Below are 115,343 nucleotides of genomic sequence, written 5' to 3' on the forward strand. Positions count from 1 at the left end.
TGTTTATATTGCCAATTGCTTGTATAACTCTTTCCCTACTTGGGCTTTTGCCACCAATTACTGCTAATTCTATTGAATTATACTGATTTTATTCATGCTATTCTAGCATAGCTACTCTGGGAGAGCCAATTTCATTTATAACTAACTAATTCATTTGTCAAGACAATTGCACTATAGCAATCATCTGATATTTTGCACAATCTACGTTTAGATCCCCGACTTCTTGAAGAAGTCGGGGATCTTGTAGTTCACGCATGATTTAAAACAGATGACACAATTGTATTTACAAGTAAGCAGAGAAATAAATTTTTATTCCCCTGCCTCATACACTTAATTTATTAAAAGGAAAAAAGAGACTTTTCCCACTTGTTCAAAATCTCATTAGTCTTGACTTTGAGAACCTTGTCCGCCGTAACAACCTTGTCCGGGTAAACACTTGGCAAATGGTGTTACTGTAATGATATTACCGACAACCAGACGCACTGATGGTTGCGATGAAATTATTGGCGATGACTGTTCAGGTGATGATTCTTCTGCTGGCGATACTCCTTGAGTTGGTTGTTCACCACGACCATAATATTTACATCCCCCAGCTAAAAATTCTTGGTTTTCTGGAGATAAATCCACAAATAAATCGGATACTTTTGTTTGAAACAACATAATCTTGACCTCACTTACGTTACATAGGTATTTGTTAATTACCTATGCTTAATTTATAGACATATTTGTGAAATCAGAAATTATTCTTTAGTTATAAAAAATTAGAATAAAATTCTATCTTTAGAGGTTGAATAAAAATATTTAGATTAATAGTTTAACATTAGATAAATATTTATTGCATCTTTTTGGATAATCAATATAATTAACCAGCGCCTTTAGTTATACATTAGTGAAAAATAAGATCCCCGACTTCTTGAAGAAGTCGGGGATCTGACATTGATACTCAATTACTTTAAGTTAACTCCAGTCGTCCACGATAACCGGTGACAATACGGCTACCATCCTTGAGAATGTGGATTTCGATTTGGTCACTAGCCCAAGTAATTTGCTCGGCTAAAGCGGGGTTAAAAACGTTCACCCGTTGATTACTGGAAGAAACTGGGGAGTTGGGAGAATTAATCGCTAGGGATTCGACAAATGGCCCATCAATTAAAATATCTAATTGTGCTAATAATTCTTGTGAACCTGGAGGTGCGGAGTCGGACTGGAGTTGCTTGAGAGTAAAACCTGTAAAAGACATGACATTTAAGCCCGCAGCTTTGAGTTTACGTGCTAAAGCAGCTAAAGCAGGTGCTTGCCAAAAAGGTTCACCACCTGAGAAGGTGACACCTGTGTTTTGGGGTTTACTGAGAATTTGTTCGGCGAGGGTATCAACAGCAATTAGTTGGTTCATCTCAAAAGGCCAAGACTCAGGATTAAAGCAACCAGGACAAGCGCGGGGACAACCTTGCACCCAAATCACAGCCCGACAACCAGGGCCATTAACTTCTGACTCGTCAACATAACCCATAATGTTGAGATAGCCAGGGGGAATTTCTAGAAGTGTGGGCGATGGGTGAGTAGGTTGAATTTCCATCTGTTTCCTCCTGTGCTGAAATTACCCAATACTCTTGATGCTTTGATTTGGAATTGTGGGGTGCGATCGCAATCAAAATCTATATCACAGCAATTATCGCTACCAGTCACTCGACATACTGCATTTGATTTGACTAAACTGCTATTCTCTATAATTCCATCAACATTGAACCCGAAAAAAATGAGGAACTTGTGAAGATATCTCGCCTAATTCGTGAATCACGTTTTTTGCGGAAATCAAAAATGATTGACAACACCATTCAATTCGGCAATCAAACCAAATTACTATCTCTGCGTTATATTTATTAATAATATTCTAATTTTATGGAAATATTTTCACTTTGATCACCGGAAATTTTTAATAAATTATAAAATTAAAAGACATTATGTATGATCAATCGATGAAAATTCTATTGGTTGATGATCAGCCTACTGATTTAACTTTTTTAACTCAAATTCTTGAAGGTGAAAATTATCAGGTACAAAAAATCACTTCAGGTAAACTGGTAATTGATGCAGTACTCAAAACATTGCCTGATTTAATTTTACTGGACATTCTCATATCAGACATGGATGGTTATGCAGTCTGTCAATATCTCAAAAATCATCCACAAACTCAAAATATTCCGGTTATTTTGCTCAGTTCCCTAGAATCTTTGCAAGACAAAGCGAAATTCTTTGAATTAGGTGCTGTTGACTATATTACCAAGCCACTGTGCGCTCCCGAAATTTTAATCCGCGTCCAGAGCTGCATTCATCGTCAACAACAGCATCAGCAACTAGAGTTGGCCTCAACAGAAAGTACATCTCAGGCACAAGCTTTACAACTACTTAATATTAAACTGCGTAACCACTATTTAGTATTAACAGAATTAGCCAAAAATCAAATATTATATCAAGGTGATATCAAGAAAGCATTTGGAGCCATTACAGAAGCAGCTACCAAAAACTTGGAAACGGAACGAGCTAGTGTCTGGTTATATAATCAAACTTCAACTGCAATCTCTTGTGTAGATTTATTTAAGCAAAGTCATCAGCAACATAGTGAAGGACGTACTTTAGCTGTAGTAGATTATCCAATTTATTTTCAAGCTTTGCAGCAAGAAGAAGTAATTGCGGTGGAGAATGTTCAAACTGATCCACGAACGCAAGAATTTGCTCAACCTTATGCTGCCCTCGACATTACTTCGATTTTAGATATACCAATTCGATCAGTCGGCAAAACAGTGGGAGTTTTGTGTTTAGAAGCGGTGGGAGGATTGCGGACTTGGACATTAGAAGACCAAAACTTTGCCCGTTCCCTGGCAAACATAGCATCTTTAATACTGGAAGCACGGGAACGTCAACTTGCCGAAACCGCACGTCAAGCTTCTGAAGCCAAGTTAGCATCCGCCTTTAAAGCCTCCCCTGACCCAATTATCTTGTGTAAACTGCCAGAAACTCGCTACATCGAAGTTAATGATAGCTTTTGTCGGCTATTTGGTTATTCTCGTAATCAAGTCATTGGTCACACTGATCAAGAATTGCAGATTTGGGCTAATTCGCAAGAAAGTGTGTTTCTGACGCAAATTTTGCAACAAACCAAATCTTTACGCAATTATGAAGTTGATTTCCGTACCGCCAATAGAGAAATCAAAACCATGTTGTTCAGTGCGGAAATGATTGAAATTGATGGGCAGAAATATGTGTTAGCCACAGCTAAAGATATTACAGATCGTAAGCAGGCAGAAAATGAAAGTCGGCTACTACTTTTAACATCTCAAGCTATTACCCGCGCGTTGGATGTGAATAGTGCTTTAAAAGTGGTGTTGCGTTTAATTTGTCATTCCATCAATTGGGATTTTGGTGAAGCATGGCTACCGAGTAAAGATGGGAGATTTTTAGAACACAGTTTGGTGTGGTATGGAGAAGAAAGCAGTTTAGGACAATTTTCGCTCAATAGCCAAACAGTCAAGTTTGTCTTGGGTGAGGGACTCCCTGGGCGGATTTGGGAAGCGAGACAACCAGAATGGATTGAAGATGTTTCTGCGGCTACGCAACCAGTATTTTTGCGATCGCCACAAGCTGCCAAGGTAGGATTAAAAGCAGCCTTTGGTATGCCAATTTTAGCTGAGGGTGAAGTATTAGCAGTTTTAGTATTCTTTAAACGCACTGCCGCATCCATTGATAAGCGTTTATTGATGTTAGTTGGCGCTGTTGCTACCCAGTTAGGCAGTTTAATTCAACGCAAAATGATCGAAGCTGCACACAGACAAAGTGAAGAACGTTTACAACTTGCCTTAGAAGCCAGTGACTTGGGTTTGTGGGATCAAAATCTGATCACAGATCAAGCTTATTGTAGCTGGCAGTGGGAACACATACTGGGGTACGAAAGCAACTATCTGACAAATACTTCTCAAGCACTTGAGCAATATATCCATCCAGAAGACTTACCAGCAGTCAGTTCTGCTTTAAAAGGCCATCTCCAAGGAATGAGTCCGGTTTATGAAGTTGAGTATCGGATGCGCTGTGCTAATGGTGAATGGAAATGGATTCAGTCTCGCGGGAAAATTGTTGAATGTGATGATTGGGGTCAGCCATTACGGATGATCGGTACTCATAAAGATATTACAGAACGCAAGACTTTAGAGAGAGAATTAGCACTGCGAGAAGCGCGTCTAAATGCTTTTTTCAGCAGTGCGCCTGTGGGGATGAAAATACTCGATCACCAATTGCGATATGTACAGGTAAATCAAGTTTTAGCTGACATTCACGGATTATCCCCAGAAGAACATATTGGCAAAACAATATACGAAGTTATACCCCAAACTGCACCATTAGTAGTGCCATTTTATGAACATATACTATCGACTGGCGAAAAGATTCTGAATATAGAAATTTGTACACCCACACCCAAGCAACCAGAAACATTGAGTTATTTTTTAACTTCATATTTTCCGATTCCCGATGAAGACAATCGCATTTCTGGAGTGGGTACAGTGGTAGTAGACATTAGCGATCGCAAACGTGCAGAACTGGCTTTGCAAGAAAGTCGGTTACGCTATCAAACCTTAGCCGATGCTTCACCAGTCGGTATCTACCATACAAACAACTTGGGTCATTGTATCTACCTGAATCAGCGTTGGTGTGACATTACTGGTTTAGAACAAGCAGAAGCAATGGGGACTGGGTGGGCAGCAGCTTTGCATCCAGATGATCGCGATCGCGTTTTCGCTACCTGGAATGAAGCCGCCGCCACCAAATCTTTATATACTTGTGAACATCGTTTTCTGCGTCCTGATGGAAAAAGCGTTTGGGTGATTTGCCAAGCCATCCCCGAACTGGATGAACATGGAGAAATTACCGGACACATAGGGACAATTACAGATATTACCGAGACTAAACTCGCAGAAGCCGCTTTGCGGGAGAGTGTCGAACGGGAAAAAGCAATTGCCCAAGTTATTCAAAGAATGCGCCAAACTTTAGACTTACAGACAATTTTTGCTGCGACAACTGAAGAATTACGCCAAGTATTAAATTGCGATCGCGTGGTTGTCTATCGTTTTAATCCTGATTGGAGTGGTGAATTTGTCTCAGAATCCATGAGCGAAGGTTGGATTTCTTTAATGTTAGAACAAATCAGTGATCCCATCATTGCCAACAATGTTTTAGAAGATGGTCGCTGTCTAGAAAAGATTTTACAAAGCGCCGCTTATCCCATTCAAGATACCTATCTGCAAGCCAATCAAGGCGGTGTATATAACCAAGATATCAATTTTCGCTCTGTACCAGATATTTACAAAGCCGATTTTGATTCTTGTTATTTAGATTTATTAGAACGTTTTCAAGCCAAAGCTTATATTATTGTCCCAATTTTCTGCGGTAGCAAACTGTGGGGCTTACTAGCCAGTTATCAAAACTCTAGTCCACGAGAATGGAAAACTGGCGAAATTAACATTGTTGTGCAAATTGGCAATCATCTGGGAATTGCTTTACAACAAGCCGAACTGCTGGCACAAACCCAAAGACAATCACAAGCACTACAAGCCGCAGTGATTACTGCTGATGCTGCCAACAAAGCCAAAAGCGAATTTCTCGCTAACATGAGTCACGAATTACGCACACCACTAAATGCGATTCTTGGCTTTACCCAAGTTATGAGCTATGACAATCAACTGTCAACAGAACACCAACAACACCTAGCAATTATTAATCGTGCTGGTGAGCATTTGCTGAACTTAATCAACGACATCTTAGAAATGTCTAAAATCGAAGCTGGCAGAACAACATTAAACATCAGTCATTTTAATTTAATTGCCTTATTAAACAATCTAGAAGAAATGTTGCGTTTACGCGCTGAATCAAAAGGGTTACAACTGCACTTTGAATATCCACCACAGCTACCTCAATATGTGGAAACAGACGACAACAAACTACGGCAAGTTTTACTCAACCTCTTAGGCAATGCCATTAAATTTACTGCTCAAGGTAGCGTGACATTGCGTGTCAAGTTAGCCCAAAAAACACAGGAAAAAATAGATAATATTTCCCGACATTTTTTGATATTTGAGGTACAAGATACAGGTGTTGGTATTTCTCCCCAAGAAATTGGTTTGTTATTTCAAGCCTTTGGACAAACTGAAATTGGACGCAAATCTCAACAAGGAACTGGACTTGGTTTAGCCATTAGTCGTAAATATGTACAGTTGATGGGAGGAGATATCACTGTTACCAGCCAACAAGGTGTTGGCACTACTTTTATCTTTCAAATTGAAATTGGTCTTGCTTCGACTAGTCAAGTTATAGTTAAACAAAATCAACATCAAATTTTGTGTTTAGCACCAGGACAAACTGAGTACAGAATTTTGATTGTAGATGATGTTTTAGAAAACCGTTTAGTACTGGTTAAATTGCTACAAATGAGAGGTTTTGTAGTGCGCGAAGCTACAAATGGTCAGGAAGCAATTACCTTATGGCAAGAATGGCAACCACATCTGATTTTTATGGATATGCGTATGCCTGTAATGGATGGCTATGTAGCGACCAATGTGATTAAAAATACAAATAAAACAGCAGTTTTGTCTTCTGTTAATTCGACTGTTATTGCTTTAACTGCCCATGCTTTTGAAGAACAAAGAGAAGCCATAAGAGCAGCAGGCTGTGATGATTTAATTAATAAGCCATTTCGTGAAGAAGAAATTTTGGAAAAAATTCAAAAATATTTAAGTGTTCAATATATTTATCAGGAAGAAAGTCAACTATTTGCTCATGAAATCCAATCAAATACGAATTACAATACCATGCACAATGAGGTGTTGGATTGGTTAACCCAAATGCCAGATGAATGGCTGACAAAACTACATAACGCTGCTGCTCAGTGTAGTGATGATTTAATTTTCAAGTTAATTTCAGAAATCCCGATTAAGAATTCTATATATCAAAAGTATTTGGCAAATTTAGCTCACAACTTTCAGTTTGAAAAAATTATGGATTTGGCTAGTAAAAAATTAAATTAAATCATATAGTAAAACTACCAAAGCTTCATTAATTGTTTACTCTGCAAAAACAAATCAAATCTATGAATATCTTTTTCACTTTCAAAGGCAGTAACTGGTAAATAATAGAATTGGATTTTAGTCAGGTAGAGAAAATAATAGTCTGCATTTTTTATGACTTGAATAAAGTTTGAGTAATTAATTTTAACAATACTGCCATCTTCATAAAAGACTGCAAAGAAGTTTTCATCAATTTCACAGTAGCGATTTTGAAACTCTAATGTAGAACTGCGCTTCTGTACTTTAAAGAGCAAAGGTAAGGAGGCCAAATATGCTACTGAACCTGCAAGATATATTAACCACCAATCAAAGCGATTCTGCAATATAGAAATAACAATATAGATTACTAATAAAGGTACTAAGAGAATAAAAAAAAATCTCATCCGCTTGTAATAGATAGCAGTTAAGATTCCGCCTAATTCTTTTGGTGTAATTTGAAAAGTTTTGGTTTTGATGTACATACTATTTAAACCACTGGTAAGAAAATTTGAGAATTGCGATCGCCACCACAATGTACTGTCAATGTGATAACCTGAGCATTGCCGAAATCATGGCTGTTCAGCACTGCGCCATTACCAGAGTTCATGGCGTAGGAGGGAAAACAAGCGGCGCTCAAACTCAAACGCAAAGCATTACCTTTGGCAATGCGTACACAAGTCGTTTGCAGTTGAATTTTAATCGGAACGGCAGTGTTTGGTGGGCAATGTATATAACCTTGGGTCAAATTATATACTTTGCCATCAGGCTGCACTTGGGATAATACAGCGCATAGATCATAACTAGGCTGGTCAGCAAAGCAATCAATTTCTACCACTACGTCCCCCAGGATATGCAGGTCTTCGGTGAGTTGTTGGCTAGTATAAGTTAACACATCAGAACGACAATCAAGATGCGATCGCTCAAATACACCTGCTGGTAATCCTGCATGACCACCTAAAGACGGTACAGGTCGCCAAGGGTCGTGGACTAAAACATCCTGAGTGCTGAGTTCTGAGTGCTGTACACTGAGCGTAGTCGAAGTGTGAGTGCTGAGTATTCCTGAGTCTTCGCGGATGCTGGCGAGTCCGGTAGTTGACAGAAAATAAGATTTTTGGTTATCTGTATTTAAACTGGGGAAAGTGCGCCAAATATTACTTCCCATTTCAAACAGACAAATAGAAGACTCCCGCAACAAGCCTGTATCTATATCTTTCAAAAATTGATCAAACCAGCGAATTTGCATTCTATCTACAGGGCTGGCGGCTTTCGCACCAAAGTCAACTTCGCCGACTTTTCTTCCCCAAGGCAAATGCGCCCAAGGGCCGACTAATAAGTGTTGGGGTTGGGTACTGCGGGCTGCTATATCTTGGTAAAAACCCAGAGTACCACGCAGATAAGTATCAAACCATCCACCGATATGAAATATTGGCAAGTCCACAGCTTGTAAGTGGCGCTTGGGTGAAAGTTCTTCCCAATAATTATCTGCTTGGGGATGGGCTACCCATTCATGATAAAAGGACTCTGGGGCAAGTTGTTGGAGAATTTCAGGATTATTTATGGGTAAATTGCGTGCCGCAGTCAATAAAGCTTGATAAGCTGTTTGATCATGGCGGAGACGCGCGGTTTCTGTGGCTAATTGAATTGCCCAAGCAAGATTAGTTTGTAAACAGAATGCGCCACCTTCATAAGCCCAATCTGTATATAAATCATAACCAATCATGGCGGGACAAATTGTTTTTAACGCACTGGGTTTAGCAGATGCGGCGTAGAGTTGAGTCATTCCTTGATAGGAAAAACCATACATCCCGACTTTGCCATTACTTCCAGGTAAATGTGCTGCCCAATAAATGCTATCTTCACCATCAGCAATTTCATGGGCAAATAACTTAAATTCCCCAGCAGAAGTCCCACGTCCGCGAACATCTTGAATCACGACAATATAACCTTGGGACGCATACCAACTAGGATGAGCATAGACTACAGTTGATGCGATCGCTCTACCATAAGGTTGTCGCATTAATAATACCGGAAAATTCTCTGCTGCATCAGGGCGATAAATATCTGCATCCAGCCTGACACCATCGCGGGTGTACATAGATGCAGTTTGTTTCGGAAGAACTTTATACATACGATAACTACAGATGAGCAAGATGAAATCAGGTAGATTATGAGATGTATCTATTGGGGGAATTATCTCTGCATCTATGATATGGCTTACTGCTCAAATTTCAGCAATTAGATGTATGTACGATATTTGGCTGAATGTTTTAATGGAATTAATGTGCTAGAACTACATTCGAGCAGAGAATTTGTATCAGTTAATTAATTTTTAGTTAAATAGAAATTATCTTATGGAAAATACAGACAGTACATTATTTGATAAAATTTTTCGAGACAGTAATTGCAATATTGTCATTGCCCAAGCGCCAAACCCACCACTAATTCTCTGGGTAGTAGCAGGTTTGTTAAGCTTAATTATTCCCAGTGGCACACTCAATACAGTGTTTCAAATACTTGCCAATGGTGCTTTATTTACTTGGGCATGGCTGGAATTATTTCAAGGCGTTAATTATTTTCGCAGAGCATTAGGTCTAGTGGTTCTAATTGGTTTAATTGCATTCCAAATTCAGAATTTGTAGGGTAGACCATGTCTTGCTGGGATCGTTTGTTCATATCTCAAATAGGACTGCTATAGATATTCAGATACCCAACTTCTCAAAGAATTCGGGTATCTTTTTGTTCATACAGCAATCCTAAATTATTTATCAACATCTCTCTCCCTTGTCTACCCTGTCTTCCTTGTCTCCTTTGTCTTTGTTATTCACATATCAACTAGGAATGCTATATATATCGCGATATTAAATAACTACATCAACAATTAAACAGTCTGTTCTGTTGTTTCGGTTTCTGTAACTACCTTCTGTCCAATTTTGGGTTCAGTCCCAGCTAAAAGGCGCTCTATATTACTGCGGTGACGGATAATTACATAAAAACCGCCAAGAATACTAAATAAAATATAAGGCAATGGTTGATGGAAAATTACCATAAAAATAGAGACAGCGATCGCACCAGAAATTGAACTTAACGACACAATTCTGGAAATAGCGACAACAACAGCAAATACGCCTAAAGTTGCTAAACCCACTTGCCAACTCATCGCCAATAATATTCCTAAGCTGGTAGCCACAGATTTACCACCAGTAAAACCGAGAAATATTGATTTACTGTGTCCCAAAATTGCCGCTAACCCCGCTAAAGTTACCATCCAGGGTTGCCATAATTTTACATCTACAGTTGTGGGAATTAACTCGGAACTACCAACAAAATTAAATAAAGCATAAACTAAAGCGATCGCTAATACTCCTTTTAAGCAATCAACTCCTAAAACAAATGCGCCTGGCCCTTTACCCAAAGCTCTTAATACATTAGTCGCCCCCGTTGAACCAGAACCCACTTCTCGAATATCAATACCTTTTAGCTGCTTCACGGCAATATAACCAGTGGGAAAGGAACCGAGCAAGTAAGCCACTACAAAAATTGCTCCACACAAACTTAACCAAATAGCCATAAACCATCCATACAAGAGTCCGTAGTCAATAGTTTAACGGGGAACAGGGAACAGAGAATAGAGACCTGTCTGTGTCGAGGTGTTATACCGTTAGACGAGCAGAGAGAGCAGACCCAGTGATTTGTATCAAGCATTCGGAACTATTCGCAGCATTAGCATCTTGTCAACTACAAAGTAAAAACATCTGACGAAATCCTGACTTTTCTTAACAAATCTTAATTAATCTTTACAATATATTTGATCATCTATTTAACTGTCTTAAATGTCTTAACTAACTTCCTTAACTGTCTTAAATATCTTAACTGTCTACTGAAATTGTTGACTTTCATCTTTTAAATATCTACTTAACTGGTTTAATCGCGGTTGCATTTTCTTGATAAAACTGAGACCATCTATCTGATGAAATAATTGTAAAAGACAATAAGCAAAAAATATAAACCTTATGATTTTAATTAGAATTACATTACATTCATTAATATTCAAATTTAAAGGATATTAAAATAATGCAATTAGGTAATCAACGATATATTTATTTCTTTAAAAATTAGATTTCAGCTTTGACAATTTCCGAATGTATGAAGCCTCATCAATTAATGAATCCGGAAAAATGAAGTTTTTTAGTAATCCTTCTTATCGCATTGTCTGTATTCCAGGAGAAGGAATCGGCCCAGAAGTTGTAGAAGCTGCTTTAAAAGTTCTGCAACAAGTCGCTAAACTGGAAGGATTTACCTTGCAAGTAGATTATGGTTGGCTTGGTAACACAGCTTTAGAACAATTTGGTAGTTATTTTCCGCAGGCCACAATTGAACTATGTGATGGCTCTGATGGCATTTTATTTGGTGCAGTGACTCAAGGTGGACTGCTAGAACTACGAAAACACTACGACTTTTTTTGTAATTTGCGTCCAATTCGGATTGTTGATAGTTTGCTGCATAAATCTAGTCTCAGACCAGAAAAAGTTAAAGGGCTAGATATACTCGTCATTCGAGAATTGGTTAGTGGTATTTATTTTGGCCCTAGCGGCAGGTTTGAAGATGAGCAGGGAGCTTATGGCTACCACACCATGCTTTACTACGACGAAGAAATCCGGCGCATCGCTCGCCAAGCTTTGCGAAAGGCTCAACAGCGTCGAGGACGGCTCACTGTAGCGCACAAAGAAAATGCCTTACCTCATTTGCCTTGGACTCGTATAGTGCAAGCAGAAGCTATTAATTTTCCTGGTGTGATAGTCGAACCAATGTTGGTGGATAACTTAGCCATGCAAATGGTGTTAAATCCCCAACGATTTGATGTGATTTTGGCTAGTAATTTGTTTGGGGATATTCTCAGCGATATTGGCGGTGCTTTAGTAGGTTCTCTGGGCTTATTGGGATCAGCCAGTCTGAACGCGGATGGATTTGGACTATATGAACCGATTCACGGTACAGCCCCAGATATTGCAGGGTTAGGAATTGCCAATCCATTGGGAACCCTTGGAGCTTGTGTTTTAATGCTTCAGCAGTGGGGAGAAGCTGGTGCTGCCCAACGCATTCTGGTAGCCCAAGATAAAGTTTTAGCCAAAGGATATCGGACAGCCGATTTATCTCCGCAAGGGTCAGAAATATTAGTCAATACAGAAGAAATAATTGACCTGTTGTTAGCAGAAATTTGTAGTGAAAAATATTCAGAATCTGGGGTGCTTTATGAGTCATACAAATAAGGTTTTATATCTAGGAGATGACATCAATACCGATGATATTATTCCTGCCAATCGAGCTACTACATACGATCCAGAAAAGCTGAAAAACTATGCTTTAGAACATTTGATTGGCATCGGGGAACTACAGAAATATAACGTGATTGTCGCTGGGAAAAATTTTGGTTGTGGTTCTAGTCGAGAAATTGCGCCTGTTGCCCTAAAAGCGGCAGGGATTGAAAAGATTCAAGCGCAATCTTTTGCAGAAATTTTTTATCGTAATAGCATCAATATTGGACTGACCCTAGAAATTTTGGGAGAAAAACCAGAGAATCCTGTTGTAGATGCGATCGCTCAAGCAGGTGGATTGATAGCTTTTAATCAAATGCGTCGTCAGGGGAAAATCACTATTCCGCAAAGTCTGACCCCAAAACGACCCATGACTTTAGTTGAAAAACTTTTAGCTAAAGCCTCTGGTAACAACTATGTTCGTCCTGGGGAAGTAGTTTTTGCTCAGGTCGATTTAGCTTTATCTCATGATGCTGTGGCTGGGCCTGTCGCCGCGACATTTTATAAACACTATGGAGAAGCTACCAAGCTGTGGGACGCGCAAAAGGTAGTTCTGGTAGCAGACCATTTTATCCAAGTCAATGACATTCGTAGCGATCGCAAAGCCAATGTCATGTATGAAGAGATGATTCAGTTTGCCCAAGAGCAAGGCTGTCATTTATTTGACATGGTTTCCCCTGGCGAAGCTGCGGGTATCTGTCATGTTTTACTCCCAGAAAAAGGACTTGTCCGACCAGGAATGATCATTGCGGGAACAGACTCCCACACCTGTACCTACGGCGCGTTAGGAGCTTTTTCCACCGGGGTTGGTACTACAGATATGGCCAATATCTATGCAATGGGGGATATGTGGATTCGAGTTCCCTCAACATTAGTATTCGACTTGTCTGGAACTTTACCTCCTTATATCAGCGCCAAAGATATTATTTTGTTTATTCTGGGGCAAATCGGTTGTGCTGGGGCGACTGGTAAAGTGATGGAGTTTCGCGGCTCAATCCTTGCACAACTGCCCTTTGATGAACGATTGACTCTAGCGAATATGGCCGTTGAGTGTGGTGCTATCTGTGGGTTGATTGTGCCAGATGAGACAACCAAAAATTATGTGAAAAGTCGCTCTAACCAGGAATTTACAGAAATTATTGCCGATACTGATGCGGAGTACGAAAAAATTTATCAATTTGACCTCAGCCATCTAGAACCGCAAGTTGCCCGTCCCCCAAAACCAGATCAAGTAGTTCCCATTAGTGAGTTAGAAGAAGTTCCTATCACCAAAGCTTTTATTGGCTCTTGCACAGGTGGCAAACTCTACGATTTAGCACAGGCGGCTGAAGTTTTGCAGGGTCGCCAACTCGCAGATGGCGTGAATTTATTTATTGTCCCGGCCAGCGTAGAAATCAGAGAACAAGCCCAAGAGTTAGGTTATCTCGATATTTTTGCCCAAGCAGGCGCACAAATTCTCAAATCTGGTTGTGGTGCTTGTATCAATTCTGGAATTGGGGTTTTAGATAAAGAAGAAACGGGGATTTATGCAACCAATCGTAATTTTAAAGGACGCAGTGGTGATCCTACTGGTAAAAACTATTTAGCCTCCCCCAGAACGGTGGCAATATCAGCAATCAAAGGCAAAATTAGCTACTCTCTTGATGAAAAATAAATTTACTAATTTATCAATTTATATCCAAAATTTATGAAAGAAATGGTGATCAACTCTACGCGTGATATTCAAAATTTGTCTGCTTTAACTGAGCAGGAAAGACACAAAATCTTGGTGGAATGGAATAATACATCTGTAGATTATCATCAACATTTGTGCATACAAGAATTATTTGCGGCACAAGTAGCGAAAACACCAGATAATATTGCGATCGCCTTTGAAGGTCAACAACTTACTTATCAAGAGTTGAATCACCGAGCTAACCAAGTAGCTCATTATTTACAATCTTTGGGTGTAAAACCAGACGTATTAGTCGGGATTTGTCTTGAGCGTTCCCTGGAAATGATCATCGGACTCTTAGGAATCCTCAAGGCTGGTGGTGCATATCTACCGTTAGATTCGACATATCCCCAAAACCGTCTGTCTTTCATGTTGTCAGACTCACAAGCGTCATTACTGTTAACTCAGCAAAAGTTTGTGGAAAAGTTTGCGGCAAGTGATATTAAGACTGTCTGTTTGGATGCGGACAGAGACTTAATTGATTCTCAAAGCCCAGATAATCCTCATAGTGATGTCACCTCAGAAAATCTGGCTTATGTAATTTATACATCTGGTTCCACAGGCACACCCAAAGGCGTTGCTGTCCCCCATCGGGCTGTAAATCGGCTAGTCTGCAACACCAATTATGTGCAGTTTACATCTGCTGAACGTACAGCCCAAGCCTCGAATACTTCCTTCGATGCCGCCACCTTTGAGATTTGGGGTTCATTGCTGCATGGGGCGACCTTAGTGGGTGTTCCGCAGAATGTTCTGCTCTCACCCCTGGATTTTGCCGCCTACATCCGTGAGCATAAAATTAATGTATTATTTTTAACTACTGCTTTATTTAATCAATTAGCTAATATTGCACCCCAAACATTCCAAGACTTGCGCTACTTGCTATTTGGTGGCGAGGCTGTAGACCCCAAGTCTGTGAAAGCAGTTCTAGACAATGGCGCACCACAGCATTTGCTGCACGTTTATGGCCCAACTGAAAGTACAACTTTCTCTTGTTGGTATCAAGTTGAGGATGTTCCAGAAGGGGCTACAACTTTACCCATTGGTCGCCCGATATCGAATACACAAATCTATATACTAGACTCCCAACTACAACCTGTTCCTGTTGGTACTCCTGGGGAAATTTACATTGGTGGCGATGGTTTAGCAAGAGGCTACCTCAACCGTCCAGAGTTGACTGAAGAAAGATTTATTCTGCATCAGTTGGCAGAGGTAGGAGAAACTAGATTATATAAAACCGGAGATTTAGGACGTTATTTACCAGACGGAAATATCGAGTTTGTCGGGCGAGTCGATAACCAAGTGAAGATTCGCGGCTTCCGCATTGAATTAGGAGAAGTCGAAGCAGCTTTACATCAACACCCAGACATACAGCAAGCGGTGGTAATTGTCCGCGAAGATGTTCCTGGTGATAAACGGTTGGTTGGCTATATCGTTCCTCAGCCAGAATCAGGAGTCAACGCCACAACTGTAAAACGCTTTCTAGAAGAAAAGTTGCCTACCTATATGGTGCCAGCAGCTTTGATGATGCTTGACTCCTTACCTTTGACCCCCAATGGTAAGCTAGACCGCCGCAGTCTCCCAGCCCCAGCACGGACACGCCCCGATTTAGAAGAAGCTTTTATTGCACCTCGTAACCCAGTTGAAGAGAAGTTAGCTACTATCTGGGCAGAATTATTGGGACTGGATGTAGTAGGAATCAATGATAATTTCTTCTGTTTGGGTGGTCATTCTCTGATTGTGACTCAGATGCTTTCTCGTGTGCGGGAAGTTTTCGCGGTTCACATATCCTTTACTCAGATATTTGCCAATCCCACCATAGCTGCTGTAGCTCAACTCATAGTCCAAGGTGGGGAAGAATCACAATGGCAACGTCCTGTCATCCAACGCATTTCTCATGAAGGACTTGTACCAGTTTCTTTTTCGCAAGAGCGTATCTACTTCGTCCATAAATTAGCACCAGAAAATAGTGCTTATCAATTCCAAGCCACGATGGAAATTAAAGGTGTCTTGAATATTGCAGCACTACAACGCTCTTTAGATGAGATTGTCAAGCGTCATGAAATCTTCCGCACAACTTATCAGGAAGTAAATGGTCGCCTATATCAAGTAATTCACCCCCATCCAGGAGCCGCTTTTAGAGTCGTTGACTTGCGAGGAATTCCCGAAGCTGAAAGGGAAATAGAAGCGCAAAAGTTAGTTGAGGAAGAAGTTCTCACACACCTAGACCTGACACAACTACCCATAGTTCAATGGGCTGTATTTCAGTTGAGCGACCAGGAATATATATTGACCCATGTTGAGCATCACATGGCGCATGATGGCTGGTCTTTTAATGTCTTTTTGGGTGAGTTGGTAGCACTGTATGAAGCTTTCTCGGCGGGTAAACCTTCCCCACTACCTGAATTAAGTTATCAGTTTGCAGATTTTGCTACTTGGCAGCGTGAATGGGCGAAAACTCCAGAAGCGCAAGCCCAGTTGGCTTATTGGCAACAAAAATTAGCAGGAATTCCGCCGTTGTTGGAATTACCTTACGATCGCCCACGCCCGAAAGAACAAACTTATAATGGCGATCACGTCAGGATGGAATTACCTGTCGATTTGTGTGAAGACTTGAGAGTTTTCAGTCATCAAGAAGGTGCAACCTTATTTATGACGATGCTGGAAGCTTTTATCATCCTGTTGCATCGATACATTGGGCAAGATGATATTTTTATCGGGTCTGCGGTGGCGAATCGCCGGATACACCAAATCGAGAAGATTATGGGGATGATTGTCAATAACTTGGTGTTACGCACCGATGTATCAGGTAATCCCACCGTGCGGGAATTACTCGACCGTGTGCGCCAAGTGACAATGGAAGCTTACGCCAACGAAGACGTACCTTTCGATAAAGTTGTAGAAGCGATTAGACCAGTCCGTAACCTGAGCCATAATCCTCTGTTTCAGGTGATGTTCAGTTTCCATAACTCCGCCAAGCCATATCTGAAGTTCCCTGGCTTTGACTTCTTCTTACATGAACCGGCGAGTAACAAATCTGCGAAGTTTGATATTGACTTCCTCGTTATTCCACGGTTTGAACAAAGCGTACAACACGGCGCGAAAACTGGAGCTAAAGGAATTACCTTAGTTTTGGAATATAACAGCGACCTGTTTGATGCTGACACCATGCAAGAGATGTTAGAGCAGTATCAACAGGTACTAATTGAGATGCTTGCCAACCCAGAGCAGCAAATTGGGCAAATACCTCTGGTCACGCCATCTCAGCAGCAATTACTAGAAGAATGGACGCAAAAATACCGAGAATATACACAGAAAGAGTGTATCTATAAGTTATTTGAGCAGCAAGTAGAATTAACACCCGATGCTGTAGCTGTAGAACAAGACGGGCATAAATTAACTTACCGCGAATTGAGCGATCGCGCCAACCAAATCGCCCACTATCTGCAAAGTTTGGGAGTGAAGCCAGAAACCTTAGTAGGTTTGTGCGTTGAGCGTTCCCTGGATATGATTGCAGGTTTACTGGGCATTCTCAAAGCTGGTGGTGCTTACGTTCCCCTTGACCCTGCTTATCCCCAAGAACGCATCACTGAGATTGTGACCGATACCCAGCTTGGTATTTTGCTCACACAAGCGCGATTCCAAGATAAATTAGCAGGTTATACAGGCAAAACAATTTGTTTAGACACAGATTGGCAATTAATAGCCACCCACAGCACAGCTAATCCAGTTAGTGATGTGCAACTAAATCACCTGGCTTACATTATTTATACCTCTGGCTCTACAGGTAAACCCAAGGGCGTAATGATTGAGCATCGCTCATTGCAAAACTTTGTCCTCACTGCCATTGATAAGTATGGAATCAATGCTCAAGATAAGGTGCTGCAATTTGCCTCAGTTTGTTTCGATACATCTATTGAAGAAATTTTCCCCTGTTTGTGTGTTGGTGCAACCTTAGTTTTACGCACCGAAGCCATGCTCAACTCTAGTGATGACTTTTGGCAATGTTGCCAAAAATCACAGTTGACTGTGTTGGATTTACCGACAGCATATTGGCATCAATTAGTCGCAGAATTGCAACCCCAAGACTCGCGCATTCCCGCCAGTTTGAGGACTGTAATTATCGGTGGTGAAGAAGCCCAACTAGAAAAAGTGCAACGTTGGCACAGTAGCATTGCTCATCTTGAGCCATCACCCCAATTATTTAACAGCTACGGCCCAACAGAAGCCACAGTCGTCACCACCCTAGAACGCCTCACCCCAGAATTAACCTCCATCAGCATTGGTAAACTAATTAGCAATGCTCAACTTTATGTTTTAGACCAATATCTGCAACCCTTACCCATAGGAGTCCCAGGAGAACTGCATATTGGAGGAGCAGGACTAGCCAGAGGCTACTGGCAACGTCCTGAACTCACAGCCGAGAAATTCATAGAGTTTTCCTCCCCCACACCGCTAAAACTCTACAAAACCGGCGATTTAGTCAGATTGCGGAAAGATGGCAATCTAGAATACCTGGGACGAGTTGACAACCAAGTGAAAATTCGCGGCTTCCGCATTGAGTTGGGCGAAATTGAAGCAGTATTACGACAACATCCCCAAGTGTCGCAAGCTGTGGTAATTGCCCATGAAGAAGTTCCCGGACAAAAGCGGCTCGTGGCTTATGTTGTACCTCACTACCCCTCTCCCAACCTCTCACGCCAGTTTGCTCAAGTCGGGAAACCCGCCCACGCAACTGGCTCCCCTACAAGGAGAGAGGCTTCAGATATTCCCCCTTCCCTTATAGGGAAGGGGGCTAGGGGGTTAGGTTCCGTGGACGAATTGCGCGATTTCCTCAAACAAAAACTGCCGCATTTCATGATTCCGGCGGCGTTTATGTTGCTGGAAAGCATTCCGATGACTCCTAACCAAAAGGTAGACTATCGCGCTTTACCAACACCTGACTTTTCTCGCAGTGCGGAAGATAAATTTGCTGCACCCCGCACACTAATAGAAGAGAAATTAGTAGCAATTTGGTCGGAAGTCCTCAGAATAGAAAATGTTGGCATTCACGATAACTATTTTGAATTGGGTGGCGACTCAATTCTGAGTATTCAGCTAGTTTCCAAAGCTAATCAGGCGGGTATCCAAATTGCAGCTAAACAGCTATTTAAATATCAAACCATTGCTGAGTTAGCCACTGTAGTGGGTATCACTCGCAAAATCAATGCTGAACAGGGATTAGTCGCCGGTGATGTAGGATTAACACCGATTCAACAATGGTTTTTCGAGCAGAAATTATCCCAACCCAATTACTTTAACCAGTCAGCATTACTGGAAGTACCAACAGATGTACAACCTGAGTTATTACAGCAGGTAATTCAACAACTGTTATTACATCACGATGCTTTACGTCTGCGGTTTGTGCAGCAAGGTGAAACCTGGGAGCAAATTCACACCACCCAGGAAACTGTACCACTGAGCATTTTTGATTTATCCCATCTTGCACCAGCAGAACAAGACGCTGCTATCAAAGCTCAAGACGCTGAACTCCAGGCGAGTCTGGATTTAACCACCGGAAAAATCGCACAATTCGCCTTATTCCAACTAGGAAGCGATCGCCCCAGTAGTTTACTTTGTATCATCCATCACTTAGCCGTTGACGGAGTTTCCTGGCGGATTTTACTGGAAGACTTAGCCACTGCTTACCAACAAATTAGCCGGGGTGAGGCGATTAAACTACCAGCCAAGACAACATCATGGCAATATTGGAGCGATCGCTTAACAGCATACGCCCAAACCGAAGCCGTCAAACAATTGGATTACTGGCTGAGTCAATCTGATATTCCAGTTACACCCTTACCAGTAGACTATCCATCTGATAACGAAAATAACACCGTCGCCGCAACTGCATCTGTGTCGCTGGCGTTGACTGAAGAACAAACCCGCGCCCTATTACAAGATGTACCTTCAGCCTACAACACTCAAATTAACGACGTACTTTTAACAGCCTTAGTACAAAGTTTTGCCCAGTGGACAGGCGAAAATTCTTTAGTCGTCGATTTAGAAGGACATGGAAGGGAAGACTTATTTGAAGATGTAGACTTGTCGCGGACTGTTGGCTGGTTTACCACCTTATTTCCCGTCGGGTTACAACTCAAAGACAGTGAAAATTTAGGAGACGCTTTAAAGTCAGTCAAAGAACAACTGCGACAAATTCCCCACCGAGGAATCGGTTATGGCGTACTGCGATATCTGCACGCAAACCCCACCATCCGCGAAAAATTAGCATTTCGACCACCAGCACAAGTTAGTTTTAACTACCTTGGTCAATTTGATCAAGTGCTGAGAGCATCTGCAAACCTGGGTGCAGCCCAAGAATTCAAATCAGAACAAAGCTCACTCAATACACGCTCTCACCTGTTAGGAATAAGCGGCTTTATTCGTGCAGGAAAACTAGAAATGACCTGGAGTTATAGCGAAAAAATCCACAAACGAGAAACCATTGAAAAATTAGCTGCAAAATTCATAGAAGCCCTAACAAATCTCATAGCCCACTGTCAATCAAAAGACTCCCAAAGCTATACCCCCTCCGACTTTTCCGCCGCCAAACTTAACCAAAAACAACTAGACAAATTCCTCACCAAAATCAGCAAAAAGTAGTCAACAGTCAATAGTCATTAGTCATTAGTTTTTTCTCCCTTGTCTCCCTTGTCCCCCTTGTCTACTTTTCCCCATTCCCAACCCAGAGGTAATAATGCAAAACATCGAAGACCTTTATGAACTTTCACCGATGCAACAAGGGATGTTGTTTCATACCCTTTATGCACCAGAGTCAGAAGTTTATTTTGAGCAGTTAGTTTGCATACTCTCTGGGGAATTGAATTTTCCGGCGTTCCAAACAGCTTGGGAACAAGTTGTGGCGAGACATTCAGTGTTACGTAGTTCCTTTTATTGGGAAGAGATAGAAAAACCCTTGCAAGTGGTGAGTAAGCAGGTGGATCTTCCTTGGGAGAAGCTGGATTGGCGGAATTTCGCACCTGATGAACAACAGCAGCAGTTAGAAGAGTGGTTAAAAAGCGATCGCCAAAAGGGATTTACTCTCAATCAAGCCCCCCTGATGCGCTTTACCATCATTCAATTAGGAGAGCAAACCCACCAGTTTATTTGGAGTCATCATCACATTCTTTTTGATGGCTGGTCAATGCAAATCGTTCTCAAAGAAGTCTTAGCTTTGTATGAAGCTAGTCAGCGAGGTGAAAATTTACGTCTCCCTGGAGTTCGCCCCTATCGAGAATATATTGAGTGGTTACAGCAACAAGATATTGAGCAAGCAAAAAACTTTTGGTGCAAAACTCTTCAAGGTTTAGAAGTTCCTACTTTATTGGGGAATTGGGGATTAGGGACACTTCGACAAGCTCAGTGCATCGCTGGGGACTGGGGACTGGGAAGATACAAGGAGCAACATTTTCAATTATCACCAACGGTAACTGAAAAATTGCAATCTTTGGCGCGACAGCACCATTTAACTTTGAATAATTTAGTGCAAGGCGCATGGGGATTACTAATTTCCCGCTATAGTTCGACTTCGCTCACTATAAACAGTGGTGAAAATGATGTGGTTTTTGGTGCAACTGTATCCGGTCGTCCCGCAACTCTAGAAAAAGTAGATTCAATGGTAGGGCTATTAATTAATACCCTACCAGTCCGATTACAAATTACAGCCAAGACAGAATTATTAACCTGGCTCCAACAATTACAAACCCAAGCCTTAGAACAAGAACAATATGCTTATTGTTCCCTAGCAGAAATTCAACAAATGAGTGAGATTCCCCCAGGAATGTCACTGTTTGATAGTCTTTTAGTATTTGAGAATTATCCAGTAGATTCAAGTAAACAAGCAGCTCAAAAAACTTTAGAAGTTCAGCTAATTAGTTGTTTTGAACGCACTAATTATCCTCTGACTTTAGTAATTAATCCTGCTGTCCAATTAGCTGGCAGGTTTGTTTACGATACTAGCTGTTTTGATGGGCAAACAATTAACCGAATGATTGGGCATTTCCAAACATTGCTCACAAACATAGCAGCTAATATACAACAAAAAGTTGCTCAATTATCATTACTCAGTGTAGAAGAAGAAGCGCAATTAATTCAGCTAGAGAATCATCAAACAGCAGATTCTCTTAATTATAAATGTCTTCATGTTTTATTTGAGGAACAGGTAAACAAAACACCTGATGCAATAGCACTTACATATAAACAGGAAAATTTAACTTACAGAGAATTAAATCACCGCGCTAATCAATTAGCTCATTATTTAAAATCATTGGGAATTAAACCAGAAGTCCGGGTGGGAATTTGTGTTGAGTGTTCCTTAGAAATGGTGATTGGAATACTCGCTATTCTCAAAGCTGGTGGGGCTTATGTACCAATAGATCCAGCTTATCCGACTGAAAGACTAGCTTTAATAATCGAAGATACACAAACACCCATCTTATTAACTCAAACTCATTTAAAAAATAGACTCCCAATTAATCATCAAACTGTAGTGGATTTTGATACAGACTGGGAAATTATTGCTCAATATTCACAAGATAATTTACTCAGTGAAGTTACTCCAGAAAATTTAGCATATATTATTTATACCTCCGGCTCAACAGGAACACCAAAAGGAACAGAAGTTCCTCATCGCAGCTTCATCGGTTTTATGTTTGGGGTGGATTATATTCACTTTGATGAAACCCAAGTTTGGCTACAACATTCATCTATTTCTTGGGATGGACTCACCTTAGAAATGTGGCCAGCACTGCTGTATGGTGGACGCTGTGTACTGTATCCCGAAAAGATTCCTACACCAGAAAGTTTAAGCCAAATTATTCAAGAACAAAAAGTTAACACCCTTTGGTTAACTTCCGCCTTGTTCAATCTAATCATTGACCAAATACCCCAAAGTTTATTAGGTGTTAAACAACTGCTGATAGGTGGAGAATCTTTGTCTGTAGATCATGTCCGTCGCGCCTTAAAACTACTACCAGAAACTCAAATAATTAATGGTTATGGGCCTTCGGAATGTACAGTATTTACCTGTTGTTATCCCATTCCTCAACAACTATCTGAAAATCTCAGTTCTATTCCTATTGGTAAACCCATTGGCGATCGCACAACTTACATCCTAGATGAAAATTTACATAGAGTTCCAGTTGGTGTAGTCGGTGAACTGTATGTGGGTGGAGCAAGTGTTGCTAGAGGTTACTTAAATCAACCAAAATTAACTAGTGAACGATTTATTCCCAATCCTTTCATTTTAGAAGATACACTTTACAAAACAGGTGATTTAGTCCGTCGTTTACCTGATGGAAATTTAGAATTTATTGGACGAATTGACACACAAGTCAAAATTCGTGGTTTTCGCATTGAATTAACAGAAATTGAGGCTGTTTTGATTCAGCATCCCGACATTCAGCAAGTTGTAATGATGGTGCGGGAAGATGAACCAGGGAAGAAATTATTAGTAGCTTATTCAGTAGCGCAAATTAATACGCCAACTCCTAAGAGTTTACGAAATTTCCTCAAGGAAAAGCTTCCAGATTATATGATTCCTACTGCTTTCGTATTTCTGGAAGCACTACCCCTAACTCCTAACGGTAAAGTTAACCGCCGTGCTTTACCTCTTCCTGATCAAACCCAAAGAAATCTAGAGATTGATTTTATTGCTCCTAGCACACCAATTGAAAAAGAATTAGCCACGATTTGGACTGAAGTTCTGCAATTACAACAGGTAGGAGTTCACGATAACTTTTTTGAGTTGGGGGGACATTCTTTACTAGCTACTCAAGTTATTTCTCGCTTAAGGGAAGTTTTTAATTTAGATTTCCCTTTGCGTTATTTGTTTGACAATCCTACTATTGCTGAACTGGCTCAAAAAGTCATGGAACAGCAAATTGAGCAAGCAGAAAATGACGATTTAGCAAGAATTTTGGCAGAGGTAGATCAGTTATCAGAAGAGGAGGTGACACAGCAGTTAATGTTTTGATAACTAGTTTTAGCGATTTAATGTCACAAATGCAAAATTCCCAGGATGAAGAATATGTCACAGACTATTACCTTATCGAATCTTGCCGACAAAAAGGAATTGATAGTTACTTTATTTTCTGCCGTTGATTCCTCGGATTGGAATTTACTTAAAAATTGCTTTGACGACAATATTATTTATGAACGTCCTGGTTATCAGCCTTTTATTGGGCTTGATAAATTACTCAAATTTTATCAGTATGAGAGAATTATTGCCTCTGGAAAACATCACATCGAATATATTGCAATTGATAATAATTATGGTGCTTGCTGGGGCAATTTTATTGGTGTACATAAAAATGGTTCAAAAATTAATGAGCGTTTCGCAGATGTTTATTCGTTTGAAGATGGTAAATTTAAAACTCGACGCAGCTATTTTTTTAGACCCGCAGTATAAGTTATATACAATATCTTGGACGTTCTAAATTACTTATAATAATCTCTTTGCTCTCCATTCTCGACTGTTCTTTTGAAAGTTAAATTTTTACAATAAATATTATGAGCGATTTGCTAAAGCGTCTTGAAAGCCTATCACCAGAAAAACGAGAATTAGTTTTACAAAAATTAAAACAGCAGCAGAAATCACCCGTCCTCACATCGGTATCAAGGGAACAAAATCTTCCTCTGTCTTTTGCTCAACAAAGACTATGGTTTATTGACCAATTAGAGGACAAAAATTGTGTCTATAATGTCCCGTTTTTCTGGCAAATTGAAGGTTTACTAGATATCAATGCTTTAGAAAAAGCCATTTTAGAAATTGTGCAGCGTCATGAGGTCTTACGCACTAGTTTCTCTATGGTCGATGAGTCACCCATACAGGTAATTCATGCTCATCCACAAGTGCAAATGCAGGTGCTAGACTGGCGACAAGTCCAAGAAACAGAACAGTTAAGCAAGACGCAACATTTAGCAACAACAGAATTACAACAGCCTTTTGATTTATCAAACCCGCCTTTACTACGAGTCAAGCTGTTAAAACTAGCTGAAAAATCTCATCTACTGTTGTTGGTCATTCATCACATAGTTTGTGATGGTTGGTCAATGGATATTTTCCGTCAGGAATTGTTCAATTTATACAAAGCCTTTTGTGCGGGGGAATCGTCACCTTTACCAGCGTTATCTCTACAATACGCCGATTTCGCCCACTGGCAAAGACAATACTTACAGGGAGAGGTACTGCAAAATCAACTCAATTACTGGCGAAAACAATTAGCAGATGTCCCGCCACTGTTAGAATTACCGACAGATCACCAGCGTCCCTCAGTCCAGAGTTTTCGGGGAAGCAGTGAGTTTTTAGCAATCAGTCAAGAACTAACACAGAAATTAAAGCGGTTAAGTCAGGAGTCTGGAACTACTTTGTTTATGACTTTACTGGCGGTGTTTGCACTATTACTGTCGCGCTACAGTGGACAAAAGGATATTGTCGTTGGTTCTGCGATCGCCAATCGTAACCGTAGAGAAATAGAACCATTAATTGGCTTTTTTGTCAATACCCTGGCTTTGCGTACCAACCTGGAAGGAAATCCCAGTTTCTTAGAATTACTGCAAAGGGTGAAGCAAGTAACCCTAGATGCTTATGATCATCAAGATTTACCTTTTGAGAAATTAGTAGATGAATTAGGATTAGAGCGATCGCTTGCTCATCATCCCCTATTTCAAGTCGCTTTTGGTTTACAAAGTGGAACTCCAAAACAACTGGAAATTCCTGGGTTAACTCTCACCAGATTTGAGTGGGAAAACACTACAACCCTGTTTGATTTATCGCTGATTTTCCGGGAAACTCCCCAAGGTTTAATCGGTGAATGGGAATATGCAACCGATTTGTTTGCGGCTGAAACTATTCAAAGGATGACAGAACATTTTGCAGTTCTAATTAAGCAAATTATTGATAATCCCAATCAATCAATTAATAATCTATCCTTGCTGACTGAAGATGAAATTCAGCAACTACAAAACTGGAATCAAACACAAACAGAATATACCCAAAATAAAACTTTAGTTAACTTATTTGAACAACAAGTAGCAAAAAATTCTGACAATTTAGCTGTAGTTTTTGCATCCCAAAGCCTAACTTATCAACAATTAAATGAAAAAGCCGAGCAATTAGCTGATTATTTAATTGCAAGATACCAAATTCAACCAGATACCTTAATTGGTATTTCTGTGGAACGCTCTTTAGAAATGATAATTGGTGTCCTGGGTATTCTTAAAGCTGGTGGTGCTTATGTACCGATTGACCCCAATTATCCCCCGGAACGTATTCTCTTCATGTTAGAAGATTCGGGGATATCGGTTTTATTAACCCAAAGTTATTTAGTAAATAAATTACCTTTAGATAGTTTAGAAAATCCAGTTGAAGTTGTTTATTTAGATGATAGTTCACGCATAGATGTAGAGAAGCAAAGCAAAATAAGTAAAAATCAAGTTAAGCCTGATAATTTAGCTTATGTTATCTACACTTCTGGTTCTACTGGAAAACCCAAAGGGGTAATGATTGAACATCAAGCAATTGTGAATTTAGCTTTAGGCTGGGTGGAAACTTTTCAATTTCAACCCCACAATCGCTTGCTGCAATTTGGTTCTTTTAGTTTCGATTTATCTATTGGTGAAATTGCAACTGCTTTATCAGCGGGTGCTTGTTTATATTTAGCTAATCAAGAAACTTTATTACCCAGTCAAACCTTAGTTGATTTTTTAACTGAACATAAAATTACCCATCTCTTTTTACCGCCATCGGCGTTAGCGACATTACCAAAAGCAACTCTGAGCAATTTACAATCAATCGGCGTTGGTGGCGAAGCTTGTCCGGCGGAATTAGTGAGTGAGTGGGGAACGGGACGACGTTTCTATAACTGTTACGGGCCGACAGAATGTACAGTTATTGCGGCAATATCCCTTTGTCAACCCAATGGGAAAAAACCACTAATTGGTAAACCTTCGCCTAATCTCCGCATTTATATTTTGGATGCAAATAATCAACCATTACCCCCAGGAATACCAGGGGAATTATGTGTTGCGGGAGTAGGTTTAGCTAGAGGTTATCTCAACCGTCCCGAAATTACAGCCGAAAAATTTATTGAAATTGATTTATTCGGTAAAACTGAGCGCATTTATAAAACAGGTGATTTAGCCAGGTGGGATAATGATGGTCATTTAGAATATTTAGGTCGGATTGATGAGCAGGTAAAATTACGCGGTTTTAGAATTGAACTGGGTGAAATTGAATCACTTTTATTACAACATCCATTAGTTCAAGAAGCTGTTGTTATTTTGTCTGAAACTGATAACAATTCTAGATTAGTAGCTTATATTACGACAACGGAAAAATCCGCTAATGTAGCTGAAGAAGTGAGGGAATACCTCAAAAATCGCTTGCCAAATTATATGATTCCTAGCCAGATTATGGTTTTGGATCAATTTCCTCTAACTGCTAACGGTAAACTAAACCGCCGAACATTACCAGCACCAAATACAACTGTTTCCACTGCTTTGGAGATGCCAATAACTTCCACAGAAGAGTTGCTGGCTAGTTTATGGCAAGGTTTGTTAAAAATTCAGTCTGTAGGTCGCTCTGATAACTTCTTTGAACTGGGTGGACATTCCCTGTTAGCAACTCAATTAGTTGCCCGCATTCGTGATAGTTTCGGGGTAGAGTTACCTGTTCGTAAGATATTTGAGCAAAGCATTTTATCTGAGTTGGCGAGGGAAATTGATAAAGCATCTGCGAGTGTTGCTTTACCTCCTATTTCACCCCAGTCAGAAAATGAACCAAAAACTCTTTCTTTTGCCCAATCAAGACTTTGGTTTATCGCTCAACTGGAAGGAAAAGGAACTTCTTCTACCTATAATATGCCGATCGCACTCCAACTAAACGGCAAATTAAATGTAGAGGCTCTCCGACAAAGTTTAACTTATTTGCTAGAACGGCATACAAGTTTACGCTCTTATTTCCCAGCCTTAGAGGGAGAACCCCAAGTAGTAGTTCAAAATATTGAAGATATAGAAGTATTAGAAATTGCGGACTTACAAACACTCGATCCTCAGACACAAGCGGAAACTGTACAACGGTTAGCAGATAGCCATGCACAAGCACCCTTGAACTTAAATACTGGCCCCCTGTTCAAAGCCAAACTACTGCAACTAAGCCAGCAAAAAAATGTCCTGCTGATTAATATGCACCACATTATCAGTGATGGCTGGTCAATGGGTGTATTTAAGCGGGAATGGGAACAAGCTTATGCTGCTTATGCTGTGGGTTCTACTCCCAACCTATCACCATTACCAATTCAATATAGTGATTATGCAGTTTGGCAGCGCAATTGGTTAAAAGGGGAAATTTTAGCCAGCCAAGAAAATTATTGGCAACAACAACTAGGTGATGCGCCTCGTGTGCTGGATTTACCGACTGATTACCCCCGTCCAGCACAACAAAGTTATCAGGGTGAACATGAGGAATATTGTTTAAGTAAGGAACTAACACAGCAACTCAAAGTCCTGAGTCAAAAACACGGGGTAAGTTTGTTTATGACCCTGTTAACGGCTTTTAGTATCTTACTATCGCGTTACAGCCGCCAAGAAGATTTATGTATTGGTAGTGCGATCGCTAACCGCACCCATAGCTATACAGAAGGGTTAATCGGCTTTTTTGTCAATACCTTAGTATTGCGGAGCAAAATCAAGCCAGAGCGAAGCTTTAGTGAATTACTGCAACAAACGCGCCAAACTTGCTTAGATGCTTATGCTCATCAAGACATTCCCTTTGAGTATCTGGTAGAAAAACTACAACCAGAACGCAGCTTGAGCCGTAATCCCCTCTGCCAAGTGATGATAGCTTTACAAAACACCGAAGGCGTAGGGGAAAATGTTAGTTTACCTGGGTTAGATATTCAAACATTCGAGCAAAGTTTCCCGTTTGCTAAATTTGACCTGGGACTTGATCTGCGGGAACATAACAACCAACTTAACTGTGTCTGGGAATACACAACTGATTTATTTGCGGCGGACACAATTAAGCATATGGCGAGACACTTTGAAGTCTTGCTGACAGCAATTACCGCAAATCCCCAACAGCCTATTAGTAAGCTACCGCTCATCAGCACAGCAGAAATTCAACAGTTGCAAACGTGGAATCAAACAGATACCGATTACCCGCAAGACCAAACACTGGTAACTCTGTTTGAACAACAAGCCGCAAAAAACCCTGATCAAACTGCAATAGTTTTTGCAGATAGCAGCCTTACCTATCATCAGTTAAATCAAAAAGCCAATCAACTGGCTCATTACCTAATTCAAAATCACCAAATTCATCCAGATACCTTAATTGGTATCTGCGTCGAACGCTCTTTGGAAATGATTATTGGTGTACTCGGTATCCTCAAAGCAGGTGGCGCATACCTACCGATTGATCCCAATTATCCCCAAGAACGAATTAAGTTCATGTTAGAAGATTCTGGGACATCGGTATTATTAACCCAAAGTTTCCTCAAACACCAATTACCAACCAATCAACTAGAAAACCCACCTCAAGTAATTTGTTTAGATCAGGAAACGTTTGCTCAGGAGTCAACAAAAAATCCCCTGTCTCAAAGTACACCCAATGATTTAGCTTATGTCATTTACACCTCTGGTTCTACAGGACAGCCCAAAGGGGTAATGATTGAGCATCGCGCAATTGTCAATTTAAGTTTGGCTTGGGCGCAGACTTTTCAAATTCAACCCCAAAATCGCTTGTTGCAATTTGGTTCTTTTAGTTTTGATTTGTCTATTGGTGAAATCGCCACTAATTTAGTCAGTGGTGCTTGCTTGTATTTGAGTGATAAAGAAACTCTGTTACCCGGTCAAAGCCTAGTAGACTTTTTAATTGAAAACAAAATTACTCACAGTTTTCTTTCTCCTTCAGCCTTATCTGTCTTACCAAACGTGAGTTTCCCTGATTTGCAATGTGTGACTGTTGGCGGAGAGGCTTGTACTGCTGAATTAGTTAACCAATGGGGAACAGAACAACGTTTATATAATTGCTACGGGCCGACAGAAACCACGGTGACTGCTGCCTTAGCTCCTTGTCAACCTAATGGCAAAAAACCACCTATCGGTCAACCAATATCTAATCTCCGCATCTATATATTAGATCCACACAACCAACAATTACCCCCAGGAATACCAGGGGAATTGTGCATTGCTGGTGTGGGTTTAGCCAGAGGTTATCTCAACCGCCCGGAATTAACAGATGAAAAGTTCGTTGAAGTTGAGTTATTTGGTAAAACTGAGCGAATTTATAAAACTGGTGATTTAGCCCGTTGGCTACCTGACGGCAATTTAGAATACTTAGGCCGCATTGACCATCAAGTTAAAGTCCGTGGTTTCCGCATTGAATTAACTGAAATTGAAGCGACATTAGTTCAACATCCCAAAATTCAGGAAGCAGTTGTCACTGTTCGGGAAGAAACTGATCTGGATAAACGGTTGGTAGCTTATGTTGTGCCGACACTAACAGAAGACAACACAAACCCAGATGAATTGGTGGAATTATGGGAAGACATTTTTAATACTAACTATGCTCACCAAACAACGCCCACTGACGACCCCACCCTAAATATAGTCGGTTGGAATGATAGCTACACAGGCCAACCCATTCCGCCAGAAGCAATGCAAGAATGGCGAGATACAACCGTTGAGAAAATTCTCGAACTTCAACCCGAAAGAGTTTGGGAAATCGGCTGCGGTTCAGGGATGTTATTGTTTAAAGTCGCGCCCCATTGTCAGCATTATTTTGGTACAGATTTTGCGCCAGAGGCATTGCAGTACATATCACAATATCTAGAACAGCAGTCACTTCAAGAAAAAGTTACCTTAAAAACTGGTGCTGCTCATCAGTTTGATGGTATTGAAACCAATGCTTTTGACTTAGTAATCATCAATTCTGTAATTCAATATTTCCCCTCTTTGGATTACTTGTTGTCAGTTATTGAAGGAGCAATCAAAACTGTTAGAAATCAGGGCAAAATCTTGATTGGAGATGTGCAAAATCTCCACTTATTAGAGGCTTTCCACACCGCAGCCGATTTTTATCGCGCCCCTGATGATTTATCAATTCAGGACTTGCGCCAACAAATTCAAAACAGTATTCGCACCGAAGAAGAATTATTAATTGATCCTGATTTCTTTATTGCCCTCAAGCAAAGATTTCCTCGGATTAGTCATGTGCAAATTGAACTAAAACGGGGTTACAGTCATACGGAAATGAGCCGTTTTCGTTATGACGTTGTTTTGTACTTAGATCGGGCAGATATTACCCTGAAGCAACCGGAATGGTTAAATTGGCAAGGGCAACAGTTGAATCTGGAAACAATCGAGAGAATTTTAACCACCCAGCAACCAGACTTACTAGGGATTAAAAATATTCCTAATGCTCGTCTCACTCCTGAAATGGCGTTGTTAGAACAAATACCTCAATTAGATGGTACTGTCAAAAACTTAAAAGCAGTAATTTCCCAAGCCCAATCAGGTATAGAACCAGAAACACTCCGAAATCTAACGCGAGATTTGCCCTATAAGGCGTTTATTCAATATAGCTCCACAGGATTTGCTGATTATGATGTTGTGTTTCAACGCCATATTCCTGGAGAGGAGACAGTACCAAAATTTGCGACAAAAGGCAATTGGCGGCTGAAACCTTGGCAAAATTACGCCAACCAACCTTTACAATATCGCAGTCATCAAGTTGATCCAGCTTTATTAACAGAATGGCGGGATTTTCTGGGCAAAACTCTGCCTGATTATATGATTCCCAGCCATTTCATCGTCTTGGAAAAACTGCCACTGACACCAAATGGCAAAATAAACCGTAAAGCCTTACCTGCACCGGATCAAATTGTCACTACAAAAGATATTGAATTACCTGTTACAGAAACAGAAAAATCACTGGCGCAGATATGGGCAAAGTTACTCAAATATGAAGCGATCGCCCGACAAGATAATTTTTTCAACTTGGGGGGACATTCATTACTTGCTACCCAACTTTGTTATCGCATCCGTGACACATTCAACATAGAACTGCCACTGCGTCAAGTATTTGAGACTCCCAACTTAATGGACTTGGCAAGTTATATAGATAGCTTCCTGTGGGTTAATGCCGCTACCGCAGATATAGAACCTTTAAACTCAGACGAAGAGGAAATCGAACTATGACTATGACACAAAATCAGCAAGTAGTTTCTTTAATGCTTCGTTTGCAGAATATGGGCTGCCGAATTTGGGCTGAAGATGATAAGTTACGGATTCGTACTAGCAAAAACGCTCTGACTGCGGAACTTAAGCAGGAAATTCAAGATCACAAAGCTGAGATTCTCGCTTTCTTACAAGCTGCTAAAACACAAGTTGTTTCCACAGCAGAAATTCCGGCTTTAAGTCCTGACTCTCCCAAACTGCTTTCCTTTGCTCAACAACGTCTCTGGCTGTTAGCACAACTCCAGGGATCATCAGCCGCTTACAATATGCCGATCGCTCTCCAATTAAACGGCAAACTAAATATTGAGGCTCTGCGCTCTAGTTTGGCTTATCTGCTTAATCGCCACGAGAGTCTGAGGATGTATTTTCCCACGGTGGCTGGAGAACCCCAAGTCGCAATCCGCAATTTAGACGAAATCGAAGTTTTAACAGTACAAGATTGCCGGGAACGAGGGACTGGGGACTCAGATTCCCAATGCCCAAATATCCAAAATTTAATTGATGCTCATGCTCAAGAACCCTTTGACTTAAATACTGGCACTTTATTTAAAGCTAAACTGCTGCAATTGCAAGAGCAAAAATCTGTGTTGGCAATTAATATGCACCACATTATCAGTGATGGCTGGTCAATGGGTGTATTTGTGCGGGAGTTACGGCAAGCTTATAGTGCTTATTCTCAAGGTCAGACCCCAAATCTTGCTCCCTTACCCATTCAATACAGCGATTATGCAACTTGGCAACGCAACTGGTTACAAGGGGAAGTATTAGAAAAGCAGATTAATTACTGGAAACAGAAACTTCAGGATGCTTCGCAATTACTGGAATTACCTACAGATTATCCCCGTCCAGCACAGCAAAGTTACAGAGGCGATCGCTATATTTATTCTCTTACACCAGAATTAACTGCTGCCGTTAACGCTTTTAGCCAACAGCAAGGCGTGAGTCTATATATGACTCTGTTGGCTACGTTGAGTATTTTACTAGCTCGTTACAGTCGGCAAGAAGACTTATGTATTGGTTCTCCCATTGCTAACCGCACCCATAGCCAAACTGAAGGGTTAATTGGCTTTTTTGTCAATACTTTGGTTATGCGTCAGCAAATCAAAGCAGAGCAAAATTTTATTGAGTTATTGCAACAAACTCGCCAAACTTGTTTAGATGCGTATGCTCATCAAGACGTTCCCTTTGAGGTGTTGGTAGAAAAGTTAAGACCAGAACGCAGTATGAGCTATAACCCCTTATTCCAAGTCATGTTTGCTCTGGAGAATAATGCAAGTCCAGACTTGGATTTATCAGGGTTAGACATTGAATGGCTCGGAGTCAAGGGTGCGATCGCCAAGTTTGACTTAACTCTATTGGTAACGGAGTCTGACAACCAGTTACATTGCTCTTGGGAATACGCCACCGATCTGTTTGCAAAGGTTACTATCCAACGGATGGCGGAACAGTTTGCAGTTCTGCTCCAGGGAATTATTGATCATCCTCACCAATCAATTCATACTTTGCCTTTGATGACAGCAGCCGAACTGCAACAATTACAAACCTGGAATCAAACTCAAACTAATTATCCTCACGATAAAACTTTAGCTGAACTGTTTGAACAACAAGCCGCAAAAACCCCCGATACTGTTGCAGTAATTTTTGACAACCACAGCCTAACTTACCAAGAACTGAATCAAAAAGCTAATCAATTAGCTCATTATTTAAGGCAAAATTACCAAATTCAGCCAGACACTTTAATTGGTATCTGCGTTGAACGGTCTACAGAGATGGTGATTGGGTTACTTGCCATCATCAAAGCAGGTGGTGCTTATGTGCCAATTGATCCTAATTATCCCCAAGAGCGTATCGGGTTGATGTTAGCAGATTCTAGGACATCGGTGTTACTAACTCAGAGTTTCCTCGTAGACAGATTACCCCTATCTAAACTGCAAAACCCACCGCAAGTAATTTGTTTAGATGAGGAAATTTTTGCTCAGGAGTCAACAGCAAATCCCCTTCCTCAAAGTACAGCTGATAATTTGGCTTATGTAATTTATACCTCTGGGTCTACAGGAACACCAAAAGGGGTAACAGTTCCTCAAAAAGCTGTTAATCGGCTGGTGTTGAACACTAACTATGTGCAGATCCAATCTACAGACCGAGTTGCTCAAGCTGCGAACATTGCTTTCGATGCGGCTACCTTTGAAATTTGGGGAGCAATCTTGAATGGAGCAACGCTTGTGGGAGTTAATCAAGATGTACTGCTTTCACCCCAAAAATTTGCTACGTACATCCGAGACACAGAAATTAGCATTCTGTTCTTAACCACAGCTTTATTTAATCAGTTAGTTAGTGCTGTCCCCCAGATATTTAGTTCCCTGCGATGTTTGTTGTTTGGTGGGGAGGCTGTTGATCCTAAAACTGTGGAACAGGTAATTAATCAAGGTTCTCCCCAAAGATTGCTTCATGTATATGGGCCGACGGAAAACACCACATTTTCCTCTTGGTACTTGGTAGAGGATGTACCAGCAAAAGCTATTACCATTCCCATCGGTAGAGCGATCGCTAACACCCAACTCTACATCTTAGACAAATATCTGCAACCTGTACCCATTGGTTTACCAGGAGAATTACACATCAGTGGTGCTGGTTTGGCGCGGGGTTATCTCAACCGTCCCGATTTGACTGCCGAAAAATTTATCGAAATTGAATTATTCGGCAAAACTGAGCGCATTTACAAAACTGGAGACTTAGTAAGATGGAATCCTGATGGCAACATCGAGTTTATTGGTCGTATTGATAACCAAGTTAAACTCCGTGGTTTTCGCATAGAATTGGGTGAAATTGAATCAGTCTTGTTGCAATACCCTGCTGTTCAAGAAGCGATCGTTACTGTACATAAAACTGAAAATAACCAAACTTTAATTGCATATCTAACAGGAATTACCCCTGATTCATCGCCCCAATTGAAAAATTACCTGAAAACCCGTCTACCCGATTATATGATTCCGTCTCAGATCATGGTCTTAGACGATTTACCCTTAACCCCCAATGGCAAAATTGACCGTCAATCTTTACCTGTTCCTAATATTAGGTTTCAAGGTTCATACACACCACCACACAACAAAATCGAATCACAATTAGCGCGAATTTGGTCTGTTATTCTTGAATGTCAAGAAATTGGCATTTATGATAATTTTTTCGACTTGGGTGGACATTCTTTATTAGCAGTTAAATTGCTTAATCTTGTGCAACAAGAATTTGGGCAACAACTGGCTTTAAGCAGTTTATTTCAGAACCCCACCATCACTCAATTAGCACAACTATTAGGCAATAAAGAGATTCAACAGTCAAATCCTGATTTAGTAACGATTCAGCCTCTAGGAGATGCAACCCCCCTATTTTGTGTATCTGGTTCCAACGGACACGGTTTCTATTTTCGAGATTTGGCAATCAATTTAGGCACTGAACGTCCCATCTATGGACTCGATGCTCCAGGAAGAGACGGACTGAGCTTACTCCCTCAGTCAGTATCTGACCATGCAAGTCAACTAATCGCCCAATTCCGTCAACAGCAACCACAAGGCCCATACATATTGCTAGGGTACTCTTCAGGTTGTAGTGTAGCTTTTGAAATTGCTTCCCAACTGGAGCAGCAAGGCGAAAAGGTAAGTTTACTAGCTATTTTGGATTCGGGATTGGTGAATAATCCCGAATATTTCAAGAGTAGAGCAGATATCGATTGGATTTGGCAAATAATCGAACGAATCGAAGCGTTAAAAGGAGTCTCTCTAGGTTTAGAATACGCTGATTTAGCTGCCCACAGCGATGATCAAGCTCGTTGGGATTTAGCAGCAGATTATTTATACCGTCACAATGTCCTACCGGAACACTCAAGCTTGGCTTTACTCAAAACCAATATGCAAGTAATGAGAGTGCAGACGCTCAATTACGTGAACTATCAGCCTGTTCATCGAATTGCTGCGCCAATTGCTTTATTCCGCGCACAAGAAGTGCCTGAAATAGTTGTGCGAGAACTCCAAGCTCTCACCGATTACGATTTACCGGATTGGGGATGGCAAGCATACACCCAAAATCCGGTCAAGGTAATATCTGTACCTGGAAACCACGGTCAAATGCTTTATGAGCCAAATGTCAAAATTTTAGCCTCACAATTACGGTTAATGATGACTTAACCTATCAACCACAAGCAATTAATAATCCGAATCACTTTATTTTGAATTTTAATTGGTATAAAAAAATGCAAACTCTTCCAATCAAAATTTCCGATGAAACCCTAAGAGATGGTGAACAACAAGTAGGTATTTTCTTCCCTTATGCAACTAAACACAAACTTGCCCATCTGATTGCTCAAACAGGAGTTGATGGACTTGCCATTATGCCAAGTGTTTGTGAACAAGAAGCAGAGCTAGTCAAATCCTTAGTATCAGAGGGATGGGACGATTTGATTACAGCTGATACGATGATGGGAAAAGAGTATATTGAGCAGGCGAAAAGCTGCGGCGTAAAGCGCATTATTCTTTTCCATGCTGTTTCCGATCGCTTGCTGTTTTTACGCAATCCCCAAGTTCGCCTGATGAGCGAATATCAAGGAAAAACCATTGATGACGATATTCCATCTCATATCATCAATAAAATTCGTCAAGATGCTCTTGATGTGATTGTGGAAAATCTGCACTATGCTACACAAGTCGCCGGACTCAGAGTGGATTTTGCGGCGGAGGATGCTTCTAGAGCCGATTTTGACTTTTTAGTGGAATGTATTCGCTCGTGCAGTCCTTATATTGAACACTTCTTACTGTGTGATACTGTGGGGGTTTTGAGTCCAGAAAAGAGTTATATCTGGGTTAACGACTTGCTGCAATCTACAACAGGGGTAGCATTGGGAGTACATTATCACAACGATATGGGCTTGGCTCTAGAAAATACTCTCCAGTCTCTGATGGCAGGGGCAATTTTAGTATCGGGGACATTTTGTGGTTTGGGGGAGCGAGCCGGAAATGTTGCACTGGAGCAAGTATTAAATGGTTTACGAGTCCGTTTTGGCATTGAAGTTGAGGGTATCGATTACGATGCTGTAGCCGCAGTGACTAATTACATCGAGCAGATGGGGATTCGTCCTGCACCCCCCTATTCTCAAACTGCACAACGTCACGAATCTGGTATTCATGTTAATTCTTTGTTTCGTGACTCCAAAAGCTATGCCATCTTTCCCCACAATAGGATAGATGTTGTATTTGGCAAATGGAGCGGAGTCAGTAATTTCCAATATCTATTTGAAAAGCATCTGCAAAATCCACAACCCAGACAAAAGTATGAGAAAATGCGTTCTGTCATCAAATCATTGGCCGCGGAACAAGAACGCTATTTTACAGCCAACGAAGTATTAAAACTATGGAAAGATGGTATCTTTGAATAGTCTATTGTGTGAATTGACAACTTAGAATTCCGAATAGTTAGAGACTGAGAAAAACAGTAGCTCAAACTTGAGTTGATTGCCAATTATAGTTGGTTATTTCTGTGTATTAATACAGGAATATCTTTTAATTTTGTTGGCGTAGCCTGGGCTTTTGCTGACAAACTATTTATACATTGATTAGCCTTTTTTAGTGTTCTCTGTTATCTACCTCAAAAGACTAAAATAATTTTTTTCAGATGCAAGCGACAACTGTTATTAATAAATCCGCAAATCATAATCCTGCTCCGGATACTAATCAATTTTGGAAAAATTTCCAAAATACTATCAGTCCTTACTGGTATCCCACAGAGGCAAATGGTAGAGCCTTTTCCGATGTAATTCGCACATGGGGGATGCTGATTCTCCTGGTCTTATTAATCCTTGCACTCGTGGGCGTAACTGTTTTTAATAGTTTTGTCAATCGCTTTTTGCTTGATGTTATTACTAAAGAAAAAGATTTAAAGAAGTTTACGGATATATTGTTGCTTTATGGCGGTGCTTTAGTTTCGGTAACAATTTTAGTCGGATTTTCTAAATATGTGAGAAAGCAGATTGCTCTTGATTGGTATCAATGGCTCAATAATCATATTTTATCAAAATATTTAAGCAATCGTGCCTATTATAAAATAAACTTTAAATCTGATGTTAATAATCCAGATCAACAAATAGCGCAAGAAATTGAGCCTTTAACCAGCAATGTTATGAGCTTTTCAGCTACATTGCTAGAAAAAATTATAGAAATGACAGCTTTTTTAATCATTCTCTGGATACTGTCTCCATTTGTAGCAATTGCTTTAGTCTGTTATACTATTGTCGGTAATTTAATTGCTCTTTATTTAGCTCAACAACTAAATAAAATTAAACAAGAAGAACTAGAATTTACAGCAGACTATACATATAGCTTAACTCATGTTCGTAATCACGCTGAATCAATCGCTTTTTTCCAGGGGGAAGACCAAGAATCAAATATTATTCAGCGTAGATTTAATAAAATTATTCAAGGTGTGAAACATAGAATTAATTGGGAGAGAAGTCAGGATATTTTTAATCGAGGATATCAGTCCGTTATTCAAATATTTCCATTTATAGTATTCGGGCCTTTACAGATTAAGGGAGAAATTGATTTTGGGGAAATTGCCCAAGCTAGTTTAGCTTGTAATCTATTTGCCAATGCAATGGCAGAATTAATCAGAGAATTTGCAACTTCAGGACGTTTTTCCAGTTACATTGAACGTTTAGCTGGACTATTGGAAGGGTTAACAGTTGCAACTGAACAACCAGAAAATGTTAGTACGATTAAGACAGTAGAAGAAAAAAGACTAGCTTTTGAGAATGTGACTTTACAGACTCCCAATTATGAACAGGTAATTGTCGAAGATTTGTCTGTATCTGTTCAACCTGGAGAGGGTGTATTGATTGTTGGCCCTAGTGGTCGAGGGAAAAGTTCTTTATTGAGAGCGATCGCCGGTTTATGGAATGCAGGAACTGGTCGTGTAGTGAGACCTCCTCTAGAAGACGTATTGTTTTTACCTCAACGTCCTTACATCATTTTAGGAACTTTGCGTGAACAGTTACTCTATCCCCATACAAAACAGGGAATGAGCGATCGCGAACTAGAAGCAGTTTTACAACAAGTTAATCTGCAAAACTTAATCAGTCGAGTAGATAATTTTGATACAGAACTTCCTTGGGAAAATATTCTGTCATTAGGAGAACAACAACGTCTAACATTCGCACGTTTGTTAGTAAGTCATCCTCGCTTCACGATATTAGATGAAGCAACGAGTGCTTTAGATTTAAAAAATGAAGCAAGTTTATATCAACAGTTACAAGCAACAAAAACCACATTTATTAGCGTTGGACACCGAGAAAGTTTATTTGATTATCATCAATGGGTTCTAGAACTGACACAGGATTCTAGTTGGCGGCTTTTGACTGTACAAGATTATCGCAATCAAAAAACAGTTCCTAGCAATTCTCCAGAAAATGTTGTGATTACTACAGACAGCTTACCTAATGATGAATATCGCAGCCCATCAAAAATATTGCCGCAAAATTTTACCAATGAAGGACTTTCTCATAAACAAATGAGCGAATTCACCTCATACACTATTAGTACTATTAGAAGTAAGGCAAGCAAAGGAGATACTATTACGGCTCAAGATGGCTTTACCTACCGCTATGACAAAGATCCTCGTGTTCTGAAATGGATTAGAGTTTAATAATCTAGGACTTACGTAAAAATTGCTAAAAACCCGCAGGGTACCGCCAATTCACATGAGAATCAAAGTCTTCCTGTAGGGTAAAATGCCAAGGAATCGTAGAATCTGCGTAAGTCCTAAATTTGCTGATGTGAATATGCTTCTGCACAATCGCCAATAGCTTGTCACTGTAAATCACTCATAACGTATGATTTCAAGCATCAAGTTGCCGTTGCGGCAAAGATATACTTTAAATCACAAGACCAATAATTAGTCACTGTACATTAGGACATGGACGTAACTGGATTCGAACCAGTGACCTCTACGATGTCAACGTAGCGCTCTAACCAACTGAGCTATACGTCCTTAACCACACAATCGTCGATGATAGCGCATATTTTTTATATAGTCAAGCACTAGAATATTTTTTATAAATCAACTTGTTTTCTGGTACTGGCTAACTCAGTGGCTAATTGGATTGCGGCTTTCATACTGGTGGAGTCAGCAATTCCTTTACCTGCAATATCAAATGCTGTACCGTGGTCAGGTGAAGTCCGCACAAATGGTAAACCAATGGAAGTATTAACGGCGCGGTCAAAGGCCATAAGTTTGACAGGAATTAAGCCTTGGTCGTGGTAAAGTGCCAGGTAAGCATCGGCTGGATGATTTATGGAAGAGTTGCCATACCAAGCTTGACCAGGTTTCACCCACATTGTATCGGGAGGAATTGGCCCTTCTAAGAGCAATTGAGGGTGTTTTTGCTGTTCTTGTTTGATCCAAGGAATCAACCAATCGAGTTCTTCAGTTCCTAGTTGTCCTTGTTCGCCACTGTGGGGATTTAACCCGGCGATCGCAATTCTGGGTTTACTAATACCAAAATCTGTTTGTAAGCACTCTACCAATAAATCTAGTTTTTGGCTGAGTAATTGAGGTGTGAGTGTATCTGCTACTTGGCGCAGGGGAATATGTGTCGTAGCTAACAGGGTGCGGATTGTCCAAGCAGTGTAAGGCGATCGCGCTACAAATAACATCCCGTATCGCTCTACATTTGATTTTTCTGCCAACAGTTCTGTTTGACCTGGATAATTATAACCTGCGGCTTTCCAAGCCGATTTTGCAATGGGCGCTGTGACTATACCATCAAATTCACCTGCTAATGTTTGGGCGATCGCATATTCCATATAAGCAAAACTCGCCGCACCACTCACCCCATTACCCACACCTGGAACAATTTCATTTAGATTTTGATGCAACGGCACATCAATAACTTTTAAGCTGTTGGGATTTGCCAACGCAACTAAATTACCCGATAAATTTAATTGGTCATAAGTCTGCACTAACCAATCTTGATTTCCTACTACCGTGACATCACAATTTTGAGTTACTTCTGGATCAGCTAAAGCTTTTAAGATGACTTCTGTCCCAATTCCGGCGGGATCTCCCAATGTCAGTGCTAATCGAGGCCGAATTGCTTTGTGTGATTTTGCTATGAGTGTTGACTCGCTTTGATACATAAGGCTAATTTATCTCGATTTGTGATGGAATTGGCTTGATCCCGCAATCGTCGGGATTAACCATCAAACTAGTTTAGAATTGTTTACACAGGTCTAATTCAACGGTAGCTGTTGAGTAACTTCAGTCTATCTGGGGTCATTGGTAAAAGTAAAACTTCTACTCCTGATTTACCAGATGACAACAAACAGCCCAAATTATATGCAATCTAAAGGTTAGCCTTTAGAATTATGACAAACGATTCACAAAGGAGACACACAACAATGGGTGGCGAAATTTTCAGTACAGCTTTTCTGGCTTTTAGTTTAATCTTCGTGGGTTGGGCTTTAGGTGCTTTATTGCTGAAAATTCAGGGTGCAGAAGAATAATCTCTCTGAAGTCTGAAAAAATAGCGTGTCCGGACAACGGACAACGCTGTTTTCTTAGTTTTCAGGTATTAATTAATTTCTAAGAAAAGTGTAAACTTTTGTTTACGGATATAATTCTGTTAAGATTCTTTTCATAAAACATTAAGATTTAATACAGCCCTCATGACATTACTAATAGTCGGTGCCACTGGCACCTTAGGAAGACAAGTGGCTCGTCGTGCGATCGATGAGGGGTATAAAGTGCGTTGTCTTGTCCGCAGTAGTAAAAAAGCGGCGTTTCTCAAAGAGTGGGGTGCGGAACTCGTTCTCGGAGATTTGTGTTACCCCGAAACCCTACCAGCCGCACTAGAAGGAGTCACCGCAATTATTGATGCGGCTACCTCCCGTGCCACCGATTCTTTAACAATCAAGCAGGTAGACTGGGAAGGGCAAGTAGCCTTAATTCAAGCGGCCAAAGCGGCAGGTGTGGAACGTTTTATTTTCTTCTCTATAATTGATGCCGAAAAATATCCAGAAGTACCCCTAATGGAAATTAAGCGGTGTACAGAATTATTTTTAGCTGAATCTGGACTCAATTACACAGTTTTACGTTTAGCTGGCTTTATGCAAGGGTTAATCGGTCAATATGGCATCCCGATTTTAGAAGCACAACCAGTGTGGGTAACTGGCGAGTCATCACCCATTGCTTATATGGATACTCAAGACATTGCGAAATTTGCTGTGCGGGCTTTGAGTGTACCAGCCACAGAAAAAAAAGCTTTCCCGGTTGTTGGCACTCGTGCTTGGAGTGCAGAAGAAATTATTAGCTTGTGTGAACGCTTGTCTGGCAAAGATGCTAAAGTCACAAGAATGCCGTTAAATTTATTGCGGACTGTGCGCCGATGTGTCCGCTTCTTTCAGTGGGGATGGAATGTGGCAGACAGACTGGCGTTTACTGAAGTTTTAGCCAGTGGCAGACCATTAAACGCCCCAATGGATGAAGTATATCAAGTTTTTGGTTTAAATCAACAAGAAACAACGACTCTCGAAGTTTATCTACAAGAGTATTTCAGTAGAATTATGAAAAAGCTCAAAGAGCTAAACTACGAAAAAACCAAGACCAAAAAGCAAAAAGACAAACGATCGCCATTTAAAAAAGTTAATAGTCAATAGTCAATCGTGCTGAGTAAAAAATGCTAGTCCCTAGCCTCTAGTCTCTAGCCTCTTTTTGACTTTTGCTCATGGACTCAAAATATGTCAGGATTACATAGTACAAAGCATCGCTAAAAGTTTGGATATTTGAATGTGCCGAAAGCAGGCATTATCTACAATGATTTAAAACCGGTAGCTAGTCGCATCGCTATCGAACTAGAAGAGAAAATCACCGCTGCGGGTTGGGATGTATGTGTCACCAGTAGCATCGGTGGAATACTGGGCTATGCTAATCCCGAAAGTCCTGTATGCCACACTCCGGTTGATGTTTTAACACCCCCTGGGTTTGACTCAGACATGAAGTTTGCAGTTGTCCTGGGAGGAGACGGTACTGTTTTAGCTGCATCTCGTCAAGTTGCACCACTGGGTATTCCTTTGTTAACGGTGAATACCGGTCACATGGGGTTTTTGACAGAAGCTTATCTTAATCAACTCCCCCAAGCCTTGGAACAAGCAATGGCGGGTGAGTATGAAATTGAAGAACGGGCAATGCTGACTGTTAAGGTATTGCGAGGAGAGTCGGTTCTCTGGGAAGCCCTGTGCTTGAATGAAATGGTGCTGCATCGAGAACCGTTAACTAGTATGTGTCATTTTGAAATTGCTATTGGTCGGCACGCGCCAGTAGATATTGCCGCCGATGGCATAATTGTTTCGACACCTACAGGTTCTACGGCTTATTCCCTCAGTGCAGGCGGCCCCGTAGTCACTCCTGGGATACCAGCTTTACAGTTAGTACCGATTTGTCCGCATTCCTTAGCTTCTAGGGCTTTGGTGTTCCCAGATACGGAGACTGTCAATATTTATCCGGTCAATATTCCGCGTTTGGTGATGGTAGTCGATGGCAATGGTGGGTGTTATGTGTTTTCGGAAGATCGAGTATATTTAGAGCGATCGCAATATAGTGTCCGATTTATTCGTCTACAACCGCCAGAGTTTTTCCGCATCTTACGCGAAAAACTCGGCTGGGGTCTACCCCATATCGCCAAACCCACCTCTGTGGAATTACCGTAATGGTCAATGGTTAATAGTTGAGGACTGAGGCACCAAGATTGTCTGTGAAGACTGAGTATAGGGGTGAAAGGGTATGGGGTGTAAGCGTTTGAGATACATACACCCTTACACCCCTATACCCATGATCAATAGACAACCTTCACCTGAGTCAAAATTGTTTCTTTGGGTTTTTTCCCGAATTACTGGTTTATAAATAGAATTAAAAAGCAAAGTTATCGCCAAGTGCTGATACCAATTCACGAAATTACTGATACAAATCACTTCCTCTGCACACGCCAGTTTGCTCAAGTCGGGAGACCCGCCCATGCAACTGGCTCCTCTGCTCCCTCTGCTTGCCTGTGTGTATCATTTTGAAAGTGAAATGGTATGAGTGCTACTCCTGTTGACCATTGACCATTGACTTTTGACTAAAATTTATGACAGTTGCTCACAGTCCCTGTGTGTTGGTGATTGAAACTGATGAAAGCCTTGCAAATCAGCTATCTTCTGATTTACAAGAAGCTGGTTATGATGCGATTTTAGCCCACGATGCCGCCAGTGGTTTGCAATATAGCCGTGATTGTCAACCTGCTTTAATTGTTTTAGACCGGATGTTGGCAGGTGAATCTGGACTATCCTTGTGTAAAAATATCAGAAGTACTGGGATGCGTTCTCCAGTGCTGGTTTTAATGGCGCGAGATACCGTTGATGACCGTGTAGCTTGTCTAGAAGCTGGCGCTGATGATTATATTCTCAAACCTTACCGCCCAGAAGAATTTTTAAAGCTAATTCGCCTGTATTTAAAACCTGATATTGATACAACAGAACAGTTGCGTTTTGGGGATTTAGTTTTAGATATTTCAACCCGCCGCGCTATTCAAAATGGCAGGGTAATTGATTTAACGATGAAAGAATTTGAGTTATTGAAGTTTTTAATGGAACATCCCCGTGAAGTATTAACCCGCGAACAAATATTAGAAAATGTGTGGGGTTACGACTTTATGGGTGAGTCAAATGTGATTGAAGTTTATATTCGTTATCTGCGCCTGAAAATTGAAGATGAAGGTCAAAAACGCCTGATTCAAACAGTGCGGGGTGTGGGATATGTCTTGCGAGAATCTTAGATAGAGCAGTAGCCAATTTGCTTAGGACATAGATAAATAATAAAACTGAGACAGCACAAAGCTTTTAACCCTGTCACCTGTCACCTGTCACCTATTGCCTGTCCCCTGCTATAATTCGGAATTTGGTGACGCAGCCTAAATTTCTCTGGGTTCGGCTGATTTCATCCGTTCTTCGCCAACTTCTGCCCTAGCTTCAGCAATGATATCGTCCCAGACTTCGCTGACTTCTGCGATCGCAGCTTTGCTCTGTTCATAGAACAATATTCCTTTTTTCACAACTGCTTTGGCCACTGGTCTACCAACACCAGCTACCACTGGCAACAATACAGGCACCAGCACAACCCCAACAATACCTGTAACTCCTAATCCTTCCGCTAAATCTCCAAGGTCTGGTAAAAGTTTTATCGACATAATATGTTCACCTCCCTGGTTTTCCTCAATTTATTTTAATTCTTTTTTGTTAATACTCAGGCAAATCAGCTTTCAGTTGCAAAGTAATGTAACAGAGGCCAAGAGGCTAGTAGAGGTCGGTGTAAATAAACAGATCATTAAGAAATTGCTAAAAGGCTTGTAGTATCGTTATTCTTTTTTTCCTTTTGCCTTTTTACTTTTGCCTTGTTGTACTAGTTTTATTACTCTGAATATTACTTGGTGTGTTTGGGCAGGCAAAATGCCTACCCTACAAGAATCATCGCCTATCTGTCTACAGATCCCATGATTACGTCAATACTACCGAGGATGACCACAATATCTGCAACTTTCACACCCCGCAATAAGTGAGGTAGAATTTGCAGGTTGTTGAAATCTGCGGGGCGAATTTTCCAGCGCCAAGGGAAGACATTATCATCACCAACCAGATAAATGCCTAGTTCACCTTTACCGCTTTCCACACGGGCATAGATTTCGCCTTTGGGCATTTTGAAGGTGGGGGCTACTTTTTTACCAATAAACTGGTAATCAAAATCATCCCACTCGGATTTTTTGCCAGCAGCTAGGCGTTTAGCTTCCAGGTTTTCGTAGGGGCCGCCAGGTAATCCTTTCAGGGCTTGCTTGAGAATCTTCACAGACTCGCGCATTTCCCGCATCCGTACCATATAACGGGCTAAACAATCACCGGCAGTTTCCCACTGAACTTCCCAGTCAAAATCGTCGTAGCACTCGTAATGGTCAACTTTACGCAAGTCCCACTTCACGCCAGAAGCACGTAACATCGGGCCAGATAACCCCCAGTTAATTGCTTCTTCGCGGGTAATTGTACCAATACCTTCAACACGACGGCGGAAGATGGGGTTATTGGTAACTAACTTTTCGTATTCATCAACTACAGGTAAGAAGTAGTCGCAAAATTCTTCACATTTATCTACCCAACCATAAGGTAAATCGGCAGCCACACCGCCAACGCGGAAGTAGTTGTTATTTACCATGCGGTAGCCTGTAGCTGCTTCCCACAAATCGTAAATCATCTCCCGTTCTCGGAATTGGTAGAAGAAGGGAGTTTGTGCGCCTACGTCAGCTAGGAACGGGCCAAACCATAGCAAGTGGTTGGCGATGCGATTCAGTTCCAGCATAATGACGCGGATGTAGCTGGCGCGTTTGGGAATAGCAATCCCAGCTAACTTTTCGGGGGCGTTAACTGTGACAGCTTCGTTAAACATTCCGGCTGCGTAGTCCCAGCGACTAACGTAGGGAACATACATAACAGTGGTACGGTTTTCGGCAATTTTTTCCATCCCTCGGTGTAAATAGCCGATTACCGGTTCACAATCAATGACATCCTCGCCATCCAAGGTGACAATTAGCCGCAGAACCCCGTGCATTGAGGGGTGGTGTGGCCCCATGTTCAGCACCATTGGTTCAGTACGGGTTTCTATTCTGGCCATAAATTCCGTGTTCTCCCATGATCAAAAATTGAAAGGAACCGCGTAGATGCCAACCAGACCGATAAAATCGTGTCTGCCAAAATGTAAGTTTGTAAGGACAATATTTTGCGGGTAAACCCTGCATCTATTGTCAATACCGGAGTTTGTTGGAGAAGATGTGGCAGCAGAGAGATTTTACGATGTTTCGTTTTGTTTCACTTCTTCAACTATTATATGGAGCTTGAGTTGCCGGAAATTCAGGCATCGGAATTTTTTCCATTCTGCTTGTGTTGGAGTGCGATCGCTTTCTTTACAATACGTTAAGTACAAGCACAGTAGCTTTTACAGCAATATGGTACTTAGAATTAAGTGTCAGGGTGATCTTCTTAAAAAGCTTGGTAATTTACGGAATTTAATTAACCTTGCCATAAGCCGAAATTGTTTGTTTGAAATCTGCCTTTTTATATTTCTATCAGTTTTACCTGCAATTTTTACCTTAAAAAACTGATAGGAGGCATTAATAACTTACATAATTGTGATCATTGCCAGAACACTGGGAATAATTAAACTAGTAACTCTTCCATAATTAGCGAAGATTTTATTTTAATTTGTGTTCCTTTAAAACTAAAAACCAATGCCACATCTTACAGAATATCCCATCCTCTCTACTCTCCATGAAGGACTGCAAACGATTATTTATCGCACACACATACCAGCAACTAAACAATCAGTTATTCTCAAGCTGTTGAAAAAAGAATATCCCACCCTAGAAGCTTTTACCCGCCTCAAAAATGAATATCTGATTCAACAAACTTTAGACTCTCCCTATATTGTCAAAGCCATTAGGTTAGAAAATTTTGAGCATCGTGTCGGTCTCTTACTCGAAGATTTTGGTGGTCAATCTTTAGCCCAATTTATCCAGACAAATACCCTTGACTTAATTCAAACTTTAAAAATTACAATTGAATTAACTAAAGCTTTAGAACATCTTCATCAACAGCAAATTATTCATAAAGATATCAAACCCAGCAACATTATCATTAACTTACAAACTAATATTGTTAAACTTGCTGACTTTGGTATCGCTTCTCGTTTAAATAAAGAAACTCCCCAATTTACCAATCCTAACTGTGTAGAAGGGACACTTGCTTATATGTCTCCCGAACAAACAGGGAGAATGAATCGCATTCTAGACTATCGTAGCGATTTTTACTCCCTGGGTGTGACTTTATATGAAATGCTGACTCAGCAAATCCCATTTTTCAGCCCAGATCCTCTAGAAGTTGTTTATCGACATATTGCAGTTCCAGCAGTCAATCCTCAGTCATTGAACCCTGACATTCCCGATGCAGTTTCAGAAATTGTCATGAAACTGATGGCGAAAAATGCCGAAGATAGATATCAAAGTGCAACAGGATTATTAGTTGATTTAGAAAATTGTCTGGAACAATTAGAAACTAAAGGGGAGATTAATAACTTTATTCCTGGTCAGTTAGATATTTTAAGTCAGTTATTAATACCACAAAAGTTATACGGTAGAGAAACCCAAGTTAATGAACTTTTAGCAGCCTTTGAGCGGGTGAATTCTGGTACTAGCGAAATTATGCTAGTCTCTGGATATTCTGGGATTGGTAAATCTGCATTAGTTAATGAAGTCAATAAACCCATTACCCAAAGACAAGGCTACTTTATTTCTGGTAAATTTGACCAACTCAAGCGGAATATTCCCTACGCTTCATTAATTCAGGCTTTTACCTATTTAGTACGCTGTTTATTAACAGAAAGTCCAGAAAAAATCGCCGTCTGGAAAAGCAAGATATTAGCAGCCTTAGGAACCAATGGAAAAGTAATTACTGAGGTGATTCCCGAAGTCGAATTAATTATTGGGAAACAACCAGAAATACCAGAACTAGGTGCAGCCGAGTCGCAAAATCGCTTTCACCGTGTTTTTGAAGAGTTTATCCAAGTTTTTACTCAGAGGGAACATCCATTAGTCATATTCTTAGATGATTTACAATGGGCAGATTCGGCTACTTTAAACTTAATCAAACTCCTAACCACAAACCCCAACAGCAAATATTTATTATTCATTGGTGCATACAGAGATAATGAAGTCAGCCCCACCCATCCTTTAATTCAGACAATCACTGAAATTGAGAGTGTCAGCACAATTGTCAATAATCTGGTTTTACAACCTTTAAATTTAAATCACGTTAACCAACTAATTGCAGAGACTCTACAAGCCAGTCGCCATACTAGCAAACAGGATATCATATCTCAAGCATTTGCACAGCAAATTTTTCAACTAGCTGAATTAATTTTTAATAAAACAGGTGGTAATCCATTTTTCTTAACTCAACTACTGCAAGCACTTTATCAAGAAAACTTATTGTTATTTGATTTTAATAGTCAACAATGGCAATGGGACTTAGAAAAAATTCAAGCAATTGGCATTACTGATAAAAATGTTGTCGAATTAGTTGCTAGTCGTCTAGAAAAACTTCCTCCTGCTACTCAGGAGATTTTAAAATTAGCCGCTTGTGTCGGAGATAGATTTAGCCTAGATGTGTTGACAATTATCAATGAAAAAGCACCGTCAATCACAGCTAACGAATTATATCCAGCGTTACAAGCTGGTTTGATTCTTCCTTTAAATGAAAGTTACCGAATTCCTTTAGTTTTCAATCAAGAAGAGGCTGTCAAATTAAAATTTGAAACTTCTACAATTAGTTATAAATTTTTACATGACCGAGTACAACAAGCAGCTTACTCGTTAATTCCAGCATCTCAAAAGCAAGACACTCATTTAAAAATTGGGCAGTTGCTGGTTAAAAATATCCCTCAAGCAGAAATTGAAACTCATATTTTTGATATAGTCAATCAGCTAAATGTCGGGGTTAATTCTATATTTGAGCAATCGCAAAAGACAGAATTAGCCAAGTTTAATTTAATTGCGGGACGTAAGGCGAAAGCTTCTACAGCTTATGAAGCAGCTTTGAAGTATTACAAAATTGGCATAGAACTGTTAAGCACAGATGTTTGGCAAACAGAATATCAGTTAGCACTAAGTTTATATGAAGGTGGTGCTGAAGTTGCTCATTTGGGGGGTAACTTTGATCAGATGTTGGAATGGGCTGATGTTGTGTTGTTGGAGGCGCAAACTTTACTCGATAAAGTCCATGTTTATGAAGTGCAGATTATCGCCTCGATTATTCATAAACAACAACGAAAAGCAATTCAAATCGCATTATCAACCCTAGATTTATTGGGAATTAAAATTCCAGAGCAACCAACAGCCTTGGAATATGAACTCAGGGTAGAAGAGATTACTGCTAATTTACAAACCAGAGCGATCGCAGATTTAATTAATCTACCATTAATGACCGATCCCCAAAAGATAGCAGCAATGAGAATTTTGATGGGAGTCCTCCCCGCAGCATTTCAAACTGCACCTGAGTTAATGCCCCTCATTGCCTATGAAATGGTGATTTTATCCTTAAAATATGGCAATACATCTGTTTCTGCTTATGGCTACAGCTTATATGGATTACTGCTTTGCGGAGTTCAAGGCAAAATTGATGTCGGCTATGAATTTGGGAAATTAGCATTAAATGTAGTCTCACAATTTAATGCTGAAGAATTAAAACCAAAAATTCTCACAGTAGTTAGCGCCCATGTGATGCACTGGCAAGAGCATATTCAAGAAACCTTAATTACGTCTAAACAAGGATTTGCCAGTGGTTTAGAAACGGGAGATTTAGAATATGCTGGTTATTGTGGATATATCTATCCTTATCACTCTTTTTGGCTGGGTAAAGAACTCTGGATTTTAGAAAAAGAACTGGTTGCTTATTGTGAATCACTGAAAAAAATTCAGCAACAAGTCGCCTTTACTTGGAATTCTATATATCTGCAAACAGTATTGAATTTGAAAGGCAGTCCAGAGAATGTTTACTATTTAATGGGCGAAGCTTACGATGAGCAAGTGATGTTACCTACTCATCAACAGGTGAATGATTTGTACACTATGAATCACCTGTTTGTTAATAAGTTGATGCTGGCTTATTTATTTGGTGAATATCAGCTTGCTGTTGAGTATGCAGCAATGGCAGAAAAATCATTAGGTGGTGTCACCGGATTATTTGTAGTTCCCTTGTTCTATTTTTATGATTCATTAGCACAACTGGCAAATTATCAAACAGCTTCCGAAGCAACACAGACAGAAATTTTAGCCAAAGTCAGAAATAATCAGCAAAAAATGGAACTCTGGGCGACTCATGCACCGATGAATCACCTGCATAAATTTTATTTGGTGGAAGCAGAAATACAGAGAGTTTTACAGCGCCATTTGGAGGCGATGGATTACTATGAACTGGCTATTCAAAAAGCCCAAGTTAATGGTTATCTGTTAGATGAGGCTTTAGCATACCAGTTAGCGGGTGAGTTTTATCAGTCTGTAGGGAAAGAATTAATTCAGCAAACTTACATTACTAAGGCTTATTATGCCTGTATTCGCTGGGGTGCGATCGCTAAAGTTAAACACTTAGAAATCCAATATCCTTTTTTAGTCAAACAAACGACAGCCCCCGAAACTGGTACTCTCAAAGTAGATGTTATCCGCACCACAACTCACACTACTACCAGTAGTGGTTTAAGTGATTTCTTGGACTTAAATACCTTCATTAAAGTTTCGCAAGCAATCACCCATGAAATTGTTTTAGAAAACTTGTTAAGTAAGTTAATCAAGATTTTACTAGAAAATGCTGCCGCCCAAAAAGCCGTATTACTACTGGTAAAAGAAAATCAGCTATATATCGAAGCTGCTGGTAATGCTGTGGATGATATGGTCACAGTTTTACAATCACTTCCTATCAATAGCTATCCCGATTTACCTTCATCTGTGATTAATTATGTTTTCCGCACCCAAGAAAATCTCATTTTAAATGATGCAGCCGCAACTGAACCTTTTAGCCTTGATAGCTATATCCAAGCAGCAAAATCCAAATCAATTCTTTGTCTGCCAATTATTTATCAATCACAAATTACAGGGATTATTTATTTAGAGAATAAATTGTCCACAGGGGCATTTATGCCTGAAAGAGTCAAAGTATTGAAAGTTTTGATTTCTCAAATGGCGATCGCAATTGAAAATGCTCGCTTATATGCCAACGAACAAGATAAATCAAGACAATTATCCCAATCTCTACAAGACTTACAAGCAGCACAATTACAAATTATCCAAAGTGAAAAAATGTCATCTTTAGGTAATTTAGTTGCTGGTGTTGCCCATGAAATTAACAACCCACTCAGCTTTATTTCTGGTAATCTAGATTTGGCTAAAGATGCTGTGACTGATTTAATTAATTATCTCCAACTTTATCAGTCTACTTTTCCCAATCCAGGCAGTGAAATTAATGATAAAGCTGAAGAAATAGATATAGATATCCTGTTAGAAGAATTGCCCAAAATGATTAATGGGATGAAAACAGGGACAAAACGAATTCGAGAAATTAGTACTTCTTTGCGGACATTTTCTCGCGCGGATACTAAATCTAAAGTATCAGCCAATATTCATGATGGGATTGATAGTACTTTGATGATTTTACAACATCGCTTAAAAGCTAATTATGATCATCCAGGTATCAAAGTTATTAAAGAGTATGGCAACATTCCTTCAGTAGAATGTTATTTAGGACAGCTAAATCAAGTTTTTATGAATGTCTTGGCTAATGCCATTGACGCTTTAGAAGAAGCCTACTCTTCCCGGCTATTAGCAGATAACACAGCAGATATCACGAATACAATTACTATCAAAACAGAGGTTGATCAAGTGAATCAACAGGTGGTAATTAAAATTAAAGATAATGCTAAAGGGATGACAGAAGAAGTTAAAGCATCTATTTTTGATCACTTATTTACTACTAAGAATGTGGGTAAGGGTACAGGTTTGGGTTTATCTATAAGTCGGCAAATTATTGTCGATAATCATAATGGCAGTTTAACTTGTGAGTCAGTTTTAGGAGTAGGCACAGAATTTATCATTTCCATTCCTATTTCTGGTTAATATAGCAGGGGACAGTTAATAGGTGACAGGTGACAGCTTTAACAGCTTTATGTTGTCTAATTTTTATTATTTATCTATGTCCTAAACAACTTGACAACTGCTATAAATAATTAACAGCAAGTTGCAGCCGAAGCAGAGACGTTGTATACAACGTCTCTATTTATTTGGGATTGTTTTTCGCCTATTTGCCTTTAAGAGATGGGTATTATTTTTTCATATTCTATTTATGAATTTTTTATAGATTGAAAGTGTTTTTACAGAAAATATCTGATTTTTTTGTACAAAAATAGATTTAATTTAGTAATTAAAAATTGGTTGTAATTATCAGTTCCATCCAACATAGAAATTGTTATTAATATTGATATGACCAAAAACAATTAAATAACTTCTTTGGCATAGTTTTTTACTGATACAGGTAACAGAATCTAGCTAATTAAAATTAGCTAGATAAGCGCCAGCTTGCAGTAAGAATTACCAGCGAAAATCCAGACACTTATATAGGCATTGAGACGTTAATTATATGAAAAAAGGCAGAGAAATTCAGCAGGTTGCATCAAATTTAATGTCATTTTTTGTCAAGCGGTTAAGCTTGATTTTGCTGGCTGGTGTGATGGTTATTTTCGTGGGAAGTAAATTCGATGTCGCCAGTGCATCACAACCAAATGCAGAATCAGAAATTGAAAGTTTGTCAGTTTGTTACGCATTAGGAACTGATGCTATCGGTCGCGGGAATCTACAAGAAGGTATAAATACTTACCAAAAATGTTTTACTCCTGATGCTAAAATAACTGCGATTTTTCCTAATGGCGCTCAGGCAACATTTATTGGTGCAGTTAATTGGGCTAATTTTGTCTCTTCAGTATTTACAACTAATGGATATACTGCTACTCAACATTTGCTAGGTAGTTTCAAGATAGATATCAACAATAATACAGCAATTATGTCCTCTTACCTCCATGCAACTCATAAGCTTTCCGATACCAGCATTGACGTTGCTAATGGTACCTATGTAGATAAAGTTGTCAGTAAAAATGGTAAATGGCTAATTAAAGAACGTGTTCTGACATTGATTGATTTCTTAAATCTTTCTTCTCCTGCTTCTCCTGAAGCGGAAGTTTCTTCAGCAGCTAGAAGTAGTAATTCTGTTTCTAATACTTCCTCTAATGATTCTAATAATTCCAAAAAACCACATAAACCACATGTTCCTGGTTATATGTAAGAAAGTTACACAGAGTTTAATTTGGGATTAGTCAACAATTAGGACAGGTATTTTACCTGTCCTAAAAAGTATCAATTCCAAGCATTATATATTTACGTAGAATGGCACAAAGAATAAATGACTGAATAGTTCTGCATTTTTACGTAAGTCAAGCATATATGGTGTCAGCTATATTGCAAATTGAACAAGCTAGTAAACATCTATGGCTTTCGATCAACAGCGTTTTGATAAGCTAATTCAGAGATTAGAAATTTTTGCTAGTCAACAGCCAACTCTTTATAGATTTCACGTTGCATGTCTGGCTGTGTTAGGTTACGCCTACATAGTCATGATTTTAGCTGTAAGTGTGGCATTACTGCTAACTATTGGCTGGTTGATGTTCAATGCTAGATCATTTAGCCGTGGAACTATTAAAGGTGTGATTTTTTTACTAGCGATCGCTATTATATTATTGCGATCGCTTTGGGTATCAGTTCCCCCACCTACAGGGTTAGCATTACGCCGCAAAGATGCACCTAGCTTGTTTTGTTTGGTTGATGATCTCACTACAAAATTAAAGGCTCCGAGATTTCATCATATCTTACTTACCACAGATTTTAATGCCACCGTTGTGCAGAGACCACGCTTAGGTTTATTTGGCTGGTATCAAAATTACCTGATTGTTGGTTTGCCATTAATGTTAGCATTGCCACCTGAACAATTTCGGGCGGTTTTAGTTCATGAGTTGGGACATTTATCAGGAAATTATCATCGCTTCAGTGCTTGGATTTATCGTCAACGTCTCATTTGGTATCGGATTCAAGAATTACTAGAACAAAGTCGCAATGAATCATTGTGGGTAGTTTTTCATAAGTTTTTACAGTGGTATATTCCATTTTTTTCAGCTTATTCTTTTGAATTAGCCAGACTACACGAATATGAAGTTGATAGATTGGCTGTGGAAATCACAGGCGTAGAAAACACCGCCAAATTTTTGATGAATCGCAAGGTAAAAATTAGATTTTTAGAAAACTATTTTTGGTCTAATATTTATCATCAAGTTCAAACAGAAGTTGAGCCACCAAAAACGAGTTATACCGCTATGCAAACAGCTTTAACTCAAGGAGTACCTCTGAGAGAAGCCAGTATTTATTTAGCACAATCACTAACAGAAAAAACGAATTATACAGATACTCACCCTTCCCTCACAGATAGATTACAAGCTTTAGGCTTTGTTCCTGGTATTCAAGAAGAATTATCAGTTGCTGCACCAATGCTGATTAGTGCAGCACAAGAATATTTAGGTCACGCTTTTGAACAAGTTAGAGATAATTTTAGTCAGACTTGGTGTGAGAAAATCGCCACACCTTGGAGACAAAAATATGCTGAAGTGCAACAATCATTAGCTATCTTAGATAAACTCAACTCTAAGGCTGAAAAACAAACGCTATCATTAGGAGAAGCAACGACAAGAGCGTTGTTAACATTTGAGTTAGAAGGTGAAGAAGCAGTCATACCATTGTTGCGCGAAGTAATTAAATTAGATCATACCCACGCTTCCGCAAATTACCTATTAGGGCAAATACTATTAAAACAACAAGATGCTAGTGGCATAGAACATATTGAAAGAGCGATCGCCAAAGATATAGACATTGCCATTGATGGTTATCAAATAATTGGTGCTTTCCTCAAACGACAAGGACAAGATGATCGAGCAGAACTATATCATGAGCTTGCCGAAGAACATTATGATTTGCTCTTACGTGGTCAAGAAGAACGCGCTAGTTTAAATGTAACTGATGAATTTAAAACCCATAGTCTTGCTGATGCAGAAATAACTCATCTACGTCAGCAATTATCTCGCTATCCCAATATTACAACGGCTTATCTAGTCCAAAAAGTTGTGCAGTATTTTCCCGAAAAACCACTGTATATCCTGGCTGTAATGCGAAAATTCAGCTTTTGGGAAAGCAATCACGAAACCGATAACGCACAACTTGTTGACGCACTGTTAAAAGAAATTGAATTACCAGGAGCAGTATTTTGCTTTATTTTGAATACTAATCTCAATTTTGAGAAGAAGTTTAAACAAATACCAGAGGCAACTATTTACCAACAGAAAATTAAAAAATGAACCTAAGAATTCAGGAATCAGGAATCAGAATTCAGAATAGTTAGTAACTCTTTGTCTCGCATGTCTATACAATAGGACTACTACAGATTTTTGCTTTAAGTCTAATGAATTCTGATTCTTCCTCATCGCTGATTATTGACGAACAGATATTTTCTCATTTACCTGTGTTACCGCAAGAAGTAATTGCAGGTTTAGCGGTGTCTGCGGGAGGTCATTATCTGGATACAACTGTCGGTGGTGGTGGCCACAGTCGGTTGATTTTACAAGCTTCACCGGATGTACAGTTAACGGCTATTGACCAAGATGAGGATGCTTTAGCCGCAGCAAAGAAAGAATTAGCGGAGTTTGGCGATCGCGTAGAATTTATTCAAAGTAACTTTGCAGCTTATTCTTTTCCCTCAGCTACTTTTAATGGTATTCTCGCCGATTTGGGAGTAAGTTCTTATCAGTTAGATACTCCCGCACGGGGTTTTAGCTTTCGCAACACTGCAAGTTTAGATATGCGGATGAATCAACAAGCTTCCCTAACTGCGGCGGATGTAATTAATGAGTGGGAGGAAGCGGAACTTGCAGATATTTTCTTTAAATACGGTGAAGAAAGATTATCTCGACGTATAGCTAGACGCATTGTCGAACGCCGTCCCTTTGATACAACAACAGCATTAGCGGAAGCGATCGCCTCTGCTGTTCCTCCCAAATACCGTTATGGTAGAATTCACCCAGCAACCCGCGCCTTTCAAGCTTTGCGAATTGTGGTCAATGATGAGTTAAAGTCTTTAGAAACTTTTTTAGCAAACGCGCCGAATGCCCTGGTTCCTGGTGGGAGAATTGCGGTAATTAGTTTTCATAGTTTAGAAGACCGCTTAGTTAAGCATGGTTTACGCAATTCTCCACTGTTGCGAGTAATCACCAAAAAGCCAATCACTGCACAAGAGTTAGAGATTAGTAATAACCCGCGATCGCGTTCTGCCAAACTGAGAATAGCAGAAAGAGTTAACTGAATATTCAAGCATAATTAAAATAAAAACAGAGTTAGGAACAATGCACATCCTCTCCCTGCAATATCCTGATGACTTACTTATTACTTCTGGTAAATCACCCCAAGCTTTAGAAGCAGAACTCACGTTTTTGCTTGCTGTTAAATTATTTGAGTTACGAAGACTCTCACTCGGTAAAGCAGCGGCTTTTTGCAATATGAACAAACCCCAGTTTATGTACGAACTAGGACGTTTACAAGTTCCTGTGATTAACCTTGATGATGACCAAATCGCTGACGAATTGAGCGATGACTAACTCTGCCATTGTTGCTGAGTTTCTACTCAGCACTCAGCACTCAGCACTTTTAATATCATTAAAATTTATCTCTCCTTTCATAACGGCGGCGATAGAGTAACTCTAACTGTCCACCATACTCTTGAATGCGTGCTAGTTGACGCTGGTAGAGTCCTCGGAAGGTGTTTGCAAACAACAGGGTAAAAATAGCCACGACTAATCCTGATGCGGTGGATACCAAAGCTTCACTAATCCCCGCAGTGACACCTACTGTTTTTGTACTACCTACATCACCAATATTTAGCGAAGCAAAGGAAGTAATTAAGCCTAAAACTGTACCCAACAAACCTAATAATGGTGCAAGACCAATGATTGTATCAAAAATGTTTTGAAAGCGTTTGAGTAAGGGTATTTCGGCTTGTGCTTCACTTTCTAGCGCCAAACGAAACTCTTCTGGTGTTGGTTCTTCTAATTCTAAAGCGGCGAGAAAAATTCGGGCGATGGGTAAATCTGTATTTTGCTGTAATTTGTTTAAAGCACCAACTACATTATCTGAACGATAAAGCTTGAGTACTTCTTTGACAACAGGATTTTGGCGATTGGTAATTTTAATCCAAAAGAAAATACGTTCAAGAATCAAAGCCACTGCTAACAGAGAGAACCCCAGCAGCGGCCACATCACTACGCCACCAGCCGCGAATAAATTGCTAATTTGCATTTTCGTCAAGAGTCAATTGTCAATTTTTCATTGTCAATTGTCACTGGTCATTTGTCATTAGTTTGCTTTTTTATAATTAAGCCGAACGACTAGAAGTCGCGGCTACAAGAACAACGCCTGCCTAGCCTATCGGCAACAGCAAAGCCGAACCCAGGCTATTTGCATATATTAGTCCGCGTAGGCGGACTTCGTTTGTGTAGCCCCAGACTTCCAGTCTGAGGGGCATTTTGCTGGGGGGTTAGGTTTTTGATTACTGAATCGATGCTCTACTTTAGTGCATTGTTGTTGCTACATCTACACCATCACTTTTGAGTATTCCATCTTCCATATAAATGATGCGATCGGCAATATCTAAAATCCGGTTGTCATGGGTAACTAGCAAAATTGTACAGCCTTGTTCTTTAGCGAGTTTCTGCATTAATTCCACAACATCGCGTCCAGATTTTTTATCGAGTGCGGCTGTTGGTTCGTCTGCTAAGACAATTTTAGGATGACTGACTAAGGCACGAGCGATCGCTACCCGTTGTTTTTGTCCACCGGAAAGTTTCTCTGGGTAATAGTTTACACGTTCGCCTAAGCCAACTGTTTCTAGCATAGCGATCGCTTTGGCATCCATATTTTCATTCAGGTATTCATCATGCAATTCTAAAGACATACGGACATTCTCTCTGGCTGTGAGAAAGGTCATCAAGTTATGCGCCTGAAAAATATAGCCAATTTGACGACGTAGCACTGTTAATTTGCGTTTACTCGCACCACAAATTTCTTGTCCTAAAATTTTTAAACTGCCTTCTTGGGCAGATCGTAGCCCCCCTAATAATGTTAACAAAGTGGTTTTACCGGAACCAGAGGGGCCAGTCATAATTACAATTTCACCAGCATTAATCTCTAAATTAATATCAAATAAAACCTGTTTTTTTAAACTACCTTCCCCAAAGTAATGGTTTAATTGATGAACGGTAATTACAGGTTCTAAATTACCCAGTGAGTCGGAGGAATTTACAGGCAGAGATTCTTGTAACATAAAATTTGGATGGTTAGAAAATATCAGCAGGGTCAGCAGCACTGAGTTTACGCATCGCGATCGCACCTGAGCCTGTACACATAATTAACGTCAAAACAAATACATTAATAGCCCGTTGCGAACTCATCACGATAGGCAGCATAGTGGCAGCATAGGTAAGTTTGTATAGGCCAATAGATAGAAAAAATGCTGGCAGAAAGCCTAAAATAGCCAGAAATAATGCTTCTTGGAACAACACTACTAACAAATAGCGATCTGTATAACCCATTGCTTTTAAAGTTGCATATTCTGGCAAATGGTCGGAAACATCGGAATAAAGAATTTGGTAAACAATGACGATACCAACAATAAAACCAACTCCTACACCTAACCCAAAAATAAAGCCAATTCCTGTACCACTAGACCAGTAGGCTTTTTCAATTTGGGCAAATTCTTCTGGAGTCAGGACAACAACATCTTTGGGTAATCCTGCAATCAGTTGCGCTTGTAATTTTTTTGGATCTGCGTCTGGTTTGAGAGCAATTAACCCAACTTCAATACTCTCTGCTTTGCGTTGGGGAAAAATTTGTAAAAAGGTAGAGTCACTGGCAATCACATTACCATCAGCAGCGAAAGACGCACCATTACTAAACACACCCTTGACGCTGACATTTTTACTGTTCAATTCCGTTTCAAACTTGCCAGTTTTCTGAAAAATCTCCCCTACAGCGCCATATTCTGGACGACCTGCTTGGTCGAACAGCACTTGATTCAATTGTTTAATTTGGTCTAGGTTGTTTTGAATTTCGGGAAAATTAAAAACAGATTTCGCTGGATCAATCCCCCAAACTAAAATGGCACGTTCTAATCGGGTGTCGGGATTGCGCCATTGTCCAGTGCCAATATAAACTGGGCTTACCGACTGCACACCCTCATAACCTAATGTTTGGTACAGTCGCTCTCTGGAAAAGCTTTTAACAGAGAACAGGGTTTGAAATTGGGGATTAATTAATACCAAATCTGCTTGTAAACTGCGATGTGGTTTGATAGCCGCATCAAATAATGCTCCTTCAAACCCCATCTGAATAAATATCAGCATATCGGCAAAGGTAATACCTGCGACTGCTACTAAGAGGCGAGTTCTTTCTTTTAATAATTGTCGCCATGCTAATGGCGTTTTGAGAAATAGTTTCATATTGGTTATTTGTCATTTGTTATTTGTCATTGGTGTAACTTTCCCCCACTCCCTACTCCCTAAATTTCAATGGCTGTTTGCACTTGCAAGTTTGTCAAACCTGCAACTTTTTTACTATCTTCAGGATTGAGGCGAATTTTGACTTCTATAACTCGGCTATCTAAGTTTTCTCCGGGTTCGTTGCTAAATACGTTTTGGCGGTTGACTTGTAAGCCAACATAGTAAACTTCACCGCGCAGTTCGCCGTTAAATGCTGGACTGGTGACTGTGGCTGTTTGTCCGAGTTTGACTTTGCCGATGTCTGTTTGATAAACTTCGGCAACTGCAATCATTTGTTCGGTTTGCGCTAAGTCTGCAATGCCCTTGTCACTCATTTTTTCACCCACTCTGGTGTGAATCTTGAGGATTTGTCCAGTCATTGGCGCTCTAATATAAGCTGCTTGTAGGTCAGTCTGGGCGCGTTTGAGTGCGGCGATCGCATTTTCTACTTCCATTCTGGCGGCTTGCACATCCACAGGACGGACTTCGGCAATACTGGTGAGTGTGGCTTTGGCTTCGGTAACTTGTTTGTTCCCAGTGGCGTTAATCCGCGCTAAAGAAACTTTCGCTTCTGCTAGTTGTCTGCTGGCGGTGGAGTTAATTCGCCCTAAAACTGCTTTGGCTTCGTCTAGTTGTTGTTTGCTTGTTTCAACAATCAAGCGTTTACTGTCAAAGGCAGAGTTAGAAATTGCGCCTTCGGTATACAGTTTTTGATAACGTTCATATTCAGCTTGGGCGTTGCGGAGTTCTGCTTCCAGTTTCCGAATGCTGGCGGCTTGGGCGATTCGATCGCCTTCCCATTGCGCTTCAATCCGGGCGATCGCTTCCCGTTGTCCGATAAAATCTCCTACAGATTGAGCCTGTAAACGCTCGACGTTGGCTCTTTGTGCTTGAATTTCCCCAGCTTTTGCACCTGCTTTAACTTGATCCAGTCTGGCTTGGGCGACACGCACTTGTTTCTCTGCTTGGAGTACGGCAGTTTCTAAGCGATCGCGCGAATCTAAAATGGCGATGATCTGTCCAGGTTTGACAATATCACCTTCTTGCACCCGAATTTCCTGGAGGCGATCGCCATCCAAAACTAAGGGCGCAGATAAGCTAATCACTTCTGCTTCTGGTTCGAGTCTGGCTAAAGCTGAAACCTTTGGTACTGAGGCGGTTACAGTCGTCGGTTCTTGAGAAGCTGTGCGTCCAATTAACCCAAATTGCGAAACACCATAAACCACAATTCCCCCAGTAATAGCCGTAGCCCCAATCACTAAACCCAATAATTTTTTATTGGCAGATTTCAATAGTAGATTTTGTCCCATATTCCCCTCTAGAAATTCAAATTGCTAATTCTGAATTGTGCTGTTTTGTTGCAAATAAGCTGTCAACATTTTCCCCAGCAACGTACATTGCTCTACAAAATCAATAGTTTCATCTCCACATAATTTCTCCAAAATTAATCCATTTACAAAGCTCAAGACAAAAGAAGCTAAAACCTGATCTTGAACTCCCAAAAAACTACAAGCAGCTTGTTGATAGCGTTGATTAGCACGTTTAAAAACACTGCTTTGATGTCGCAGTTTCTCTGAGTCTTGATGTTGACAAAAATCAACCCAAACAAATGTCCACTTAATAAAGTAATCCTCGTTTTTTACTAGATATTTCCCTAAAGCTGTCATTGCTTCTGACAGAGTTTCTTTACCTTCTAGTTCTGCCAAAGCCGCACTCACATCTTGCTGTGAAATTTCCTCTACTAATTGTTCAAATAAGGCTTCTTTACTAGAAAAGTAGTGATACAAAGTCCCTGTCGAAACCCCCATTTCTTGAGCAATCTGCCGCATAGTCACCGAGCCATAACCTTTTTGAGCAAATAAATCAAAGCATTTGCTGAGAAGTTCTTTCCGGTATTGGTCATGGTCAACAATTTTGGGCATAAGTCAAATGATTGTGGATTTGGGATGTAAATCTGGGGGCGATCAGTTTTTATATCGAACGTTCGTTATTTATAAATCACTACGTAAGAACATGCTTACACAAGGCATTAATGAAAACATAGGCTACACAGAAAAAAGTGAAATCCGTTGGTCTGATGTAGTGTGGTTTAACTATGAATAGGTTTTGAATACAGGCAACTTGCTAATTCACAGCAGTCTATTAGCAGTAAATGTTCAATTTACACTTATATACACTTCTTAATGTAGGCTTTACTGTTGGCGATGTCAAGCAGAATCACATTCGCATTTAGGGTGCTTATTTTATGTCTTATTTTCTCTGACAAAGTTCTGAGCAGAAAGCCTTCGAGCAACGCCAGCTCGCTCAAGCAACTGACTCGACTTTAAGCTTTGTCAGTACAAAGGACTAATGACTGTTTGATTCCATTATTTGGTTTAACTGTTGTACAAAAGCTTTATGCTCAGGAGAACTCAGGCCTGTCTGTAATACAGTTAATACCTGCTGCATATCACCTGCTAACAATGCCGACCTATCTAACCACAAGCCTGGAAAGACTTGGCTTTGAAATATCCCAGCTTGATTCGGTTGCAGATTCACATATTCTCCTGCTTCCAAACAGAACCAATCAATCTGCTGGTCAAAGACTTGCCAGACAATATACTCTTTAATGCCATTGCGCCGATAAGCACGCTTTTTGTCACCTAAATCAACTGTGGCACTACTGGCGGCAATTTCGGCAATTAATTCTGGTGCGCCTTCTATATAACCATCCTGGCTAAAACGAGATTGTCCCCCAGCTTGAGCATCAATCAATAACAGCGCATCGGGTTGGGGTTCATTGTCTAAATCAAGGCGCACAGTCGGGTTATCACCGAGGCGTACTCCTGGGGTTGCAATTTTGTAATTCCATAACCAGCCCATTAAGTCGGCGTGGGGTTCAGCATGGGGTTCAAAACGCAGAGGTGAAGCCATGTAGACAGTTCCTTCAATTAATTCAGCTTTTTTTAACTTAGGCATGGCATTGTAACGCCGTTCAAATTCAAAGCGAGTCAAGCGATCGCCATTTTCTAAGGGAGGAACTGTCAAACGTAGAACCATAATTATGGCCGCAACCTTTATTTTTATCCTAATTAATACCCTTTCACCCCCACACCCAATCCCTGACAGGTGTAGGTTTTTTACGTTATGCTCCAAAAACCTTGATTTAGGGTGTAAGGGTGTAAGGGTGTATGTATCTAAAACTCCTACACCCCATACCCTTTCACCCCTAAACCCGACCTCCACAGACAATCTTGGTGCGTAAGTCCTATATATCTAGGCAGTCACTTCTTCTGGCTGTTGCTTTGTTTGCAAGGATGCGTAAAGACGATTCAACGCATTAACATAAGCTTGCGCGGATGCTACTATGATGTCTGTGTTGGCTGCATGACCAGAAAATACTCTTGATTCGTAGCGCAAGCGAATAGTGACTTCGCCTATGGCATCAATACCAGCGGTTACTGACTGCACAGAAAATTCAATTAACTGATTAGGTACGTTGACAACGCGGTTAATTGCTTTGTAAACTGCATCAACTGGCCCAGTACCAATAGCGGCATCAGTTAATTCTTCGCCATCTGGGGTGCGGAGGGTGACTGTAGCTGTGGGACGAGCATTACTACCGCAGGAAACTTGCACCAATTCTACTTTAAACAAATCGGGTGCTTGTTGAATTTCATCATTGACGATTGCTTCCAAGTCCCAATCAGAAATTTCTTTCTTTTTATCAGCAACCTCTTTAAACCGCACAAAGGCTTTGTTTAATTCGGTTTCGGATAACTCAAAGCCCAATTCTTTTAAGCGGGTGCGGAAAGCATTTCTACCGGAATGTTTGCCCAAGACAATTTGATTGTCTGTTAAACCAATCAATTGGGCATCCATAATTTCGTAGGTGAGTTTATTTTTTAATACCCCATCTTGATGGATACCAGATTCATGGGCAAAGGCATTTGCGCCGACAATTGCTTTATTGGGTTGTACTAGCATTCCTGTCAGACTTGAAACTTGACGGGATGTTTTGTAAATTTGTCGGGTGTCAATATTTGTTAATGGTTCTTCGGAATCAACGTGTCTACCTAAGAAGGGATTGAAATATTGACGGCGGACGTGCAGCGCCATGACTAATTCTTCTAAGGCGGCATTTCCGGCACGTTCTCCAATGCCATTAATAGTGCATTCTAATTGCCTTGCGCCATTTTTGACTGCTTCTAAAAAGTTAGCAACGGCTAAACCTAAGTCGTTATGACCATGAACGGAGATAATTGCTTGATCAATGTTGGGGACATTTTCTTTAATGCCCTTAATTAATGCCCCAAATTCGCTGGGAGTTGTGTAACCCACAGTATCAGGAATATTAACTGTAGTGGCCCCAGCCGCGATCGCCCGTTCTAATACTTGATACAAAAACTCTGGATCAGAACGCCCTGCATCTTCCGGCGAAAATTCCACATCATCTGTAAAAGTCTTAGCATAAGCGACCATTTCTTCCGCGATCGCCACTACTTCTGGTCGCGTTTTTTTCAATTTGTATTGCAAGTGAATATCAGAAGTTGCAATAAATGTATGAATTCTCCCCTTCGCCGCCCCTTTGATGGCTTCGGCGGCTGTTTTAATATCGTCGTGTCTGGCTCTAGCTAAACTACAAATAATCGGGCCATCTTCTGTCCCTACAGTTTGAGCAATTTTACTGACTGCTTCAAAATCTCCTGGACTTGCAAAGGCAAAACCAGCTTCAATCACATCTACGCCTAAACGGGCTAGTTGTTTAGCGATCGCCAGCTTTTCATCTATATTCAGCGTCGCACCTGGGCATTGTTCACCATCTCGGAGTGTCGTATCAAAAATGATAATTCGCTCTGGTTTATTCATCTTTTTGGTTTTTTGTTTAGGTGTAGTTCTTTTATTTTAAATATTTGTAACCTTAGTTGTTTCGCTCTTATTTTTGTAAATAATTATTGCTAAGGTACTTGACCATCCACTTTTTCTATTTGGTCTCTAATATCATTCAAATCTATATATCTGTCCGTAGCATTACGCAGCTCTCTGGCAATCATTCCTTCTGTAGACACTACTGTAATATGTGTATTTTTAGATCGTAATAGTTCAATAGCTCGTTCAAAATCACCATCACCACTAAATAAAACTACCCGATCGTACTGGTCTACAGTATTAAACATATCTACGACAATTTCTATATCTAAATTTGCTTTTTGGGAATAGCGACCGGAAGTATCATCATAGTATTCTTTGAGAATTTTCGTTCGGACTGTGTAACCTAGACTGATGAGAGCATCTCGGAAACCTCGTTGATCTTGCGGGTCTTTTAAGCCCGTGTACCAAAAAGCATTAATTAAAGTCGTCTCTGATTGCTCATGTTTGAAATATTCTAATACTCGCCGAGGGTCAAAAAACCAGCCATTTTTTTGTTGAGCATAGAACATATTATTTCCGTCTACAAAAATAGACAGACGATTCATAGGGGAACCCATAAAAATTTACACCTAAAATATAGCAATGAATTTAGATTGAACAATAGATTATAGCAACTCTTAAATCATAAATTTGCTAATAGCTGGGAACGAGTTCCCCATGTATAGCCTTTATCTTACCTCTTGCAAAGCATAAATTTGACGCAAACATCAACCCAAGCTGCTGGGTGTGGGATAGTTTAACCTCTAACACTATATAAATATGTCCTATGATCAAAATCTACCAATAAAGTTGACTGAGTAACAGCATTCTTAGTGATATAAGTGTCAATTTTACTCCTAAAGAGGTAAGGCATCGGTCTGAAAGGAGGATATTGGCTAATGCTCATATATACATACAGTTGAGTTAAGTAAAGTTATCTGTTCAGGCAAATGTAGAAACGAGAGGAAACTGGGAATCAAAGGAGAGATTTCAAGTATATTAATCCACATATCGGTTTTCCTGTTAACAAAATCAGAGGCGTTTTGGCAAATGTAACCCGGACACAATCAGCTGGAGTCATTTCACAAATCAAGCTTACTGGATAATAATTTATAGGAGGCTCACATCGCATCTTGAGAGGTAAAAATCTTGCTGCTATGCAATGCAGAATCAGAATATCCTGACAACAGGAGATGTTTAACTCAGGAGTGGAACCTCAGAAATAAACAATTAATTGTCTATCTCTGACACCTTTATATCCTTACACCATGAAATCAAGTTTCAGCGACAAATTTGCCACAACCTCAGCTTGTGCGGAGGGTATTGCCTGGCTTGGACTCCAGTAAATAAACAATCAATGCTCAAACTTACTCAGTAAATAACTCAGGCTGTCTTAGAGTTGAAAGCCTTTCCCATTTAGATTTGTCAAAATTTCCAGAGCCAGAGAAGATAGATTACAAATGTATAAGATTTTCATTGAAGTTTTATTTCAATATGTTTTTAGTAGAAATGAGACTAAATAAATCAAGTTGTCTGTAAACCAATTATTAACACGATATGGCAGAAGAACCTATATCTACCTTCAGTAAAAAAAATGTATCTACTGCCAATACAACTTCAGGCAAACCCACAAAAGTAACTCTGACAGCATCACAGTCTAAACTTGTGAGTCGCTTGAGTCATTTTTTCGTGGCTGTATCCACAATGGGGTCAGCATTGCTGACTACTTCTGGCGTGGGTTGGGTGAATTTGATGGAGAGTCAGATAGTTTCAGCGTTTTTTCAGCTGCGGGGTGTGATAACACCACCAGCCGATATCGTGATTTTGGCAATTGACGACCAGTCAATTTCAGTTCCCGAACAGTACTATAATTCAGACCCACACCAGTATGCCTACCTAGAACCACTGAAATCTTTTCCATTTAAACGGGCTGCTTATGCTCAAATTATCGAAAAATTAGTCAAAGCTGGGGCGCGGGCTGTGGCCGTTGATGTAGTATTTGACACACCCAGCAGTTATGGCAGTGAGGACGATCGCCAACTGCAAGCTGTCTTAAAAAAATATGGCAGCAAAGTGACTTTAGCCGCACTGTATGAGAGTTTTGAGAGCCATCAGGGTACTTTTACACAATTGACTCTACCGCAAGAAATGTTTCAAGTTGGTGGAGTAACAGTTGGTTCTGTGAATTTTCCCTTAGAAGCAGATGGCAAAGTTCATAAATTAGCCAGTGAATTTCCCAAGTTGTTAGCTGCTAATGGGATGTTAATGGAGAAAGCGCCATCTTTTGATGAAGCAGTTTTAAGCGCAGCCAAAATTAAATATCCGCAGCCAAAAGGCGATCGCTTATATTTTTGGGGGTCAGCCGGAACATTTGAGCAAATTCCCCTGTGGTATGTTCTCGACCCACCAAATTGGAATAATTATTTGCAGCAAGGTAGAGTTTTTCAAGACAAAATTGTTTTGATTGGCTCTACAGATAAACTCAACAATGATTATCATCCGGTAGCGGCGGTGAATCCACCAGAGAGGATGGCGGGAGTCGAAATTCATGCCAATGCGATCGCTACTTTAATGCAGAATAAAGCGATCGCCCCAGCAATTTCTAGTTCAGTACTGCAAGGATTGTTTGTGCTGGTTTTAGTTGGCGCTACCGTCTACGTTGCCAATAGAACTAAGAGCAATATGAAACGCTTTGTGATAAGTTTAGCCGCAGCTGGCATTTGGGGAGGAATTAGCTATGTGTGCTTTATACACGGTCAGTTAATTTTTCCCACTGCCATTCCAATGATAGCGATCACGTTCAACGGATTGTCTTATCTGGGAATAGAAGTTGCTAGAGAAAAATTGCGAACCCGTCAATTAGTCACAATCTTTCAGAAATATAAAACATCTCCCGTTGTTCAAGAAATTATCAGCCAACAAAACGACTTACAAGACTTACTCCAGAAAAGGGATTTAGCCGTATCTGGCAGAATCCTCGCCGGACGCTACAAAATTGTCAAAGTTCTCGGTTCTGGTGGATTTAGCGAAACCTACATCGCTGAAGATATGCACCGTCCTGGTTATCCACGCTGTGTAGTCAAGCAACTTAAACCAGCCAACACCCAAGCAAAAAGTTTAGAACTTGCCAGACGTTTATTTCATTCCGAAGCCGAAACCCTCGAAAAATTGGGGACTCATCCGCAAATTCCCCAACTCTTGGCTTATTTTGAACAAGATGATGAATTTTATTTAGTTCAGGAATATGTCATAGGTCATTCCTTGATTAAAGAACTACCATCCGGTCAAGGTTTAAGAGAAACTCAAGTCAGAGAAATTATCAAGGAACTATTACAAATCTTAGTCTTTGTTCACGACAATGGTGTGATTCATCGAGATATTAAACCCAGTAATGTCATGCGCCGCCAAACAGATAACAAACTCGTCTTAATTGACTTTGGTGCAGTCAAAGAAGTCTCAGTTCCAAAACTAGAAAATTCCGAACAAGCGCCTTTTACAATTGGTATTGGGACAAGAGGCTATGCACCTAACGAACAATGTTTTGGTCGTCCGCAGTACAGTAGTGATATATATGCGATCGGGATGATTGGGATTCGCGCCTTAACCGGAATTGCTCCCCATGATATGAATAGAAATGAGGATGGCGAATGGCAATGGAAAAATCAGGCAGTTGTCAGCGATGGCTTCGCTGAGATTTTAAAAAAAATGGTACTTGATGATTTTAAACAACGCTATCAATCAGCATCCGAAGTGTTAGCTGTACTTGATAAATTACAAATTTATCCAGATACGAATCTTTCACCACAAAATGATAATTCAAACTTACCTACTATACCTTGGTTGGGAGATTAAGCAGGAAATTTGTAAATTTCAAAAACCAATATTTTAACCAACAGCATAATCAGTAAACTGACGCATATAAGGCGAATGAAAACCTAAAACAATATCTTGCTTCGGCACACCCAATTCTACTAAATCAGCAGCGATATCGTCTTCTGTACTATTCCATTGCAGCCAAATCTTTTCATTTTTAATATCTAAATGTATGACAGGGCCATAAACACGTCTTCGATTTCGCCAACCAACATAAAAAAGCTGATAATGGTCGTGTTCAGTATCAAAAATCAGTTGTACTTCTACATTATCTTCCTCTAAATCTCGCGCTGCATATTCTTTGAGTAATCTTTGGATATACTCTCGATAGATATCTAGCTTTGCCATAGCACAACCTCTTCTTTTTCGTCATCAAAAATCAATAAATTGACTTGACTACGTTGAATGACTGCCTGCACAAATGGCTGTGTCAAAAACTCATCATAAATGAGCCACGGTACCGCTAAGTATAAAACTTGTTCATAGCCAAAGTCAGTTAAAGCATAACGGTAGTTAATATACTGCCCTATAGCTAAATGGAATTCAGCCATCGCAGAAGCACCCAAAAAACTTTTGACTTCAACTGCAATTTTCTGCCCATTGCGTTCAGCTTCAACCAGTTTTTCTGCTCCCAAGTCTATATTTAGTTGTAGAATTAATCCGAATGCGGAGAGGATCATGTGTAATTAGCCACCCGTCTTTTTGCAGGGCTATTTTAACTGCATCATGAAATTTATCTTTCGCTGACATTCTATGCTAATTGTTGCTTTTAAGGGTATTTTAGCAAAGACCCATAGCATTAATATTTAATTGAAAAAAAGTATAAAGGCGGGTGCGGGAATTGAACCCGCTAGTCCCCGGAGATGGTGGAGACGTTAACCGATAACCCTAAATTCTTCGTCCGAAAGGGCAAGTTGCGAACAAGGGATAACCCGCCGAGAAGTGTGAAGTATGAAGTATGAAATTTTATACTTCATACTTCACAATTCTTACAGTTCACCTGTCGCTAACATTTGGATGATGCGAGGTGTACCAGGGTCGAATCCTGCTAAGTCCCAAGACAGTGGATCTTGAGGATCTACCAAGGTGATGCGGTATGGTGTCAAGGTGACGTATACAGCCTTCACATTAGGATTGATTTTTTTGCGATACTCCTGCAAAGCTTGGCTAGGATGCTTGTAACCAGCCCAGCTTTCCGAGTCAGTCCAGAAGCAGACTACATCAGCTTTGAATTTATTTTGAATCATCCAGTCATAAGCAACGGAGGCATCTGTCCCGCCAAAGTTTTGATTGCTGGCTTTACGCACAGCCGAACTAAAACTATCTTTGGCGGTGATATCTAAGTCCCGAAACTCGTTAGCAAAACCGCGAATCATGTAGTTTTTCTCGGCTTTGGCTGTAACAAGTGCCATTGTGGTGGCAATTTCACAGCAACTTAGTCCCATGTCTGCAACTAAGCTACCCATCGAACCGGAAACGTCTACGGCGTGCATGAAAACTTTGCCTGTGGGTTCTACGACATCAAAAGACAACTCAACGGCTTTTTCTAAGATGTCTACGATGCGAGGAACGGGAGTCCAAGTTTTCTTACTGCGTCCCAGTCTTCCCCCAGACTCGTAAGTTTTGAGGGCTTTCAAAACATCGATTGGGTGAATGCGACCTTTACGCAGATGTTCTTTATTGTTGAGAACTCCTTCCACTCTTAGCAAGTTGGCGCTTTCATCAGCCCGTAATACGCCCAGTTCAGTTAGTGAACCCAGGTTACGCAGCATTGCACCGATGGGCATTTCTTGAAATAGCAACTGCCAAGCAGCTTTGTCCATATTGCCCACGGGTGCAGCCATTTCGTGGGTTAAGCGTCCTTGCAAAATTGCTTCGTGAGTTTGCTCAGGGTTGCGCTTTAGCCATTCATACCACCAAATCTGCGCCAATGCTTGCGAGGGTATCTCTGTGGGCAATTCCTCCCAACCTCTGACAACCCATTCAAATAATTGACGGTGATTTTCTGTAGGTGGTTTGACGTGGAACAGGCGCAAAGCATCGCGGTGAGTGAAGCCTTGGCGTTGTTGATATTTCAAGAGTTGATAAGCCAAACCTTTGACATCTTCTCTTGATAGCCAAGTTTTACCTGCTTCCCGCACAACTTTACCAAAGCCCCGCAGAGATTTGGTGTAGTTCAACCATTCGTAGAAGTGGCTACCTGTACGGACAACTTGGGGAAAGATTTCCGCAAAAGCTTGTTTGGCTTCTTTTGTTTCACCCATCGACAGTAAGACCAAAGCTAGGATAGGTGCGCTGTTATAGATAGCTCGTCCATCGCTGGCATAAAGAATTTCTTCCGCTACACGGCTGGGATTTTCGGCAACAGCTTGGTTGACAACTGCTACAAAATCTTCAGTTAATTCTTGTTTACCAGCATAGTAGGTGCTTTGGGCTGTCCCAACTAACAGACAGCGCCGCAGCATCTTCCATAAGCCAGCATCAAACATCCAGCCACCGGAACGTCCTTTGATCATCTCGGTTTCCCGTCCGGGGATGGGCTGAGTTTGTGGCGTGCTGGTTTTGTTTCTGGTGAAGAAGTTGTAGTTCATGGTTTCATCTCCCGGCCCTTGCGGGCAAAAATGAAAGGTGGCAGGGCAGGATTTGAACCTGCGACATCCCGCTTGGAAGGCGATAACCCTCATTCTTCGGCCTTTGCAGGCAAGGGGTGAACAAGGATGTTTAGGCGCTCTACCTACTGAGCTACCTGCCACATGAAGAATTTTGGATTTTAGATTTTAGATTTTGGATTAAATCTAAAATTAAGTTTTGGGTGGCGGAGCAGGATTTGAACCTGCGACCTCTCGAACCCTAATCGATAACCCTCAATTCGTCGGCCTTTGCAGGCAAGGAGTGAATAAGGGTAAAGCACTCTACCACTGAGCTACCCGCCACACAAAAATTTTGGATTTTGGATTAAATTTAAAATGAAATTTGGTGTGGCAGGATAGGAATCGAACCTACAACCCTCCCGATTATGAGTCGATAACCCTCATTCGTCGGCCTTTGCAGGCAAGGAGTGAACAAAGATGTTTTTGGCGCTCTACCATTGAGCTACCTGCCACATAAGAATTATTTTTTACTCAGCACTTTGTTTGGAGTGTAGCGGAGCAGGATTTTCACCTGCATCTCCAGAATTTTGTCTCAAGGATGTTTAAGTTATTTGCGATAACCCTTGATGTGTCGGCCTTTGCAGGCAAGGGGGCGCTCTGGTATTTGAGCTATCCGCTACAGTTTTTGGCTAACTCCTTTGGGAAAATCAGCTTGTAGTATTAATGTAATATATGTAGTTTTAAACGTCAATAGGTTGAGTCAGTGAGAGATAAATATTTTTAACGCCAAGGTGCGCTGAGATTTGTTGAATATAAGATGAAATACTTCTTAATGTTTATGTAAAGTTTTTGTTTTTGCTGATTTTTGTTATCAGGCAAAAATTTTTTGCCTATTTTTGCCGGAAATGTGGGGTGTTTGGGTTTTAGGTGATTAAAATGAGCGATCGCACACCTGCTTTTTTCAGTGATTTTGCCAAAAGATACAAAAACCAGTCCCAATTTTTGCCAATATAATATATTATTTCCCAAAAAAATTCGCTTGGCAAAAATCGGCATGAGTGAAAAAACAATGGAAAGTGGCGGGAAAGGTTTTCTCGTTCTACTTTTGCCAATATCGTTTTTAATAATTTTCCTGGTTTCTACCTGGAGATTTTTGCTGGCGCTGGTTGTTTTGATTATTGGTTTCAATATCTGGCAACAATATCAATGGCAACAATGGTGTCAGCGAGTTAACCCGGTTTTCCATCAGTTAGTTCGGGAAAACCAGGGCAAAATTACACCAATGGACTTGGCAATGCGGGGTAGTTTTCCTGGCCCAACAGCAAAACGCTACCTGGATGGCAAAGCTTCCGAGTTTGGTGCAAGTATAGTCAATGCTGGTTCAGGCAATGAGGTGTATTACTTTATTACTGCCAGTATTTTGGGTAATATTCTTGACAGTAGCGAGCCTGTCAAAACTTTGTCTGCTCAACCTGTAACAACGGCTGCGCGATCGCTTTTAGCACCGCCAGCAACTCAAACACTATTAGCAGAACCAGAAGTTGAATTAGCAGCGCCAGCAACTCATACAGAAGTCAAACCCAATTTAGCAAAACAGTTAGTTTTCGGCTCACTGATTCAATCGGAATTGGCGAAACGGTTGAATGTTTATTCCAGCACTGTCTACAAACGGCGTAATGATCCAGATTTTCCCGAATGGACTCGCAGCCGTGATCCTGATGGTATTGCTTGGAGTTTCTCGGAAAAAACAAAAGAGTTCTTTCCTTTAGAAGAGTCATGAATGATTAGGGGTGAAATCCGATCAGGAGTCAGAATCCAGAATCAAAAATTTATTCTGACTCCTGAGTTCTGACTTCTGAATACTTCAAACTTTTAATCCGATCGCTTCGGTGATCGAGTTTAATTTATTCTGCTCTAACTTAGTCAGCAAACCAGTTAAAATTCGGCGCACCATCAAGGGGCCTTCATAAATCCAGCCTGTATAAACTTGAATGAGGCTGGCTCCCGCAGTGATTTTTTCCCAAGCGTCTTCTGCGGAAAATATGCCACCAACCCCGATAATGGGAATTTGCCCTTGGGTTTGCTGCCAAATAAACTTGATAATTTCTGTGGAGCGATCGCGCAATGGCGCACCACTAATTCCGCCAGCTTCATCTTGCGGGGGTTTCCCAGTTGGGTGAATTAGCTGGGTTTTCAAGCCATCACGGCTGATTGTGGTGTTTGTGGCAATAATTCCTGCTAATTGGTAGGTTTTAGCCAAGCCAATAATATCGGCGATCGCTTCCCATTCTAAATCAGGTGCTATCTTGACAAATATTGGTCTATGTGTATTGTTTTCTTTTTGTAGTACATCCAAGATAGAACTGAGCATAGCGGCATCTTGGAGCGATCGCAATCCTGGTGTATTGGGTGAAGAGACATTCACCACAAAATAATCGCCTAATTCTTTGAGTAAGCGGAAACTGTTGAGGTAATCTTCAGCTGCGGCTTCTAAGGGGGTAATTTTCGATTTACCTAAATTTATGCCGATGGGTATTGTGTGAGTCAAATCTTTTTGTGCTGCTAACCTAGCAGCCATGACTGCTGCACCTTGATTATTAAAACCCATCCGGTTCAGGACAGCTTGATCTACAGGTAAGCGAAATAACCTTGGTTGGGGATTTCCTGGCTGGGGGTGAAAAGTGACAGTTCCCAACTCAGCGAAGCCAAAACCAAAGTTAGACCAAATTTTTGCCCCTACCCCATCCTTATCAAAACCGGCTGCTAAACCCAAGGGGTTGGGGAAATTTAGCCCAAACAAATTTTGTTCCAGACGGCGATCGCATAGACACAAAGACTGTTGTAAGCTTTGATTGACTAAGCTCGCCGGAGCATTATTACTTTGTGATAACCAATCTAGACTGCGAATAGCCTGCTTATGTAACCACTCTGCATCTGTTTTCAGTAGGTTGAACAGTACGGGACGAAGGGCAATTTGGTAAATATCCATGTGGGGAAGTTAGGGAGTGGGAAGAGGAGACAAGGGAGACAAGGGGGACAAGGGGGAGAATTTTGGACTCAGAACTCAGCACTTTCAACACAGCACTTTTTCAATCCAACATCTAAAATTTAAAATCCAAAATGGTATTAGGCTGCTTTTCTGGGCATCTTATATATTAAAGAGCGATGTCAACCAAAAATCCAATGGGGCAGCCACAAAGACCGATAGCAGCCGAACATACAATCATTGCTTTGGGACGTGTCCTCCAAACACTGAGGGAAGAGGATAATGTTGATGTTCTGATTGATACTACTATTGCTTATATTAAAGAGCAGTTCGACTATAATTTGGTTTGGATTGCTTTATATGACCTACCAAAACATACATTAATTGGTAAAGGTGGGGTTGCACCTGATGGTGACACTAAATTTTTACGCAAACAGGTGACACTCACTCCTGGCGGGCTTTTAGAACAAGTAGTCATTGAACAGCGTCCCTTGGGTGTTGCTGATTTGCGGCTGGAACCTCGTGCAGCCGAATGGCAAGAAATTGGTAAAAAATTCAATATTCAGGGAACGATTGTTTTACCTATTCGCTATCGAGACCGTTTTTTAGGTTTATTATTATTTGGTTCAGAACGTTGGGGCTATTTGTTACCTGGTGATGCCAAAGCTCGTTTATTAATGGTTTTGGGCGAACTGGGGGCAGTGCTTTATCAACAAGAATTGAATTTGCAGCAACAGCAAACAAAGCATCTTGATCAGCCGATATTACACTTATTAGAAAACTTACGTACTTTCAATAATATAGACCAAAAACTGAAAGCAGTTGTGCAAACAACACATCAGTTTGTTGCGCCTAGCCGGACAAATATTTACTGGTTTGAGCGCCAAGGGCGTTATTTTTGGTGTCGAATGAGTAATCAACTAGCTAACATCGGTCGGAATAACAGCCAACAGCAACTAGCGGCGGGGATGACAGTCCAGGATTTAAGTGAATTTTATTATGCTTTGTCGGTGAATCAAATTGTTTTGATTGGTGATGAGCGCAGTTCTTTAAAAAGTCATTTTACTGCCAAAGTGTTGGAACGTTTACAGGTGCGATCGCTTTTAGCCGCACCAATTATGTGGCAAAAAGAACTATTGGGTTTTCTGGCGGTAGAAGCCAATGAACCACGCATCTGGACAGAAGCAGACAAAAACTTTGTTCAAAGTGCAGCCGGACTAGTTTCTTTAGTTGCGCCTAGCGAAACTATGGATACTACTATCAAGCAAATTCAAGAAGATGCTCAATTAACTAGCCAAGTTGCCCAAGCGATTTATAACGCAGATGACTTGCAAGCAACTTTACGCGACTGTGCCACTAAAGTTTTAACGCGCTTCGCTGCCACCCGCTTTTTAATCTTACAGTACAACCCCGACCTGCATAGCTATCAAATTATTTTTCAAAGCCAACCCCAAAATCGTCGTCTGCTGACAGTTAGCTTCAATACGCTCAAAGATATGGATGAGCAGATGTTGAAGTCCGCCACCACAGCCGTAGAAGTGCAGAAAGTAGAAGAAGATTTGCGGTTTTTTAACTGGCGACCTTTGTTATTAGAACATGGAATGCGATCGCTGTTGGTTTGTAACTGCGCTCAAGATCATACACCCAACGCCCTGTTAGTGATTGCCCATGAAACAAATCGCGGTTGGGCAACCTTAGACAAAGAATTATTGTGGGCTGTCAGTCAACAAATTGGCGTAATTGTCCGCCAGTGGCAATTAAATGCGGAAGTTGAACAACAGCAAAAAATCCTCCATAGTGTTCAGCGATGCTTACGTATTCTGGAAAAAACCCAAAATGACCCCAGCGATTCAGGTACAGAACGTCTAGAACGCACCGCTATAGAACAAATTGCTAATGTTCTCCATTCTCCGTTAGCAGTGTTGTTATCGTGGTCGCCGGGGGATAACTTTGCCGAAATTATTCCGAGTGTGATTCATGATAGTCGATTTGCGGTTGTGACTGATCAACCAATTCCCATTCACACAGAAGCAATAATTCAGTGGGCATTAGCCAAAGATGATTATGTGTGTGTGTATGCTGATGATTTACCACCAGAAACCAGAAAATGGTTACATGGGCAGAACATTGGTCAAGTTTTAGCGATCGCACTCCGCACTAGTCCTGATTATGCACCCACAGGTGTAGTTTTAGTTGCCGATTACCGAGAACGCTATTGGACAGAACAAAGTCTGAATGCTACAGAAACTTTGGTAACACAATTAGCTTGGTCGCGTCGTCAACAGCAAATCACCAAACTGCTAGAGTCATCAAACCAAGAATTGCGCCAACTCAACTGGTACAAACATCGTCGCCTCGAAGAAATTCAACGCACTGCCACACAGTTATTCAGCCAAATTGAAGACTTGGGTATTCCCAGTAATGAACTGACACAAACACGTTATAAGCTATTACTGCGGCAATTAGACCATAACACCGCCGCTATGACTGGCCTAGTGAAACTTGAGCAATGGCAATTACATCAGAGTTCTGAAACGATGCCCATAGCCACCTTGTTGAAGCGATCGCTCGAACGAGTGGATAATTTACTCAAACAGCGTAAACTCTGGGCAGGAGTGCATGGTTTAGGACAATCAGCGACAGATACAGATTCCGGTAATAGTGGAATCTTCCTCAAAGGACTGCAACCTTCCAGTTATCCATCATCCTTAGCAATTACAGGCGATATCGTTAAATTTGAATTAGTACTATATGAATTATTGATTGTCGCTTGTAACCGTTCTCAAAGTGGCGGCAGAATTGATATTTGGTGTCGTCGCTTAGAAGAAAAATTGCTAGAAATATCAATTACAGATCATGGAATGATTGAACCGCCTTTGTTAGCAGCACTACAAAATAAGACACCTAAAGATGTACTAGCCAGTTCATATCTGAACCAACCACCAGCTTTACACCTGCTAATTTGTCAAAAACTCATGCAACAGTTGGGTGGAAATCTAGATTTTTATCAATTACCAGATCATCGAGTAGTTAGTCGCTTAGTGTTACCTTTAGCTGATTAAAGAAGGCAGGAGTTGAAAGGCAGCAGGCAGGAGGCCGATTAAAGAAGGATAGGAATTACGCAGTGAGAAGAAAAGTGTATGGGCAGAATCAAGTCAAAAGTTAAAAGTTCAAAGTCAAAAATTTTCTGACTTTTGAATTTTGACTTCCCTGTAGGGGTGTATGTATTCAAAACCCTTATACCTTCTTAAACAAATAACCTTTGTACATCAGTCTTGTTCCAGCTCTACATTAAAGTTAAATGGATACAAGCTGGATGGGATAACGATGAGTGTGAAAACAAAGCATCAATTTTCATTTGAGTGGCAGCAAAACCGTTATGCGATCGCTTACGATACAGTCGGTCAGGGTAAACCTGTATTACTCTTACCTGCTTTTAGTACGGTTTCTAGCCGTTCGGAAATGCAAGGAATTGCCGAGCGAATTGCCCATCGTTACCAAGCAGTAACACTTGATTGGTTAGGATTTGGTGAATCTGAACGCCCTGCTTTAGACTATCAACCCGCGCTGTTGCAGCAGTTACTTCAAGCGTTTGTCACACAAACTTTCTCAGAACCAGTGGCGATAATTGCAGCTGGTCATACGGCTGGTTATGCCTTGCAACTGGCTCAACAACCCCAGACTTGCTCTAGCATCATTTTAGTTGCACCTACTTGGCGAGGCCCTCTACCAACAATGGGCGTACCCAAACCACTAGCAACCGCAGTTCGACAATTGGTCAGATTTCCGGTGATTGGTCAAGGACTTTATCAAGCAAATACAACCAAGGGCTTTCTGCGGCTGATGTATGGTAGGCATGTTTATGCAGATAAGTCAAACCTTACGCCAGAGTTTATTGAGGAGAAACAGCAAATTACTCGACAACCAGGAGCGCGATTTGCTCCTGCGGCATTTGTTACAGGTGGACTTGATCCAGTGCGCGATCGCCAGCAATTTCTCACACTACTGCAATCTTCAACTGTGCCTGTGCTGCTCATTTTAGCAGAGCAAGCCCCACCTTATTCCAAACAAGAAATGACAGCAATGGCCGCAATTCCAGACATTCAATCATTAACTCTTCCTGGCACATTGGGAATGTATGAAGAGTATGCAAATGAAGTTGCAGAAGCTATATTGCCCTTTTTAGATAGCAAAATCCAACAGAATGTAATCTAAAAATACTTTGTATTGCTGAATCAAGGTATGAGTTTCTAGGTAGAGACGTTTTATGACACGTCTCTACGTAAGTCGCTGGAAATCAACCAAACTATATTAAAAAATTTAAATTTGCTGGAAACTCTTACCTTGTTATCTCTAAAATTGCACCTACCTACTGAGAAAAATTTTGCTGTTCACAATACTTAAACTACGGGAATAATAAAATTGCTAATTCCAGACTGAGGTATATATAAATGAATACACCTGTGGATATAACAGCAAAAATTCCTGGCTATCAGCTGACAGAACAACTTTATGCTGGGTCTAGAACTGTAGTCTACCGAGGTATTCGAGCCGCAGATGACCAACCTGTAGTGATTAAATTGCTCAATCGAGAGTATCCCACTTTTAGCGAACTTTTGCAATTTCAAAATCAGTACACAATTACAAAAGAACTGGATTTTTCGGGAATTGTTCGTCCTTTAAGTTTAGACATATACCGTAACGGTTATGCCTTTGTGATGGAAGATTTTGGTGGCTTGTCATTGCGAGAATATCTTAAAAATCAAAAATTAACATTACAGGAGTTTTTAATTATTGCCCTGCAAATGTGTGATATTCTTCACTACTTATATCAAAATCGAGTAATTCACAAAGATATCAAACCCGCCAATATTTTAATTAATCCTAAAAATCACGAAATTAAACTCATAGATTTTAGTATTGCTTCGCTTCTGCCTAAAGAAACTCCAACTCTAATTAGTCCCAATATTTTAGAAGGAACCCTGGCTTATTTATCACCAGAACAAACTGGTAGGATGAATCGCGGGATTGATTATCGCAGTGATTTTTATGCTTTAGGAGTGACATTTTTTGAACTGTTAACCGGAGAATTACCTTTTAACAGCGAAGACCCAATGGAGTTGGTGCATTGTCACATTGCGAAAATGCCGACTAGTTTAGAAGGCAGAAGGGAAGAGATACCAAAAGCTTTAAGCGATATTGTGATGAAATTGATGGCGAAAAATGCCGAAGACCGCTATCAGAGTGCTTTAGGATTAAAGCATGATTTAGAAATTTGCTTGTCGCATTTGCAAGCAACTGGAAAAATTGTCAACTTTGAAATTGCTGAGTGGGATATTTGCGATCGCTTCATCATTCCTGAGAAATTATACGGACGAGAAACCGAAGTCGAAGAAATCCTAGCAGCATTTGAACGAGTAGCTACAATTCAAGACTCATCTAATTTCCGCAGTGAATTAGTCTTGGTTGCTGGTTTTTCAGGGATTGGTAAAACTGCCGTTGTCAACGAAGTTCATAAACCAATTGTCAGACAACGCAGTTATTTTATTAAAGGTAAATTTGACCAATTCAACCGCAATATTCCTTTTTCGGCTTTTGTGCAATCCCTCAGCGATTTAATCAGGCAGTTATTAACCGAAACTGACCAACAACTACAAAAATGGCAAGCTAAAATTCTTCAAGCTTTAGGGGAAAATGGTCAGCTAATTGTTGATGTGATTCCTGAATTAGTCAAAATTATTGGTCAACAACCACCTGTGCAAGAATTATCTGGCACAGCGGCTCAATATCGGTTTAATTTATTATTACAAAAATTTATCCAAATATTTGCTACTAAAGAACATCCTTTAGTGATATTTTTAGATGATTTGCAATGGGCTGATTTGGCTTCTCTACAACTCATTAAACTATTAATGAGTGAAGTTGCTAGTAATTATTTGCTATTAATTGGGGCGTATCGAGATAACGAAGTATTTCCTGGACATCCTTTGATGTTGACATTGGAGGAAATTAACAAAAGTAATTCTATCATTAATACAATTAGTTTACAACCTCTCAGCGAAGCAAATTTAAATCGGTTAGTCGCTGATACTTTAGGATGTAAAGCCGAATCATCTTTACCACTGGCGCATCTCATATATCAAAAAACTCAAGGTAATCCGTTTTTCAGCACGCAGTTTCTCAAGGCCTTACATCAAGATGGACTAATTCACTTTGATTTTAATAAAGGTTTATGGCAATGTGATATTACGCAAATTAGCCAGCGATCGCTCACTGATGATGTGGTCGAATTCATGGCAATGCAGTTACAAAAATTGCCAACTTCTACTCAAGAAGTATTACAACTAGCAGCGTGTATCGGCAATAAATTTGATTTAAAAACTTTGGGAATTGTTTGTCAAAAAACAGACCCAGAAGCAGCAGCAGATTTATGGCCAGCCTTACAAGCAGGGTTAATCTTACCTCAAAGTGAAGTTTACAAATTTTATGTAGGGCAAGAAAATCAAAATTTAACTGAGCAAGATGCTGAATTTGTTACCTATAAATTTCTGCATGACCGCGTTCAGCAAGCGGCATATTCGTTAATACCCGATGAACAAAAGCAAGCCACTCATTTACAAATTGGCAGATTCTTACTCCAAGATATTTCTAATGAGCAGCAAGAAGAAAGCATTTTTGCAATTGTTGGTCAGCTTAATTTAGGGCAGAGTTTAATTACTGACATCAATGAAAAACTTTTACTAGCAGAATGTAACCTCAAAGCTAGTCAAAAAGCCCTCCTTGCCACTGCTTATACTAGTGCTTTGGATTATGCCCAGCATGGCTTAAATTTATTAAGTGAATCGGCATGGAATGAGCAGTATTTATTAACCCTCAATCTGCACAATTTAGCAGCGGAAGCGGCGTATCTATCAGGAAATATTGATGCAATGGATAGTTATGCCCAGGAAATTCAACAAAATGCACAAACCCTAATTGATACGGCGAAGATTACCGAAGTCAAACTAGAAGCATACACCAACCAAGGTCAATTTGTGTTTGCCATTAATATGGCATTAGATTTACTGAATCAGTTAGGTATTAATTTGCCTAAACAGCCTGTACCAGAAGAAATTAGCGCCGCATTTCAAGCGATCGCCACACAACTAAATGGGCGATCGGTATCTGAGTTACTGACTCTCCCGCCCATGACTGATGCAATAGCCTTAGTTGCTATGCGGATTTTAGTCAAGGTTGGGGCTGCTACCTATGCTTGTCAGCCAGAGTTATTTCCTCTCGTGACTTTGAAACAACTAGAATTATCACTCCAGTATGGTAATGCGAATACTTCTGTAAGTGGTTATGTTGGTTATGGGCTGTTGTTGTGTGGGGTACTCGAAGATTTTTCCACAGGTTATGAGTTTGGACAACTAGCACTCAATCTCTGCGAACAATTCAATGAACAAGAGTTTTATGGACGTACACTCGTTCTTGCCAATTTTTACATTACATTCTGCACCCATCATCTCCAACAAACTCTTGCACCATTACAAGAAGGTTACAACCGCAGTCTAGAAGTAGGAGACTTGGTATTTGCCGGTTTTGCTGGGTTCACTTATTGTGCCAACTCTTATTTTACTGGGCAATCTTTAAACGACCTAATTCAAAATATCAATACGTACAGTCAAGGTATCCAGCAAATTCATCAGCAAACAGCTTTAAATTTTATCAAAACCTATCAACAAACAATTTTAAATCTTCTAGGAAATGCGGCTAATCCTATTGTTTTGACAGGGGAAGCAATGGATGAAACCAGTATGTCGGAAATACTGCTTCAACTTGGTGATCAAGCAGGATTATGGTTGTTGTTAACAAACAAAGTTTATTTGTGTTTCTTATTTGGTGAATATTCACAAGCTTTAGATGTAGCCCAACAGGCTAAACAATTCTTAGGAGGCGGGGCTGGGACATTCAGTGTAACTTTGTTGTATTTTTATGAATCACTGGCACTGTTGGCGACATCAGGTGATGCTGAAATGATCGCAGCTAATCAGCAAATGCTGTGGAAAAGGGCGCTGGCTGCACCGATGAATTTTCAACACAAGTATGACTTAATTCAAGCTGAACAGCATCGAGTTTTAGGTCAAAAATTGGAGGCGATGGAATTATACGATCGCGCTATTGCTGGCGCGAAAGCAAATGACTATATTCAAGAAGAAGCTTTAGCTAATGAATTGGCGGCAAAATTCTATCTTGATTGGGGTAAGGAAACAGTCGCCCAAGCATACATGCAGCAAGCGTACTACTGCTATGCTCATTGGGGTGCCAAAGCTAAAACAGACGATTTAGAAATCAAATATCCCTACCTGCTGCAACATATTCTGCAACAGCGAACACTTAACCTAAACCCCCAAGAAACCATCAGCAACGCTACTATTGCTACCTATACTAGTCAAGCCTCAACTTCTAATAGTGGCAGCTTTTCCCACAGTCTGGACTTGGCAGCTATTCTCAAAGCCTCAAGAGTTTTATTAAGTGCGATCAAACTTGAGGAATTGATTACAAATTTAATGCAAGTATTATTGCAAAATTCTGGGGCGCAGAAAATAGCACTCATTTTGCCAGAAAATGCAGATTGGGTTGTGACATCTGTGGCTACAATTGACGATGTCGAACAGTCTGTTTTCTCACCCCATGATCTCGACAGTAGTCACGATGTCCCAATCAAGATGATTTATGCAGTTAAACATACTCTGCAACCAGTGATTATTCACAATATCACCAAAGAAAAAACCTGGACAACAGATAGTTATATTCAGCAGTCTTTACCCAAGAGTATTGTTTGTCATCCCATTGTTAATCAAGCCAAACTTGTCGGTATTTTATATTTAGAAAATAGTTTAACCAGCGAAGTCTTTACTAGCGATCGCATCGAAATTATCAACTTACTCTGCACTCAAGCGGCGATTGCTTTAGAAAACGCCCGGTTGTATCGAGATGCTCAAAACTATGCTCAACAATTAGAACAATCTTTAGCGCAACAGCAAGCCAGTCAAGCTCAATTTCGCAATCTGGCAGATAATATTCCGGGTGTGGTTTACAAGTTCCGGCTTGCACCTGATGGTTCGATTTCTGTTCCTTACATTAGCTCTGGTTGTTATGAACTGTATGGCGTAAATCCAGAAGATGTTATGGCAGGTAGACAAACCCTTTATACTTTACACCATCCTGAAGATGACCCATTGATTGCCCAAGCAATTGCTGAATCTGCCCAAAATTTAACGCCGTTTGAGCGAGAATGGCGGATTATTTTACCTTCGGGAACAGTGAAATGGATTCAATCGAATGCGCGTCCTGAACTGCAAGCCGACGGCGGAATGATGTGGGATGGGGTAGTAATTGATGTGAGCGATCGCAAACTTGCAGAAGCCGAACTCAAACAAAAATCTCAGGAATTAAAACAAGCACTCTCTAATTTGCAACAAGCTCAAATACAAATGGTGCAAAGCGAAAAAATGTCTGCATTGGGTAACTTAGTGGCTGGAGTTGCTCACGAAATGAATAATCCTTTGGGTTTTATTGTTGCCAGCCTCAAACAAGTTAAACCAACTCTTGTTGATATATTTACACATTTGAAATTATATCAAAATAGCTTTCCTGATGCGAATACAGAAATTCTCGATCATGCTAAAGTAATTGACTTGGAATATAGTTTAGAAGACTTGCCTCAAATTATTGATGCAATGGTCATAGCGTGCGATAGATTAAAGAATATTAGTACTAGCCTCCGGACTTTCTCTCGCGCCGATAAAGACTACAAAGTAAGATTTAATTTACATGAAGGCATTGATAGCACAATTTTAATTCTCAAACATCGTCTCAAAGCTAATAACCAGCGTCCAGCTATTGAAGTCATAAATAATTATGGTGACTTACCTCAAGTTAACTGTTTTCCTGGACAATTAAATCAGGTATTTATGAATATTCTGGCTAATGCTATTGATGCTTTAGAAGAAGCAAGTATTGGCAAAAATTTCAAGGAGATTCAATCTCAGCCAAACTGTATCACAATTACAACTTCAATAATAGATAAATATGTCAAAATTTCAATTGCTGATAATGGCAAGGGAATGAGTGAAGAAATCAGACAAAAAATCTTTGACCATTTATTTACTACCAAAGCAGTAGGAAAAGGTACAGGTTTAGGATTGGCGATCGCCCGACAAATTATCGAAGAAAAACATGGCGGTGAAATCACCGTTAATTCTGTTGTTGGTACAGGAACTGAATTTATAATTACTCTACCTATAGCATAATTTCTCACGTTATTCTTAGCTTTATATCAACAGGAATGATAATACCAATTCTGCATGAAGATGCACTGAATTAAAGAACGAACCGCAAAGAGCGCATAGACGCGATAGCGGGTTCCCGCAGGGTAGAGCGCGAAGAGAAGAAAAAATTACTAACTGAACCGTATTGTACTAAAAGAGGTTTGAGCGCAGCGATGTACTGAGCCTGTTGAAGTGTCGAAACCCGCCAAGCTCAAGTTAGGTTTAATTCAGTCCTTCTACTTATCATGTTCTGTGAAAAAATTATCATTAAGACCGCACTGCTTCCTCTGCTCCCTCTGCCGCCTTAATTATAAGTCTTCTACAGGAAAATTTATCACGCTGGAATTTCAATTACAAATTCTGTTCCTTCTCCTAAAACCGAGTAACAACTTAACTTGCCACCGTGGGTTTCTTCAACTATTTGCCGAGCGATTGCCAATCCTAATCCTGTACCTTTACCAACACCTTTAGTAGTGAATAAATGGTCAAAGATTTTTTGTCTGATTTCTTCACTTATGCCTTTACCATTATCAGCAATGGAAATTTTAACAGATTTATCTAAGAGCAATGTTGTAATTTTAATTTGGTTAGGATGAGCTTTGATGTCTGCAAAGCTTCTACCCGTATTCCCTTCTTCTAAAGCATCAATCGCATTAGCGATAATATTCATAAATACCTGATTTAACTGACCAGGAAAACATTCTATTTGTGGTAAATCTCCATATTCAGTAATGACTTCTATCGCTGGTCGTTGTTCATTTGCTTTTAGGCGATGTTTGAGAATTAAGATTGTGCTATCAATACCATTATGAAGATTGAACTGGACTTTGTAATCTTTATCAGCACGGGAAAATGTACGTAGGCTGGTACTGATATTTTTCAGGCGATCGCAAGCTATCATCATTGCATCTAGAGTTTTCGGTAAATCTTCCAAGAGATAAATTAAATCAATTTCTGCGGCATGGTCTTGAATTTCATCACTGGGATTTTCTAGGGTTGCTTCATAGAGTTTTAAGTGTTCAATAATATCATCCAAATTGGGCTTAGTCTGCTTGAGAGTTGCGGAAATAAAACCCAAAGGATTATTCATTTCATGAGCTACGCCAGCAACTAAATTACCCAAAGCAGACATTTTTTCACTTTGGATAATTTGCAATTGTGCTGTCTGTAATTCTTGGAGAGCTTGTTGCAAGTCTAAGGATTTTTGTTGTAAAGCCAGTTCAGCTTGTTTGCGCTCATTAATATCTCGCATCACAACTACTGCACCAACTTTGTTACCCCAAGCATCAAAGATTGCTTGTCCACTGGCTAACAAAATTCTCGGTGTACCATTTTTGGGAGCAATTACCATCTCGACGTTTTCGATTTTTTCCCCTTGCAAGGCACGAAATAAAGGAATTTCGTGGGTTGATAATGGTGTTTGCCCATCAGGCTGATAAAGGTCAAAATATTCTGCCCATTGTTCAGGGGGTAATGATGCTATTGGTAAGCCATGAAATTCATAAGTTGCTTTGTTAAATAAGGTCAATTTGCCGTTAGCATCACAAACAACAATTCCATCGGTAATATTATCAATGATGACATTTAAAAATTCTCGTTCTTGAGCCAGAGATGCTTCAGTTTGTTGTAATTGTGCCAGGGATATTTGTAAGGAATGGGATTTTTCTTGTTCTCGCTCATAAAGTCTGGCATTTTCTAGCGAAATCGCTGCTTGTGTGCAGAGTAAATTCAACAGTTCGACGCGATCGCTAGTGAAGGCTCCTGTTGCTAAATTATTCTCTAGATATAAAATACCCAGCAATTTACCTTGATGCAAAATTGGACTAACCAAGATACTCTTAGGCTGGTGACTTACAATATATGGGTCGTTGGCGAAGGTAGAATCTGCTGCTGCATCCAATAGGACAATAGTTTGCTGGCTGTGCTTGACTTTGTAAATTAACTTGTGGGGAATTTCTTGACTCTCTTCAACCGGAATTCTCTGCAATACAACTGGCGGTTTTCCTTCTATCATCAAGCCTTTGACAAACAGGCGCTCATCTCGAAATAACATTAACACACATTTATCAGCCCCAGCATTTTTCACAACAATAGTCAGCAATGTTGACAGCAGTTTTCCTAGTTCAATTTCACCAGTTAGAGCTTGATAAGCGGTGAGAATTGCTTTTAAATCCAGGCTATCGGAGATACTGCTGCTAGAAGTGGAGGAACTGGTAGATGTGAAAGTTGCTGAGGCCAGGATAGTTTCTTTAGTGGTAATGGTTGAACGAGTTGATTGTAATATCGGTGTAAGTAATTCGGGATAGCGTGTTTCTAAGTCGGCAATTTTGGCTTTGGCACCCCAACGGGCATAGGCATAGTAGGCTTTAATCATGTATTCCTCGGCGATGCGCTGTTTATCCCATTGCAGATAAAACTTGGCTGCTAATTCTTGGGCGAGGGCTTCTTCATTGATAAATTGATGTTCTTTCGCCAGATTTATCGCTTGGTCATAACAGTCACTGGCGGCAAATTTTTCACCCAAAACTCGATGACGTTCAGCCTCGACTAAATACCATTTATGCAAGTGGTTCATCGGCGCATCACACGCCCATTGGTGTAGAACTGTTTGGTGGCTGGCTGCAACCGCCAGCAGTTCGGCTTGTTCTGGTTCTGGCTGGTTGGGGAAAAGCCCTAGATAAGTCAGTGCCGCATAAAAATGGAAAATCGGCACAAAAATCGATCCTGATACTGCCATTAAACAAGGTTTGGCTTGGTCAATATAGTTGCGTGCATTTGTATAATTAGCAAAATAGCAAGCAAGTAGCAGTTTATAGATATAAGCTTGGGCGATCGCAATCAAGTCATTATCCTGCTGGTGTTTAGTCAGCATCAATGTTTCATTGTAGGTATCACCAATCAAGTAATCTGGTTGGCTGACTGGTTCAATCAGATTTTCTGCCGCTTGTTTGCCCAAATTCAAATATATTTGAGCCGAGTATTGTTTTACCTGAGCCAATGCCTGACTATAATCAGCCATAGCTGGAACAAAACTATGCAGTTCTTCACCAGTGAAAAATCTGCCATCACTATGACCACCCAAAGCAAAACCAGCGTGTAAAAAATCTCCAGTTTCGATGCCAGTTTGGTAGGCGGTTAACAGCAAGGGGATGGTGGCATCTAATCGTTCTTGATAATGTTGAATAAAACAGCCAAACAAAGAAAGGACGACGGATTTATGCTTTTGGATATGAAATTTTTCGAGTAAGTTGATAGCCAACTGACCGAAAGCATAGCCTGTGACTGGATCTTCTAAGAATGCACACAATACCATTCCGTGAATACCATATCCAGTTGTGGATGCCACACTATTACCTGATTGCAGAGATAAACTCACCATCATTGAACTTAACCAGGGTAGTAAACCGGGCATTCCTTGGATGATAGGTGAAAACAACATTCCCAACACTTCGATTGCTGCTTCTGTGGTGGGATCTGTCATTGATGGCAAATTGATCAAATCGGCAATTTTTCTGCCTGCAAGTTGAGTATTGAGGTTTTGTAAGATTTTGCCAGTTAAGGCTTGATCAGGTGCTTGTGGCAGTTCAACCCCCAATTGTGCTAATACTTGTCTGCCAACTGCGATCGCCTCCAACACATTACTTTGTAAAACTTGGGCGGCAATTTGAATTTCATAAATTTTAACTTTATCTAGAATGGTGCGAGCTGATAGCAATACTATGGTTGCTATCTGTTCCATATTTTCAAAATCACTAGTTAAATAACTCGCTTCAGCCACCGCAATATGAAGATGCAACGCCAATTCATACTGCTGAATCCAACAATTTTCTTGTAATAATTCTAGTCCAGTTTGGAAATATATCCTGGCGGCGAAATATGCTGTCGAATTTCTCGCTTTAGTTCCTGCTTTTAAGTTCAGTTGTGCTAATTGTTCCTGTGCTTTTGGTTCAGCGATTAACTGAATGCCTTGATTCAAATGTCCAACAATATCAAAGATTTTTTCTTCTTGTTCCGTTGCAGATAAATTTTGTTGGAGTAATTGTCCAATTTGTAGATGAGTTGCTTGTTGTCGCTCTTGAGGAATCAGCGAATAAGCGGCTTGCTGTACTTTGTCATGTAAAAACTTATATTTTGCTAATTGTTGAGTAGTATTACCTGGTTCTAGGGTTAAGCGATCGCCCTCAGTTGCCTGATAAAATTTATAAACTTCACTAATCGGTAAAATTAATCCTTCTTGCAATGCTTTCCACAAATCAGCAGCAGTTTCTATCTCTGACTGCTGAGAAACAATTGCCAAGGTTGCTAAGTCAAAAGAGTTCCCAATACAAGCAGCTAATTGTAAGATATTTTGCGTTGATTGTGGCATCTTTTGTAATTGCCATGCCATGAAAGCCACAACATCATCTGTAAGTGCCAGTTGATTTACTTGCGTAATATCACATTGCCAACAACCCAATCCAAAATCAAATTTAATAATATTTTCTTGATGTAATGATTTCAAAAATTGGGTAGCAAAAAACGGATTACCATAAGTTTTTTGATAAATTGATACAGAAAGATTCCAAGCTATATTTTCTGCACACTTGAGTGTGTCTGCCACTAATTGATTTAATTCTATTTGATTGAGTGGTGCTAAAGTAATAGTATTAATCGTGGCTTGTGTTTTTTGAATTTCATTCAACGTCAAAATTAATGGATCTGCTGGTTTGACTTCATTATTACGGTAGGCTCCTATTAAGAATAGATACGCTGTATCAGACATTAAAATCTGAATTAAGTTTAATGATGCTGAATCTGCCCATTGCAAATCATCTAAAAATATCACTAAGGGATGTTCAGCACAGGTAAATACTTGCGTAAACTTTTGAAATAATAAATTAAATCTATTTTGTGCTGCTGTGTTGGCTAATTCTATAGCAGGTGGCTGTTTACCAATAATGGTTTCTAATTCGGGAATAACTTCCACAATTACCCCGCCATTTTCACCCACAGCCTCTAAAATTTTATTTTTCCATTGTTGAATTTGGGCATCACTTTCAGTTAAGATTTGACATATCAAATCGCGGAATGCTTGGACAAAAGCACCCAAAGGAATATTCCTTTGAAATTGGTCGTATTTACCTTTGATAAAATAACCTCGTTGTCTGACAATTGGTTTATGAACTTCATTCACAACTGCTGTTTTACCAATTCCAGATAGCCCAGCAACCAGCATCATTTCGGTTGCGCTTTGGCTCACTCGCTCAAATGCTTGTAATAGAGTTGAAACTTCTGCTTCTCTGCCATAAAGTTTATCAGAAATAATGAAGCGATCGCATATATCTCGTTGTCCAATTTCAAAATTTTCAATCGCACCTGTTTCACGGAGTTGAGATAAACATTTTTCTAAATCATATTTTAGTCCTAAAGCACTTTGATATCTGTCTTCAGCATTTTTCGCCATCAATTTCATCACAATATCAGAAATTACCTGCGGTATTTCTTCCCCTCTACTTCCTGCATTTTGCTCACTGAGCGCAGTCGAAGTCTGGTCACTGAGCGAAGTCGAAGTGAGCCTCCTGTTTTCTAAACTAGGCGGAGTTTTCGCAATATGACAATGTACCAAATCCATCGCATCATTCGATTGAAAAGGTAATTCACCTGTGAGTAATTCATAGAAAGTCACACCCAAAGAATAAAAATCAGTCCGATAATCAATTGTGCGATTCATTCTTCCGGTTTGTTCTGGAGAAATGTAAGCAAGTGTCCCTTCTAAAACTTTAGGATTAACAATTGCTGGCGTTTCTCGCGGTAATAAAGAGGCAATACTAAAATCAATTAATTTAACTTGTTTGGTCGCAGGATTAATTAAGATATTACTGGGTTTAATATCTTTATGAATGATCCGCTCTTGATATAAGATATCTAAAGTTTTGCTAAGAGCGATCGCAATTTCTAAAAACTCTGGGAGAAATTTTTCTCTACCCTTAGCTTTCCATTCTGGAAGAGAAATTCCACCAAAATCTTCCATGATTAGCGCATAACCATTTTTGTATGTTTCCAGGCTATAAGTTTGAATAATCAGAGGTGAGTTGAGATTTTTCGCAATGCTGTATTGATTGCAAAAAGATAAAAGTTCACTAAAACTAGGGTAAGAATTTTTTAGCAGTTTAATGACTACAGGTAAATTGTCAGTTTCTCGTACCGCCCGGTAAACTACAGTTCTAGAACCATCATAAATTTGTTCGCCGACTATATATCCGGAAATACTAACTGGAGTACTAATCATAACTGCATTCAGGCTGGAGAATTTCTGACTTTAGTATTCCCAAATTTGTCTAAGGGACTTTAAAAAGCAAAAAAGTTGATCTGAACTGTTTTGAATGATGTGTGTACGGGAATAATAATTGAGTATATTTCGTAACTCATTAGTATGCTCAGTCTTTTCAACTACAAACTCACCGAAGAACTATACAATGGCTCTAGAACCATAGTTTATCGAGGATATCGAGAGACCGACTCATTGAGAGTAGTCATCAAACTGCTGAAAAATCCTTACCCAAGCTATCAAGAACTATTATCATTTTGTAATCAGTACACCATTACGAAAAATCTCAATTCTCCTTTGATAACCCAAACATATAGCCTAGAATCTTATCAAAACGGTTATGTGCTAATCATGGAAGATTTTGGTGGAATCTCTCTCAAGCAATGGCAGATACAACAAAACCAAGCATCTCTACAAGAATTTTTAGAAATTGCAATTTCACTGTGCGATGCACTTGATTTACTATATAAAGAACACATAATTCATAAAGATATAAAGCCAAGTAACATATTAATTAATCGCGAAAGCCAACAAGTTAAATTAATCGACTTTAGTATCGCCTCATTACTGGCAAGAGAAACCCAAACCATCGTTAGCCCTAATGTTTTAGAAGGAACCCTAGCTTACATTTCCCCAGAACAAACAGGAAGAATGAACCGAGGCATTGACTACCGCACCGACTTCTATTCTTTAGGTATAACATTTTATGAATTACTCACAGGAGAACTACCATTTCCATCAAATGATGCAATGGAATTAGTACATTGTCATCTGGCCAAACAACCCCGACAAGTTCATCAAATTAACCCCAAAATTCCCCCCGTACTCTCAGAAATCGTCAGCAAATTAATGGCGAAAAATGCCGAAGACAGATATCAAAGTGTCTTGGGAATCAAATATGATTTAGAAAAATGCTTGCGTCAATTAATAGAAACTGCAATTATCGAAAGTTTTCCTATTGCTCAGAGAGATGTGTGCGATCGCTTCATCATTCCTGATAAACTCTATGGCAGAGAAGCCGAAGTCAATACACTCTTAGAAGCATTTGAACGAGTTAGCCAAGGCACAACCGAAATCATCTTGGTTTCCGGCTTTTCAGGAATTGGGAAAACCGCCGTCGTCAACGAAGTTCATAAACCCATCGTCAAACAGCATGGTTACTTCATTAAAGGCAAATTCGACCAATTTAACCGCAACATTCCCTTCAGCGCCTTCGTCCAAGCCTTCCGCGATTTAATCGCGCAGTTATTAACAGAAAATGATATTCAAATTCAGCAATGGCAAAGCAAAATCCTATCAGCCATTGGTGACAATGGACAAGTAATTATTGATGTCATTCCCGAATTAGAACAAATTCTGGGCAAGCAACCACCAGTCACAGAACTCTCAGGTGTCACAGCCGAAAATCGATTTTATTTAATCTGGCAAAAATTCGTCAAAGTCTTTACCAATCAAGAACATCCCTTAGTATTATTTTTAGATGATTTGCAATGGGCTGATGCCGCATCATTAAAATTGATGCAGCTATTAATCACCGAAAGCAAATATTTATTATTAATTGGTGCTTATCGAGATCATGAAGTTAGTCCCATACATCCATTGATGTTGACTTTGGGTGAACTAGAAAAAACCCAAACCACAATTCATCAACTTCATTTATTACCACTTAGTCAAGAACAAGTCAATCAATTAGTAGCTGACACCCTGAAATGTCCTGAAAATTTAGCTTGGACTCTATCACAACTAGTATCACAGAAAACTCACGGCAATCCCTTTTTTACGACACAGTTTCTCAAAGCCCTGCATCAAGATAAACTGATTCAATTTAACTATGACTTGGGTGGTTGGGAATGCGACATCACAAAAGTCAGTCAACAAGCAGTAACAAATGATGTGGTCACATTCATGACTTTGCAGTTGCAAAGATTACCTTTATCAACGCAATATGTATTACAGTTAGCCGCATTTATTGGGAATCAATTTGATTTGACAACGTTAGCCATTGTTGCCGAAACATCAGAAATTGAAGTAGCGGCGGATTTATGGAAAGCTTTACAGGAAGGGCTAATTTTACCAACGAATAATATATACAAGTTTTATCAAAGAGATGTGAATGATGAAGTGATTATCAACAATAACAATCACAATCATCAAATATCAGTTCAATATAGATTTTTACACGACCGCATCCAACAAGCAGCTTATTCATTAATTCCCATAGAAAAAAAACAAAAAACTCACTACCGCATCGGCAAACTACTGTTACAAAAAATTTCTGTCACTGCGAGGGAAGAGCGGATTTTTGAAATTGTCAATCAATTAAATCAAGGTGTAGATTTAATTACTCAAGCCAGCGAACGGGAGGAACTCGCCCAACTCAATTTGATGGCTTGTCGTAAGGCTAAAGCCGCTACTGCTTATCAAGCGGCGCGGGAGTATGCCACGGTGGGATTATCTTTGTTATCTGCCCAGGCTTGGCAACTCCAATATGATATCACTCTCTCCTTCCATGAATTAGCTGCGGAGTTAGCTATGCTTTGTGGTGATTTTGACACTATGGAACTGTTCATTGATGTTGTGATTGCCCAAGCAAAATCTTCACTAGAACAGGTGAATGTTTACTGCTTGAGAATTGAAGCCAATCACTTGCAGAATAAACAAATTGAATCTGTGGAAACTGGAAGAAAACTTTTACAAAAGTTGGGTGTAACGCTGCCAGAAATACCGACACCAACAGATATTCACGAGTCCATGCAAGAAATTAGCGAATTACTGGCTAACAAAAAAGTTGCAGATTTTGTTCATTTGCCCGTGATGACAGATGCTCATACTATTGCCATTGTTGAGTCTATTCGCAGTATATTGCCAGCAGCTTATGTTTCTGCCTCTCCTATACTGCCATTACTAACTGCTTTATCAGTTAAATTATCTCTGCGATACGGTCATGTTCCTGCTTCTGCTTACGGTTATGTTTCTCATAGCGTCATTATTTGCCAGCTGCTGCAAGATGTAGATTTAGCTGTCCAGTTTGGTCAATTAGCATGGGATGTGATTTTAAAACTTGATGCTAAAGCTAGTAAACCAGAAATATTAATGGTGTTGGCAAGTTTTCTTCTGCATCAAAAATCTCACCTCAAGGAAACCTTACCTTTGTTGCAAGAAAGCTACACAACTGCTTTAGAAGTTGGCAATTTACTCTTTGCAGGCGCTAGTGGTCACAATTTTTGCTTACATTCATTTTGGTCTGGTCAACCGTTGGTAAGCGTGGAACAAAAGATGCGTAATTACTACAGCAGTTTGCTCCAGATCAAACAGATGTCATCAGCAAGTTACTGTAGCATTTATTGGCAAGCTGCTTTAAATTTACTAGGTTGTACGGAAAATCCTACTATTTTGACTGGTTCAGCCCTGCAAGAAGCGGAATGTCTTTCACGATTGCGTTCAGCAAATGATTTTTCTGGTTTTTATATTTTCTACTTATATAAATTGCAACTATGCTATTTGTTTGCAGAACTTGAACAAGCTAATAGTTATACTTTTGAGTGCCGAAACTATTTAATTGCTGCATCAGGATCGGCTACTTTACCTGCTTTTTATTTATATGATTCTTTAGTGGCTTTAGCCCAATTCAGCCCAGATTGTAATGAAGTTGCAACTGTATTAGAACGAGTGGCGCAAAACCAAACTCAGTTGCAGCAATGGGCTTATCATGCGCCAATGAATCACCAACATAAATTTGATTTAGTAGAAGCAGAAAAATGTCGTGTTTTAGGAGAGAAAGTTTCAGCCAGTGAACTATACGACAAAGCCATTGCTTCGGCTCAAGCTCACGAATATCTTGCTGAAGAAGCACTGGCTAATGAACTAGCAGCCAAATTTTATCTTGATTGGGGTAAACAACGCATCGCCCAGGAATACATGATTCAAGCTTACTATGCTTATGCTCGTTGGGGGGCAGAAGCCAAAATTGCTGACTTAGAACAACGCTATGCCGAATTACTTACACCGATATTACAATCAACTCGTGCGACTATTACAACTAACGAAACTATCCTAGCTTCAGCAACTTTCACATCTACCAGTTCCCCTACTTCTAGCAGCAGTATCTCCGATAGCCTGGATTTAAAAGCGATTCTCACCGCTTACCAAACTCTGGCTAGTGAAATTGAACTAGAAAAACTACTGTCATCATTGCTGGCTATTGTTGTGGAAAATGCTGGGGCTGATAAATGTTTGTTAATACTATTGCAAGATAATTCCTTAGTTATTGCAGGCTCAATTACAGAAGGACATCAGCCAATTTTATTGCAGAATATTGCTGTTGAGGAGAGCCAGGATATTCCTGTGAAATTGATTTATAAAGTTAAGCACAGTCAGCAAACGGTTGTGTTGGTGGATGCGACAACTGATCTTAGCCTAGCCAACGACTCGTATATTGTGCGTCAGAAACCCCAGAGTATCTTGTGTAGCCCGATTTTACAGCAAGGCAAGTTAGTCGGTATTTTATATCTCGAAAATAATTTAGTCACAGGGGCATTTACTAGCGATCGCGTAGAAATCTTAAATTTACTTTGCACTCAAGCCGCCATCTCATTAGAAAATGCCCGACTTTATCAAAAATCTCAACAAGCATTGCAAGATTTACAACAAGCACAAATACAAATGGTTCAAAGCGAAAAAATGTCTGCGTTGGGTAATTTAGTCGCTGGCGTTGCCCATGAAATGAATAATCCTCTGGGTTTTATTTCTGCTAGTCTGCAACAAACTAAACCTAATGTTGCTGACCTGACTGAACATCTCAAACTTTATCAAGAAATTTTAGAAAATCCTGGTGATGAAATTCAAGACCATGCTGAAGAAATAGACTTGGATTATCTGTTAGCAGACTTACCCAAAACAATCGATGCAATGGTTATGGCTTGCAACAGATTAAAAAATATTAGTACTAGCTTACGGACATTTTCTCGCGCTGATCAAGATTACAAAGTACAGTTTAATTTACATGAAGGCATTGACAGTACCATTTTAATTCTCAAGCATCGCCTCAAAGCTAACGAAAAACGTCCTGCCATTGAAGTTATCACTAATTATGCTAATTTACCTTTAGTCAATTGTTTTCCTGGGCAATTAAATCAGGTATTTATGAATATCCTGGCTAATGCTATTGATGCTTTAGAAGAAGCAAGTATTGGTAAAAGCTTTGCAGAAATACAAGCTCATCCTAACCAGATTACAATTACCACCGCAATTGTAGATCAATATGCAAAAATCTCTATTGCTGATAATGGTCAGGGTATGAGTGAAGAAATTCAGCAAAAAATCTTTGACCATTTGTTTACTACCAAGGCTGTGGGTAAAGGTACTGGTTTAGGATTGGCTATTGCGCGTCAAATTGTCGCAGAAATCCACGGCGGCAGCTTAAGTTGTCACTCAACTCTAAGCACAGGGACAGAATTTATTATTCAAGTTCCGTTGTAAATTTATGCTCATATTTATCATAAATTTAACGTGGCTGAGAAAAATTGGGAAAAATAAAGCTGTGGCTTATCAGGATTTGGTAGTATGGTTAACACTATGGTCAGCATACCTGGATATCAGGTTACAGAAGAACTCTACAATGGTTCCAGAACCTTGGTTTATCGAGGATATCGAGAGGCTGACTCATTAAAAGTAGTTATCAAACTGCTGAAAAATCCTTACCCCAGTTTTGGTGAACTGGTACAATTTCACAATCAATACACCATCGCCACAAATCTCAACTCGCCCCTAATTATTCAAACCTATAGCCTGGAAGCTTACCAAAATGGCTATGTGTTGCTAATGGAAGACTTTGGTGGTATCTCCTTGAAAGAATGGGTAATCCAAAGATGGGAGTCAGGAATGGGAGACAATTCCCAATCTTTACAGGAATTTTTAGAGATAGCCATTGCCTTATGTAACACATTAGAAATACTGTACCGCGATCGCATAATCCATAAAGATATAAAGCCAAGTAACATATTAATTAATCGCGAAAGCCAACAAGTTAAATTAATCGACTTTAGTATCGCCTCATTACTGGCAAGAGAAACCCAAACCATCGTTAGCCCTAATGTTTTAGAAGGAACCCTAGCTTACATTTCCCCAGAACAAACAGGAAGAATGAACCGAGGCATTGACTACCGCACCGACTTCTATTCTTTAGGTATAACATTTTATGAATTACTCACAGGAGAACTACCATTTCCATCAAATGATGCAATGGAATTAGTACATTGTCATCTGGCCAAACAACCCCGACAAGTTCATCAAATTAACCCCAAAATTCCCCCCGTACTCTCAGAAATCGTCAGCAAATTAATGGCGAAAAATGCCGAAGACAGATATCAAAGTGTCTTGGGAATCAAATATGATTTAGAAAAATGCTTGCGTCAATTAATAGAAACTGCAATTATCGAAAGTTTTCCTATTGCTCAGAGAGATGTGTGCGATCGCTTCATCATTCCTGATAAACTCTATGGCAGAGAAGCCGAAGTCAATACACTCTTAGAAGCATTTGAACGAGTTAGCCAAGGCACAACCGAAATCATCTTGGTTTCCGGCTTTTCAGGAATTGGGAAAACCGCCGTCGTCAACGAAGTTCATAAACCCATCGTCAAACAGCATGGTTACTTCATTAAAGGCAAATTCGACCAATTTAACCGCAACATTCCCTTCAGCGCCTTCGTCCAAGCCTTCCGCGATTTAATCGCGCAGTTATTAACAGAAAATGATATTCAAATTCAGCAATGGCAAAGCAAAATCCTATCAGCCATTGGTGACAATGGACAAGTAATTATTGATGTCATTCCCGAATTAGAACAAATTCTGGGCAAGCAACCACCAGTCACAGAACTCTCAGGTGTCACAGCCGAAAATCGATTTTATTTAATCTGGCAAAAATTCGTCAAAGTCTTTACCAATCAAGAACATCCCTTAGTATTATTTTTAGATGATTTGCAATGGGCTGATGCCGCATCATTAAAATTGATGCAGCTATTAATCACCGAAAGCAAATATTTATTATTAATTGGTGCTTATCGAGATCATGAAGTTAGTCCCATACATCCATTGATGTTGACTTTGGGTGAACTAGAAAAAACCCAAACCACAATTCATCAACTTCATTTATTACCACTTAGTCAAGGGCAAGTTAATCAACTAGTGGCTGATACACTGAAATGTCCTGAAAATTTAGCTTGGACTCTATCACAACTAGTATCACAGAAAACTCACGGCAATCCCTTTTTTACGACACAGTTTCTCAAAGCCCTGCATCAAGATAAACTGATTCAATTTAACTATGACTTGGGTGGTTGGGAATGCGACATCACAAAAGTCAGTCAACAAGCAGTAACAAATGATGTGGTCACATTCATGACTTTGCAGTTGCAAAGATTACCTTTATCAACGCAATATGTATTACAGTTAGCCGCATTTATTGGGAATCAATTTGATTTGACAACGTTAGCCATTGTTGCCGAAACATCAGAAATTGAAGTAGCGGCGGATTTATGGAAAGCTTTACAGGAAGGGCTAATTTTACCGAATAATAATATTTATAAGTTTTATCAGAGAGATATTAATGATGAAGTAAGCATCAACAAGGAAACTCAAAATCATCAAATATTAGTTCAATATAGATTTTTACACGACCGCATCCAACAAGCAGCTTATTCATTAATTCCTCTGGAACAAAAACAAAAAACTCATTACCGCATTGGCAAATTACTGTTACAGAAAATTGCGCCTGCTACCAGACAAGAGCGGATTTTTGAACTGGTGAATCAATTAAATCATGGTATTGATTTGATTACTCTAGCTAGTGAACGGGAGGAACTCGCCCAACTCAATTTGATGGCTTGTCGCAAAGCTAAAGCCGCCACTGCTTATCAAGCGGCGCGGGAGTATGCCACGGTGGGATTATCTTTGTTATCTGCCCAGGCTTGGCAACTCCAATATGATATCACTCTCGCGTTCCATGAATTAGCTGCGGAGTTAGCTATGCTTTGCGGTGATTTTGACACTATGGAACTGTTTGTGAATCAAGTGATTCACCAAGCCAAATCTTTACCAGAAAAGATCCAGGTTTACCGAATTAAAATTCAGTCTCTTGTCTCCCAGAATCAATTTAGCGCGGCTATTGCGATCGCTCAAACAATTTTGCAACAACTGGGCGTAACCTTAAAAGACACACCCACGCCAACAGATATTCAACAAGAAATCCAAGCAATTAATCAACTGATTGGCGACAGAAAAACTGAAGATTTAGTTCATCTCCCATTGATGACTGATGCCACAAAATTGGCAATTGTACAAATTGCTGGTAGCATCATGCCCGTGGCTTACCTTTCTGGTTCTCCCTTGTTTCCCTTACTAATTTCTTTATCTGTGAAAACATCCATTCAGTATGGAAACACACCCTTTACAAGTTATATCTATTGCTCTTATAGTGTGCTGTTGTGTAATTTTTTGCAAGATATTGATACAGCCACAGAGTTTGGACAATTAGCACTCCAACTCACCACCAAATTAGATGCGAAAGCCGCTAAACCGCAAGTATGTCTAATCCTAGGATTGTATATTCGCCAACGCAAATCTCACATCCAAGAAAGTCTACCACTGTTGCGAGAAGGCTATAGCATAGCACTAGAAGTCGGCGAATTAGAATTTGCGGGACACAACGCCCATAATTTTTGCTTTTACGCTTTTTGTTGCGGTCAGCCTCTCATTAATTTGGAACAGGAGACTCGCGCTTACTGCAATGGGTTGATGCAGCTTAACCAATTAACCACCGCTAATTATTGCCGCATTTATTGGCAAGCAATTTTAAATTTACTAGGGTTCGCAGAAAACCCGACAATTTTATCTGGGGAAGGCTTACTAGAAGATGAATTTGTTTCCTTATTGCAGTCTGGGAATGATGGTTACGGATTATATATTTTCTCTTTGTATAAGTTGATGCTTTGTTTCTGGTTTGCAGACATAGAATCAGCCGAAAATTATGCAATGGCAGTCAAAAGCTATTTCATGGCTGGCGCAGGACTAGCTAGTGAACCAGTTTTTTATTTTTATGATTCTCTCCTGGCTTTGGCACAGCAAGGGGAAACATCAGCAGCTTTAGAACGTGTGGAAGAAAATCAAACTAAACTGCAATATTGGGCGGATTATGCACCAATGAATCATCAGCATAAAGTTGATTTAATCGCAGCAGAAAAATATCGAGTATTAGGCAAATTATACGAAGCTGGAGATTTTTACGATCGCGCTATTTCAGGAGCCAAAGTTAACGCTTACATCCAAGAAGAAGCTTTAGCTAACGAACTCGCAGCTAAATTTTACCTCAACTGGGGTAAAGAGAAAATTGCCACAGGTTATATGCAAGAAGCATACTACTGTTATGCTCGCTGGGGTGCAAAAGCCAAAGTCAACGACTTAGAAAAACATTATCCTCAACTGTTGCATTTAATTTTGCAACAACAAAAACATGATTTCAATTTGTTAGAAACTATTGCTACCCATAACGTTACTTTATCCACGCGTACTTCTAGCAGCAATAGCACCAGTTATTCCGAAATTTTGGATCTAACTTCTGTCATCAAAGCGGCGCAAGCAATTTCCAGCTCTTTAGAATTCAATGAATTAATTGCTAATTTAATACAAATTATTCTAGAAAACTCTGGTGCGAAAAAAGCGATATTGTTGCTGCCCCAAAATCATCATTGGCATGTACAAGCCATTGCTGTGATTGAGAATGGAAAATTACACAATATTCTGAAACCACAATTACTCGAAACTTGCCCAGATATTCCCAAAAGAATTATCTATTATGTTAAAAATACCCAAAAAACACTGATGATTGAAAATTCCCAAACAGATATACCAGGGGTAATTGGGGAATATATGCTGAAACATCAACCCCAGAGTGTATTGTGTACACCGATATTACATCAAGGGCATTTAATTGGTTTGCTTTATTTAGAAAATAAGCTAACTGCTGGGGTATTTACTCAAGAACGTGTACAAATTATTAAACTTCTGGCTTCCCAAGCAGCAATATCTCTAGAAAATGCCCAACTTTTCCAAAAAGCACAGCAGGCACTCCAAGATTCTTTGCTCAAACAATTCTCAATTGATCGGGCATCTGTTGGGATTTGGTGGGTTGAAGAAGATGCCAGCATTTTTTATGTAAATGATGCCGCTTGTCAAGATTTAGGATATCAGCAAGCAGAAATTATTGGGAAAAACATTTTTGATTTTGATGCTGGGTTCCCGCAAGAATTATGGGAAGAACATTGGCAATCAATTTCTAAGAAAGGTTTTTGTGTATTTGAATCTTATCATCGGCACAAAGATGGCCATATTTTTCCTGTAGAAGTTACTGTTAACTATGTGGAATTTAATGGTAAAGCCTACAACTTTGCCTTTAGTAGAAATATTAGCGAACGCCAACAAGCCGAAGCTGCTATCAAACAAAAATCCCAAGAATTAGAAGCAGCATTGCAGAATTTACAACAAGCCCAATTACAAATGGTGCAAAGTGAAAAAATGTCGGCTTTGGGTAATTTAGTTGCCGGGGTTGCCCACGAAATGAATAATCCCTTGGGCTTTGTTGCTGCTAGTTTAAAACAAACTCAACCCACAATTGCCGAGATTTTTGAACATTTACGACTTTATCAAGCCATGTTACCGCATCCCAGTGAAGAAATCCAAGAACATGCGGAAGAAATTGATTTGGATTACAGCTTAGAAGACTTACCAAAAGTAATTGATGCAATGATTTTAGCTTGCGATCGCCTGAAAAATATCAGCACTAGTCTTCGCACTTTCTCCCGTGCTGATCAAGATTATAAAGTCAGTTTTAATATCCATGAAGGTATTGACAGCACAATCTTAATTCTGCGCCATCGTCTCAAAGCTAACGAAAAACGTCCGGCTATAGAAGTTATCACAGATTATGGCAATATACCCACAATTGATTGCTTTCCTGGGCAATTAAATCAGGTATTTATGAATATTCTGGCGAACGCTATTGATGCTTTAGAAGAAGTGAAAATTGATAAAAATCAGGTAATTAGACATCAGATTTCAATTCAAACATCTCTGATAAATCAATATGTCGAAATTAAAATTGCTGATAACGGCATTGGGATGAATGCAGAAGTCAAGCAAAAAATATTTGACAACTTATTTACTACTAAAAATGTAGGTAAAGGCACAGGTTTAGGGCTGGCGATCGCTCGTCAGATTATTGTCGAAAAACATGGCGGTTCTATTAAATGCAATTCCTCACCAGGGCAAGGTACAGAATTTGTGATTTTAATTCCAATTAGCTAATAAATATGAATAATATATCCATGCAAAAAGAAATTACTTTAATGCGTCAACAAAATGCTGATTTACAACAACAGTTAGCAAAATTGACTATTGAATCTAATACCAGAATTGCTCAGTTAGAAAAGGAACTGCAAGATACTCAACAACTGTTACAAAACTACCAGCAAGCCGAAATAGAACTCAAAGCTGAACAAGCCGAATTACTCGCCTTGTTTAACGCTATCCAAGATGTAATTATTGTTGTTGATGCCGAATGTAGATACTTAAAAATTGCTCCTAGTTGTGCGCCATTACTGTATAAACCTCCTACAGAAATTATTGGTAAAACTGCCTATGAAGTTTTACCTACCCACCTAGCTGATCTTTTTGTGGGATGTATTCAACAAGTACTTAAAACAAAGAAAAATACCAAAATCGAATACAGCTTGCCCATTGGTGATCAAGAAATTTGGTTTGAGGCAAATATTGCACCAATGACCAATAATACTGTTGTTTGGGTAGCGAGAGATATTAGCGATCGCAAAAAAACTGAAGCCGCCTTATTGGAAAATGAAACAAAATATCGCAACTTGGTAGAAAATATCAGCGATCTCATATTTTCCATGTCATTGGCAGGTACTTTTATTTATGCCTCACCCCAGTACAAAAATATTTTAGGATGGGAACCCTCAGAATTACTGGGTCAACCTTTTGCGCCACTATTGCATCCTGATGATTTACTCTTAGCTCAGAAAAGCGTAGAAGAAATGATAGCAACCAATGGTCAGCGCACCCAAATAGAGTTTCGTCATCAGTGCAAAGATGGTAGCTGGCGCTGGATGAGGTCGATAACTTCTCCGATGCTCAATTCTGACGGTCAAATTATTGGTTTTCATGGTGTTCTCAGCGATATTAGCGATCGCAAAGCAACGGAGGCAGCTTTACGTCAACAAGAAGCCCAGTATCGCAGTATTTTTGAGGCTGTTAGTGATGGCCTTAGTGTTCTTGATTTAGATACTGGTAAAATTGTCGCTGCTAATCCGGCTTTCTGTCAGATACACGGTTACACTCAAGAAGAATTTTTCTACTTAGATCCTACCGATTTTGTTCATCCCAGTTGTTTTGAGAAGTTTGGGGAGTTTATCAATGTCATTAAAATGGGAGGCGAATATCACACTCAGGCGGTAGATATCCGCAAAGATGGTACTTGTTTTGATATCGAAGTTACAGGTAAACTCTTGAACTACAATGGCAAACCCCATGCACTTTCGGTAGTGCGTGATATTAGCCAGCGTAAACAAGCTGAAAAAGAGCAACGCAGATTAACCACCATCCTAGAAGCAACCACAGACATCATTGGTATAGCTGATGTCAACGGAAATAATTGCTATCTTAACCAGGCAGGGCAGAAAATGTTGGGTATTCCCGCTTCCGAAACTGATAAGTTTCATATTAGCGAGGTGATAGAACCCTCGATGTTAGACAAATTTCAGACAGAAAGCCTACCAACTCTACTTGAGAAGGGTATTTGGTCGGGAGAGTCTAAGTTACTTAGTCGGAGTGGCGAAGAAGTTCCCATTTCTCAGGTAATGATTGCCCATAAGAATGAACAGGGAGAAATAGAATTTTTATCAACCATCGCCCGTGATATTCGCGATCGCCTCCAAATCGAAGCCCAACTGCGACAACAAGCCGAAGATTTAGCCCAAACTCTAAAAGAACTGCAACGCACCCAAGCACAAATGGTTCAAGCAGAAAAAATGTCTAGTTTGGGACAATTAGTTGCGGGAGTTGCTCATGAAATCAATAACCCTGTAAATTTTATTCACGGTAATCTCACCCATTTAGAGGAACATACTGAAGATTTATTACAGGTAGTTAATTTATACCAAGCGATGAATCTGCCAGAATTTGAAACGTTGTCGGAAGAAATTGACTTAGATTACATTCAGCAAGACTTACCCAAAATCTTGCAATCCATGAAAATCGGCACTCAACGCATCCGTCAAATTGTCTTATCTCTACGTAACTTCTCCCGTATGGATGAAGCCGAATTTAAAGAAGTCGATATTCACGAAGGTGTAGATAGTACTTTAATGATTTTGCAACATCGTCTCAAGGAAAAGCCACAGTTTCCTGAAATTCAAGTTATTAGAGATTATGGTTCTTTACCTTTAGTAGAATGCTACGCCGGACAACTCAATCAGGTGTTGATGAATATTCTCACAAATGCCATTGATGCTTTAGAAATGGCAACGAGGAAAGAAGAACTACCAACTATTACAATTCGGACTGCGGTGATTGATGCTAACTGGGTAACAATTGCGATCGCTGACAATGGAATGGGGATGTCTGAACAAATTCAAAAACAAATTTTCAATCCCTTCTTTACCACCAAGCCCGTTGGTAAAGGAACTGGGATGGGCATGTCAATTAGTTATCAAATCATTACGGAAAAACACGCAGGCAAATTGGAGTGTTACTCCCAACCAGGACAAGGAACAGAGTTTGTAATCACCATTCCCATTTGCCAACCAATCATGGCTTAATTGATTGTATAAACATCTCTCTCCCTTGTCTCCCTTGTCCACCTTGTCCCCCACGTCTCTTTTATTCACACAGCAACATCACCTCCAGCCTCCCGCCTTTTTCGCAAACTGGTTATAATTATTTTTCGTCTCTCTCAGAAATCAACTTAATATTTTTACAGTATTTATATGGGGCGCTATCGTTCTAAATCTGACCTACCTACAAAAATCTGCCCTGTATGTCAACGTCCCTTCACTTGGCGGAAAAAGTGGCAAGATTGCTGGGATGAAGTGAAATATTGCTCAGAACGTTGTCGCCGTCGCCGTTCTGAAGCAAAAACAGAGTAAGGGGATGAAAAAACTCCTTTCTCAGAGTAAATCTCTGTAAGCTTGCACTCAATAATTATTTGTGTCTGACTTGGCGCTCTTGGCGTTCTTGGCGGTTCGTAAAAAAATTAAGTGCATCTTCATGGAGAATTGGTATCAGTCCAAATTCCTAGTAAAATCAACTGCAATTGAGACGCAAATAGCGCAATAAATTTATAAATGCAGGTAAAGGTGCAACCAAAATTAATTATTCATGGAGGGGCTGGTAGTTCTCTCCACGGCAAAGGAGGATTAGAGGCTGTACGTCGATCGCTCCATGCAGTCATTGAAGATGTTTATGCTTTATTATTATCAGGAACAAACGCTGCCGCAGCAGTACTGCGGGGTTGCCAATTATTAGAAGATGACCCCCGATTTAATGCGGGTACTGGTTCGGTATTGCAATCTGATGGTCAAATTCGGATGAGTGCTGCCTTAATGGATGGGATCTCCGGGCGGTTTAGCGGTGTGATTAATGTCTCACGGGTGAAAAACCCCATCGAGTTAGCCTATTTTTTACAAAACTCCCCTGACCGCGTACTTTCAGATTACGGTTCGGCGGAATTAGCCCGCGAGTTACAAGTTCCCAGTTACAATGCCTTAACTGACTTACGCTTACAAGAATGGATTCAAGAACGGCAAGATAATTTTAAAAGAACAATGGCTGGGGTGGTAGCAGAGCCAGAGTTATTAGAAACCAGCAATGCCGGACGTGGGACAATTGGCGTAGTTGCTTTAGATGCTCATGGTGGACTAGCCGTCGGCACATCCACCGGGGGTAAAGGCTTTGAACGCATTGGTCGAGTCAGTGATTCAGCCATGCCGGCGGGGAATTATGCAACTGGTCATGCGGCTGTTAGCTGTACTGGCATTGGCGAAGATATTATCGATGAATGTTTAGCTCCCAGAATTGTAGTGCGGGTAACTGATGGGATGACCCTCAAAGATGCCATGCAACGCTCTTTTGCTGAAGCCCACGAACATCAAAGAGACTTAGGTGCGATCGCTTTAGATGCCAGTGGTGCGATCGCTTGGGGTAAAACTAGCCAAGTTTTACTCGCCGCCTATCACAACGGTGAAAAAATTGGCGACACTTTAGAAATGGCAGATGGTACGCAAGTCGGCTGTATTTCCTAGTGCTGACAGGACTTACGCACCAAAATTGTCTGTAGGGATTGGGTGCGGGGGTGAAAGGGTATGGGGCGTAAGGGTTTTAAATGCTTACACCCTTACACCCTCATACCCCTGCACCCTGTTCTAAAACCGTTTGAGTTGTAGTTAGATAAGTTGATACAGCCTTTATAGCTCAAAACTTTTCCTACTCAGCACTCAGCACTTTTCTTCCGCCAACCTTGTTTGACTACCTGACGGCTACGAGCAATCACCAAACTATCGTTGGGGACATCTTCGGTAACTGTGGAACCTGCGGCGACATAAACATCATCACCCAAAGTCACTGGTGCAACTAAGACGCTATTAGAACCTGTTTTAGTGCGATCGCCGATTTTGGTTCTGTGTTTTTTGACACCATCATAATTAGCAGTAATTGTGCCTGCACCAATATTTACTTGAGTACCCGCAGTAGCATCACCCAAATAAGACAGATGGGCTACATTAGTTTTTTCGCCTAGTTGTGTATTTTTTAACTCTACAAAATTACCGATACGACAATTTTCAGCCACTTCCGTATGACCACGTAAATGAGAGTAGGGGCCAATGCGAGTTCCGGCTTGGACAATACTATCTGTGACTACAGAATATTGAATGCTGACGTTTTCTCCGATTTGGCTATTTTCAATCAAACTTCCCGGCCCAATGCGGCTACCAGTTTTAATAATGGTATTTCCCCGCAGGTGAGTTTGCGGTTCAATAATCACATCGGCTTGTAATTCTACAGTGTCATCAATGGTGATGCTGTTGGGGTCGATGAGAGTTACACCTGCGGTCATCCACTTTTCTTTGATTCGCCTTTGTAAAATTTCGTAGGCTGTAGCTAATTGTAGGCGATCGTTAACCCCCAAAATTTCTTGCTCATCTGCCACATCCACCGCCATCACTTTCCCAACTTGGGTAACAGCATCGGTGAGGTAATATTCTTTTTGGGCGTTGTTGGCTTCTAAATGGGGTAAAACTTTAGCTAATTCCGGCCAACGAAAGCAGTAAATCCCGGCGTTAACTCGGCGATTTTCTCTTTGAGCAGGGTTACAGTCTTTATCTTCAACCATTTGTTGAACGATGTTTTCCCCATTGCAAAAAACTCGCCCATAACCTTTAGGGTTGGATAAATGTGCAGTCAGAATAGTAGCAGCGTTTTGATTTTGTTGGTGAGTGAGCAATAGCTGTTCCAGCGTTTCAGTGCGTAACAGGGGAACATCACCATTCAGGACTAACAAATCTCCAGTGTAGCCCTCAAGATGGGGAAGTAATTGCTGGATGGCGTGACCTGTTCCCAGTTGTACTGTCTGTTCTACAAACTCTAAGCTAAAGCTTGACTGGATAGCAGCTTTTACTTCTAAGGCTTGATAGCCTACAATCACGATTCGCCTTGTAGGTGAAAGTGGTTCTACACTTTCTAAAACTTTTTCTACTAGCGATCGCCCACCCAAAGAATGTAAAACTTTGGGTAAGCTTGATTTCATCCTTGTGCCGCGTCCAGCCGCTAGAATTGCTACAACTACCATAATCAAAAGTATGAAGCGTGTTCGCCCTTGACGTTCCCAAAGGGTAGTATAGCAGGAGGTATAAAGCAAGTTGCACAAGCCTTAGATGAAGGTAGTCTTTGGTTATACTTCCCACTCCCACTGACAATTTAGAGTTACAACTTCACCGCCGCTTGTAAGTGTAAATAAAATCAGTAAACCGTTCCATCAGTTCGGGGTTACGCCAGCCCGCTTCAGTTTCTTCTCGCATCACTGATAAAGCTTCTTCTGGCGTAAAGGCTCTTTTGTAAGGTCTTTCACTAGTCAAAGCATCATAAATATCAATCAATTGAAATACTTGGGCGAGGAAAGGAATTTCATGACCTTTGAGTCCATCAGGATAACCCGAACCATTCCAACGCTCATGATGATGGCGAATAATCGGAATTACACCCTGCATACTGCGTAAGGGTTGACAGATTTTCTCCCCAATTAAAACATGCTGCTGCATCATTTCCCAATCTTCTAAGGTAAGTTGCTCATTCTTGAGTAGCACTGCATCGGGAATGCCAACTTTACCAATATCGTGAAGATAACCGCCCCACATCAAATCCCGCAGTTGAGAACGAGAAAGACTTAAGTATTCCCCAAAAGCTTGTCCTAACTTGACTAAGCGTTCACAGTGATCTCCGGTGTTGGGGTCTCGACTTTCAATCGCTCTCGCAATGGAAAATAGGACTTGTTCAGCATGGTCTAAGTCTTCGTTTAACCGCTTTTGTCTAACTAAAGACTTCACACGGGCTGCTAATTCCACTCGGTCAAAAGGTTTGGTGAGGAAATCATCAGCGCCCACTTCAATGCCACGAATGCGCGATCGCCGATCATTTAATGCTGTAATAAATATTACTGGAATTAACCTCGTATGTTCGTCTTGTTTGAGCAATTGACATACCTCAAACCCATCCATCCCCGGCATCATCACATCCAGCAAAACTAAGTCTGGTTGTTTTTGGGCAACCAACATCACAGCAGCCGCACCACTGTCTGCTTCAATTACTTCATAACCTTCCATTGCCAACAAAGCCGCAGCAGTCATCCGACTTGCAGCATGGTCGTCAACTACTAAAATTTTTGGTGCTTCAGTATCAAAGAAGCAATTCACTTTGGAGCCTTTGGCTTGTAGATTTCTAGATAATAATGAATTGTAGCCAGAATTAATCTCAGATTTGCTCCAAGAAGACTCTGCTTGTCCCTGTTCAATCATTACTTCTTGCTGGGATAAGTTTAGAGGATACTCCTCTAAATCTCGCCATTCTAGCTCATGATTTGCATTTCCACTATGTACTTTTTTTTTGGTATTTGTTCCACTTAAATTTTGTTGATTAGAATTTGTGGAATTAGCACTCCAGTAAATCACAAAAGCACCCCATTCTTCTTAAACGAACAGTTTCTGTCTGCAAAAATCAAATTTGGCTCTGCTACCATACTCCTATTTGGACTTTGATAAGCTTACTGACCTATTCTTAGGCTGCTTGTTTTTCTCATCCCAAGGATATTTTCTTTATAAAAATATAATTTTACTGAGGGGAATTTGCTGTAAACATCCTAAGTACTCATTCTAGTATCATAAATTCACGCAGATGTTAAATCAGGTGTTTTACGGAGATTGTTTAATATTTCAGTACAGTTACCGCAATGATGTTTTGCTATTGTAATTTGTCTGAAAAATTATATGTTTATTTTGCGGTTTTATAGAACTTTCAAAAAAACATGTCCTCCTGAATAAAATATTTTGACAATCATCATATTCGATCAATATTTATATGAGGTTAGTTGAGGTAACTTATACATCGAAAAACAGGATGATTCTTAAATCATCTGGTATGAAAAACTTTTGATCTCAACATCCAAGAGTTGGGAACTCAGTTTTGCAAGGATTTCAGTTTTGATGACACACTAGTTGGTAATAAAACGTCTACATATATATTTTTAGTTGTTACTTTGCCAAATGGGTATGATTTGAATTAGGAATATATTAGGACTTATGCACTGTACAAAATAACTATTTTGTGCATAACGAAAATATGCCGTTCCAGACCGTTGGATAATCGTTATGGAGCAAGTGCAATCACTGACTCATGGTTAATAATCAAATCTCAAGGTTAGAAAATGTCAAAGCATATTTTATTACTGCTGTCAGTGTTTAAGTCCTCAGAGTGGCTGTTTGGTTTTTCATTAACCAACGTTTTCGCCAACGGGAAGTAGGTTCTAACGAACAAGCTTGTTGTTCTTGTTGTCGGCGCATAATAATGACTTCTGGAGGATCATTTAATTGTGGATCGCGGTAAGGAATTGCGGCACGAGTTAACAAATGTTCTTGTTCTTCCAGGGAAAGAGGCGGCAGTAAATTGCTCAAACACTCACTATTTTGAGGACATACGGCAACTGTACCAGGCGATCGCCTGCCGACTGGGGGCGTAGAACCTATGTTTAAACCAGCTAATTTCATTGCTGTACGTACAGATGCCGCACAAGAATAAGTTGCCAGCCAGCCATTTTTCTGTAGACACACTGAAACTTGCTGAATAAATTCTACAGTCCATAATTGAGGACATTGGGGTGGTGAAAAGGGATCTAAAAAAATAGCATCTGCACAAAAACCTCCTTGATTAACTGCTTGAATTGAAATTCTGGCATCACCAATGAGTAGCTTTGCTTGCAGACGTTCTGTTTGTACTTGCCCTTCAAAAGCTAGTAGGTTCAAAATTGGTGTATATTCGTAATCCCACTGATCAAATAAATGATTGGCGATCGCAGCTTGCGGTACGGATGGATTCAGCTCTAAACCAATTAATTCCACATAACAATTAGGGTTTACTGTCCAGATTTTCTGTAAAGCTGCCGCTGTGTTGTATCCTAGACCATAACAAACATCTAATAACCGCACAACTGGTTGTTGCGCTGCTTGAGCAAGTTGAGTTGGTTCAACAAACTTAAAATAACTTTCTTGTTTTGCACCAAAATGGCTGTGAAATGATTCATTAAACTCTGGAGAAAAAAAAGTAAAAGAACCATCTGCTGTTGCCTGTGGGATAAAATTTTCAAATTCTGGCATGATATTTTTCTATTTAAGTTGATAGTTAATAATTTAAACAATTTGGCTAGTTATAATTGCATCACAATCTAGTATTATGAATAAATTGCGATTTTGATTTTCCGAGTCTTATAAATTCTTATATTTATGGTTAATACTCAAATTTTTGTTTCTCCAGATTGGCTGGTTAACAATTTAAATAACCCGCAAGTTGTCATTGTTGATTGTCGTTTTGCTTTATCTGATCCAGAATTGGGACGCAAACAATATCAAACCAGTCATATTCCAGGAGCATATTATTTAGATTTAAATCAGGATCTTTCCAGCCCTATAGGTAAACATGGTGGTAGGCATCCTTTACCCGATACCCATAATTTAGCGAAGAAATTATCAGCAATGGGAATTAATTCCCAAGCAACTTTGGTGGTAGCTTATGATGATTCTCGGCTGGCTTTTGCATCTCGTTTGTGGTGGTTATTACGTTATTTTGGACATGAACAAGTAGTAGTTATAGACGGGGGTTATACTGAATGGCAAAAAGCTGGATATCCAATTACAGATGTGATTCCAGAACACCAGACAGGTAATTTTATTCCGCAAATTCAAACCGAACTGGTAGTCGATATAGAAGTTGTGAAAAGCCGTAAAGACTTACCAGGAGTTATTTTAGTTGATTCTAGAGAAAGCGATCGCTATCGTGGTGAACGAGAACCCATTGATAAAATTGCTGGACATATTCCTGGCGCAGTTAACTATCCTTGGCAAGAAGTTACAGACTCCTCTGGTTATCTACTTTCCCAACTACAGCACCGTCAAAGATGGGAAAATCTTACCACAGCTCAAGAAATTTTAGTCTACTGCGGTTCTGGTGTCACAGCTTGCGTGAATTTGCTTTCTTTAGAATTAGCCGACATTCACACAGGTAAACTCTATGCTGGTAGCTGGAGTGATTGGATTAGTTATATTTAGGGTTTGCTAAAAAAGTTATTTGGTGGGTGTAGGGAACGGGGAACAGTTTCGGAGTCCTATATTAGAATTCACCAACTCTCAAATTGTAATAAACACTCAAGAACCAGTTGTCAAAATTAATATTTCTATCTGTAGAATCCCCAAAGCTAAAACCACTCTGTAAATTTAAATTACTGGATTTTGATACTCGGTAAATCACATGGCCAAACAGGCGGTGATAATTGTCGTCTCGTTGTCTTTGTGTAAAATCAGCAAGGGTTAATTGATAGTTAATTCCCACTTGTAGCGGTTCTTGTATAGCATAACTCAGAGATAACCAGAAATTATTAATTAGCCGACTGCGACTGTTTGGCTCCGAAAAATTGGCACTAAATTCGTAAAAGCTATCTAGAGTTAATTTAGAATTCAGTGGATCTCGTCTGCCTAAAGATACCCTGACTGAATTTTCATCCAAAAAGCGATCGCCTGCTTGAAACCTACCAACGCTCTTAGCATAGAAAAACTGTTGGTTATTAAAATCTAACTCTGCATACATCCGAGGCGAAAGTTGTTGATAAATCCCAACATTAAAACTGATTTGATTATAGTTAAACCTTGATTGATCAATGTAGCGAATTAAATTCCCATTGATTGAACCATTAATATAAGTTTTAGCACCTAAAGGGAAATAAGCTGAAGCAAGACTCAGACCATAAAAAATTAAGCCATCTTCTCTGGGGAAAAACTCAGAAGAAAAAATGTTATTTGTATGAAAGTAACCTACATTAGCTTGTAGGGAACCTATTGGTTTAAACTTAGCTACCGACGAAGGTGGTTTTGTTGGTGGTAAAGGTCTTGGTCTTACCCTTAATTCCAGTTCTCGGAGACTATTAGCATTAGATGTTGGCTGTTGTTGGGGTAAAGGTCTTTGTCTAACTCTGAGTTCTAATTCTCGTAAATTATCTGTTTGTGGTTGGGGTTTTTGTCTGAATTGCAAAATTCTTCTGAGTCTCTCTAACTGCTGAGTTTTATTGACTGCGGGTTGATCTAACAGTTCTTCGATAATTGTTGGTGAAGACTGGGGAAACTCTCTAGGCTGTGCTTCTAGCTGTAGTGGTTCATTAGATAGTGGCGGATTGCTAGGTGGAGTTGGCCTTTGAGGTGAGGATTCAGTATCAGGGTTTGCTTCAGGGTTAGATTGAGATATGAGTATGTTTGCGGCTGAATTAAAATTCAGCAGATGCGATCGCTGTAACTCAAAATTACTTGCCTGAAATTTGATATTCTGGTAAAAATGATAACCTTGCTGGCTATCTGTAACAGATTTTATGTTTGCTTTGCGTTGCTCACCAGAGTCTTTTGAGTTAGCAGCCCATACTACATCTACTCCCATACAACACTTATTGCCACTAATCACAGCTAATAAAGTTGCAAATAACAGTTTTGTCCAGCCCTGGGATTGCATTAACATTTATATTTTATAGACAACAAAATTCACCATTCAGTTTGCTCATTAAAAGACAACGATTATTACCTTTTAAAAATTAATTATTTGATTTTAATATTTTTTGATAATTTTTATTACCTTGATTTATAACAAAATTTCGCTAAAATTTTCAATGAATACAAAAAAATTTAGTGATAAAACGCACAAATCAATAAGTAAATCTAATATCTCAAAATCTATCTCAGTTGGTGTGGTCTCAGGTAATTTATCTAGAATTCAAGCGATGTCTTTGAAATTTGTTGCCTTGTTGATAATGAGTGTGTGGGGAGTGAACATGATGCCTTTATCGGCTATTGCATCTACTCCTCTAACTCGTGCCGAGATTCAAAATCTGCGAAATTTAGTGCAATTGTTACCGCAGAATCGTAAAAAGCGCCCAGCACGCAAATTAGATCCAATAATCCCTGGCGATGGCTTGTCTACAGGTAGAGCATCTTTAGCTGATTTGCGTTTTAACGATGGTTCCCTAGCCAGGGTTGGAGAAAGAGCAATATTTCAATTCCTACCCAAAACTCGAAACTTCCGACTGTCGAATGGGACAGTACTATTACTGATTCCACCCGGAAAAGGACAGACACGTATACAAACACCAAGCGCGACGGCTGCTATTCGTGGTTCAGCATTATTTGTCCGCTACGACAAACAAACAGACACCACAATTGTTGGGGCGCTGACAAATAGCGGTATTGAGGTATTTAATCAAGCTGCCTCTCAAAATCAGGTGTTAGAGGCAGGGCAACTGATGGTCATCGTTAAAGGTGAATTTCGGGGCTTATATGATTTTGATTTGAAAACTTTTTATGAAACCAGTGATTTAGTAGAAGGATTAGATTTAACCAAGCAAAATAGTACAGCTAACCCTGATCCAGCGATCGCTAGTGTTCAATCTGAAATTCTTGCCGCATTAGCATCACAAGTGCCTCTAGTGGGTCAAGGAGTCATTGAAAATCCATCTTTTATGGAGTTATCTAGTAATAACTCTTCTAACTCTTCTGACCAAAATCAGGGCTTAGATAATTCTTCAGTAGATTCTTTTGTCAATACTGGAGAAGTAATATCAGACACTACGCGCAATACCAGCAACAATGAAATAAATCTGCCAAGTAATGTTGATAATCCTGGTAATCCCGGCGGTAACACTGGTGGCAATACTGGCAGTAACACTGGTGGCAATACTGGCAGTAACACTGGTGGCAATACTGGCAGTAACACTGGCGGCAATACTGGCAGTAACACTGGCGGCAATACTGG

The 115,343-nt window shown here is 40.0% G+C and carries 56 protein-coding genes, 4 tRNA genes and 3 pseudogenes (1 of these 63 running past the window's edge); 34 read left to right on the forward strand and 29 right to left on the reverse strand.

Annotated elements, in window-relative coordinates:
- Positions 1–381: 381 nt before the first annotated feature.
- Positions 382–660: a hypothetical protein gene (locus H6G75_RS02970; protein WP_190978511.1), complete on the reverse strand. Its 279-nt coding sequence runs from the start codon at positions 658–660 to the stop codon at positions 382–384.
- A gap of 292 nt (positions 661–952) precedes the next feature.
- Positions 953–1,576, reverse strand: a complete 624-nt coding sequence (locus H6G75_RS02975) for a 4Fe-4S single cluster domain-containing protein (RefSeq protein WP_190978512.1) — start codon at positions 1,574–1,576, stop codon at positions 953–955.
- A 400-nt stretch (positions 1,577–1,976) separates the two neighbouring features.
- Between H6G75_RS02975 and H6G75_RS02980 the strand changes: the two genes are divergently transcribed.
- Positions 1,977–7,070: a PAS domain S-box protein gene (locus H6G75_RS02980; protein ID WP_242051438.1), complete on the forward strand. Its 5,094-nt coding sequence runs from the start codon at positions 1,977–1,979 to the stop codon at positions 7,068–7,070.
- A gap of 14 nt (positions 7,071–7,084) precedes the next feature.
- On the opposite strand, the gene H6G75_RS02985 is transcribed toward H6G75_RS02980, so the two are convergent.
- On the reverse strand, positions 7,085–7,570 hold the full coding sequence (locus tag H6G75_RS02985) for a YcxB family protein (RefSeq protein ID WP_190978514.1): 486 nt from the start codon (positions 7,568–7,570) through the stop codon (positions 7,085–7,087).
- Between the two features lie 5 nt (positions 7,571–7,575).
- The gene (locus H6G75_RS02990) at positions 7,576–9,216 is read right to left on the reverse strand and encodes a CocE/NonD family hydrolase (RefSeq protein WP_190978515.1); all 1,641 of its coding nucleotides are present in this window, start codon (positions 9,214–9,216) and stop codon (positions 7,576–7,578) included.
- Between the two features lie 223 nt (positions 9,217–9,439).
- Here H6G75_RS02990 and H6G75_RS02995 point away from each other — a divergent pair, with 223 nt between their 5' ends.
- Positions 9,440–9,727 (forward strand): hypothetical protein, encoded by a 288-nt coding sequence (locus H6G75_RS02995; RefSeq protein WP_190978516.1) that lies wholly within the window; start codon positions 9,440–9,442, stop codon positions 9,725–9,727.
- Positions 9,728–9,966: 239 nt separating this feature from the next.
- On the opposite strand, the gene plsY is transcribed toward H6G75_RS02995, so the two are convergent.
- A complete protein-coding gene (plsY, locus tag H6G75_RS03000) occupies positions 9,967–10,656 on the reverse strand; it encodes a glycerol-3-phosphate 1-O-acyltransferase PlsY (protein WP_190978517.1) in 690 nt (229 codons plus the stop codon).
- A gap of 607 nt (positions 10,657–11,263) precedes the next feature.
- Here plsY and H6G75_RS03005 point away from each other — a divergent pair.
- The 10 genes and pseudogenes from H6G75_RS03005 to H6G75_RS03045 all read left to right on the forward strand — a co-directional run bounded on the left by H6G75_RS03005 (position 11,264) and on the right by H6G75_RS03045 (position 40,070).
- Positions 11,264–12,355 (forward strand): isocitrate/isopropylmalate dehydrogenase family protein, encoded by a 1,092-nt coding sequence (locus tag H6G75_RS03005; RefSeq protein WP_242051439.1) that lies wholly within the window; start codon positions 11,264–11,266, stop codon positions 12,353–12,355.
- A gap of 133 nt (positions 12,356–12,488) precedes the next feature.
- Positions 12,489–12,638, forward strand: a pseudogene (gene leuD / locus H6G75_RS33875) (3-isopropylmalate dehydratase small subunit); the annotation flags it as partial.
- 132 nt (positions 12,639–12,770) lie between these two features.
- The gene (locus H6G75_RS03010; protein ID WP_242051445.1) at positions 12,771–14,054 is read left to right on the forward strand and encodes an aconitase/3-isopropylmalate dehydratase large subunit family protein; all 1,284 of its coding nucleotides are present in this window, start codon (positions 12,771–12,773) and stop codon (positions 14,052–14,054) included.
- A 33-nt stretch (positions 14,055–14,087) separates the two neighbouring features.
- Positions 14,088–20,753, forward strand: a complete 6,666-nt coding sequence (locus H6G75_RS03015; RefSeq protein ID WP_190978520.1) for a non-ribosomal peptide synthetase — start codon at positions 14,088–14,090, stop codon at positions 20,751–20,753.
- 94 nt (positions 20,754–20,847) lie between these two features.
- Positions 20,848–24,123, forward strand: coding sequence for a non-ribosomal peptide synthetase (locus H6G75_RS03020; protein WP_190978521.1), 3,276 nt, complete (start codon positions 20,848–20,850; stop codon positions 24,121–24,123).
- Positions 24,124–24,177: 54 nt separating this feature from the next.
- The gene (locus H6G75_RS03025; protein WP_199337696.1) at positions 24,178–24,558 is read left to right on the forward strand and encodes a nuclear transport factor 2 family protein; all 381 of its coding nucleotides are present in this window, start codon (positions 24,178–24,180) and stop codon (positions 24,556–24,558) included.
- Between the two features lie 101 nt (positions 24,559–24,659).
- Complete coding sequence (locus H6G75_RS03030; protein ID WP_190978523.1) at positions 24,660–32,348, forward strand: non-ribosomal peptide synthetase; 7,689 nt, start codon at positions 24,660–24,662, stop codon at positions 32,346–32,348.
- Positions 32,345–36,565 carry a non-ribosomal peptide synthetase gene (locus H6G75_RS03035; RefSeq protein WP_190978524.1) on the forward strand — a complete coding sequence of 1,407 codons (4,221 nt, stop codon included), beginning with the start codon at positions 32,345–32,347 and terminating at the stop codon, positions 36,563–36,565. The genes H6G75_RS03030 and H6G75_RS03035 overlap by 4 nt, the downstream gene beginning before the upstream one ends.
- Before the next feature lie 65 nt (positions 36,566–36,630).
- Positions 36,631–37,809, forward strand: a complete 1,179-nt coding sequence (locus tag H6G75_RS03040) for a 2-isopropylmalate synthase (RefSeq protein WP_190978525.1) — start codon at positions 36,631–36,633, stop codon at positions 37,807–37,809.
- Positions 37,810–38,045: 236 nt separating this feature from the next.
- Positions 38,046–40,070: an ABC transporter ATP-binding protein/permease gene (locus H6G75_RS03045; RefSeq protein ID WP_190978526.1), complete on the forward strand. Its 2,025-nt coding sequence runs from the start codon at positions 38,046–38,048 to the stop codon at positions 40,068–40,070.
- Between the two features lie 271 nt (positions 40,071–40,341).
- On the opposite strand, the gene H6G75_RS03050 is transcribed toward H6G75_RS03045, so the two are convergent.
- Positions 40,342–40,415, reverse strand: a tRNA-Val gene (locus H6G75_RS03050).
- A 62-nt stretch (positions 40,416–40,477) separates the two neighbouring features.
- Positions 40,478–41,563: a 4-hydroxythreonine-4-phosphate dehydrogenase PdxA gene (pdxA, locus tag H6G75_RS03055; RefSeq protein ID WP_190978527.1), complete on the reverse strand. Its 1,086-nt coding sequence runs from the start codon at positions 41,561–41,563 to the stop codon at positions 40,478–40,480.
- Positions 41,564–41,824: 261 nt separating this feature from the next.
- Between pdxA and H6G75_RS03060 the strand changes: the two genes are divergently transcribed.
- The 4 genes from H6G75_RS03060 to nblR all read left to right on the forward strand — a co-directional run bounded on the left by H6G75_RS03060 (position 41,825) and on the right by nblR (position 45,234).
- The gene (locus H6G75_RS03060) at positions 41,825–41,929 is read left to right on the forward strand and encodes a PetM family cytochrome b6-f complex subunit 7 (RefSeq protein ID WP_062294992.1); all 105 of its coding nucleotides are present in this window, start codon (positions 41,825–41,827) and stop codon (positions 41,927–41,929) included.
- Positions 41,930–42,091: 162 nt separating this feature from the next.
- Positions 42,092–43,081 carry an SDR family oxidoreductase gene (locus H6G75_RS03065; protein ID WP_190978528.1) on the forward strand — a complete coding sequence of 330 codons (990 nt, stop codon included), beginning with the start codon at positions 42,092–42,094 and terminating at the stop codon, positions 43,079–43,081.
- A 132-nt stretch (positions 43,082–43,213) separates the two neighbouring features.
- The gene (locus H6G75_RS03070) at positions 43,214–44,131 is read left to right on the forward strand and encodes an NAD(+) kinase (RefSeq protein WP_190978529.1); all 918 of its coding nucleotides are present in this window, start codon (positions 43,214–43,216) and stop codon (positions 44,129–44,131) included.
- Between the two features lie 416 nt (positions 44,132–44,547).
- A complete protein-coding gene (nblR, locus tag H6G75_RS03075; protein WP_190969622.1) occupies positions 44,548–45,234 on the forward strand; it encodes a response regulator transcription factor NblR in 687 nt (228 codons plus the stop codon).
- A 135-nt stretch (positions 45,235–45,369) separates the two neighbouring features.
- On the opposite strand, the gene H6G75_RS03080 is transcribed toward nblR, so the two are convergent.
- Together H6G75_RS03080 and H6G75_RS03085 are read right to left on the reverse strand one after the other, a co-directional pair.
- A complete protein-coding gene (locus tag H6G75_RS03080; RefSeq protein ID WP_190978530.1) occupies positions 45,370–45,645 on the reverse strand; it encodes a DUF5132 domain-containing protein in 276 nt (91 codons plus the stop codon).
- 284 nt (positions 45,646–45,929) lie between these two features.
- Positions 45,930–47,114: an NAD(P)H-quinone oxidoreductase subunit H gene (locus tag H6G75_RS03085; protein WP_190978531.1), complete on the reverse strand. Its 1,185-nt coding sequence runs from the start codon at positions 47,112–47,114 to the stop codon at positions 45,930–45,932.
- Between the two features lie 613 nt (positions 47,115–47,727).
- Between H6G75_RS03085 and H6G75_RS03090 the strand changes: the two genes are divergently transcribed.
- From H6G75_RS03090 to H6G75_RS03110, 5 genes are all read left to right on the forward strand, one after another.
- Positions 47,728–53,157, forward strand: coding sequence for an AAA family ATPase (locus H6G75_RS03090; RefSeq protein ID WP_190978532.1), 5,430 nt, complete (start codon positions 47,728–47,730; stop codon positions 53,155–53,157).
- A 520-nt stretch (positions 53,158–53,677) separates the two neighbouring features.
- Entirely contained in the window at positions 53,678–54,376 is a 699-nt protein-coding gene (locus H6G75_RS03095; protein WP_190978533.1) for a nuclear transport factor 2 family protein, read from the forward strand.
- Positions 54,377–54,578: 202 nt separating this feature from the next.
- The gene (locus tag H6G75_RS03100; RefSeq protein WP_190978534.1) at positions 54,579–56,489 is read left to right on the forward strand and encodes a M48 family metallopeptidase; all 1,911 of its coding nucleotides are present in this window, start codon (positions 54,579–54,581) and stop codon (positions 56,487–56,489) included.
- Positions 56,490–56,593: 104 nt separating this feature from the next.
- Positions 56,594–57,490 carry a 16S rRNA (cytosine(1402)-N(4))-methyltransferase RsmH gene (gene rsmH, locus H6G75_RS03105; RefSeq protein WP_190978535.1) on the forward strand — a complete coding sequence of 299 codons (897 nt, stop codon included), beginning with the start codon at positions 56,594–56,596 and terminating at the stop codon, positions 57,488–57,490.
- Between the two features lie 40 nt (positions 57,491–57,530).
- The gene (locus tag H6G75_RS03110) at positions 57,531–57,782 is read left to right on the forward strand and encodes a UPF0175 family protein (RefSeq protein ID WP_062294983.1); all 252 of its coding nucleotides are present in this window, start codon (positions 57,531–57,533) and stop codon (positions 57,780–57,782) included.
- A gap of 58 nt (positions 57,783–57,840) precedes the next feature.
- Here the strand turns inward: H6G75_RS03110 and H6G75_RS03115 are convergent, their stop codons facing one another.
- From H6G75_RS03115 to H6G75_RS03150, 8 genes are all read right to left on the reverse strand, one after another.
- Positions 57,841–58,479: a MotA/TolQ/ExbB proton channel family protein gene (locus H6G75_RS03115; RefSeq protein ID WP_190978654.1), complete on the reverse strand. Its 639-nt coding sequence runs from the start codon at positions 58,477–58,479 to the stop codon at positions 57,841–57,843.
- A gap of 271 nt (positions 58,480–58,750) precedes the next feature.
- Positions 58,751–59,503, reverse strand: coding sequence for a DevA family ABC transporter ATP-binding protein (locus H6G75_RS03120; protein ID WP_190978536.1), 753 nt, complete (start codon positions 59,501–59,503; stop codon positions 58,751–58,753).
- 13 nt (positions 59,504–59,516) lie between these two features.
- Complete coding sequence (gene devC, locus H6G75_RS03125; protein WP_190978537.1) at positions 59,517–60,677, reverse strand: ABC transporter permease DevC; 1,161 nt, start codon at positions 60,675–60,677, stop codon at positions 59,517–59,519.
- 59 nt (positions 60,678–60,736) lie between these two features.
- Positions 60,737–62,026, reverse strand: coding sequence for an ABC exporter membrane fusion protein (locus H6G75_RS03130; protein WP_190978538.1), 1,290 nt, complete (start codon positions 62,024–62,026; stop codon positions 60,737–60,739).
- 24 nt (positions 62,027–62,050) lie between these two features.
- Positions 62,051–62,638 carry a TetR/AcrR family transcriptional regulator gene (locus H6G75_RS03135; RefSeq protein ID WP_190978539.1) on the reverse strand — a complete coding sequence of 196 codons (588 nt, stop codon included), beginning with the start codon at positions 62,636–62,638 and terminating at the stop codon, positions 62,051–62,053.
- A gap of 424 nt (positions 62,639–63,062) precedes the next feature.
- Positions 63,063–63,755 carry a Uma2 family endonuclease gene (locus H6G75_RS03140; protein WP_190978540.1) on the reverse strand — a complete coding sequence of 231 codons (693 nt, stop codon included), beginning with the start codon at positions 63,753–63,755 and terminating at the stop codon, positions 63,063–63,065.
- Positions 63,756–63,971: 216 nt separating this feature from the next.
- Positions 63,972–65,564: a 2-isopropylmalate synthase gene (locus tag H6G75_RS03145; protein WP_190978541.1), complete on the reverse strand. Its 1,593-nt coding sequence runs from the start codon at positions 65,562–65,564 to the stop codon at positions 63,972–63,974.
- An 89-nt stretch (positions 65,565–65,653) separates the two neighbouring features.
- Positions 65,654–66,184, reverse strand: a complete 531-nt coding sequence (locus tag H6G75_RS03150) for an NYN domain-containing protein (protein WP_015114631.1) — start codon at positions 66,182–66,184, stop codon at positions 65,654–65,656.
- A gap of 979 nt (positions 66,185–67,163) precedes the next feature.
- On the opposite strand from H6G75_RS03150, the gene H6G75_RS03155 reads away from it, so the two are divergent.
- A complete protein-coding gene (locus tag H6G75_RS03155; RefSeq protein ID WP_190978542.1) occupies positions 67,164–69,458 on the forward strand; it encodes a CHASE2 domain-containing serine/threonine-protein kinase in 2,295 nt (764 codons plus the stop codon).
- Positions 69,459–69,491: 33 nt separating this feature from the next.
- On the opposite strand, the gene H6G75_RS03160 is transcribed toward H6G75_RS03155, so the two are convergent.
- From H6G75_RS03160 to H6G75_RS03185, 6 genes and pseudogenes are all read right to left on the reverse strand, one after another.
- Positions 69,492–69,827 (reverse strand): XisI protein, encoded by a 336-nt coding sequence (locus H6G75_RS03160; protein ID WP_190978543.1) that lies wholly within the window; start codon positions 69,825–69,827, stop codon positions 69,492–69,494.
- Positions 69,815–70,229 (reverse strand): annotated as a pseudogene (locus H6G75_RS03165) (XisH family protein). The gene H6G75_RS03160 and the pseudogene H6G75_RS03165 overlap by 13 nt, the downstream one beginning before the upstream one ends.
- Positions 70,230–70,468: 239 nt before the next feature.
- On the reverse strand, positions 70,469–72,070 hold the full coding sequence (locus tag H6G75_RS03170; protein WP_190978544.1) for a TROVE domain-containing protein: 1,602 nt from the start codon (positions 72,068–72,070) through the stop codon (positions 70,469–70,471).
- Positions 72,071–72,107: 37 nt separating this feature from the next.
- A tRNA-OTHER gene (locus H6G75_RS03175) sits at positions 72,108–72,231 on the reverse strand.
- Between the two features lie 57 nt (positions 72,232–72,288).
- Positions 72,289–72,412, reverse strand: a tRNA-OTHER gene (locus H6G75_RS03180).
- 41 nt (positions 72,413–72,453) lie between these two features.
- Positions 72,454–72,583 (reverse strand) — tRNA-Met (locus tag H6G75_RS03185).
- A 541-nt stretch (positions 72,584–73,124) separates the two neighbouring features.
- Here H6G75_RS03185 and H6G75_RS03190 point away from each other — a divergent pair.
- Complete coding sequence (locus H6G75_RS03190) at positions 73,125–73,850, forward strand: hypothetical protein (protein ID WP_190590807.1); 726 nt, start codon at positions 73,125–73,127, stop codon at positions 73,848–73,850.
- A gap of 84 nt (positions 73,851–73,934) precedes the next feature.
- Here H6G75_RS03190 and H6G75_RS03195 read toward each other — a convergent pair whose 3' ends face one another.
- Positions 73,935–75,059, reverse strand: coding sequence for a quinone-dependent dihydroorotate dehydrogenase (locus tag H6G75_RS03195; RefSeq protein WP_190978545.1), 1,125 nt, complete (start codon positions 75,057–75,059; stop codon positions 73,935–73,937).
- Between the two features lie 194 nt (positions 75,060–75,253).
- On the opposite strand from H6G75_RS03195, the gene H6G75_RS03200 reads away from it, so the two are divergent.
- The 3 genes from H6G75_RS03200 to H6G75_RS03210 all read left to right on the forward strand — a co-directional run bounded on the left by H6G75_RS03200 (position 75,254) and on the right by H6G75_RS03210 (position 85,351).
- Positions 75,254–78,118, forward strand: coding sequence for a GAF domain-containing protein (locus H6G75_RS03200; RefSeq protein WP_190978655.1), 2,865 nt, complete (start codon positions 75,254–75,256; stop codon positions 78,116–78,118).
- Positions 78,119–78,383: 265 nt separating this feature from the next.
- On the forward strand, positions 78,384–79,271 hold the full coding sequence (locus tag H6G75_RS03205) for an alpha/beta fold hydrolase (protein ID WP_199337698.1): 888 nt from the start codon (positions 78,384–78,386) through the stop codon (positions 79,269–79,271).
- Between the two features lie 236 nt (positions 79,272–79,507).
- Positions 79,508–85,351 carry an ATP-binding sensor histidine kinase gene (locus tag H6G75_RS03210; protein ID WP_190978547.1) on the forward strand — a complete coding sequence of 1,948 codons (5,844 nt, stop codon included), beginning with the start codon at positions 79,508–79,510 and terminating at the stop codon, positions 85,349–85,351.
- Positions 85,352–85,703: 352 nt separating this feature from the next.
- Here H6G75_RS03210 and H6G75_RS03215 read toward each other — a convergent pair whose 3' ends face one another.
- On the reverse strand, positions 85,704–91,637 hold the full coding sequence (locus tag H6G75_RS03215) for an AAA family ATPase (protein ID WP_190978548.1): 5,934 nt from the start codon (positions 91,635–91,637) through the stop codon (positions 85,704–85,706).
- A gap of 144 nt (positions 91,638–91,781) precedes the next feature.
- Here H6G75_RS03215 and H6G75_RS03220 point away from each other — a divergent pair, with 144 nt between their 5' ends.
- The 6 genes and pseudogenes from H6G75_RS03220 to H6G75_RS03240 all read left to right on the forward strand — a co-directional run bounded on the left by H6G75_RS03220 (position 91,782) and on the right by H6G75_RS03240 (position 107,041).
- Positions 91,782–97,154, forward strand: a complete 5,373-nt coding sequence (locus H6G75_RS03220; protein ID WP_190978549.1) for an ATP-binding sensor histidine kinase — start codon at positions 91,782–91,784, stop codon at positions 97,152–97,154.
- A gap of 96 nt (positions 97,155–97,250) precedes the next feature.
- Positions 97,251–98,714: pseudogene (locus H6G75_RS33880) on the forward strand (ATP-binding protein); the annotation flags it as partial.
- Between the two features lie 2,358 nt (positions 98,715–101,072).
- Entirely contained in the window at positions 101,073–103,031 is a 1,959-nt protein-coding gene (locus H6G75_RS33885) for an ATP-binding protein (RefSeq protein WP_397331353.1), read from the forward strand.
- A gap of 5 nt (positions 103,032–103,036) precedes the next feature.
- The gene (locus H6G75_RS03230; protein ID WP_190978551.1) at positions 103,037–105,559 is read left to right on the forward strand and encodes a PAS domain S-box protein; all 2,523 of its coding nucleotides are present in this window, start codon (positions 103,037–103,039) and stop codon (positions 105,557–105,559) included.
- Between the two features lie 168 nt (positions 105,560–105,727).
- Positions 105,728–105,886 (forward strand): DUF2256 domain-containing protein, encoded by a 159-nt coding sequence (locus H6G75_RS03235; RefSeq protein WP_083468775.1) that lies wholly within the window; start codon positions 105,728–105,730, stop codon positions 105,884–105,886.
- A gap of 198 nt (positions 105,887–106,084) precedes the next feature.
- Complete coding sequence (locus H6G75_RS03240; protein WP_190970602.1) at positions 106,085–107,041, forward strand: isoaspartyl peptidase/L-asparaginase; 957 nt, start codon at positions 106,085–106,087, stop codon at positions 107,039–107,041.
- Between the two features lie 185 nt (positions 107,042–107,226).
- On the opposite strand, the gene glmU is transcribed toward H6G75_RS03240, so the two are convergent.
- From glmU to H6G75_RS03255, 3 genes are all read right to left on the reverse strand, one after another.
- Positions 107,227–108,585, reverse strand: a complete 1,359-nt coding sequence (gene glmU, locus H6G75_RS03245; protein ID WP_190978552.1) for a bifunctional UDP-N-acetylglucosamine diphosphorylase/glucosamine-1-phosphate N-acetyltransferase GlmU — start codon at positions 108,583–108,585, stop codon at positions 107,227–107,229.
- A gap of 142 nt (positions 108,586–108,727) precedes the next feature.
- Positions 108,728–109,960: an HD domain-containing phosphohydrolase gene (locus tag H6G75_RS03250; protein ID WP_190978553.1), complete on the reverse strand. Its 1,233-nt coding sequence runs from the start codon at positions 109,958–109,960 to the stop codon at positions 108,728–108,730.
- Between the two features lie 786 nt (positions 109,961–110,746).
- The gene (locus H6G75_RS03255) at positions 110,747–111,658 is read right to left on the reverse strand and encodes a tRNA (5-methylaminomethyl-2-thiouridine)(34)-methyltransferase MnmD (RefSeq protein WP_190978554.1); all 912 of its coding nucleotides are present in this window, start codon (positions 111,656–111,658) and stop codon (positions 110,747–110,749) included.
- A 126-nt stretch (positions 111,659–111,784) separates the two neighbouring features.
- Here H6G75_RS03255 and H6G75_RS03260 point away from each other — a divergent pair, with 126 nt between their 5' ends.
- Complete coding sequence (locus H6G75_RS03260; RefSeq protein WP_190978555.1) at positions 111,785–112,606, forward strand: sulfurtransferase; 822 nt, start codon at positions 111,785–111,787, stop codon at positions 112,604–112,606.
- Positions 112,607–112,667: 61 nt separating this feature from the next.
- Here the strand turns inward: H6G75_RS03260 and H6G75_RS03265 are convergent, their stop codons facing one another.
- Entirely contained in the window at positions 112,668–114,056 is a 1,389-nt protein-coding gene (locus H6G75_RS03265) for a hypothetical protein (protein WP_190978556.1), read from the reverse strand.
- A 310-nt stretch (positions 114,057–114,366) separates the two neighbouring features.
- Between H6G75_RS03265 and H6G75_RS03270 the strand changes: the two genes are divergently transcribed.
- Positions 114,367–115,343: the 5' portion of a FecR family protein gene (locus H6G75_RS03270; protein WP_242051440.1), read on the forward strand. It continues 592 nt past the right edge of the window; only the first 977 of its 1,569 coding nucleotides appear in the window; its start codon is at positions 114,367–114,369; the stop codon falls past the right edge of the window.

Source organism: Nostoc sp. FACHB-280 (genome assembly GCF_014697615.1).
Taxonomy (GTDB): domain Bacteria; phylum Cyanobacteriota; class Cyanobacteriia; order Cyanobacteriales; family Nostocaceae; genus Nostoc_B.

Coding starts and splice junctions, on each gene's coding strand:
- H6G75_RS02970 (WP_190978511.1), bottom strand. CDS start 660: ATGTTGTTTCAAACAAAAGTATCCGATTTATTTGTGGATTTATCTCCA.
- H6G75_RS02975 (WP_190978512.1), bottom strand. CDS start 1,576: ATGGAAATTCAACCTACTCACCCATCGCCCACACTTCTAGAAATTCCC.
- H6G75_RS02980 (WP_242051438.1), top strand. CDS start 1,977: ATGAAAATTCTATTGGTTGATGATCAGCCTACTGATTTAACTTTTTTA.
- H6G75_RS02985 (WP_190978514.1), bottom strand. CDS start 7,570: ATGTACATCAAAACCAAAACTTTTCAAATTACACCAAAAGAATTAGGC.
- H6G75_RS02990 (WP_190978515.1), bottom strand. CDS start 9,216: ATGTATAAAGTTCTTCCGAAACAAACTGCATCTATGTACACCCGCGAT.
- H6G75_RS02995 (WP_190978516.1), top strand. CDS start 9,440: ATGGAAAATACAGACAGTACATTATTTGATAAAATTTTTCGAGACAGT.
- plsY (WP_190978517.1), bottom strand. CDS start 10,656: ATGGCTATTTGGTTAAGTTTGTGTGGAGCAATTTTTGTAGTGGCTTAC.
- H6G75_RS03005 (WP_242051439.1), top strand. CDS start 11,264: ATGAAGTTTTTTAGTAATCCTTCTTATCGCATTGTCTGTATTCCAGGA.
- H6G75_RS03010 (WP_242051445.1), top strand. CDS start 12,771: ATGACTTTAGTTGAAAAACTTTTAGCTAAAGCCTCTGGTAACAACTAT.
- H6G75_RS03015 (WP_190978520.1), top strand. CDS start 14,088: ATGAAAGAAATGGTGATCAACTCTACGCGTGATATTCAAAATTTGTCT.
- H6G75_RS03020 (WP_190978521.1), top strand. CDS start 20,848: ATGCAAAACATCGAAGACCTTTATGAACTTTCACCGATGCAACAAGGG.
- H6G75_RS03025 (WP_199337696.1), top strand. CDS start 24,178: ATGTCACAGACTATTACCTTATCGAATCTTGCCGACAAAAAGGAATTG.
- H6G75_RS03030 (WP_190978523.1), top strand. CDS start 24,660: ATGAGCGATTTGCTAAAGCGTCTTGAAAGCCTATCACCAGAAAAACGA.
- H6G75_RS03035 (WP_190978524.1), top strand. CDS start 32,345: ATGACTATGACACAAAATCAGCAAGTAGTTTCTTTAATGCTTCGTTTG.
- H6G75_RS03040 (WP_190978525.1), top strand. CDS start 36,631: ATGCAAACTCTTCCAATCAAAATTTCCGATGAAACCCTAAGAGATGGT.
- H6G75_RS03045 (WP_190978526.1), top strand. CDS start 38,046: ATGCAAGCGACAACTGTTATTAATAAATCCGCAAATCATAATCCTGCT.
- pdxA (WP_190978527.1), bottom strand. CDS start 41,563: ATGTATCAAAGCGAGTCAACACTCATAGCAAAATCACACAAAGCAATT.
- H6G75_RS03060 (WP_062294992.1), top strand. CDS start 41,825: ATGGGTGGCGAAATTTTCAGTACAGCTTTTCTGGCTTTTAGTTTAATC.
- H6G75_RS03065 (WP_190978528.1), top strand. CDS start 42,092: ATGACATTACTAATAGTCGGTGCCACTGGCACCTTAGGAAGACAAGTG.
- nblR (WP_190969622.1), top strand. CDS start 44,548: ATGACAGTTGCTCACAGTCCCTGTGTGTTGGTGATTGAAACTGATGAA.
- H6G75_RS03080 (WP_190978530.1), bottom strand. CDS start 45,645: ATGTCGATAAAACTTTTACCAGACCTTGGAGATTTAGCGGAAGGATTA.
- H6G75_RS03085 (WP_190978531.1), bottom strand. CDS start 47,114: ATGGCCAGAATAGAAACCCGTACTGAACCAATGGTGCTGAACATGGGG.
- H6G75_RS03090 (WP_190978532.1), top strand. CDS start 47,728: ATGCCACATCTTACAGAATATCCCATCCTCTCTACTCTCCATGAAGGA.
- H6G75_RS03095 (WP_190978533.1), top strand. CDS start 53,678: ATGAAAAAAGGCAGAGAAATTCAGCAGGTTGCATCAAATTTAATGTCA.
- H6G75_RS03100 (WP_190978534.1), top strand. CDS start 54,579: ATGGCTTTCGATCAACAGCGTTTTGATAAGCTAATTCAGAGATTAGAA.
- rsmH (WP_190978535.1), top strand. CDS start 56,594: ATGAATTCTGATTCTTCCTCATCGCTGATTATTGACGAACAGATATTT.
- H6G75_RS03110 (WP_062294983.1), top strand. CDS start 57,531: ATGCACATCCTCTCCCTGCAATATCCTGATGACTTACTTATTACTTCT.
- H6G75_RS03115 (WP_190978654.1), bottom strand. CDS start 58,479: ATGCAAATTAGCAATTTATTCGCGGCTGGTGGCGTAGTGATGTGGCCG.
- H6G75_RS03120 (WP_190978536.1), bottom strand. CDS start 59,503: ATGTTACAAGAATCTCTGCCTGTAAATTCCTCCGACTCACTGGGTAAT.
- devC (WP_190978537.1), bottom strand. CDS start 60,677: ATGAAACTATTTCTCAAAACGCCATTAGCATGGCGACAATTATTAAAA.
- H6G75_RS03130 (WP_190978538.1), bottom strand. CDS start 62,026: ATGGGACAAAATCTACTATTGAAATCTGCCAATAAAAAATTATTGGGT.
- H6G75_RS03135 (WP_190978539.1), bottom strand. CDS start 62,638: ATGCCCAAAATTGTTGACCATGACCAATACCGGAAAGAACTTCTCAGC.
- H6G75_RS03140 (WP_190978540.1), bottom strand. CDS start 63,755: ATGGTTCTACGTTTGACAGTTCCTCCCTTAGAAAATGGCGATCGCTTG.
- H6G75_RS03145 (WP_190978541.1), bottom strand. CDS start 65,564: ATGAATAAACCAGAGCGAATTATCATTTTTGATACGACACTCCGAGAT.
- H6G75_RS03150 (WP_015114631.1), bottom strand. CDS start 66,184: ATGGGTTCCCCTATGAATCGTCTGTCTATTTTTGTAGACGGAAATAAT.
- H6G75_RS03155 (WP_190978542.1), top strand. CDS start 67,164: ATGGCAGAAGAACCTATATCTACCTTCAGTAAAAAAAATGTATCTACT.
- H6G75_RS03160 (WP_190978543.1), bottom strand. CDS start 69,827: ATGGCAAAGCTAGATATCTATCGAGAGTATATCCAAAGATTACTCAAA.
- H6G75_RS03170 (WP_190978544.1), bottom strand. CDS start 72,070: ATGAACTACAACTTCTTCACCAGAAACAAAACCAGCACGCCACAAACT.
- H6G75_RS03190 (WP_190590807.1), top strand. CDS start 73,125: ATGAGTGAAAAAACAATGGAAAGTGGCGGGAAAGGTTTTCTCGTTCTA.
- H6G75_RS03195 (WP_190978545.1), bottom strand. CDS start 75,059: ATGGATATTTACCAAATTGCCCTTCGTCCCGTACTGTTCAACCTACTG.
- H6G75_RS03200 (WP_190978655.1), top strand. CDS start 75,254: ATGGGGCAGCCACAAAGACCGATAGCAGCCGAACATACAATCATTGCT.
- H6G75_RS03205 (WP_199337698.1), top strand. CDS start 78,384: ATGAGTGTGAAAACAAAGCATCAATTTTCATTTGAGTGGCAGCAAAAC.
- H6G75_RS03210 (WP_190978547.1), top strand. CDS start 79,508: ATGAATACACCTGTGGATATAACAGCAAAAATTCCTGGCTATCAGCTG.
- H6G75_RS03215 (WP_190978548.1), bottom strand. CDS start 91,637: ATGATTAGTACTCCAGTTAGTATTTCCGGATATATAGTCGGCGAACAA.
- H6G75_RS03220 (WP_190978549.1), top strand. CDS start 91,782: ATGCTCAGTCTTTTCAACTACAAACTCACCGAAGAACTATACAATGGC.
- H6G75_RS33885 (WP_397331353.1), top strand. CDS start 101,073: ATGCAAGAAGCATACTACTGTTATGCTCGCTGGGGTGCAAAAGCCAAA.
- H6G75_RS03230 (WP_190978551.1), top strand. CDS start 103,037: ATGAATAATATATCCATGCAAAAAGAAATTACTTTAATGCGTCAACAA.
- H6G75_RS03235 (WP_083468775.1), top strand. CDS start 105,728: ATGGGGCGCTATCGTTCTAAATCTGACCTACCTACAAAAATCTGCCCT.
- H6G75_RS03240 (WP_190970602.1), top strand. CDS start 106,085: ATGCAGGTAAAGGTGCAACCAAAATTAATTATTCATGGAGGGGCTGGT.
- glmU (WP_190978552.1), bottom strand. CDS start 108,585: ATGGTAGTTGTAGCAATTCTAGCGGCTGGACGCGGCACAAGGATGAAA.
- H6G75_RS03255 (WP_190978554.1), bottom strand. CDS start 111,658: ATGCCAGAATTTGAAAATTTTATCCCACAGGCAACAGCAGATGGTTCT.
- H6G75_RS03260 (WP_190978555.1), top strand. CDS start 111,785: ATGGTTAATACTCAAATTTTTGTTTCTCCAGATTGGCTGGTTAACAAT.
- H6G75_RS03265 (WP_190978556.1), bottom strand. CDS start 114,056: ATGTTAATGCAATCCCAGGGCTGGACAAAACTGTTATTTGCAACTTTA.